This window comes from Panacagrimonas perspica (genome assembly GCF_004364935.1).
Lineage (GTDB): Bacteria > Pseudomonadota > Gammaproteobacteria > Nevskiales > Nevskiaceae > Panacagrimonas > Panacagrimonas perspica.
Genome location: NZ_SOBT01000009.1, coordinates 794677 through 899897, shown reverse-complemented (window position 1 = coordinate 899897; position 105221 = coordinate 794677). Strand labels below are relative to the sequence as shown.

Annotated in this window: 87 protein-coding genes and 1 rRNA gene (2 of these 88 only partly in view); 51 read left to right on the top strand and 37 right to left on the bottom strand. The window is 65.0% G+C overall.

Annotated elements, in window-relative coordinates; genetic code table 11:
- Positions 1-616 (bottom strand): 16S ribosomal RNA (locus tag DFR24_RS15570); it reaches 912 nt to the left of the window's first position.
- Between the two features lie 1281 nt (positions 617-1897).
- Here DFR24_RS15570 and DFR24_RS15565 point away from each other — a divergent pair.
- The gene (locus tag DFR24_RS15565) at positions 1898-2605 is read left to right on the top strand and encodes a glycerophosphodiester phosphodiesterase (RefSeq protein ID WP_133882304.1); all 708 of its coding nucleotides are present in this window, start codon (positions 1898-1900) and stop codon (positions 2603-2605) included.
- A 27-nt stretch (positions 2606-2632) separates the two neighbouring features.
- Here DFR24_RS15565 and DFR24_RS15560 read toward each other — a convergent pair whose 3' ends face one another.
- The gene (locus tag DFR24_RS15560) at positions 2633-3223 is read right to left on the bottom strand and encodes a hypothetical protein (RefSeq protein ID WP_133882303.1); all 591 of its coding nucleotides are present in this window, start codon (positions 3221-3223) and stop codon (positions 2633-2635) included.
- A 158-nt stretch (positions 3224-3381) separates the two neighbouring features.
- Here DFR24_RS15560 and ppk1 point away from each other — a divergent pair, with 158 nt between their 5' ends.
- Positions 3382-5448 carry a polyphosphate kinase 1 gene (gene ppk1 / locus DFR24_RS15555; protein WP_133882302.1) on the top strand — a complete coding sequence of 689 codons (2067 nt, stop codon included), beginning with the start codon at positions 3382-3384 and terminating at the stop codon, positions 5446-5448.
- A 13-nt stretch (positions 5449-5461) separates the two neighbouring features.
- Here the strand turns inward: ppk1 and argH are convergent, their stop codons facing one another.
- Positions 5462-6850, bottom strand: a complete 1389-nt coding sequence (argH, locus tag DFR24_RS15550) for an argininosuccinate lyase (RefSeq protein ID WP_133882301.1) — start codon at positions 6848-6850, stop codon at positions 5462-5464.
- Between the two features lie 86 nt (positions 6851-6936).
- Here argH and DFR24_RS15545 point away from each other — a divergent pair, with 86 nt between their 5' ends.
- The 5 genes from DFR24_RS15545 to DFR24_RS15525 are packed head-to-tail and all read left to right on the top strand — an operon-like array spanning position 6937 to position 12821.
- Positions 6937-8013, top strand: coding sequence for a sensor histidine kinase (locus tag DFR24_RS15545; protein ID WP_133882300.1), 1077 nt, complete (start codon positions 6937-6939; stop codon positions 8011-8013).
- 10 nt (positions 8014-8023) lie between these two features.
- Positions 8024-8770 carry a LytR/AlgR family response regulator transcription factor gene (locus DFR24_RS15540; RefSeq protein ID WP_133882299.1) on the top strand — a complete coding sequence of 249 codons (747 nt, stop codon included), beginning with the start codon at positions 8024-8026 and terminating at the stop codon, positions 8768-8770.
- Positions 8771-8793: 23 nt separating this feature from the next.
- Complete coding sequence (gene hemC / locus DFR24_RS15535) at positions 8794-9714, top strand: hydroxymethylbilane synthase (protein ID WP_133882298.1); 921 nt, start codon at positions 8794-8796, stop codon at positions 9712-9714.
- Positions 9711-11621: a uroporphyrinogen-III C-methyltransferase gene (locus DFR24_RS15530; RefSeq protein ID WP_133882297.1), complete on the top strand. Its 1911-nt coding sequence runs from the start codon at positions 9711-9713 to the stop codon at positions 11619-11621. Before hemC ends, DFR24_RS15530 begins: the two co-directional genes overlap by 4 nt.
- A 15-nt stretch (positions 11622-11636) precedes the next feature.
- Complete coding sequence (locus tag DFR24_RS15525; RefSeq protein ID WP_133882296.1) at positions 11637-12821, top strand: heme biosynthesis HemY N-terminal domain-containing protein; 1185 nt, start codon at positions 11637-11639, stop codon at positions 12819-12821.
- Positions 12822-12985: 164 nt separating this feature from the next.
- On the opposite strand, the gene DFR24_RS15520 is transcribed toward DFR24_RS15525, so the two are convergent.
- Positions 12986-13714, bottom strand: coding sequence for an FKBP-type peptidyl-prolyl cis-trans isomerase (locus DFR24_RS15520; RefSeq protein WP_133882295.1), 729 nt, complete (start codon positions 13712-13714; stop codon positions 12986-12988).
- Between the two features lie 58 nt (positions 13715-13772).
- Positions 13773-16268, bottom strand: a complete 2496-nt coding sequence (gene plsB / locus DFR24_RS15515; protein ID WP_246051670.1) for a glycerol-3-phosphate 1-O-acyltransferase PlsB — start codon at positions 16266-16268, stop codon at positions 13773-13775.
- Positions 16269-16360: 92 nt separating this feature from the next.
- Between plsB and DFR24_RS15510 the strand changes: the two genes are divergently transcribed.
- The 7 genes from DFR24_RS15510 (at position 16361) to DFR24_RS15480 (ending at position 22842) form a co-directional block, all read left to right on the top strand.
- Positions 16361-16858, top strand: a complete 498-nt coding sequence (locus tag DFR24_RS15510; RefSeq protein WP_133882294.1) for a DUF4112 domain-containing protein — start codon at positions 16361-16363, stop codon at positions 16856-16858.
- 8 nt (positions 16859-16866) lie between these two features.
- Entirely contained in the window at positions 16867-17319 is a 453-nt protein-coding gene (locus tag DFR24_RS15505) for a hypothetical protein (protein WP_133882293.1), read from the top strand.
- Between the two features lie 104 nt (positions 17320-17423).
- The gene (locus tag DFR24_RS15500; RefSeq protein ID WP_133882292.1) at positions 17424-18920 is read left to right on the top strand and encodes a peptide MFS transporter; all 1497 of its coding nucleotides are present in this window, start codon (positions 17424-17426) and stop codon (positions 18918-18920) included.
- On the top strand, positions 18917-20935 hold the full coding sequence (locus tag DFR24_RS15495; protein ID WP_133882291.1) for a M2 family metallopeptidase: 2019 nt from the start codon (positions 18917-18919) through the stop codon (positions 20933-20935). Before DFR24_RS15500 ends, DFR24_RS15495 begins: the two co-directional genes overlap by 4 nt.
- A gap of 176 nt (positions 20936-21111) precedes the next feature.
- The gene (locus DFR24_RS15490; RefSeq protein ID WP_210772525.1) at positions 21112-21672 is read left to right on the top strand and encodes a cytochrome b; all 561 of its coding nucleotides are present in this window, start codon (positions 21112-21114) and stop codon (positions 21670-21672) included.
- Complete coding sequence (locus tag DFR24_RS15485) at positions 21669-22214, top strand: YceI family protein (RefSeq protein WP_210772526.1); 546 nt, start codon at positions 21669-21671, stop codon at positions 22212-22214. Before DFR24_RS15490 ends, DFR24_RS15485 begins: the two co-directional genes overlap by 4 nt.
- A gap of 55 nt (positions 22215-22269) precedes the next feature.
- Entirely contained in the window at positions 22270-22842 is a 573-nt protein-coding gene (locus DFR24_RS15480) for a YceI family protein (RefSeq protein WP_133882290.1), read from the top strand.
- Positions 22843-23067: 225 nt separating this feature from the next.
- Here the strand turns inward: DFR24_RS15480 and ntrC are convergent, their stop codons facing one another.
- The 4 genes from ntrC to DFR24_RS15460 all read right to left on the bottom strand — a co-directional run bounded on the left by ntrC (position 23068) and on the right by DFR24_RS15460 (position 27911).
- Positions 23068-24615, bottom strand: a complete 1548-nt coding sequence (gene ntrC / locus DFR24_RS15475) for a nitrogen regulation protein NR(I) (protein WP_133882289.1) — start codon at positions 24613-24615, stop codon at positions 23068-23070.
- 20 nt (positions 24616-24635) lie between these two features.
- A complete protein-coding gene (gene glnL, locus DFR24_RS15470) occupies positions 24636-25715 on the bottom strand; it encodes a nitrogen regulation protein NR(II) (protein WP_133882288.1) in 1080 nt (359 codons plus the stop codon).
- Between the two features lie 164 nt (positions 25716-25879).
- On the bottom strand, positions 25880-26497 hold the full coding sequence (locus tag DFR24_RS15465; RefSeq protein WP_162851240.1) for a DUF4124 domain-containing protein: 618 nt from the start codon (positions 26495-26497) through the stop codon (positions 25880-25882).
- Between the two features lie 61 nt (positions 26498-26558).
- Positions 26559-27911 carry a WS/DGAT/MGAT family O-acyltransferase gene (locus tag DFR24_RS15460; protein ID WP_133882286.1) on the bottom strand — a complete coding sequence of 451 codons (1353 nt, stop codon included), beginning with the start codon at positions 27909-27911 and terminating at the stop codon, positions 26559-26561.
- A 116-nt stretch (positions 27912-28027) separates the two neighbouring features.
- Here DFR24_RS15460 and DFR24_RS15455 point away from each other — a divergent pair, with 116 nt between their 5' ends.
- The gene (locus tag DFR24_RS15455) at positions 28028-28822 is read left to right on the top strand and encodes a tyrosine-protein phosphatase (protein ID WP_133882285.1); all 795 of its coding nucleotides are present in this window, start codon (positions 28028-28030) and stop codon (positions 28820-28822) included.
- Between the two features lie 17 nt (positions 28823-28839).
- Positions 28840-29520, top strand: a complete 681-nt coding sequence (locus tag DFR24_RS15450) for a TetR/AcrR family transcriptional regulator (RefSeq protein WP_133882284.1) — start codon at positions 28840-28842, stop codon at positions 29518-29520.
- A 72-nt stretch (positions 29521-29592) separates the two neighbouring features.
- Here DFR24_RS15450 and DFR24_RS15445 read toward each other — a convergent pair whose 3' ends face one another.
- Positions 29593-30690: an NAD(P)-dependent alcohol dehydrogenase gene (locus tag DFR24_RS15445; protein WP_133882283.1), complete on the bottom strand. Its 1098-nt coding sequence runs from the start codon at positions 30688-30690 to the stop codon at positions 29593-29595.
- 125 nt (positions 30691-30815) lie between these two features.
- Here DFR24_RS15445 and DFR24_RS15440 point away from each other — a divergent pair, with 125 nt between their 5' ends.
- Together DFR24_RS15440 and DFR24_RS15435 are read left to right on the top strand one after the other, a co-directional pair.
- Positions 30816-32063, top strand: a complete 1248-nt coding sequence (locus DFR24_RS15440; protein WP_133882282.1) for a cytochrome P450 — start codon at positions 30816-30818, stop codon at positions 32061-32063.
- 127 nt (positions 32064-32190) lie between these two features.
- Entirely contained in the window at positions 32191-33705 is a 1515-nt protein-coding gene (locus DFR24_RS15435) for an acyl-CoA synthetase (RefSeq protein ID WP_133882281.1), read from the top strand.
- Positions 33706-33718: 13 nt separating this feature from the next.
- Here DFR24_RS15435 and DFR24_RS15430 read toward each other — a convergent pair whose 3' ends face one another.
- The 3 genes from DFR24_RS15430 to DFR24_RS15420 form a co-directional block, all read right to left on the bottom strand.
- Positions 33719-34108 carry a helix-turn-helix transcriptional regulator gene (locus DFR24_RS15430; protein WP_133882280.1) on the bottom strand — a complete coding sequence of 130 codons (390 nt, stop codon included), beginning with the start codon at positions 34106-34108 and terminating at the stop codon, positions 33719-33721.
- A 29-nt stretch (positions 34109-34137) separates the two neighbouring features.
- Positions 34138-35646, bottom strand: a complete 1509-nt coding sequence (locus DFR24_RS15425; protein ID WP_133882279.1) for an amidase — start codon at positions 35644-35646, stop codon at positions 34138-34140.
- Positions 35647-35742: 96 nt separating this feature from the next.
- Positions 35743-37128 (bottom strand): DUF1329 domain-containing protein, encoded by a 1386-nt coding sequence (locus DFR24_RS15420; protein WP_133882278.1) that lies wholly within the window; start codon positions 37126-37128, stop codon positions 35743-35745.
- Between the two features lie 301 nt (positions 37129-37429).
- Here DFR24_RS15420 and DFR24_RS15415 point away from each other — a divergent pair, with 301 nt between their 5' ends.
- Positions 37430-38404, top strand: a complete 975-nt coding sequence (locus tag DFR24_RS15415; protein WP_162851239.1) for an AraC-like ligand-binding domain-containing protein — start codon at positions 37430-37432, stop codon at positions 38402-38404.
- 75 nt (positions 38405-38479) lie between these two features.
- Here DFR24_RS15415 and nthA read toward each other — a convergent pair whose 3' ends face one another.
- Complete coding sequence (nthA, locus tag DFR24_RS15410) at positions 38480-39082, bottom strand: nitrile hydratase subunit alpha (RefSeq protein WP_133882276.1); 603 nt, start codon at positions 39080-39082, stop codon at positions 38480-38482.
- 38 nt (positions 39083-39120) lie between these two features.
- Positions 39121-39741 (bottom strand): nitrile hydratase subunit beta, encoded by a 621-nt coding sequence (gene nthB / locus DFR24_RS15405; protein WP_133882275.1) that lies wholly within the window; start codon positions 39739-39741, stop codon positions 39121-39123.
- Positions 39742-40030: 289 nt separating this feature from the next.
- Here nthB and lexA point away from each other — a divergent pair, with 289 nt between their 5' ends.
- The 7 genes from lexA (at position 40031) to apaG (ending at position 48435) form a co-directional block, all read left to right on the top strand.
- Positions 40031-40645, top strand: a complete 615-nt coding sequence (gene lexA / locus DFR24_RS15400) for a transcriptional repressor LexA (protein WP_133882274.1) — start codon at positions 40031-40033, stop codon at positions 40643-40645.
- Positions 40646-40653: 8 nt separating this feature from the next.
- A complete protein-coding gene (locus DFR24_RS15395; RefSeq protein ID WP_133882273.1) occupies positions 40654-41058 on the top strand; it encodes a VOC family protein in 405 nt (134 codons plus the stop codon).
- A complete protein-coding gene (gene imuA / locus DFR24_RS15390; RefSeq protein ID WP_133882272.1) occupies positions 41031-41672 on the top strand; it encodes a translesion DNA synthesis-associated protein ImuA in 642 nt (213 codons plus the stop codon). The genes DFR24_RS15395 and imuA overlap by 28 nt, the downstream gene beginning before the upstream one ends.
- A gap of 19 nt (positions 41673-41691) precedes the next feature.
- Positions 41692-43110 carry a Y-family DNA polymerase gene (locus tag DFR24_RS15385; RefSeq protein ID WP_133882271.1) on the top strand — a complete coding sequence of 473 codons (1419 nt, stop codon included), beginning with the start codon at positions 41692-41694 and terminating at the stop codon, positions 43108-43110.
- Positions 43098-46196, top strand: coding sequence for an error-prone DNA polymerase (locus tag DFR24_RS15380; protein ID WP_210772664.1), 3099 nt, complete (start codon positions 43098-43100; stop codon positions 46194-46196). The genes DFR24_RS15385 and DFR24_RS15380 overlap by 13 nt, the downstream gene beginning before the upstream one ends.
- A gap of 18 nt (positions 46197-46214) precedes the next feature.
- Positions 46215-47936 (top strand): translocation/assembly module TamB domain-containing protein, encoded by a 1722-nt coding sequence (locus tag DFR24_RS15375; protein ID WP_133882270.1) that lies wholly within the window; start codon positions 46215-46217, stop codon positions 47934-47936.
- A 112-nt stretch (positions 47937-48048) separates the two neighbouring features.
- Entirely contained in the window at positions 48049-48435 is a 387-nt protein-coding gene (gene apaG, locus DFR24_RS15370) for a Co2+/Mg2+ efflux protein ApaG (protein ID WP_133882269.1), read from the top strand.
- Between the two features lie 28 nt (positions 48436-48463).
- On the opposite strand, the gene DFR24_RS15365 is transcribed toward apaG, so the two are convergent.
- The 7 genes from DFR24_RS15365 to dnaA form a co-directional block, all read right to left on the bottom strand.
- Positions 48464-50017: a DUF5924 family protein gene (locus DFR24_RS15365; protein ID WP_162851238.1), complete on the bottom strand. Its 1554-nt coding sequence runs from the start codon at positions 50015-50017 to the stop codon at positions 48464-48466.
- Between the two features lie 234 nt (positions 50018-50251).
- The gene (locus DFR24_RS15360; protein WP_133882267.1) at positions 50252-52234 is read right to left on the bottom strand and encodes an SDR family oxidoreductase; all 1983 of its coding nucleotides are present in this window, start codon (positions 52232-52234) and stop codon (positions 50252-50254) included.
- Between the two features lie 180 nt (positions 52235-52414).
- Positions 52415-53008, bottom strand: a complete 594-nt coding sequence (locus tag DFR24_RS15355) for a TetR/AcrR family transcriptional regulator (RefSeq protein WP_162851237.1) — start codon at positions 53006-53008, stop codon at positions 52415-52417.
- Between the two features lie 396 nt (positions 53009-53404).
- Positions 53405-55834, bottom strand: coding sequence for a DNA topoisomerase (ATP-hydrolyzing) subunit B (gyrB, locus tag DFR24_RS15350; protein WP_133882572.1), 2430 nt, complete (start codon positions 55832-55834; stop codon positions 53405-53407).
- A gap of 9 nt (positions 55835-55843) precedes the next feature.
- On the bottom strand, positions 55844-56920 hold the full coding sequence (gene recF / locus DFR24_RS15345) for a DNA replication/repair protein RecF (RefSeq protein WP_133882265.1): 1077 nt from the start codon (positions 56918-56920) through the stop codon (positions 55844-55846).
- 1 nt (position 56921) lies between these two features.
- The gene (gene dnaN / locus DFR24_RS15340; RefSeq protein WP_133882264.1) at positions 56922-58022 is read right to left on the bottom strand and encodes a DNA polymerase III subunit beta; all 1101 of its coding nucleotides are present in this window, start codon (positions 58020-58022) and stop codon (positions 56922-56924) included.
- A gap of 237 nt (positions 58023-58259) precedes the next feature.
- Entirely contained in the window at positions 58260-59579 is a 1320-nt protein-coding gene (gene dnaA, locus DFR24_RS15335) for a chromosomal replication initiator protein DnaA (protein ID WP_407075123.1), read from the bottom strand.
- Between the two features lie 165 nt (positions 59580-59744).
- On the opposite strand from dnaA, the gene rpmH reads away from it, so the two are divergent.
- From rpmH to ubiB, 9 genes are read left to right on the top strand one after another with little or no spacing between them, the layout of a single operon-like run.
- On the top strand, positions 59745-59879 hold the full coding sequence (gene rpmH, locus DFR24_RS15330) for a 50S ribosomal protein L34 (RefSeq protein WP_133882262.1): 135 nt from the start codon (positions 59745-59747) through the stop codon (positions 59877-59879).
- Between the two features lie 25 nt (positions 59880-59904).
- Positions 59905-60264 carry a ribonuclease P protein component gene (gene rnpA, locus DFR24_RS25355; RefSeq protein WP_133882261.1) on the top strand — a complete coding sequence of 120 codons (360 nt, stop codon included), beginning with the start codon at positions 59905-59907 and terminating at the stop codon, positions 60262-60264.
- The gene (gene yidD, locus DFR24_RS15320) at positions 60240-60461 is read left to right on the top strand and encodes a membrane protein insertion efficiency factor YidD (RefSeq protein WP_133882260.1); all 222 of its coding nucleotides are present in this window, start codon (positions 60240-60242) and stop codon (positions 60459-60461) included. The genes rnpA and yidD overlap by 25 nt, the downstream gene beginning before the upstream one ends.
- Before the next feature lie 13 nt (positions 60462-60474).
- Positions 60475-62244: a membrane protein insertase YidC gene (gene yidC / locus DFR24_RS15315; protein WP_133882259.1), complete on the top strand. Its 1770-nt coding sequence runs from the start codon at positions 60475-60477 to the stop codon at positions 62242-62244.
- A gap of 10 nt (positions 62245-62254) precedes the next feature.
- Entirely contained in the window at positions 62255-63610 is a 1356-nt protein-coding gene (mnmE, locus tag DFR24_RS15310) for a tRNA uridine-5-carboxymethylaminomethyl(34) synthesis GTPase MnmE (RefSeq protein WP_133882258.1), read from the top strand.
- Positions 63611-63641: 31 nt separating this feature from the next.
- The gene (locus DFR24_RS15305) at positions 63642-64058 is read left to right on the top strand and encodes a gamma-butyrobetaine hydroxylase-like domain-containing protein (RefSeq protein WP_133882257.1); all 417 of its coding nucleotides are present in this window, start codon (positions 63642-63644) and stop codon (positions 64056-64058) included.
- Positions 64052-64828 (top strand): bifunctional demethylmenaquinone methyltransferase/2-methoxy-6-polyprenyl-1,4-benzoquinol methylase UbiE, encoded by a 777-nt coding sequence (ubiE, locus tag DFR24_RS15300; RefSeq protein ID WP_133882256.1) that lies wholly within the window; start codon positions 64052-64054, stop codon positions 64826-64828. The genes DFR24_RS15305 and ubiE overlap by 7 nt, the downstream gene beginning before the upstream one ends.
- Positions 64825-65460 carry a ubiquinone biosynthesis accessory factor UbiJ gene (locus DFR24_RS15295; RefSeq protein WP_133882255.1) on the top strand — a complete coding sequence of 212 codons (636 nt, stop codon included), beginning with the start codon at positions 64825-64827 and terminating at the stop codon, positions 65458-65460. Before ubiE ends, DFR24_RS15295 begins: the two co-directional genes overlap by 4 nt.
- On the top strand, positions 65457-67070 hold the full coding sequence (gene ubiB, locus DFR24_RS15290) for a ubiquinone biosynthesis regulatory protein kinase UbiB (RefSeq protein WP_133882254.1): 1614 nt from the start codon (positions 65457-65459) through the stop codon (positions 67068-67070). Before DFR24_RS15295 ends, ubiB begins: the two co-directional genes overlap by 4 nt.
- A gap of 22 nt (positions 67071-67092) precedes the next feature.
- Here ubiB and DFR24_RS15285 read toward each other — a convergent pair whose 3' ends face one another.
- Positions 67093-68433: a S41 family peptidase gene (locus DFR24_RS15285; RefSeq protein WP_133882253.1), complete on the bottom strand. Its 1341-nt coding sequence runs from the start codon at positions 68431-68433 to the stop codon at positions 67093-67095.
- Positions 68434-68646: 213 nt separating this feature from the next.
- Between DFR24_RS15285 and DFR24_RS15280 the strand changes: the two genes are divergently transcribed.
- A complete protein-coding gene (locus DFR24_RS15280) occupies positions 68647-69300 on the top strand; it encodes a TetR/AcrR family transcriptional regulator (RefSeq protein ID WP_133882252.1) in 654 nt (217 codons plus the stop codon).
- A 103-nt stretch (positions 69301-69403) separates the two neighbouring features.
- On the opposite strand, the gene DFR24_RS15275 is transcribed toward DFR24_RS15280, so the two are convergent.
- Together DFR24_RS15275 and DFR24_RS15270 are read right to left on the bottom strand one after the other, a co-directional pair.
- Positions 69404-70855: an aldehyde dehydrogenase family protein gene (locus DFR24_RS15275; protein WP_133882251.1), complete on the bottom strand. Its 1452-nt coding sequence runs from the start codon at positions 70853-70855 to the stop codon at positions 69404-69406.
- A gap of 78 nt (positions 70856-70933) precedes the next feature.
- Positions 70934-71713 carry an inositol monophosphatase family protein gene (locus tag DFR24_RS15270; RefSeq protein ID WP_133882250.1) on the bottom strand — a complete coding sequence of 260 codons (780 nt, stop codon included), beginning with the start codon at positions 71711-71713 and terminating at the stop codon, positions 70934-70936.
- A 104-nt stretch (positions 71714-71817) separates the two neighbouring features.
- On the opposite strand from DFR24_RS15270, the gene folB reads away from it, so the two are divergent.
- On the top strand, positions 71818-72192 hold the full coding sequence (gene folB / locus DFR24_RS15265) for a dihydroneopterin aldolase (RefSeq protein WP_133882249.1): 375 nt from the start codon (positions 71818-71820) through the stop codon (positions 72190-72192).
- Positions 72193-72196: 4 nt separating this feature from the next.
- Here the strand turns inward: folB and gmhB are convergent, their stop codons facing one another.
- The 5 genes from gmhB to glyQ form a co-directional block, all read right to left on the bottom strand.
- Complete coding sequence (gene gmhB, locus DFR24_RS15260) at positions 72197-72730, bottom strand: D-glycero-beta-D-manno-heptose 1,7-bisphosphate 7-phosphatase (protein WP_133882248.1); 534 nt, start codon at positions 72728-72730, stop codon at positions 72197-72199.
- A gap of 10 nt (positions 72731-72740) precedes the next feature.
- Entirely contained in the window at positions 72741-74858 is a 2118-nt protein-coding gene (glyS, locus tag DFR24_RS15255; RefSeq protein ID WP_133882247.1) for a glycine--tRNA ligase subunit beta, read from the bottom strand.
- Positions 74859-75034: 176 nt separating this feature from the next.
- Entirely contained in the window at positions 75035-75898 is an 864-nt protein-coding gene (locus DFR24_RS15250; RefSeq protein WP_133882246.1) for an N-acyl homoserine lactonase family protein, read from the bottom strand.
- A 106-nt stretch (positions 75899-76004) separates the two neighbouring features.
- Complete coding sequence (locus DFR24_RS15245; RefSeq protein ID WP_133882245.1) at positions 76005-76634, bottom strand: glutathione S-transferase family protein; 630 nt, start codon at positions 76632-76634, stop codon at positions 76005-76007.
- Between the two features lie 91 nt (positions 76635-76725).
- The gene (gene glyQ, locus DFR24_RS15240; protein WP_133882244.1) at positions 76726-77634 is read right to left on the bottom strand and encodes a glycine--tRNA ligase subunit alpha; all 909 of its coding nucleotides are present in this window, start codon (positions 77632-77634) and stop codon (positions 76726-76728) included.
- A gap of 214 nt (positions 77635-77848) precedes the next feature.
- Between glyQ and glnA the strand changes: the two genes are divergently transcribed.
- From glnA to DFR24_RS15205, 7 genes are all read left to right on the top strand, one after another.
- Positions 77849-79261, top strand: a complete 1413-nt coding sequence (glnA, locus tag DFR24_RS15235; RefSeq protein WP_133882243.1) for a type I glutamate--ammonia ligase — start codon at positions 77849-77851, stop codon at positions 79259-79261.
- Between the two features lie 182 nt (positions 79262-79443).
- Positions 79444-80190 (top strand): SDR family oxidoreductase, encoded by a 747-nt coding sequence (locus DFR24_RS15230; RefSeq protein WP_133882242.1) that lies wholly within the window; start codon positions 79444-79446, stop codon positions 80188-80190.
- A 71-nt stretch (positions 80191-80261) separates the two neighbouring features.
- The gene (locus DFR24_RS15225) at positions 80262-81173 is read left to right on the top strand and encodes an alpha/beta fold hydrolase (RefSeq protein WP_133882241.1); all 912 of its coding nucleotides are present in this window, start codon (positions 80262-80264) and stop codon (positions 81171-81173) included.
- A gap of 89 nt (positions 81174-81262) precedes the next feature.
- Positions 81263-81916, top strand: coding sequence for a glutathione S-transferase family protein (locus tag DFR24_RS15220; RefSeq protein ID WP_133882240.1), 654 nt, complete (start codon positions 81263-81265; stop codon positions 81914-81916).
- Positions 81917-82117: 201 nt separating this feature from the next.
- A complete protein-coding gene (locus DFR24_RS15215) occupies positions 82118-84325 on the top strand; it encodes a TonB-dependent siderophore receptor (protein WP_133882239.1) in 2208 nt (735 codons plus the stop codon).
- 105 nt (positions 84326-84430) lie between these two features.
- Entirely contained in the window at positions 84431-86599 is a 2169-nt protein-coding gene (locus tag DFR24_RS15210; RefSeq protein ID WP_133882238.1) for an acetyl-CoA hydrolase/transferase C-terminal domain-containing protein, read from the top strand.
- Between the two features lie 302 nt (positions 86600-86901).
- Positions 86902-87804 carry a recombination-associated protein RdgC gene (locus DFR24_RS15205; protein ID WP_133882237.1) on the top strand — a complete coding sequence of 301 codons (903 nt, stop codon included), beginning with the start codon at positions 86902-86904 and terminating at the stop codon, positions 87802-87804.
- A 99-nt stretch (positions 87805-87903) separates the two neighbouring features.
- Here the strand turns inward: DFR24_RS15205 and DFR24_RS15200 are convergent, their stop codons facing one another.
- From DFR24_RS15200 to speA, 7 genes are all read right to left on the bottom strand, one after another.
- Positions 87904-89799, bottom strand: coding sequence for a choice-of-anchor I family protein (locus DFR24_RS15200; protein WP_133882236.1), 1896 nt, complete (start codon positions 89797-89799; stop codon positions 87904-87906).
- Between the two features lie 118 nt (positions 89800-89917).
- Entirely contained in the window at positions 89918-90625 is a 708-nt protein-coding gene (locus DFR24_RS15195) for a M24 family metallopeptidase (RefSeq protein ID WP_133882235.1), read from the bottom strand.
- A gap of 67 nt (positions 90626-90692) precedes the next feature.
- Positions 90693-91433, bottom strand: coding sequence for an SDR family oxidoreductase (locus DFR24_RS15190; RefSeq protein WP_133882234.1), 741 nt, complete (start codon positions 91431-91433; stop codon positions 90693-90695).
- Positions 91430-92749: an FAD-binding oxidoreductase gene (locus DFR24_RS15185; protein WP_133882233.1), complete on the bottom strand. Its 1320-nt coding sequence runs from the start codon at positions 92747-92749 to the stop codon at positions 91430-91432. The genes DFR24_RS15190 and DFR24_RS15185 overlap by 4 nt, the downstream gene beginning before the upstream one ends.
- A gap of 1 nt (position 92750) precedes the next feature.
- Positions 92751-94172 (bottom strand): UbiA family prenyltransferase, encoded by a 1422-nt coding sequence (locus DFR24_RS15180; protein WP_133882232.1) that lies wholly within the window; start codon positions 94170-94172, stop codon positions 92751-92753.
- The gene (locus DFR24_RS15175) at positions 94169-95152 is read right to left on the bottom strand and encodes a lysylphosphatidylglycerol synthase transmembrane domain-containing protein (RefSeq protein ID WP_162851234.1); all 984 of its coding nucleotides are present in this window, start codon (positions 95150-95152) and stop codon (positions 94169-94171) included. The genes DFR24_RS15180 and DFR24_RS15175 overlap by 4 nt, the downstream gene beginning before the upstream one ends.
- Before the next feature lie 107 nt (positions 95153-95259).
- Positions 95260-97146, bottom strand: coding sequence for a biosynthetic arginine decarboxylase (gene speA / locus DFR24_RS15170; RefSeq protein ID WP_133882230.1), 1887 nt, complete (start codon positions 97144-97146; stop codon positions 95260-95262).
- Positions 97147-97262: 116 nt separating this feature from the next.
- Here speA and speE point away from each other — a divergent pair, with 116 nt between their 5' ends.
- From speE to DFR24_RS15135, 7 genes are all read left to right on the top strand, one after another.
- Positions 97263-98111 carry a polyamine aminopropyltransferase gene (gene speE, locus DFR24_RS15165; protein ID WP_133882229.1) on the top strand — a complete coding sequence of 283 codons (849 nt, stop codon included), beginning with the start codon at positions 97263-97265 and terminating at the stop codon, positions 98109-98111.
- A 198-nt stretch (positions 98112-98309) separates the two neighbouring features.
- Positions 98310-99635, top strand: a complete 1326-nt coding sequence (locus DFR24_RS15160; RefSeq protein WP_133882228.1) for an O-antigen ligase family protein — start codon at positions 98310-98312, stop codon at positions 99633-99635.
- Between the two features lie 124 nt (positions 99636-99759).
- Positions 99760-100377, top strand: coding sequence for a D-sedoheptulose-7-phosphate isomerase (locus DFR24_RS15155; RefSeq protein WP_133882227.1), 618 nt, complete (start codon positions 99760-99762; stop codon positions 100375-100377).
- 10 nt (positions 100378-100387) lie between these two features.
- Positions 100388-101191 (top strand): WecB/TagA/CpsF family glycosyltransferase, encoded by an 804-nt coding sequence (locus DFR24_RS15150; RefSeq protein ID WP_133882226.1) that lies wholly within the window; start codon positions 100388-100390, stop codon positions 101189-101191.
- 43 nt (positions 101192-101234) lie between these two features.
- On the top strand, positions 101235-102413 hold the full coding sequence (locus tag DFR24_RS15145) for a glycosyltransferase family 2 protein (protein ID WP_133882225.1): 1179 nt from the start codon (positions 101235-101237) through the stop codon (positions 102411-102413).
- Between the two features lie 195 nt (positions 102414-102608).
- Positions 102609-104012, top strand: coding sequence for a lipopolysaccharide biosynthesis protein (locus DFR24_RS15140; protein ID WP_133882224.1), 1404 nt, complete (start codon positions 102609-102611; stop codon positions 104010-104012).
- Between the two features lie 43 nt (positions 104013-104055).
- A protein-coding gene (locus DFR24_RS15135; RefSeq protein WP_133882223.1) for a glycosyltransferase crosses the window boundary here: on the top strand, positions 104056-105221 show its 5' portion. 46 nt of this gene lie beyond the right edge of the window; 1166 of the gene's 1212 nt are visible here — the first part of the coding sequence; the start codon lies at positions 104056-104058; the stop codon falls past the right edge of the window.

The following is a 105221-nucleotide window of genomic DNA, read 5'->3' as shown; positions in this document are numbered from 1 at the left end:
ATTCCTAGGTTGAGCCCAGGGCTTTCACATCCGACTTAACGAACCGCCTACACACGCTTTACGCCCAGTAAATCCGATTAACGCTAGCACCCTCTGTATTACCGCGGCTGCTGGCACAGAGTTAGCCGGTGCTTATTCCGCTGGTACCGTCAAGGCTCCACGTATTAGGTGAAGCTTTTTCTTCCCAGCCTAAAGTGCTTTACAACCCGAAGGCCTTCTTCACACACGCGGCATTGCTGGATCAGGCTTTCGCCCATTGTCCAATATTCCCCACTGCTGCCTCCCGTAGGAGTCCGGACCGTGTCTCAGTTCCGGTGTGACTGATCGTCCTCTCAGACCAGTTACGGATCGTCGCCTTGGTAGGCCATTACCCTACCAACTAGCTAATCCGACATAGGCTTCTCTAAAGGCGCAAGGTCTTGCGATCCCCTGCTTTGGTCTTGCGACATCATGCGGTATTAAACCGAGTTTCCCCGGACTATCCCCCACCTAAAGGCAAATTCCTATGTATTCCTCACCCGTCCGCCACTAGTTGTATTGCTACAACCCGTTCGACTTGCATGTGTTAGGCATGCCGCCAGCGTTCAATCTGAGCCAGGATCAAACTCTCCAATTGAAAAACAATACTTCAATGGATCGTCCCGTCGACACTTTCATGTCTTCCGGAACTTTAAGAGTTATCAAACTGAGCTCATGTACAACCCCCTGAAAAATCAGGGTTAGGCTCACGTTGATACTCAAGTGTCACTTGGCTTCGCCACGTGCACAGGAGCACCCACACAAATCACTTGCTGTCTTTTTAAGGAACTGGCTGAGTGGCTTCGTTTTTCTTCGGAGCCGTCAGCGGGGAGGCGCATTCTAGTTGGATGGCGATGGGTGTCAACAAAGAGTTTTCACGAAGTCGATAAGATATTGATCGAACTGAAATTGTTGTCGTTCTGGCGGCGCCCGAGGTGGCCAAGCCCTGGGCTCCGGCCCATTTGGGCTGCTTTCGGGGCGACGTGGCCTCCCTCTTCCCCTGGTTGGGCCTCTGATCGAATCGCAGAGCTCCGCAATCCATTACAGATATCTGACGATGCGTCGGAGCAAGATCGTTGCGATCCTGAGACCTGCAGCGAATTCGCCTGCCGTTTTCATGTGGATATCGCGTGCGGGGCCGGCGTCGTAAGGCTCATTCCCCCATGATCGGGCCCAAGACCACATTCCGCACCCACGCGGTACGAAGCACTCTGAGGTGCTCGGCGGAAAGCTTTGGCGTCCTGTACAAGTAGCAGGGGCCAGGAAGTCGAATCGAAAGCTTCGCTGCAGGGCCGGTCAGTCGATCTGACCGAAAAGGAGAGCTTTTGCCCCCGTACCGCCCTCGGTAGTGGCCAGGGATTGGAACGTTATGGGCTGCGCGTATAACTACCTGTCGCACGGCGTCATAGGGCGAAGTGTTGCCGCCATATCCCGCGCGTGCGTCGGCGCGGGGCCCGCTTTTATTTGGGCCCGATCGCTTTCGGCGTCGCTCGGCGGTCATCCGAACGCACAGACGCAGCGATCGAGATAGCGGCAATCTGCAGCTGCCCAGATGCACGCGATAGCCATCATCTCGTTGCCCGGGCCGGGCTCGACTGCTCACATGATGTCGTGCTCCGGAATGGAAATTCCGATTTATGCCCTGACTCGGGACCGGCGCGTTCCGCTGTGCCGAAATGACTATCCCATTGCGTTCGTCACTTTACGGCTCGACAAGCCGGCCCTGTTCGTGAATCCGAGTCGTGCTTGGTCAAACTTATGGAGTGCTTGCGACTCGCGATCGAGTGATGATCACGAAACGAGACTTCGCAAGACTTGGCAGCACGACGCGATGATGATCGTGTTCGTTGGCGATTCGCCTCTCGATTAGGAGAAATTCATGGCCCATCCAACCCGTCTTCTGTGCATCGGACACCGCGGCGCACGTGGCCACGCGCCGGAAAACACCTTGTTGTCTATCGAGACTGGAATCCGTCTTGGCGCCGACATGATCGAGTTTGACGTCCAGCTCTGCCAGGAAGAGCTGGTCGTCATTCATGACCCACGATTGGAGCGCACCACAAACGGCGTCGGCCGCGTCGAACACGTTCGATTCGACTACTTGCGCGGGCTCGATGCTGGAAAAGGTCAGCAGATTCCCACCTTGCATGAGGTTCTACGGCTCGTGGAGGGAAGGATCCCGCTCAACGTCGAGATCAAAAGCGCTGGCGGAACCGGTGCACGCATTGCCGCTGCATTACGCGACGCTATGCACGAGGGATGGAGCGCTGATCAGTTCCTGGTTTCGTCATTCCACTTGCCGGAACTTTATGAGTTCAAGCAAGCGGCTCCTGAGATTCCCATTGCGGCTCTGGTCTGCGGCGTCCCATTGGATTGGGCAGCCTGCGCGACCGAACTCGGCGCGCAGGCCCTCAATGTCTCGGAAGAGTTCGTGGACAGCCGGCTGATTGAAGACGCCCACTCTCGGGGGTTGAAGATCTACGCATACACCGTCAACCATCCAGACGACATGTCTCTTCTCAGGGACGCAGGGATCGATGGCGTCTTCAGCGATTATCCGGACCGCGTGCTGGCGCTACGCCAATAGCCCGCGAGCTGGGCCACTCGGAGGCGCTTATTTAGCCTGCGCTTTCGTGAAACGTTCGGAGAGCGAGGCCGGCTTGGATGCCGCCCCGACATAGACCACGCCGCGACCGTCTGGGCTCGCGTCGCGAAATCCTGTTGCTGTCCCGGAAGCCTTGAAGGCTTCAACGTCCTTCCACGACGAAAATACGAAATAGGTGTCGCTGTCGAGAACTACACCAAAGAAGTCCTTATCCATTCCGCGCAGCTTTCCCTCGAACATTTTCTGCGCTGCGCCTTGGGCCTTGGGATCCTTCTCCAGCATCTTCGCTTCGTTCTTGGTCAGCCCGTAAATGATCGTCTTGCCGTCGGGACCGCCGCCGATCTTCTTCGTGCTGAGGACTACTTCTTGGGTCTTCAGATACGTGTTGTAGTCCTTCGCATCCGAGAGCACGTAGATGCGGCCATCCTTCTCGAATTCGAAGTAGTCTTCGTTGTTCAAGGCTTCGGCCAGACGCTTGATCTCGAGATCCTTGTCATAGCCCTTCTCCGCTTCGGCGCCCATCCAGGCTCCAGGAGAAGCGCAAGCCGTCACGCACGACATCAACACCGCGATCGCCGCGGCCACATTGAACAATTTCACGCTCCAATCTCCCTGTTTCAACCGGTCTGTCGCGGCGACGATGCACCAAATGCATTGCGATCTGGTTACACGGCGACGCTCCGCCTCGTAACAAGACCGACACAAAAACTGCGCTAATGTGCAAACTTCCTGTTCCATTCATGGCGGAGGCCGAATAAATGGACGCACCGGCCAAGCACGAATTTCAGCCTTCAGACCTTTACATCAACCGCGAGCTGTCTCTGCTCGAGTTCAATCGTCGCGTCCTTGAACAGGCCAAGGACGAGCGCATTCCCCTGCTCGAGCGCCTGAAGTTCCTCTGCATATCGAGCTCCAATCTCGACGAATTCTTCGAAATTCGAGTCGCTGGTACCCAGCAGATGGCGGACCTTCCGACACCGCAGCGCGGCTCGGATGGGATGTCTCCGCAAGAGTTGCTCGCCGCGATTAGTGTCCGTGCTCATGCGCTCGTTGAAGAGCAATACCGTGTCTTCAACGACGTCATCGTTCCGGCGCTGGACAAGGAAAGAATCCGTTTTCTTCGCCGCGCCGAATGGACGCCCGAGCAAGACACATGGCTGCGCAACTTCTTCGGCAACGAACTGGCGCCGGTCTTGTCGCCAATCGGTCTGGACCCGGCACATCCATTCCCGCGCATCCTCAACAAGTCGCTCAACTTCATCGTTTCGCTGTCAGGAAAAGATGCGTTTGGCCGCAATACCGGCCTTGCCATCGTCCAAGCGCCCCGGGCCCTCCCGCGGCTGATTCAGCTACCGCGCGATATTTCCGGCTCCGGCCCGCACGATTTTGTCTTCCTCTCCAGCGTCATACATGCCTACGTGGACGAACTCTTCCCCGGCATGGAAGCCAGTGGCTGCTACCAGTTCCGGGTCACACGCAACTCGGACCTCTTCGTCGACGAGGAGGAGGCAAAGGATCTGGCCGAGGCTCTTGAAGACGAGTTGTCGCAGCGGCAATGGGGAGACTCCGTTCGGCTGGAGGTCGCACACAACTGCCCCGAGGTGATGTCGCAGTACCTCATGCAAGAGATGCAGCTGACCCCCGCCGACGTGTATCAGGTCAACGGGCCAGTGAACCTGATGCGGTTGATGGCCATCCCCGACATGGTCGACCGGGCCGATCTGAAATATCCGCCGTTCACGCAAAAAGTGCCGAAAGCACTGACCGGCGACCTTTTTGCGGCGATCCGCGATCGCGACCAGCTATTGCATCACCCGTACGATTCCTTCATGCCCGTCGTCGAGTTTCTGCGCCAGGCGGCGAAGGATCCCCGGGTGCTCGCGATCAAGCAGACGCTCTATCGGACGGGCGCAAAGTCGCCCGTCGTCGATGCGCTGGTCGAGGCCGCGAAGAACGGCAAGGAAGTGACCGTCGTCGTCGAACTGCGGGCCCGGTTCGATGAGGCCGACAATATCGACTTGGCGGAGAAGCTCCAGGACGTCGGCGCACACGTCGTCTACGGCGTTGTCGGCTACAAGACGCACGCCAAGATGTGCCTCGTGATCCGCCGTGAAGAGTCAGGACTGAAGAATTACGTCCACCTCGGAACCGGCAACTACCATCCGCGCACGGCACGCCAGTACACCGATTACAGCTTGTTCACCGCCGACAGCGAGATCTGCAAGGACGTGCATGCCGTCTTCCTGCAACTCACTTCACTCGGCAAGGTGATCAAGCTGCACGCGCTGCTGCAGTCGCCGTTCACGCTCGTGAAGGGCATGCACGAGCGCATCGAGCGGGAAACCGAGGCGGCCCGAAAGGGCAAACCCGCCCGCATCGTCGCCAAGATGAACTCGCTCGTGGAGCCGGAGATCATCAGCCGCCTGTACACGGCGTCGCAGGCGGGCGTGAAGATAGATCTGATCGTGCGCGGAATGTGTTCGCTGCGCCCGGGCGTCGCGGGCCTTTCCGACAATATCAGCGTGCGATCCATCGTCGGCCGCTTCCTGGAGCATCACCGCGTTTTTTGCTTCCACCACGACGGCAATCCGGAAGTCTGGCTGTCGAGCGCGGACTGGATGGAGCGGAATCTATTTCGCCGTGTAGAGGTCGCGTTTCCTCTCAAGGACAAGAAGCTGCGGACTCGCGTCATCGAGCACCTCGAGGCCTACGTCGCGGATACCGCGCAGAGCTGGCTGCTGCAGCCGGACGGCAGCTATTTGAGGGCCGAAGTGCCTCAGAAGAACGCGACGAAGGCCGTGCAGCTCCGTCTGATGGAAGAGTAGGGGGCCGCAGCGCTCACCCCTGGCGCTTACGCGCGCGCGCTATCGCCGCCCGTACCTGTACGGGGCTGGTAGCACCGATGTGGTTGCGCGCCGCCAACGAGCCCTGCAGCGTGATGTGGGCATACACGTCCTCCTCGACCAGCGCGGAGAACTCCCGCAGCTCCTCGAGCGTCAGATCTGAAAGTTCGCAGGCTTTTTCCACCGCGCGCGCCACCGCTGACCCCACGGCGTGGTGGGCATCGCGAAACGGCAGGCCTTTCTTCACTAGATAGTCGGCGAGATCCGTGGCCGTGGAGTAGCCGGCCGCGGCCGCAGCGCGGCAACGCTCGCGTTGAACCGTGATGCTGGGCACCAGCTCCGCGTAGATGCGCAGGCAGGCGAACACCGTGTCGATGGCGTCGAACAGCGGCTCCTTGTCCTCTTGGTTGTCGCGGTTGTAGGCCAGAGGCTGACCCTTCATCAGAACCAGCAGAGCGTGGAGATCGCCCAGCACGCGCCCGGTCTTGCCCCGTACCAGCTCGGGCACGTCCGGGTTCTTCTTCTGCGGCATGATCGAACTGCCCGTACAAAACCGATCCGGCAGGTTCACGAAGCCGAACATCGGCGTCGACCAGAGGATCAACTCTTCGCTCCAGCGGGAGAGATGAACCATCAGCAGGCTCGCGCACGCGCAGAACTCGATGGCGAAATCACGATCGCTGACCGCGTCGAGCGAGTTCTCGGTGACGCTGTCGAATCCAAGCTGCTGCGCCACGAACTCCCGGTCGATCGGATACACCGTCCCAGCCAGCGCGGCGGAGCCGAGCGGCAGGACGTTGACGCGACGCCGGGCGTCCACCAACCGCGCCCGGTCGCGCAGCATCTGCTCGCGCCAGGCGAGCATGTGATGGCCGAACGTCACCGGCTGCGCGACCTGAAGATGCGTGAACCCGGGCATGACCGTGTCGGCCTCGCGCTCGGCCAGATCGAGCAGGGCCGCCGCGAGCCGATCGATCACGATCAGCAGGTCATCGATCGACTCGCGCACGTACAGACGCACGTCGGTCGCCACCTGGTCGTTTCGCGAACGACCGGTGTGAAGGCGCTTGCCGGCCTCCCCGATGCGCCGCGTCAGCTCGGACTCGATATTCATGTGCACGTCTTCGAGCTCGGTCTTCCACTCGAAGCGCCCCTCGTCGATCTCAGTGCGAATGGCATCGAGGCCTTCGATGATGGCCTTGGCATCGGCCGCACCGAGCACGCCGACCTTCTCCAGCATCCGCGCGTGCGCCTGGCTGCCGGCGATGTCCTGCCGATAAAGCCGGCGGTCGAAACTCACCGACTCGCTGAAGCTCTCCATCAGGCTGGACGTTGATTCGGAGAACCTTCCGCCCCAAAGCTTGCTGTTTCCGCCAGTGGTCATCGTGGATCTGGGTACAGGACAGGCGCCGATTCTATCCGCTCCACCCGCCGCTCCATGCGTACGGCCACCCGCCTAAACTGCAGCCCATGAAGCGCATCCAGCCGCAGCGGACCAAGCCACCCAGCCTGATCCCGGATTTCTGTTCCGGTCCGGCCTTGCTGTTCATGGCCGTCGTCATGGAGTTGGTGGCCGTCTGCTTCACCCTGGCCAGCGCCGATGCCAGCACCGACCTGCTGCGCCGACTGGCGCTGCTCTCTCTATATTTGCAGTGGATCGGCCTGTGCGGCGGCGCCGCGCTCTGCGGGCTGCGGCGGCTTTTCACGGTGGCGCGCCCTGGCATCGTCTTCCTGGCCTGCTGGATCACGCTGATCCTGATCGTGATGGTCCTGTCCAACGTCGCCTGGCACATGGGCATCAACCCGAACTTCGGGGTCCTGGACCCCACGACCCAGCGCGTGACCTTCATCCTGAGCCACACCTGCATCGCGGCCATCGTCTCGCTGATGCTGCTGCGCTATTTCTGGACCCGCCACCAATGGAAGGAACAGGTCCATGCGGAAGGGGAGTCGCGCTTCCAGGCGCTCACGGCGCGCATCCGCCCGCACTTCTTCTTCAACGCGCTGAACAGCCTCGCCGCGCTGATCATGATCAGGCCCGCGGAGGCCGAGCTGATGGTCGAGGATCTTGCCGACGTGTTCCGCGCCAGCCTGGAGAAGGCGGGTCGCATGGCGCCACTGGTGGACGAGATCGGAGTCTGCAACGCTTATCTGCGCATCGAGAAGGCGCGGCTCGGCGAGAAAATGGAGGTGAAGTGGGACGTGCCGGAGAGCCTGTTCAACTGGCCGGTCCCGATGCTGATCATCCAGCCGCTGGTGGAGAATGCCGTCTACCACGGCGTCTCCAAGCTCAAGGAGCACGGCGTGATCCGCATCAATATCTATACGGCGCAGCAATTGCTGATCGTCGAGGTGGAAAATCCGATGCCGCCGACGGAAGCTTCGAAGACGCGAGGCAACCAGATCGCCATCGACAACATTGCGAGCCGCCTCAACCTCATTTACGGTGAACGCGGTAGGCTTGAACTGGGTCCCGACAACGGCATCTGGCGCGCGCGCTTGTCGATCCCGGAGAAATCCCTGCTGGTGGGAGGAGAGACGTCATGAGGACCTGTCCATGCGTGTAGTGATCGTGGATGACGAGGCGCTGGCCCGCGAAAGGCTCAAGCGGTTGCTGCAGGAATTTCCTGGGTACGAGATCGTCGGCGAGGCGGCGGACGGTGAGTCCGCGCTCGACGTCATCGACAACGAGGAGCCGGATCTGGTGCTGCTCGACATTCGCATGGGCGGTGTCGACGGGCTGCATGTCGCGCGCAGCCTGGCCGAATACGACCCCCCGCCGGCGGTGATCTTCACGACCGCCTACTCGGAGCACGCGCTGTCCGCATTCGACGCGAAGGCCTCGGGCTATCTCCTCAAGCCGATCCGCCTGGAAAAGCTCAAGGAAGCGCTGCAGAACGCACGCCGCCCGACGCGGGCGCAGAAATCGAAGGGCGGCAGCGCCGGTGGCGACGTCAAGCCCAAGCGGGAGTTCGTGACCGCGACCACGCGCGAAGGTCTCGTGCGCGTTCCGGCCGAGGACATCGTTTATTTCCTGGCCGACCAGAAGTACACGACGGTCTGCCACCTGCACGGCGAGGTCCTGATCGAGGAATCGCTGAAGACGCTCGAAGAGGACTTTGCCCCCTGGTTCCTGCGCGTACACCGCAAGGCCCTGGTCGCCACGCGTTTCATCGCCGGACTCGAGCGCGACCGCGGCGGTGAGCAACTCCACTGGCTGACCATGAAGCATGCGAGCGACCCGTTGCCGGTGTCGCGTCGTCGCCTCGCGGAAGTCCGTCGATTCCTGACCGAGAACTCGTGATCCACGAGCGGCGTTCGAGCTAGATGTTGAGGATCGCCACCCGCGAATCGCCGCTCGCCCTCTGGCAGGCCGAACACGTACGCGCGCGCCTCCAGGCCGCGCATCCCGATCTCGAGGTCACGCTGGTGCCGATGACCACGCGCGGCGACCAGCTGCTGAGCACCTCCTTGTCCACCGCAGGTGGCAAGGGCCTGTTCGTCAAGGAACTCGAGCAGGCCATGCTCGAGGACCGCGCCGATCTGGCGGTCCATTCCATGAAGGATGTGCCCGCGCATCAGCCCGAAGGCCTGACGCTGGTCGCATTCCTCGAAGGCGAGGATCCGCGCGACGCCTTCGTCTCCAATCGTCATGCGCAGCTCGCGGATCTGCCGCAGGGCGCACGCGTCGGCACCGCCAGCCTGCGCCGGCAGTCGCTGCTCGCGGCTCTTCGGCCGGACCTGCAGATCGGCATGCTGCGCGGCAACGTCGGCACGCGCCTGCGCAAGCTCGATGAGAACGAGTTCGACGCGATCCTGCTGGCCTGTGCCGGCCTGCGCCGGCTCGGCCTGGGCGATCGGATCCGCGAAGCGCTCGACGTCCAGCGTTTCGTCCCGGCCATCGGCCAGGGCGTCATCGGCATCGAGGCCCGCGCCGACGACACGCGCACGCGCGACCTGCTCGCCGTCCTGCACGACACGACCTCCGCCACGCGGCTTGCGGCGGAACGAGCGCTCAACGAACGCCTCGGCGGCGCTTGCACGGTTCCCGTCGCCGGGCATGCAACGGTCAGCAGCGACCGGATCCGCCTGTGCGCGATGGTCGGCGCGCCGGACGGATCGCGGGTGGTGCGTGACGAGATCTCCGGCGCGGCGGCAGAGGGTGCGTCGCTCGGCACGCAGCTCGCCGAGCGCCTGCTCGCCAATGGCGCACGCGAAATTCTCGGCTCGCTCGGGATAAAAGCGTGAACGTGGCATCCGGCCTGCGCGTGCTGATCACGCGCCCGGCCGCGCAGAGCGCGGGCATCGAGGATCTGCTGCGCCGCAGAGGCGCCCAACCGTTGCCGCTGCCGTTGTTCGAGATTCAGCCCACAGGGGAAGAAGCAGGTCACCGCGCAACGTTGAGCGCGGCGCGAACCTGGAACGGCTGGCTGTTCACCAGCGTCAACGCGGCGCGCGAAGCCGCGCGACTGGACCCGGGGCCCTGGCCTCCGCTGTATGCCATCGGGCAGGCCACGGCCGATGCGCTGGCGACGCTCGGCCACCCCGGCGCTCGACATTCACGGTCCGGCAGCAGCAGTGAAGACCTGCTGGCCCACGCGGACCTCCAGGCGATCCAAGGTCAGCGGTTCCTGATCTGTACCGGCGAGGGCGGCCGCGACGCGCTTGCGACCGGACTGCGCGCCCGCGGTGCCGACGCACAGCGGCTCGAGCTGTACCAGCGCGTTGCCGTCGACCACTCCCCGGCGACCTTGCGCGAGGCCGCAGAAAGCTGCGACGCCATCATCTGCACGAGCGGCGACGGCCTCGAAAGGCTGTGCGCAATGCTGCCGGACGACCTGCGTTCGCGCGTGCAATCCTGCTTGCTGGTCGTTCCAAGCCCCCGTGTGTTAGAACTCGCGCGCCGTCTGGGCTTCGCCGAGGTTCGAGCGCCGCAAAGGACCTCCGACGAAGCCCTGGTGGACTGCCTCTTCCCGCCAGCCCGAACGCAGGTCGAAGACTCCGCCCCCGCGTCAGCGCCCACGATGAACTCAAGCCAGCAGGTCGAACCGAGTCTGGAAGCAGGCGATGCCGGCGCGTCCTTCGCGTCATCGGCTCCGCCTGCCGCACCGCCCGCGCCTTCGGCGTCCCGGAAAGGTGGCCAGCGTCGAGGGGTCCTGGGTCTGGTGATCTTCCTGCTGCTGGCTCTTGCCCTTGCTGGCGGATTCGGCTGGTTGTGGTGGGAAGAACGCGAGCAGCTGGCCGAGCAGACCGCCCTGCACGATGCGCTGCTGCAGAAGCTGGAGTCGCAGCTGGCCGCGCTGGAGACCGCGAGCGGCGAACAGGCAATGCGCCTGGCCGATCAGTCTCGTGTTTCTGATCGCAACGGCACCGACATTGCGGCCCTGCAATCGCGCATCGAGGACACGCTCGCGCTGATGAGCCGCATCAGCGAAGACCTTTCCGGTGGCCGCACCCGGTTCCAGCTCGCGTCGGTGGAGCATCTGCTGATGCTGGCCAACGATCGCCTGCAGCTTGAGCGCGACGTGAAGTCCGCGCTGATCGCGCTCGACGGCGCCGACGCCAGCCTGGCGCGCCTGTCGGACCCGCAGCTTTTCCCGGTTCGTGAGGCGCTCGCTCAGGAGCGCACCGCTTTGCGTGCGGTGCCGGTGCCCGACCTGGCATCCGCAGCGCTGACGCTGGCGAGCCTGATCGAGCGCGTTCCTTCGTTGCCGCTGGTGTCGCACGCTCCGGCGCAATTCGAATCCTCCGGCGCCCGTGCGTCCGGCGCCCCGGACAGCGCCGCCAGCGGCTGGCGGCGCATGCTCAATGCCGTACAGACGGCAGCCCGCAGCCTCTTCACGATCCGTCGCGAAGACAACGCCAAGGCGATGCGTCTGCTTCCGCCGGAAGCCGAAGCGGTGGTCTATCACGTGCTCACGCTCAAGCTCGAGGCGGCGCGAGTCGCGCTGCTGACCAGCAACACGGTCGCTCTGCGGGAAGACGCGCGTTCGGCCTCCGAATGGCTCGACTCCCAGTTCAAGGCCGACGATCCTGGCGCGCTCGCGATGAAGGGAGAACTCGAGCGCCTGCAGTCGCTCGAGCTGCAGCCGCCGCTGCCCGACATCAGCCGCAGCCTGACCGCGATTCGCACGCGGCTCGACGCCGCTCGCTGATCCGATCGAACGGCCGTGATTCGTTCCTGGGTTCTCGTCCTGCTGGCGCTCGCCGCCGGCGCCACCGCCGCCTACTGGCTGCGCGCCGATACCGGCTATGTGCTCGTGCACTACCGCGGCTGGACGATCGAAACCTCGGTGCTGGTCCTGCTCGGCGTTGTCGTACTGGCCACGCCGCTGATCCTCACCGTGCTGCGCGCATTGATCGGCCTGCTGCGATTGCCCGCGTTCCTGATGCGGCTGAGCGAGCGCAAGCGCGCCGAGCGCGCTCGCGATTCCTTCGAGGCCGGCCTGCTCAAGCTGCTCGAGGGACATTGGCAGCGCGCCGAGATCGAACTGGTCCGCCGGGCGGCGGATCACCACGCGTCGCATCTCAACTATCTGGCCGCGGCCCGCGCGGCGCAGCGCCTGGGTGCCGCCGACCGGCGCGATCATTACCTCGAACTCGCCGCGCGCGACGCGCCCGAACTCGCGTTCGCCACCGGACTGACCCAGGCCGAGCTGCAGCGCGAGCGCGGCGAGATCGCACAGGCCAAAGCCACCGCGCTCAAGCTGCGCGAAGCCGATCCGCTGCATCCGTATCCCGTCGAGCTGCTGGCGGAAAGCTACGCCTCGCTCGGCGAGTGGGCCGAGCTGCACGGCCTGCTCAATCTCACTGAAAAGCTCGATGCCCCGCCGCCTGCGCGACGGCGCGAACTGCTGCAGCGGGCCCTGCGGGAACGCATGCATGCGGCGATCGCGGATGCACGTCTCGACAGCCTCAAGCAGCTCTGGTCACAGACGCCGCCCGAACTGAAACAGGACGCCGTGCTGCGTCTGGAATACGCGAGCGGCCTGGCACGTCTGAACGCTCACGCCGAGGCGTCGGCCCTGATCTCCTCGGTGCTCGAAGACCACTGGGATGGCGACCTCGCCAACCTCTACGGTCAGCTCCACGCGTCCGATCCGCTGGGCCAGCTCGCGAGCATCGAACAGTGGCTGGGCAAGTATGGCGAGAAGCCCGAGCTGCTGATCACTGCCGGCCGCGCCTGCCTCGCCAACAAGCTCTGGGGCAAGGCGCGCAGCTACCTGGAAGCGGTGATCCGGATCAAGCCGACACCCGCGGCCTATCTCGAACTGGCCCGGCTCGCCGAGCAGACGCAGAACCTCGAAGAGGCGGCCAAGCTGCACCGGCAGGGCCTGGAACTCGCGGCGCGCTGAGAGAACCGCGTAGCCCGGGTGAAACCCGGGGCGTTTCTCCAATCGGACAGGAGAAGTCCCGGGTTTCACCCGGGCTACGGTGCTGCGCCGCGACATCCACCGCCACGAATGCCACAAACAAAAACGGCCGGGCAATGCCCGGCCGTCTTCACGCCTGCCGCCGATTACTTCTTCGGCGCTTCGGCCTTCTTCACTTCGATCAGCTCGACTTCGAAGATCAGCGTCTGGTTGGGGCCGATCTTCACGCCCGCGCCGCGCTCGCCGTAGCCGAGCTTCGACGGGATGAAGAACTGGTACTTGGCGCCCGGCTTCATCAGCTGTACGCCCTCGGTCCAGCCCTCGATGACATTGCCGAGCGGGAACGTGACCGGCTGGCCGCGTGCAATCGAGCTGTCGAATTCCTCTCCGTTGATCAGCGTGCCCTTGTAGTGGACGGTGACCTCGTCGGCGGCGGTCGGCGACGTGCCGGAGCCCTCGGTCAGGACCTTGTACTGCAGGCCGCTGGCGGTGGTCTTCACACCTTCCTTGGTGGCGTTCTCGGCGAGGAACTTCTCGCCTTCGGCCAGCGCCTTTGCGGCGGCTTCCTCACGCTGCTTCACCTGTTCCTCCTGCATCGTCTTGGACACGGTCGCCTTGACCGCTTCACGCGCCGCGTCGTCGAGCTTGAGCGTGGCGCCGGAGCTGACGTCGTCGAGGCCCTGCTTGAGAGAGGCAACATCCACGTGTGCGGCAACCGGCTTGAGCGAATTCCCCAAGTCGACACCGATGGAGTAGCCGAACTTCTGCGCATCAGTGGTCAGCTCGACCGGCTTGGGAGCCTCTTCCTTCTTGGCGCACGCGAACAGCAGACCTGCGCAGGCGCTGAGAGCCAGGAGGCGGAAAGTCTTGGACATGAGAATTCCTGTTTTCGGGGGAGCCGGCCGGGGCCGGAGTACGGGTAAACCGCGAAGATTATAGCGAAGGCGGCTGAACGGACCCCATCACGGGGGCGGTCGGCCGACGGGAAATCAGCTGCAGCAGGGTCTGGCGGGAGTCGTCGGACAGCAGCTCCAGCGATCGCTCGGCGATCTTCAGGATCCGCTCGTCCATGACCAGCTTCTGGTCCTCGCCGATGCTGACCAGGCCCACGTCGATCAGCGTGTCGAGATAGCCGCGGAACAGGGTCTTGTCGAAGAACTCCGGCGAGTCCCTGCCGGTCAGCACCGCCATGCGCTCGGCGAGCAGGCGGCAATCCTCCTCGAAGCGGCCGCGCGCGATGCTGGCCTGGCTGCGGTGCTGATGGGCGAGCAGCCAGGTCGTCATGCAGTAGCGCTCGAGCGTCTCGCCCATGACCCGGCCGAGCATCGACAGGATCGAAAACTCGCGGGCGGTGACGTCCGGACGCACCAGCCAGCCGTCCTCGCGCCGCGCCAGCAGGCCCAGATTCAGCATCACGCCCACGGTCTCGCGGGCCGCGTCCTCGGCTTCGGCCGCCTCCCAGCGCACGAAGAATTCCGTGCGCAGGAACGGGTAGAGCGCACGGCAACCGGTGATGACCAGTTCCTCGGGCAGCGCACCGCGGGTGCGGAAGAAGTTCGCGATCAGGCTGGGCAGCGCAAAAAGGTGCTGCAGGTTGTTGCGCGCGTACGTGAGCAGAACGGCGTCGCGGTCGGACAGTGCGTACAAATCTCCCCAGGGATGAGGGACGGTCACCGCGCGCACGATCGGTATGGCCCACTCGACCGCCGCCTTGGGCGAGGCCTCGGGGATGGCGAAGGTGTCGCTGTAGGGCCGCCCCTTCAGCAGCCAGATCAGGTGCCCGACCTGTTCGATCAGCTCGGCCTGCGACACGGCGCGCTCGGGGCTGGCCAGCAAGGCCAGCGCCGTCAGCCCGACCGGGTTGGCCACGGCGGCCGCGTTGATACGCCGGTGGTTGGCCAGCGCCAGCCGCTGCACGAACGGCTTGAACGAAGTAGGGGCCTTGTCCGGCGAGTTCTGCAGCTGCTCGCGCCAGTCCGGCAGGTGCTTGTCCGCATAGTCCTGCAACAGCAGCGGCTCGCCGAAATTGATCTGCACCTTGCCGAACGACTTGGTCAGCAGCTTGCCCGCCTTGAGCAGGTCGCCCGCCGACTCCTTCTTCTTGGCGCCGCCGCGCAGTTCCTTGAAGTAGCTGCCCAGCTCCCAGACCTTGTCGTACCCGATGTAGACCGGGACGAGGGCGACCTTGCGCGTGGTCTGGCGCAGCGCACTTTCCACGACCATGCCGAGCATGCCGGTCTTGGGCGGCAACAGGCGACCGGTGCGGCTGCGCGTTCCTTCCGGGTAGTAGCTGATGGAATAACCGCGCGCGATCAGGCTGTCGACGTAGGCGCGAAACACCGCCGTGTAGAGCCGATCGCCCGAGAAGCTGCGGCGGATGTAGAACGCGCCCGCCCGGCGCAGCAGCGCGCCCACCGGCCAGAAATTGAGGTTCACGCCGGCTGCGATATGCGGGGGCACGAGTCCCGCCTGGTACAGCACGTAGCTCACCAGCAGATAGTCCGCGTGCGACCGGTGCGACGGCAGATAGACCATTTCATGGTTCTGCGCCCACTCACGCAGGCGCTCCATGCCGTGCACCTGCACGCCCCGGAACACGCGATTCCAGACGTACCGGAACACGATTTCGAGGAATCGCACCGTGGCCGACGAATAGTTGGCCGCGATCTCGTCCGCACACTTGCGCGCCCTGCGCGTGGCCTCGTCGAGCGTGATCTTGGAATCGCGGGCCTCCTGCTCGATGGCCGCTTTCACCGCGTGCGAGGCCATGAGCTGATCCATGACCACGCGGCGCGTCTGCAGCTGCGGTCCGAGCGCCGCGGTGCGGGCACGCAGGAAATACAGGTGCAGCAGCCGTCCCAGCTTGTTGACCGCCAGTTCCGGCGACGACTCCTTGCTGACGAACTCGCGGAACTGCAGCGGCTCGGCAAAATTCGCGTACACGTTGCGGCTGTTCACCAGCATGATGAACAGCTTGCGCACCATGCCCGCCTGCACGCTGTCGGCGAACAGCAGCTTCCACAGCGAGGTTTCCTGCCCGGGATCGCGGCCCCAGTAGACCGACACCGGCACCACCTGCGCGTCGAAATTCGGATCCGCCGCCGCCGCCTCGATCACGCCCGACAGTTCGGTCTGGCGGATGCGCGTTTCCAGGAAGGCGGGCAGGTACAGGGCGCCAGGCCGATCGGCGCTCGGGAAACTCGTGCCGGTACGTCGCGGAGCGGGCAGGCCCAGATCGCGGCAGATGCGATCGAGCACGAACAGATCACCCCAGGAACGGGTCGGCAACAGGTAGACGACCGGACGCTTCGGATCGAGCGCGAGCTTCTCGCGCAGCGCCTCCGGCATGATCCGATAGTGGATCGCGGCGTTGAGGGGCCGAAACAGCCACCACGCAATCCAGTAGAAAGCGGTGTACAGCACGCTCATCGCGAGGCGACTCTCCCTACGTTGTGCGCCTTCAGTTGTGGCGTCTGAAGGTCGAGTGTAAAAGAATTCAGCCTCCGGACTCTCCCGCCGACATGCCCGAAATTCCCGCCGACGCCGCCCGGGCCCGTGTGACGCGCGCCCGTATGGAGAAACTCGCGTGGCTGCTCGACGGGGCGGTCCCCGTCCCCGGCACGAAGTTTCGTTTCGGACTGGACTCGATCATCGGCCTGATCCCCGGGATCGGCGACGCCATCGGCCTGCTGCTGGGCGCGGCGATCCTCTACGAGAGCGTGCGCGTGGGCGTTCCGCGCGGGACGATCGCGAAGATGGTCGGCAACTCGGTGGCCGATACGCTCGGCGGGCTCGTGCCCGTGGTCGGTGACCTGTTCGATTTCGCGTTCAAGTCGAACAAGCGCAACGCAGCGCTGCTGATGTCGCACCTGGATACCGTCGATGCCCGCCCCGCGACGGTGCCGGCGCGCCGCGGGTCGCGCCTGCTGGCCATCCTGCTCGTCGTGGTGTTCTTCGGAGCGGCCATCGGTGTGTTGTGGTGGGCGACATCACGAATCATCGGCTATCTGAGCCCATGAGCGCGCCAATGCCGACCCATCGAAAGGTCTTTCTGTGGGCCAGCCTGATTCCACTGGCGTTCCTCGTCTTCCAGGTCGGCATGCGGGTGTGGCTGCTGAAGGCCGGCGACGAGGTGGTAGGCGTGGTCACGGTGGCCAACGACAGCTGCAGGACGAAGAACCGCGCCAACTGCTTCCTCGGTCGCGCGGTCGTCGATCCGAAGATGGACACGCACAAGTTCAAGACCACGAAGATCCCCGGCGGCCGTTTCTACGACGTCGGCGAAGAACTGCCGATGCGCATCTACCCGGCGCAACGTCTGTACCTCGCGCAGGTCTACGACGTCACCAGCTGGATCCTCGGGCCCGCGCGCACGGCGCTGATCCTGTTGCTGCTGCTGCTCGCCGCCGCGATGCCGGCTGCGCGAAAGGTGTTCTGGATCGTTCCGTGCGTGCTGGTGGCGTTCCTGTTTCTCGGCTGAGCGCGTCCGAGGCCAGCGGGCCGCGCAAACCTGATTGACGTGCCTTCCGCATCCGGGGCATGGTCGGACCGACGCGCGTTTTCAACATCTTTTCGATCGACGACATGACCGAGCGAACCTGGGCAGGCCATCCGCGCGGACTCGCGACGCTGTTCTTCACCGAAATGTGGGAACGCTTCTCCTACTACGGCATGCGCGCGATCCTCGTGCTCGCGATGGTCGCTGCCGTCGACGGCAGCAATCCGGGCCTGGGCCTGACGACCGAAGGGGCAACCGCGATCTACGGCCTCTACACGGCGTCGGTTTATCTCGCCTCGCTACCTGGGGGCTGGATCGCCGATCGCCTGATCGGTCAGCGCAACGCCGTGTTCTGGGGCGGCGCCATCATCGCCAGCGGCCATTTCTGCATGGCCGCCAACACGCACGTGTCGTTCTATGTGGGCCTGATCCTGATCGCGCTCGGCACCGGCCTGCTGAAGCCCAACGTCAGCGCGATGGTCGGCGAGCTGTACGGACCCGAGGCCGGCGCCCGCCGCGACGCCGGATATTCGATTTTCTACATGGGCATCAACACCGGCGCGTTCGTCGGCCAGCTCATCTGCGGATACCTGGGCGAGAAGGTCGGCTGGCACTGGGGCTTCGGCGCGGCCGGCGTCTTCATGGTGCTGGGCTTGATCCAGTACAAGCTGTACGGCACGCACCTGGGCGAGATCGGCCTGCGTCCGGTCACGACGGGCGATGCCGCACGCGATGCCACCGTCCAGCACCGCGGCTGGCTGATCGTCGGCGTGTTCCTCGCGGGCCTTGCCGCGGTGACGGCGGCGACGCTGACCGGCGCGCTGACACTCGACGCCGTGCGGCTGGCGCAGGGCACCGGCATCTTCATCGTCGCCGTCGCGGCCTCGTACTTCGGCTACGTCATCTTCTTCGGCGGGCTGGACGCCGACGAGAAGAAGCGCGTGGCGGTGATCGCCGTCTTCTTCGTTTCGGCCGCGATGTTCTGGAGCGGCTTCGAGCAGGCGGGATCGAGCTTCAACCTGTTCGCGCAGGATCACACCGATCGCGTGATCTTTGGCTGGGAGGCACCTGCCTCGTGGCTGCAATCGATCAACCCGATGTTCATCATCCTGCTCGCGCCGTTCTTCGCGGCACTGTGGGTGAATCTGGGCCGTCGCGGACTCAATCCATCGACGCCGTTCAAGTTCGCGATCGGCCTGATCCAGATGGGCATCGGCTTCCTGGTGCTGTACTTCGCTTCGCTGTTCGTCGTGCAGGGCGAGAAGGTGGCACCGACCTGGCTGATGCTCACGTACCTGTTTCACACCACCGGTGAGCTGTGCCTGTCGCCGGTGGGCCTCGCGGCGGTGAACAAGCTGTCGCCCAAGCGTTACCAGGGGCAGATGTTCGGCACCTGGTTCACGGCGTCCGCACTCGGGCACCTGATTGCGGGGCTGGTGGCCGGGCACCTCGCCGACGATGCCAATGTCGCCGACATGCCCGATCGCTTCCTGTTCGTGTGCATGACCACGGCCGGCGCGGGCCTGATCCTGTTGATGTTCGTCGGGCCGATCAAGCGGCTCATGGGAGACAACAAGCCATGATGAAATCTTCGTTCGCCATCGCCACCGGCGTCGGCCTGCTGTTCCTGGCCGCGTGCAACGGTCCGAAGGAAAGTGCCGACGCTGCGGCGGCGCCAGCCCCCGTGCCGGCCGCAGCCGCCAAGCCCGGCACCACGGCAGCGGATGCCGACGCGCTCGTGGCCGAAGTCGACAAGTACGCCGTCGACAACGCCGCGCGCCTCGGCGCCGCGTTCTGGATCGCGCAGACCTACATCACCGACGACGCGCAGCTGCTGGCGGCCAACGCCACCGAGGAACAGCTCGAATTCCAGTCGGCGAAAGCCGAGGAGGCCAAGCGCTTCAACGATACGCCGGGCCTGTCGCCGGAAACCGCGCGCGCGCTGACCCTGATCAAGCTGGGCCCGACGATGCCTGCGCCGTCCGATCCGGCCAAGCGCAAGGAACTGGCCGCGATCGCCGCGAAAATGGACGCCAACTACGGCGCCGGCCAGTGGTGTCGTCCGAATGCCGCGGGGCAGGAGGAGTGCCTCAAGCTGCAGCAGATCGAGAAGATCGTCGACAACGTCGAGCTGAAGAACACGCCCGCGCAGATCGAGGCGGCGTGGAACGGCTGGCACCAGACCTCGCGCCCGATCCGCAAGGACTACCAGCGCTTCACCGAACTGATGAACGAGGGCGCCAGCCAGCTCGGCTTCAAGGACACCGGCGAACTCTGGCGCGGCGGCTACGACATGAGCCCGGCGGAGTTCGATGCAGAAGTCGAGCGCCTGTGGGGGCAGGTCAAGCCGATGTACGACGATCTGCACTGCCTGGTGCGCGACAAGCTCAACAAGAAATACGGCGACGCCGTGGTGCCCAAGGACGGGCTGATTCCGGCGCACCTGCTCGGCAACATGTGGGCGCAGCAGTGGAGCAATCTGTATCCGCTGCTCGAACCCTATCCGGGCCAGGACAGCCTCGACGTGTCGAGCGCGCTCAAGGCGCAGCGCGATGCCGAGTACAAGACGCTGCTCGCTGCGTTCAAGGGCAAGCCCACGCCGTCGGACATCGCGGAGCTGGAGCACAAGGCCGATGCCGCGCAGGCGGTGAAGATGGCCAAGGTCGCCGAGGACTTCTACGTCTCGCTCGGCTTTCCCAAACTACCCGAGTCGTTCTGGGCCAAGTCCCTGCTGGTGCAGCCACGCGATCGCGACGTCGTCTGCCACGCCAGTGCCTGGGACATGAATCTCAAGGGTGACGTGCGCATCAAGCAGTGCATCGAGCCCGACGAAGAAGAGCTGACGACGATCCATCACGAGCTCGGCCATATCTACTACTACCTGTCGTACAACCACCTGCGACCGGTGTTCCAGAGCGGCGCGCACGACGGCTTCCACGAGGCCATCGGCGACACCATCACGTTGAGCCTGACGCCGGAGCATCTGAAGAAGATCGGGCTGGTGAAGAGCGTGCAGAAGAACGACAAGGCCACGATCAATTCGCAGATGAAGCTGGCGCTGGACAAGATCGTGTTTCTGCCCTGGGGCAAGCTCGTCGACCAGTGGCGCTGGAAGGTCTTCAGCGGCCAGATCAAGCCCGAGGATTACAACGCCGGCTGGTGGAAGCTGCGTGAGCAGTACCAGGGCGTCTCGCCTCCCAACGCGCGCAGCGAGGACGATTTCGATCCGGGCGCGAAGTACCACATTCCCGGCAACACGCCGTACACGCGCTACTTCCTGTCGTTCGTGCTGCAGTTCCAGTTCCAGAAAGCCCTTTGCGATGCCTCCGGCTTCAAGGGTCCGCTCAGCGAATGCGACGTCTACGGCAACGCTGAAGCCGGCAAGCGTTTCATCGAGATGCTCGCGCTCGGATCCTCGCAGCCCTGGCCCGACACGCTGGAGAAGCTCACCGGCACGCGCAAGATGGATGCGTCGGCGATCATCGAATACTTCACCCCGCTGATCGCCTACATGAAGGAGCAGAACCAGGGGAAGAGCTGCGGATGGAAGGTGCCGGAAGACGCGCCGGCCGCTGCGGCAGCGGCCCCGGCGACCTGAGTCCGAACGGATCGAACCGCAGACGGTCGCCGTTCGTGACCGTGCTGCGGGACGCCACCGGCGAGGAATATCGTCAGACCCGCCGACGTACCGATCCAAGCGCTCCCGCTTGGATGATTCCGTCGCGCCACCTAAAGTGGCTCGCATGACGTCCTGCCACAGCCGGTGCCCCTGCCATGCGTGAAGCCTCCGCCATCCGTTACGGCAACGTCGCCATCTCCTTGCACTGGCTGATCGCCCTGCTGATCTTCTTCGGCTGGGCGATGGGCGTGTACATGGTCGACCTCAAGCTGTCACCGGACAAGCTGAAGCTGTATTCCTGGCACAAGTGGATCGGCATCAGCGTGCTGCTGCTGGCCTGCCTGCGCGTTGCATGGCGCGCCACGCACGCCGCACCGCCACCGAATCCCGCACATCCGGCCTGGCAGCGGACGGCGGCGAGCCTGGCGCACCTGCTGTTGTACCTGTTGATGTTCGCGATCCCGATCAGCGGCTGGATGTTCAGCTCCGCGTCGGGCTATTCCGTCAAATATTTCGGCGTCATTCCTCTGCCCGACCTTATCGGCAAGGACAAGGCGCTGGCCGAAACTCTCGAAGCGGTACACGGTCTGTTGGCCTGGGCCCTGGCCTTGATCGTCGTCGTGCACATCGGCGGCGCCTTGCAACATTTCATCTTTCATCGCGACGACACCGTGGCCCGCATGCTGCCTTGGGCGCGTCGCAGGAGTTCCACGTGAAGCGTTTCCTGTCGTTCACCCTGCTGGCAGTCAGCACCGCGCTGTTCGCCGCCGCTTCGAGCCCCGTCGATGCCGGCAAGAGCAGGATCACCGCGACGTTCACGCAGATGGGTGTGGGCGTCGACGGCGCGTTCAAGAAGTTCACCGGCAGCGTCACCTACGACGCGGCCAACGTCGCCGGCTCGTCGGCCGAGCTGAGCGTCGATACCTCGAGCTTCGATATCGGCGATGAGGACTACAACGCCGAGGTCCGCAAGAAGGAATGGTTCGACAGCAAGGCGTTCCCTTCCGCGACCTTCAAGTCCACGTCGATCAAGCCGCTCGGAGCCGACCGCTTCGAGGCGACCGGCACGCTGACGATGAAGGGCAAGTCGGTGACCGTGAAGGCGCCAGTCTCCGTGAAGACCGAAGGCAGCAACCGCCGCTTCGAGGGCGAAGTGCCGGTTTCCCGCGCCGCGTTCGCCATGGGCGACAAGGAATGGAATGAAGTGCTGGAGGACAAGGTCCTCGTGAAGTTCGTGATCGTCGCACCGGCGGGTTGATCCGCTGACGGATCAGCTGCCTTCTCAATCATCGTCTCAACCGGAGTTTCTTCTCATGCGTCTGTCCCTCTTCGTCGCCGCCGCTCTCGCCGCCGGTGTTGCCGTTCCCGCGCTTGCGGCCCCCGTGAACTACACGATCGAGCCCGGCCACACCTATCCGAGCTTCAAGGCGGCGCACATGGGCATCTCGTTCTGGCGCGGCAAGTTCAACAAGTCGAGCGGCAAGGTCACGCTGGACCGCGAAGGCAAGACCGGCACCGTCGACATCACCATCGATGCAGCCAGCGTGGACTTCGGTCACGACAAGATGAACGAGCATGCGATGAACGAGGACTTCTTCAACGTCGGCAAGTACCCGACGATCACCTACAAGGGCACGATCAAGTTCGAGAAGGGCGAGCCCGATGAAGTGGACGGCCAGCTCACGCTGCTCGGCGTCACCAAGCCGGTGAAGCTCGACATCGAGAGCTTCAAATGCATCCAGCACCCGTTCTACAAGAAGGAAGTCTGTGGCGCGGATGCAGAGGGTGAATTCAATCGTGCCGACTTCGGCATGACCAAGGCCGCCGATGGCGAGCTGGGCAAGGTCAAGATCCAGATCCAGGTCGAGGCGCTGCGCGACTCGTAATCGGTCGCCTCCGTCGAACCGTCGCACGCTGGCAGCGCGAACCTGCACTGCTGGCGTGTGACGCCGGAAGGCTTGGTTCCGGCGGCCGATGCTGATGCCATCCGGACATCCGCGAAGCACCATGTCGTTGGTCGGCGCCGTCCTCTTCGCGCCCCCACGCAGTGGAGCGTGGCTTATCCGCCGACGGGCACGCCGACCTGAGGCCGGCGCATCGACGCCGCCTGCTCAGAGATCGTCCATCCCCAGTTCCTGGATCTTGCGCGTCAGCGTGTTGCGACCCCAACCCAGACGTCGCGCTGCTTCCTGGCGCTGACCCTTCGTTGCGTTGAGCGCGGACTGGATCAGCGTGCGCTCGAACACCGGCATGGCCTCGTCGAGCAGGGCACTGCGACCCGCGGCGAACTCGCCGTCGGCCCAGGCTCGCAGCGTCTGGAACCAGGATTCGTCCCGCGTCGCGGCTTGCGACGGCACCGAGGGCATCGACGACGAAACTGGCGCGAAGGCTTCGGCCGCCGACAGAACGGACGGCCGCACGATCGGCGCAGTAGTGGGCGTCGGCGCTGCGTCGGCGATCGGAGCTGATTCAACCGCGGCCGCCGCGTGAACGGCACGCGGCGCGACCTCCCGCAGTTCCGGCGGCAGATCGTTGAGATGGACGTCCTGTCCCGGCGCCATCACGGTCAGCCAGCGACACACGTTCTCGAGCTGACGCACGTTGCCGGGCCACGCGAACGCCTGGAGGCGCTCCATGACTTCGGGCGTCACGCGCTTGGTTTCAGACTGCAGCTCCTTGGCGGCGGATACCAGGAAGTGACGCATCAGCAGCGGGATGTCTTCCGCACGCTCGGCAAGGCTCGGAATGCGGACGCGGATGACATTGAGCCGGTGGTAGAGATCCTCGCGGAAGCGCCCTTCCTTCACCAGCGTCTCGAGATCCTGGTGAGTGGCCGCGATCACGCGCACATCGACCTTCACCGGGGCGACACCGCCGACGCGGTAGAACTCGCCGTTCTGCAGCACGCGCAGCAGGCGCGTCTGCAGGTCGGCCGGCATGTCGCCGATTTCGTCGAGAAACAGCGTGCCGCCATCGGTCTGTTCGAAGCGGCCCTTGCGCTGCGTCTGCGCGCCGGTGAACGCGCCGCGCTCGTGACCGAAGAATTCCGACTCCATCAGATCCTTCGGAATCGCCGCGGTGTTCACCGCGATGAACGGCTTGGAGACGCGCGGCGAGTTCACGTGCAGCGCGCGCGCGACGAGTTCCTTTCCGGTTCCGGATTCGCCGGTGATCATCACCGTGATCTGCGATTGCGACAGGCGGCCGATCGCGCGAAACACATCCTGCATCGCCGGCGCCTCGCCGATGATCGCGGTCGAGCCTAGCTCCGGCAGCGGTTCGGGTTCCACGCGACGTGCGGCGGCGCGCCGCACGAGTTCGGCCACCGCATCGACGTCGAAAGGCTTGGGCAGGTACTCGAACGCGCCGCCCTTGTAGCTGGCGACCGCCGCGTCGAGGTCGGAGTGCGCGGTCATCACGATCACCGGCAGACCGGGCTTCTCGTGACGCACGCGTTCCATCAGTTCCAGGCCCGAGACGCCGGGCATGCGGATATCGGTGATCAGGACATCGGGCGTGTCTTCCGACAGCGCGTCGAACAATTCGGCCGCGCCTTCGAAGGTCTGCACCTTCATGCCGGCGCGCATCAGCGACTTCTGCATCACCCAGCGGATCGACTCATCGTCGTCCACGACCCAGATTTCCAATGCCTTGCTCATGTCGTTGTCTGCGTCGTCCGTCAGGCTGCTTCCCCGTTCAGGGGTAGATACATGGAAAACACGGTGCAGCCGGGCCGCGAACGGCACTCGATGACGCCACCGTGTGCATGAATGAGGTATTGCGCCATCGGCAGGCCCAGGCCCGTGCCTTCGGCGCGGGTGGTCACCATCGGATAGAAGATGCGATCGATCATCGACGGCGCGATGCCGGGTCCGGTGTCCTCGACATCGATCTGGATGACGAGGCGATAGCGGTTGCCGCCGATCGTGAATTGGCGTCGCGTGCGACTGCGCAGCGTCACGGCGCCTTCACCGCTGCCGCCGGCAATCGCCTGACCGGCGTTGCGCACGACGTTGAGCACGGCCTGGATCAACTGCTCGCGGTCGGCCACGATCTCCGGGATGCTGGGGTCGTAGTCGCGCAGGAAGTGGATATCGGAGGCGCCCTCGGCCTCGCACAACTGGCGCACGTGCTCCAGCACCTCGTGAATGTTCACGGGCGCCTTCTGCGGCATGCGGTTGGGACCGAGCATCCGGTTGACCAGATTCTGCAGCCGGTCGGCCTCGCGAATGATCACGCCGGTGTATTCACGCTGGCCGCTGTCCGGCAGTTCCTTCTCCAGCAACTGCGCCGCACCGCGGATACCGCCGAGCGGGTTCTTGATCTCGTGCGCCAGTCCGCGGATCAGTTCACGCGAGGCCTGATGTTGCGAGAGCAGCAACTCGTCGCGCGAGATGCGCAGGTGACGATCGAGCGACTGGCACTCCAGCAGCAGGCCGCTGCCCTTGCCGATCAGGATCGGCGTGACGGTGCAGTCCAGCGAGATCGATTCGCCGGCGCGGCGCAAATTCATCTCGCGCTCGATGAACCCGGTGCCGGAGTCGAGCGCGTCCTGCAGCCGCTTGGCGTGCGGCGTGAACGCCGGAATGGCCTGCGCCAGGGGTTCGCCCACCGCGTGCCGCCGTCCGACCTCGAAGAGGCTTTCTCCGGCGGAGTTGATGGAGGCGACGGCCAGCTTCGCGTCGAGGCAGATCACGGCCGTCGTCAGACCGTCGAGCACCACGTCGGAGGCCACGCGCGAGCGGGGCACGAATTTCATGAAGCCGAAATTGCAAAAGGCGCGCCACTCGCGCGTGGCGAAAGGCTACAGAAAGCACGTCCCGCACGCACCGTTATGGGGCGCCACGACGATTCTCTCCGATTTGGAGCGCCAGACCGGTGCGCGGCGCCCTGAAGGTGCAGCCCCGCTTTTCCTCAATACCGTCAGGGTGTTGGATTTCTTGGCCGCGGCGTCGGCCGGTTCGCTTCACGCTCTTCCTTGCGCTGCTGCGTGAGATGCACCGTCGGTGGCTTCATGTGGACGATAACGGGCGCCGCGCGGCCGATCTCCTTGCCCGAGGCGTTCACGGTCACGACGGTGACCATGTGTTCGCCGCGTTCGACCCCTTCGAGTGAATAGTTGAGGGCGCGGGTGGCCTTCGCGTTCTGCGCCGTGCCGTCGAGCATGTAGAGCAGGCCGTAGCCCTCCGGCAGCGGCTGGTTCATCCGCACGCTGACCGGCAGCACGCGGTCGTCGGTGCGGAACGTTTCATCCGGGGCCGGCGACACGATGCTGACGCTCAAAGGCGCCTCGCCGGTCATGTCGGTCCCTGACGAACCGGCGGAAGACGCGGGGGGAAACGCCGAGACGGACGATCCTCGAGGCGGCCCGACCACCTGGATCGGCGGGAGAACGACCGGCCTGGCGGTCTTGCTCGGGGCCTGGTCGGTGTAGTGGATCACACCGTTCGCATCGACCGTCTTGTACACGTCGGTGGCCACGGCCGGGCCGGCGAATGCGACCGCCACGCCGAACATCGCCAGCAACCGAAATAGAGCCATGGAAGCCGCCATCACGTTGACGTGTCGATGGTAGGGACCCCGTCTGCCCTGTCAACGTTCCTCAGACGCACGCCTCTTCGAGTTCCACCAGCGCCTCTTCGAGATGATCCAGTAGGCGCTGCACGCTGGGCAGGGTCCGCCGGCAGGCGATCAGCCCGAAGTCGACCTGATCGGCACGGCTGACCAGCGTGATGTTCAGGGCGATGCCATCCATGACCAGCGACACCGGATACAGGCCGTTGAGCTGGCAACCCTGCCAGAACATCGGTGTTCTCGGCCCCGGCACATGGGAGATGACGACGTTGATCGGCATCCGCTCCCAGTTGCCCGCCATGTTGAGCAGGCCCGGCGTCATCATGCCGAGCGCATAGGCCAGCAGCTCGGTCTGATTCATCGCCTGGAAGCGCTGCTTGTTGTAGTCCATCGACCCCTTGATCGCCTCGAAGCGCTTCACCGGGTCCGCCAGGTCGGTGGCCAGCGTCGCCAGCATGAAGGTGACGGCGTTGCCGGGTTCGGCATGCTCGCGGTCACGGTGCAGCGACACCGGCACGCCGGCGACGAGCGGCTTGTCGGGCAGGGCGCCGAGATCGGTGAGATACCGGCGCAACGCGCCGGCGCACATCGCCATGACCACGTCGTTGAGCGTGCCGCCGAGGGTCTTGCCGACGGCCCGCATGCGCGCCGTCGAATAGGACTGCGCGGCGAAGCGGCGCGAGGCCGTGATCTTCTGGTTGAGGATGCTGCGCGGCGCACGCAGCGCCGTGACCAGATCCGGATGCTGACTCCGTGCGTCGCGAAAGGTCTGCTGCAGTTCGCGCAGCACACGGGGCGCCGATATCGCCGCGGCCCGCAACCGGTCGACCTTGCGGATCGCCTCACGGAGCACGGGCGTCGGTCGATGGCCGCTGCCGATCTCCCAGGGCGGCGGCATGCCGGCGGAATGCAGCTCGTCGTCGGACATCGACTTCATGAACATGCGGATGCCGGACACGCCGTCGACGACGGAGTGATGGATCTTCATGTACGTGGCGATGCGCCCGTCCTCGAGACCCTCGATCAGATAGACGCGCCACAGCGGATAGGCGCGATCCAGATGCGCGCTGTGCACGCGCGAGACCATCGCCAGCAGCTCGCGGATGCGGCCGGGCTTGGGCAGCGCCATGTGCACGAAGTGATGGGCCAGATCGAAGTGGGGATCGTCCTCCCAGTAGAAAACGCCCAGGCGTGACAGCGGCCGGCGATCGAAGGGTGGGGCGACCGAGGTGGACTCGGCGAGTTCGGCCGCCAGCTTCGATGCGAAACCGGGCGGCGATCCGGCCGGCGGCGTGAACAGCGACAGCGCCCCCACGTGCAGCGGCTGGTGGCGTCGTTCGAGCAACAGGAAGGCAACATCGGTGGGCGATAGTCGGCGCATCGCGTCTCTCTCCGTGCACCCGTCGTGGCCGGCGCGTCTGTGGCGCCGTGTCGCGATGAGTCTATCCGCTTCCCGGCCCGCGCCGGTTTCGCGTCGTGGCCCGTTAAACTTCGCTGATGACTCCTGACGAAATCCTGCTCGAAGGCGCGCCGAACTTCCGCGACTTCGGTGGCTACACCACCGACGATGGCCGCCGCGTACGTCGCCGCCGCCTCTACCGCTCCGAACTGCTGCTCGACCTGAAGGAGCGCGATCTCGCCACCCTGGCGGGTCTCGACATCGGTCTGGTCTGTGACCTGCGCAGCCCGGGCGAACGTCACCGGCTCTCCAATGAATGGCCGGCCGATCGTCCGTACGAGTTGCTGGCGCTGGACCTGGGGGGGAGCCTGTCCGCGGTTCAGCCGGACAAATGGAGCCGCAAGCTCGCCGATCCCACGTTCGACGCGGTGCGCGCGCAGGACGCGCTGGCGGACAACTACCGGCGCATGCCGGCGAGCTACGCCGGCGACCTGCGTGCGCTGTTCGACCGGCTGACCCGCGCCGATGCGAAGGCCGTGCTGGTGCACTGCGCAGCCGGCAAGGACCGCACGGGTTTCGTGTCGGCGATGCTGCTCACGGCGCTGGGCGTGCCTCGCGACACGATCATGCAGGACTATCTCGCCACGCAGGGACGCTACAGCTTCGAGCGCCTCATCAGTACGCGGCTGCGTCTGGTGCTGCACGTCGAGAAGCTGCCGGAACACGCGAACGATGCATTGCGCGTACTGGCCTCGGTGCGGCGTGAATTCCTCGAAGCCGCCTACGAGACCTTGAGCAAGGACTATGGCGGTGCAGAGCGCTATCTGGAAGACATCTGCGAACTGACCCCGGCACGTCGCGGCGCCTTGCACGCGGCGCTGCTCGAATCCTGAGACCTTCGACGCCGCGCATGGTCCCGCGACCTGCCCGCGCCACGAAGCTGCAACGCGTGCGCGGCACGCCGCGGCCGACGATCGAGCAACGCCTGCTGGTGGCGATGGAAAGCCTGCTGGAGAAGGGCAACACCTTCGGCTCGCTGACGGTCGAACAGCTCGCCGCCGAGGCCGGCATGGCGCGTGCCACGTTCTACCTGCACTTTCGCGACAAGGGCGAACTCGTGCTGCGGCTGATGGGCCAGCTCACCGACGAGATCATCGGCAGCGCCGGCGTCTGGTTCGAGAATGCCGAGAGTGCGGATCGTCGTGATATCGAACGCGCGCTGCGCGGTATCGTCGGTACGTTCAAGAAGCACCACGCGATCGTCGCGGCGATCAACGACACCGCGCCGTACGACCCGGCCGTCGCGCAGCTCTATCGCGACATGATGGACAAGCTCTGCACGGCCAGCCGCCGCGCGATCGCCACCGTCAAGCGCCAGGGCAAGGCACACGAAGAGGCGACACCGGACGTCGGCACGATCCTGACCTGGGCCGTGGACCTGTACTGCGCCCGCTTCATTGGCAACCACGAAGGCGCGGAGCTGGATCGCCTCGTGAAATCGCTGGCGCATATCTGCGCGAGTGCGATCTTCGCGCCGGAGGCGGCGCCCGCCGCGAAGACGAAGACCCGTCGACGCACCTCGCCACCGTAGCCCGGGTGCAACCCGGGAGCGTTTACTTTCAACGAGAAGAGGCCCCGGGTTTCACCCGGGCTACGCAAAGCGTCAGGGCAGCAACACCGCCTTCACGCACTCGCCACGGTGCTGCGCCGCGATGGCCTCGTTGATCTGCGCGAGCGACCAGGTCTTCACCAGCCGGTCGAGCGGAAACCGCCCTGCCTGGAACAGGCCCACGAGCTCCGGGATCAGCGACTGCGGATCCGCGTCGCCTTCGACGATGCCCTGCACGCGATGCCCGGCGAGCACCAGCGCCGTGAGGTTCAGCGTGATCGAGGACTCCGGCTTGGCCGCCGCCACCACGCCGCAGACGCCATGCGGTGCAAGGCAGGTGAGCGCCGCCTCGATCACCGACGGGATGCCGGTATTGTCGAACAGGTAATCGGTGCCCTGCGGCAGCACCGCGCGCAACAGCGCCGCGAGATCGCCGGCCGCAGGATCCACGGTGTGCGTGGCGCCCAGTTCCATCGCCAGCGCCCGACGGGCCGCGTGCGGCTCCACGAGCACGATCTGCGCACAGCCCTGCACGACGGCGCCCATCACCGCGGCCAGGCCCACCGCACCGCCGCCGCAGATCACGATCGACGAACCCGCACGCGCCGCCAGCGCGCGCATCACGCTGCCCGCTCCGGTCTGGAAGCCGCAACCCAGCGGTCCGAGCAGTTCGAGCGGCGCCGCCGGGTCCACCTTCACGACGTTGCGTGCGCGTGCGATCGCATACGTCGCGAACGAGGACTGCCCGAAGAAATGACCGGAGACGCGTTCGCCCTCGTGGCTCAGGCAGGAGCTGCCGTCGCCTCGCGCGCCGCCGAAGTTCAGCGGGATGAACTGGTGGCAGTAGCAGGGCTCCGCGTGCCGGCAGCGGGCGCATTCGCCGCACGACAGGAAACTGAGCACCACGTGATCGCCCACTTTCAGGTCTCGCACGTCACGGCCCACCGCCTCGACCACCCCGCTGCCCTCGTGGCCGAACACGGCCGGCAGCGGAACGGGAATGGCCTGGTCCCGTGCGATCAGGTCGGTGTGGCACAAGCCGGCGCCGACGATGCGGACCCGCACCTCGTCTTCGCGCGGCGCCTCGATCTGCAGGTGCTCGATCGTGAACGGACCGCCCGCCTGGCGCGCCACTGCTGCCGTGATCTCCATGCTCCCCCCATCCTTATGTCGGGGCCCTTCTTCGGGCCGTTCGCCAATAATAGACACAGTGTCTATTTTGCGGCTAGCGTAGGGATCGCTCCGACAGAGAGCGCGCAAACGACAGGAGACCGTGCATGGACCCCATCAATCAAAGACCCCTGGCCCCGGTGCGGCTCGGCGATGCAACCCATTACGAGAATGGGTTTCCGCACGAGCTGTACACCGAGCTGCGCCGCACGATGCCCGTGTGCTGGAGCGAGGAAGAGAACGGCCCCGGCTTCTGGTCGCTGCTGCGTCACGACGACATCTCCGCGGCCGCGAAGAATCCGGCGGTCTTCTCGTCGGCCACGGAGAACGGCGGACACCGCCTGTTCGACGAGCAGGCCGCGGGTGTCGCGGGCTCAGGCTCCGAGAGCCCGATCGGCATTCCGTTCATTTCGCGCGATCCACCCAAGCACGTGCAGCAGCGACTGGCGCTGATGCCGGCGGTGGCGCCGGTGCGCTTGGTCGAGATGGAGGCGCGCATTCGTGCGCGCATCACGCGGCTGTTCGAGGCCGTTTCCGCCGGCACAGCGTTCGACGTCGTGAAGACGCTGTCCGCGCCGATCCCGATCCAGACGCTGGCCGAGCTGTTCGAAGCGCCTCCGGGATCCGAGACCAAGCTGGTCGAGTGGACCAACGCGCTGATCGGCGAGGACGACCCCGAGTTCCGCAAATCACCCGAGTACATGGGACAGGTCATCGGCGAACTGATGGCCTTCGGCGCCGAGCTGCGCGCCGCGCGCCTGGACAGCGGTGGCGCCGACATCATCCGGCTCATCAGCCGCGAGAAGGACGGCAGCCTCGTTCCGCTGAAGGATTTCTTCGCGAACATCATTCTCGTGCTGGTCGGCGGCAACGAGACCACGCGCAACTCGATCTCGGGAGGCCTGCTCGCATTCACGCAGCATCCGGAGCAGTGGAAGAAGCTGGTGTCGAACCGCACGCTGATTCCGTCCGCCGTCAACGAGATCGTGCGCTGGGTGTCGCCGGTGATGCACATGCGCCGCACCGTGATGCAGGACGTCGAGATCCGCGGGCAGAAGATCGCGAAGGGCTCGAAGGTGCTGTTCTGGTATCCGTCCGCCAACCGCGATGAGGACACCTGGGGAAATCCGTTCGACTTCGACGTGACCCGCCCGGTGCAGCGTCATCTGGGCTTCGGCGTCGGCCAGCACGTGTGCATCGGCAGCCGCCTGGCCGAGATGCAGATCCGCGTCTTCCTCGAAGAATTGCTGAACCGTTACCAGACGCTGGAGCTCACCGGCCCGGTGCCGCGTATCCGCTCCAACTTCATTCACGGCATCAAGTCGCTGCCGATGCGCTTCGGCGTCGCCGCGTAGCCCGGGTGCAACCCGGGGCTTCTCCCACGACATAGAGAGAAAAGATCCCGGGTTTCACCCGGGCTACGGTTTGCGTCAACGTCGTAGCGCATCACCATTCGTCACGCTCAACACCGAGATCATCACGATGCACATCGCCGTCCACGCCCAGGAACGCCCGAACGATCCCGCCGTCACGATGAGCGACGGCCGCTCGCTGAGCTTCCGCCAGCTCGATCACGCGAGCCTCGTGCTGGCCAACCGCTTCCACGAGCTGGGTCTGCGCAGCGGCGACGTCATCGCGGTGCTGATGGAGAATCGGCCCGAGTACTACGTCGCCACCTGGGCCGCGCAGCGCATGGGCCTGTACTACGTGCCGATCAACTGGCACCTGAAGGCCGACGAGGTCGCCTACATCACCGCGGATTCGGAAGCGGTGGTGATGGTCACCTCGGCGCAGCACCGCGAGACCGCAGCGCGCGCCTGCGCGGGCAGCCGCTGCGCGCGAACGGTCAATGTCGACGACGCCGACTGGGACATCGTGCGCGCGGCCATCGCGTCACCGACGACGCCAGCCACTCAGCACGCGCCGGCCGAAGGGCAGGTGATGTTCTATTCGTCGGGCACCACCGGCAAACCCAAGGGCATCAAGCGTGCGCTCGACGGCCGCCCGTTCGGCACTTCGGCGGCGCTCGACAAGTTCCTGTCTGCGTTCTACGGCATCGGTGCGCAGAGCGTGTACCTGTCGCCGGCGCCGCTGTACCACGCCGCGCCGCTGGGCTGGACGATGGCGATCCAGCGCGCCGGTGGCGCGATCGTCTGCATGACGCAGTTCGATGCACTCGAGTCGCTGCGCCTGATCCAGCAGCACCGCATCACGCACGCGCAGTTCGTGCCGACGATGTTCGTGCGCATGCTCAAGCTGCCCACGGACCAGCGTCTCGCATTCGACGTATCGAGCCTGAAGATGGCCGTGCACGCCGCCGCACCCTGCCCGCCAGACGTCAAGCGCGCGATGTTCGAATGGTGGGGACCGATCATCCACGAGTACTACGGCGGCAGCGAGGTCAACGGCCTGTGCGCGGTGGGACCGCAGGACTGGTTCACGCACCCGGGCACGGTCGGCAAGGCAGCGCTCGGCGTGGCGCACATCTGCGACGACGAAGGCAATGAGCTGCCCGTCGGCGAGACCGGCGCGGTCTACTTCTCCGGCATGCCGGCGTTCGAGTACTTCAAGGATCCCGAGAAGACGCGCTCGGCCCACAACGCGCAGGGCTGGAGCACGCTCGGCGACATCGGCCACATGGATGCGGACGGGTATGTGTACCTGACGGACCGCAAGGCCTTCATGATCATTTCCGGCGGCGTGAACGTGTACCCGCAGGAAGTGGAGAACGTGCTGATCGGCCATCCCGCCGTGATGGACGTGGCGGTGATCGGCGTGCCGCACCCGGAGCTGGGCGAAGAAGTGCTGGCTGCCGTGCAGTTGCGCGACGCGAGCCTGGCGAGCGACGCCCTCAAGGCGGAACTCATCGCGTTCTGCCGCGAACAGATCGCACACTTCAAGTGCCCGCGCCGGGTGGAGTTCGACAACGACCTGCCGCGCCTGCCCAACGGCAAGCTGCTCAAGCGCCTGATCAAGACCCGCTACACGGCGGCCTGAGGCCGGGCATCCGTTATCGCATCGACAGGATTCCGCGCTGCATCGCGATCTGCGCGGCGTGGGTCCTGCGCTGCGCGCCCAGCTTCCCGTAGATGTTCTTGAGGTGGAACTTGACGCAATCGACGCTGATGAACAGGACGGCGGCGATCTGCGGATTGGAGTGACCCTGGACCAGCGCGGCGAGCACCTGCCGCTCGCGCTCCGTCAGGTCCTGGATGAACGGCGCGCCGGCACGCAGCGTCCGCGAATTCGTCGCGTCGTCGTCGATGCGGCCTTCCGCGTACACCGTGCCCGGTCGGCCGCAGATCGCGTCGGACGCATGCGGCGGCGCGCGAAAACCGGGAGGCTTCGGCGCCAGGCAGAAGACATGACGGTTGCGGGATCGCGCTTGCCGGACGCTCATCGTGATGGCCTTGTGAAGAGCGAGCGGTTCTAGGCGCGCTGCCAGTCGACGGCCTGCTCGAACGCATGCGCCGCGCGGTAGAGCGTGCACTCTTCCCAGTGCTTGCCCACCAGCATCAGGCCGATCGGCAGGTCGTCGCGGACCGCGCAGGGGATCGAGATCGCCGGATGGCCGGTGACGTTGAAGGGCGCGGTATTCGGGATCGACTCGAAGGCCCGGGCACACACCTCGGCAATCCCCGCATCCGGCGCCGGAATGCGGCGGGCCTTCATCGGCACCGTCGGCATCAGCAGCACATCGACGCGCGACAGCGCCTCGTCGTATACCCGCTGCAGGCGCCGCGACAGGTTCTGCGCGCGCGCGTAGTGCTGGCCGCGATACTTGTCGAGCACGTACTGCCCGAACAGCAAGGTCGCCTTCACTGAATCGGAGAAGTCGTCGGCGCGCGTGCGCCACGCGTCGTGGGCCTGCATCAGGCTCGGCACGTACAGGCCCTTCCAGTTGAAGCCGAAACCGTTGCCGTGAAGCATCTGCACGGTGCCGCCTTCGTGCGCGATGGCGGACCAGATCGCGGGGGCGGCGAGGTGCAGCGGAATCGAGATTTCCTCTACTTCCGCACCGATGCCCTGATAGAGCGATGCGGCGGCACGCACGGCGGCGTCGACATCCTCTTCGGACAACGCGTGTCCGAAACCTTCGCGCAGCACGCCGATTCGCAGGCCTTTCACGCCCTGGCCGAGCGCCGCGGTGTAGGCCTGCGTGCGCACGCCGCCCTGGCGCGGATCGAGATCATCGCCACCGGCCAGCACTTCGAGCAGCAGCGCGCTGTCGGCGACGTTCGACGTGATCGGGCCGAGGTGATCGATCGTCGCTTCGATCGGCATCGCGCCGGTGTAGGGGACCAGCCCGTGTGTTCCCTTCATGCCGACGGTGCCGCTGAAGGCCGACGGGATGCGGATCGATCCGCCCTGGTCGCCGCCGATCGCCATGTCGACGACGCCGGACGCCACCAATGTTGCGCTGCCCGAGGACGAGCCGCCGGACATGTGTCCCGCCTTGCGTGCGTTGATCACCGGACCGAGCGCGGAGGTGTGGCTGCCGCCGGAGAAACACAGGTACTCGCAATGCGACTTGCCGAGGATCGTGCCGCCTGCGTCGAGGATGCGCGTGACCACCGTGGCATCCACGTCGGGCACATAGCCCTGCAATGTGGACGCGCCATTCATCATCGGGACGCCGGCGACGCAGACGTTGTCCTTCACGGCGAAGGTTTTGCCCTTCAGCCGCCCTTGCGCGGCGCCGTGGATCGTCGTCCTGTAGTACCAGGCGTTGTGCGGATTCTCCGCGGCCGGTGGCTGATACCCGGGCGTGCGCGGATAGCGCACGAGCGGAAGTTCATCGCCGAGGGATTCGAGCAACTGGTAGCCCGCCGTCGATCCTTCCATGACCGCGAGGTATTGCTCGAGCTGTTCGGGTGTCACCTGAATCTTCAGCGACGCCGCGATGGCGAGGATTTCCGATGCCGTTGGCTTTTTCATTGTCTGGACACACAGCACGTCGCGGATCGCTCGTCGCGATCCGTGACACATCGAATAGAGAAGCCGGCGGCGCGCGCCGCCGGCAAGGAGGAAAACCTATTGCCCCAGCCGCGCGATCGCGGAGGACGTCAGGAACTTGTTGTAGACATCGACGCCGCCGGTCTGGAACGTCGTCTTGTAGCCGCCGGCTACTTCCTTGGCGTGCAGCAGGATGCTCATGCGGTTGGACTGGATGTCGTGGCTGTGCACGTGCAGCCATGACCAGTCGGGGCGACCCTTCTCATCGTTGAGTACCGCGTTGCCGTTCTTGAACTGGCCGCTGCCGAGTTCGAACTGCTTCCAGATCTCGCCACGACGATCCGTCGTGATGGTCGACATGAAGTGGCAGTTGCGTGCATCGATCCACACCCGCTTCTTGCTCACCGGCGCACGCGGATAACCGGTGGGCTCGGCTTCGAGGACGATCGCCTCGGGCACCAGCGAGAAGTAGCTGTCGAGGAAGGTCTTGCCCTTGGGTCCGCCATGGAACGGGCGATGCCATTTCGCATCGGCGCCGTTCCAGTTGCGATTGCTGACCGCGCCGAGGAAGGGCTTGCGTTCGACGATCTTGTAGTTGCCCCACGTGAGCATCGGATCGCCGGCGGCCCAGGCGTCGGACAGGAAGAACGTGATGCCCGGCACCAGCGGCTCGAAGCGCTGGTTGGTAGGGAACTGGCGCACGCGCTTGAACGCCGGGAAGTATCCGTACAGATCCGGGAACTTGCGCTGGTCGTAGTACCAGATGGACAGGAACGAGGATCCCTTGATGTCGTTGGGCCCGGTGAAGAAGACCGTCTGCAGGCGCAGCTTGTCGCTCATGCCGTTGAAGACGGTGCCGTCACCGCGCGCCGTGGTGTTGAGTTCGCACCAGACGAAATCCTGGCTGTAGGCCACTTCGCCCTGCGGATTCAGACTCCACGCCGGGATCGCGTACTGCGAGTAGTCGTGCTTGCCCCAGGCCAGCGTCATGTCGGCAATCATCTGGTTGCCGTCCTTCGGATCGGTGAACGGCAGGCCGCCGATCCACGGGCTGCCGACTTTTCCGTCCGTCCACACGTTGCCATCCGGGCCGAACGCGGCACGTCCGCGATTGCGCAGCGTGACATCGAGGTAGTCGTGGTTGAACAGCGTCGTAACGTCCTTGGTGGACTCGACGATGTTCAGCCGGCGGCCCTGTTCCTTGACCTGGCGATAACAGATCGGTTCGAGCAGATCCTTCACGATGTCGACGTTGTCCGCCGTCACCACATCGCCCGGCTTGATGCGGCCCTTGGTGTACATCTCGATGGACAGCAGCTCATCGGGATAGGCCTTGCTGATGTCGTCAGCCGAGTGGGCGATGGTGCTCCACAACGGGGCGAGCACACCGGCGCCCGCACCGGTGGCGACCTTCTCCATGAAGGCGCGCCGGCTGTAATCGAAGTCGTATTTTCGGATTCGCATGTGAGATTCCCTGGTGCGTGGGGCGGCCCGATGGCCGTTTGCCCTGCGGAGTTCCGGGAAAGTGAATCCGGCTGCGAATCGCGGTCGTTCGATGGAATCCGACCGGTGCCGATGCAGGGAATCGTCCTGGAGAATCCGACGATTCATCTTCATGGAGCGCCCGGCGCGTGGCCCGGACCAGATTCCCGCATTACTTGGCTGGATTTGTCAGGCTCTTGAGCACGGCACGAAATCGGCACACGCTGGAGTCCTGTCATCAGGGCAGGTTTCTTGCTTCGTTGCTGTACCTCGAGGGGCCACCATGACCCGCATCTTCACCACCGATAGCGCGCCGCCGAACGAGACGACGGAATATTGGGTCGACGCGCTCTGCGATGCCTACGTCAAGCTCTCGTGCGAGCCGCTGGACGTCGGGTCCGACAAGCCTTTCGAAGGCCACATCCACCAGAACCAGATCTCGGCCGTCGACGTGTCGATCGTCAAGGGATCCGCGCAGAACGTGCAGCGGACGCGCCCGCTGATCGCACGCTCCGCCGAAGACGTCTTCATCGTCAGCATCCAGGCGCAGGGACGCAGTCTCATCCTGCAGGACAACCGCGAGGCCGAACTGCAGCCCGGCGATTTCGCGATGTACGACAGCACGCGGCCTTATTCATTGCTCTACCCGGATGGCCTGCACCAGATCACGCTCAAGGTGCCGCGCCAGCTGCTGATCGCGCAGCTTCCCAATGCCGAATCGCTGACCGCGATGAAAGTGTCGGGCCTCAAGGGCGCGGGTCATCTGATGATCAACATGATCCGCACCTTGCTCGCCGACATCGACGATCTCGACCCGATCTCCTACGACGCGATTTCGGCAAGCGTCGTGGATATCCTCACGGCCGGTTTGCGCTCGCTGGGCAAGGACACGCCGCCGCCGCTGTCGACCTTGGCGAATTACCACGTGCAGCGGATCCAGGCCTATGTGCGTGAACATCTGCACGAGCCTTCGCTGTCGGTGCAGAGCACGGCGCAGGCGTTGCAACTATCGATCAGCAGCATCTACCGCATCCTGGAATCGCAGGGCGTGACCTTGTCCGACTGGATCTGGACGCAGCGCCTGGATCGTTGTCGCCGCGATCTCGCCGATCCGCTGCTGGTGAATCTGACGGTGACGCAGATCGGATTCCGCTGGGGCTTCAGCGATGCCTCGCACCTGAGCCGCATGTTCAAGCGCGTCTACGGACTCGGGCCACGGGATTTTCGCGTACGCACCCTCGGCTCGGCACAAGCGTAATCCGTAGCCCGGGTGAAACCCGGGGTTTCCCTCGCAATTCGAGCAACGATCCCGGGTTTCACCCGGGCTACGGGTTCAGTCGATCTTCGGAAGCGCAACGCCGATCAGCACGTTCTTGCTGACCAGCGCGGCGAGCTGATCCTCGCTCCAGCCCTTGGTCCCCTGCGGCCGCAGCGGCAGCACCAGGAAGCGCGTCTCGGCGGTGGTGTCGACGACGCGGATCTCGACCGACTCCGGAAGATCCAGCCCCATCTCGCGCAACAGGCTGCGCGATTCGCGCACGACGCGCGAGCGGTACTCGAAGCTCTTGTACCAGTCGGGCGGCAGACCCAGGATCGGCCACGCGGTGCACGAGCACAGCGTGCAGACGATCACGTGATGCAACTGCGGCGTGTCGACGAGCGCGACGATGTATTCACCCTGCGGGCCGCCGTATCCCAGTTCCGCGCAGGCGGCGGTCGCGTCCTTCAGCAAGCGCTCGCGGAACGCCGGATCGGTCCAGGCCTTGGCGACGACGTGCGCGCCGTTCTGCGGCTTCCAGTCGTTCTCCGCGACGTGCGCGAAGTTCTCGATGTAGTCCTTGGGGATCAGGTTCTTCTCGTCCAGCGCTGCGCGTAGCGCGTTGGCGCGGGCGGCTTTCGATGCCAGCGGCGCTTCGGGGGAGTGGTGGTCGCTCATGGCGGTCTCCAGGGAATGGGATGGGGGACGACGCGGACTCAGATTTTCTCGAGGTAGCTTTCCCACAGATCGACGACGACGCTCGAGTTGTCGGCGGCATCGCTCCACAGATCTTTCGCCTCGAACTTCACGTGGTACGTGGGTTCGAGCTTGGCTTCGATGCCGTGTCCGGCGGAGCCGGCGAACGGGAAGGCATGCGTCGTCCGGTGCAGGATCGTGCCGCGCTTGCCGCGAACGTAGCGCGGCATGCGCGCGTGTCCACGGAAATGACCGGAACGCACGGCGACGGCATCCCCGGGCTGCAGGTCCAGGCTTTCGTCGCGCGCGCGTTCGCCGGGTGTCACCGGCAGTGCGAGCGGGAACCGCCCCCCGGCCTTGGCCTCGAGCGTCTCGTGCGTGATGTAACCCTTCTCGACGAACAATGCCGCCACCCCGGTGACGATGCGCTCGTAATAGCTCGACGTGAGGTAATGCCGCGGGTCCATGCGTTCGATCGCGTGGCGCAGCTCGTCGATCGTGAAGGCCTTGAGTTCGCCGGCGCCGACGAAGATCAGCGCATAGCCGATCGGCTCCCAGGATTCGTGGAACACCGGCTCGTTGGGCTCCGGCCGCACGACGCCGAATCCGTTGACGCCGCCCAGGTCATGCACACCGTCCATGCCGTCCTCCAGACCAGGTCCCCGGGCAGAATTGCCCAGAGGCTGCTGGGAGACACCGTAAGAAATCCGGAGCCCGCGCTCCTGCCCGGGCTTCTTCCATTCCTTGCTTCAGCTTCCTGCTGCCGTTGGATACTCTTTTTTCTCGGGACAAGCCGCTGATTGGAAAGCGATCGCGTCGCGGCTCCCAGGCAGATGAAGAAGGCGGGTTAGAAAAAATCCGCTGCGGGGGCTTGGCTCGGAGCCGCTGTCCGACTACTGTATATACGTACAGTGTTTCCGGCAGTAGCCCATGCTCACCCCCCGCCAGACCGACATTCTCGCGTTCATCCGCGCCTCCCTGGAGTCGCGCGGCGCGCCGCCTACGCGCGCCGAGATCGTCACCGAATTCGGCTTCGCCTCGCCCACCGCGGCGGACGATCATCTGAAAGCCCTTGCGAAGAAGGGCGTGATCGAACTGGTCCCGGGGGCTGCGCGTGGTATTCGCCTGCTCGAAGCCGTGCCCCAGCAATTCCAGCTTCCGCTGATCGGGCGTGTAGCCGCGGGCTCGCCGCTGCTCGCGCTGGAAAACCTCGAACGTCATGTGCCGGTGGAAGCCGACCTGTTCAAGCCGCGCGCGGATTACCTGCTGCGCGTGAGCGGCGAATCGATGCGCGACATCGGCATCCGCGATGGCGATCTGCTCGCGGTGCACCGTCAGGCCACCGCGCGCAACGGGCAGGTCGTCGTCGCCCGCATCGGCGACGAGGTCACCGTGAAACGATTCGAGCGGCGCGGCGACGTCGTGCGCCTGCTTCCCGAGAATGCCGATTTCGAGCCGATCCGCGTGGACCTGTCACGCGAGCCGCTAGAGATCGAGGGACTTGCGGTGGGTCTGCTGCGCACCGGCGGGTTCTCGCGCAACTGAGCACGCGCATGGAACCTCGCATCAGTTTCATCACGCTGGGCGTCGCCGATCTCGATCGCGCCACGCGTTTCTACGCCGATGTTCTCAAGCTGCCGCGCATCCCGATGCCGGATGACGCCGGCGTGAGCTTCTTCGAGATGGGCAAGACCTGGCTGTCGCTGTTCCCGCGCGAGGAACTGGCGAAGGACGCCGGCCTTGCGAATGATGGAGGCGGCTTCGCGGGTTTCACACTCGCGCACAACCTGGGTTCGATCGAAGCCGTCGATGCGCTGTTCGCGGAGCTGCGCGCGGCGAACGTGAAGATCGTCAAGCCACCTCATCGCGCCCCCTGGGGCGGCTATTCCGGCTACTTCGCCGACTCCGAAGGTTTTCTCTGGGAAGTCGCATGGAATCCGCACTTCCCGCACGCGTAGATCGCATCGATCCCCGCACGCTGCTGGGGCCGAAGGTCTGGCGCGCCACCGAACAAGCGCAGATCCGCACCGAACCCACCGGCTTCGACGTGCTGGATCGCGCCTTGCCCGGCGGCGGCTGGCCGCTGGGCGCTGTCAGCGAAGTGCTGCATGCGCAGCTCGGCGCTGGCGAGTTGAGCCTGGCGCTGCCGCTGCTCGCACGGCTCACCCAGGCCGGGCGACCCGTCGCGTTCGTCGCGCCGCCGATGCTGCCTTATGCACCGCGCCTGGCTGCTGCCGGCATCCAGCTATCCAAATTGCTCATCGTGGATCGCACGGAATCCGACAGCGAGCAGAACGCGCTGTGGTCGGCCGAGCAATTGCTGCGCGCCGCGGCCGGTGCGGTGCTGCTGTGGATCGAGAAAGCCGACGCGCACGCGCTGCGACGCCTGCAGCTCGCCGCCGAGGAGAGCGACAGCTGCGTGCTGCTCTATCGCTCCGAGCGCTACGCCGCGGAATCCACGCCCAGCGCGCTGCGTCTACGCATCTGGCGCCAGAACGCGGCGCCGCAGGTCGAAGTGCTGAAGTGTCGCGGGGCGCGGCCCTTGCCGATTCCTCTACGGGCTGCGGCATGAACCCGCATCTGCGCATCGCATGCTCTGGCTCTGCCTCCATCTTCCGCAACTGCCGCTGTCGGCGCTGGGTTCCCCGCACGCCGGCAGCGCTGTGGTCGATCAGCGGGGCTCGCAGCGCTGGCTGATCACGGACACGCCGGATTGCGCAGCGGGAACACCGCTGTCGCGTGCACAGTCGCTGTATCCCGATCTGAAAGTGCAGGTACGACGCCCCGGCGCAGAGCAGGAGACGCTGCGCAGCCTCGCGTACTGGATCTATCGCTTCGGGCAGCCGGTCACTGCCGAGATCCAGGATCTCGCCGAGCCCGGCCGTCGTCCGCGCGCGTTGCTGTGGGTGGAGATCGGCAACAGCCTTGCGTTGTTCGGTGGCCTGGACGTATTGCGCGATCGCTTGTGCAACGAATTGAAGGAACTGGGACACGCAGCGCAGATCGGCATCGCGCCCACGCGCGCGGGCGCTGCCTTGCTCGCCTGCATGGGTCACACCGATCCGATCACCGATACGGAAGCACTGTCGGCGTGTCTTGCGAACCTGCCGCTGTCTTCGTTGCACTGGCCGGGCGACGTGCTGCACTCGCTTTCGGGCGTCGGCTTCCGCCGGCTGGGCGATCTGTTCGCCGTTCCACGCGATGCGTTCTCGAAACGCTTCGGCACGCAGTACCGGCTCGAACTCGATCGCCTGATCGGCCATGCGCCCGAACCCTGCGACACGCTCGCGCCTCCCGAAAGCTTCCGCCGTCGCTTCGAGCTGAGCGCGGAGATCGAAGACGTCGAGCGTCTGCAGTTCCCGTTGAAGCGGCTGTGCACGGAGCTGCAGGCCTACCTGCGCACACGCGATCGCGGATTGCGCGGCGTGACGCTCGCGGTGATGCACGCCGGTGCGCGCGAGACGCGCATCCATGCACAGTTCGTCGATCCGCATCGGGAGGCCAAGCGCATCTTCGATGCCCTGCACGAGCGCCTCGAACGCGATGGCCTGCCGCTTCCGGCGCGCGATCTGGTGCTCATGGCCGAGGATTTCGCCGAGGCTTCCGTCCCGCAGAATGATTTCTTCGATGCACGCGCCGGTCAGGCGCAGGCTTGGTCGGCGGCGATCGAACGCATTCGCGGGCGGCTGGGTGAAGACAAAGTGTGGATGCCGCAGGCCGTCGAGGATCATCGGCCTGAACGCGCGATGCGCCGCGCAGCCGCGTTGCCCGCCAAACAGATTCCTGCTTTCTCCGGTCCTCTGCGGCCGAGCCTGCTGTGTGCGGAACCCTGGACTATGCCGCCACCGGCGCTTCCAGCAGGCACTGCGTTCGAACGCATCGAGTCGGGCTGGTGGGATGGCGATGACCAGCGCCGCGATTACACGATCCTGGATATCAACGGCGGCCGCGCCTGGGTGTATCGCGAAGTCGGTTCGGACAAGTGGTATCTGCACGGATGGTTCTCGTGACCGATCCGCTGCCTGTGGGTTATGCAGAGCTGCACTGCCTGTCGTGCTTCTCGTTCCAGCGAGGCGCATCGCAGGCCAAGGAATTGTTCGCGCAAGCCAGGGCGCTCGGATACCAGGCGCTCGCCATCACCGACGAGTGCTCGCTCGCAGGCATCGTGCGGGCACACGAGGCTTCCAAGGAATACGGACTGAAACTCATCGTCGGCTGCGAACTGCAGATCGATGACGGACCCAAACTGGTGTTGCTCGTAACGGACAAAGCCGCATACGAAGCGATGTCGGCGTTGATCACGCATGCACGGCGACGGAGCAAGAAGGGGGAATACCGCGTGCTGCGCGAGGACTTCACACTCCATGCGCAATCGGCCCTGGCTTTGTGGATTCCGGACGCAGCGGCAAGCGCGGATCACGCGGCCTGGATGCGCGACACGTTCGGCGAGCGCGCGTGGATCGGCGTGGAATTGCATCGCGGTCCGGGCGATCGCAAACGATTGACCCAGCTGCGTCGCGTCGGCGAGCGCTTCGGCCTGCCGCTCGTGGCCAGCGGTGATGTGCGCTACCACGTTCGTCAGCGCCGGCCGTTGCACGATGTGTTGACGGCGACCTTGCACGGCCTGCCGATCAGCGAGTGCGGCTATCGCCTGCTGCCCAACGCCGAGCGTCATCTGCATTCCTTTGAAGAATTGCAGGAACTCTATCCGCCGGATCTGCTCGAGCAGACGCTGCGCATCGCCGAGCGCTGCAACTTCGGCATGAAGGAGATCAAGTACCAGTATCCGAGCGAACTGGTAGAGCGAGGTCACACGCCGACGAGCTGGCTGCGACACCTCACCGAGGAGGGCATGCACGTACGTTGGCCTGAGGGCGTGCCCACTTTGGTGATCGATCAGATCGAGAAGGAGCTTCGACTGATCGCCGATCTTCAGTACGAACCCTTCTTCCTGACCGTGCACGACATCGTGCGTGAAGCAAGACGACTGAAGATTCTGTGCCAGGGTCGCGGCAGTGCTGCCAACTCGGCCGTGTGCTTTGCGCTGGGGATCACCGCAGTGACGCCCGAGGAGGGCAATCTGCTGTTCGAGCGCTTCCTGTCCAAGGAACGCAACGAACCGCCGGACATCGACGTGGACTTCGAGCACCAGCGGCGCGAAGACATCATCCAGTACGTGTTCAACAGGTACGGTCGCGATCGCGCGGCGATCGCGGCCACGGTGATCCACTACCGCAAGAAGCGCGCGATTCGCGACGTAGGCAAGGCGCTGGGCCTGGCGCCTGATCAGATCGATGCGTTCTCCAAGTCGCTCGCGTGGTGGGATCGCAAGGAGGCGCTGCCCGATCGCTTGCAGGAACTCGGCTTCGACCCTGCGGCTCCCGTTATCCGCAACTGGCTGGAACTCGTGGGCCAGCTCGTGGGCATGCCGCGACATCTGTCGCAGCATGTCGGTGGCTTCGTGATCTCCGACGGGCCGGTGTCGCGACTGGTGCCGGTGGAGAACGCGTCGATGCCGGACCGGACCATCATCCAGTGGGACAAGGACGATCTCGAGTCGCTCGGTTTGTTGAAGGTCGACGTGCTCGCGCTGGGCATGCTCAGCACCTTGCGGCGCAGCTTCGAGATGGTATCGACGATCCGGAATCAGCCGTTCGGCCTGACCGACGTGCCGAGGAATGATCGGCCCACCTACGACATGATCTGCAAGGCCAAGACCGTGGGCGTATTCCAGATCGAATCGCGCGCGCAGATGTCGATGCTGCCGCGTCTGAAGCCACGTGAGTTCTACGACCTCGTGGTGCAGATCGCCATCGTGAGACCGGGCCCGATCCAGGGCGGCATGGTTCATCCTTACCTGAAACGGCGGCAACAGCTTGAAAGGAATCCGAAAGCCGATTTCAAGATTCCGCCGAAGTTGCACAAGGCCCTGGAGCGCACGCTCGGCGTGCCGCTGTTCCAGGAGCAGGTGATGCAGATCGCGATCGACGGCGCGGACTTCTCGCCGGGCGAAGCCGATCAGGTGCGCCGCTCGATGGCGGCATGGAAACGCGACGGCGGACTCGAGCACTTTCACGACAAGCTCGTGACCGGCATGGCCAGGAATGGCCTCGGCGAGAAGTTCGCGGAGGACATCTACAAGATGGTGCTGGGTTTCGGCTCTTATGGATTCCCCGAATCGCATGCTGCGAGTTTCGCGGTGCTCGCCTATGCCTCGTCCTGGCTCAAGTGTCACGAGCCCGCGGCCTTCATCGCCGGCCTGATCAACTCGCAGCCGATGGGTTTCTATGCGCCGGCGCAGCTCGTGCAGGAAGCCCGTCGCAGCGACGTGAACGTGCTACCGGTGGACGTGATGCACAGCGACTGGGATTGCACGCTGGACGATCGCAACACGCTGCGTCTCGGGCTGCGCTGCATCAGCGGATTTTCCGAAGACGTGGCGCTGCGCATCGAGCGGGCGCGCAAAGACGCGCCGTTCTTCGATCTCGACGATCTCGTCGCCCGAGCGCTGCTCGATGTGCGCGATCGCCGCCTGCTCGCGGACAGCGATGCCTTGCGCACGCTCGTGGGTCATCGTCATCGCGCCCGCTGGTCCGCACTCGGCGCCGAGCGCCTGCCCGGCATGCTGTCCGGTCATGCGGCAAAGGAGCCACAGCTCGATCTGCTGCGTGCGCCGCACGAAACCCGGGACATCTTCGACGACTATGCGTCCACGGGCCTGAGCCTGCGGCGTCATCCCGTCGCGTTGCTGCGCGAGCGGCTCGACACGATTCGCGTGAAGCGCGCATCCGACCTGGAACAGATGGCGGATGGCCAACGCATCCGCGTCGCTGGCCTGGTCATCAACCGGCAGCGCCCGCAGACCGCGAAGGGCACGGTGTTCATGACACTGGAGGACGAGACCGGCTCACACAATCTGATCGTGTGGAGCTCGGTGATGGAGACACAGCGCCTCGAGGCGCTGCGCGCGAGTTTCCTGATCGTCAGCGGCGAGCTGCAGAAACAGCAGGGCGTCACGCACATCGTGGTACAGCGCTTCTACGACCGCAGTCACTGGCTCGGTGGGCTGACGACGTCGTCGCGCGATTTCCACTGAGCATGCGACCATGGCGGGATGTTTCGTATCGCACTCGCTCTATTCCTGTTCGCTTGCAGCGGCCACGCCGCTGCGCTGCGCGTGCAGCTCGACGTCGGCTCGATCGAACATCCAGCATTGCCGGCGCCTCTCACGAAGCTTCACTTCGACTGCGCGCTGGTGACATCCGCAAAGGTGCTCAGTTGCGCTGACGGCACGCTGCGCGCGGCCGTGCAGGATCAAACCGTGGAAGTGAAGTTCGATGGACGCCTGCAGCGCAACGGCGACTGGCAGGCCAAGGCGAAGGCCAAGGCACGCGCGATGACGCTGTCCGAACTCACCGGACGCTACGCCACCGACAAGCTGGATTTCGACCTGTCGGCGCAGATCATCGCAAAGGCCGGGCACATCGACGGAAAGGCGCAGGCGGCACTGCCGCGTGGGCAGATCTACATCGAACCGGTTTTCGTCGACTTCGGAGCCGCACCCGCGACGCTCGAGGCCACATGGAAGTTCGGCATTGCCGGCGGACGGCTCGATGTTCCGCAATTCGAGATCGTTCAGAACGGCGTGATGCACATCGCCGGTCGCGCGACGAAGGTCATGACGCCGAGGCCCGAGATCGAACTGCAGATCGAAGACCTTCTGCTTGCGCCTGTGTTCACGACCTATGCGCAGCCGTTCCTCGCGAGTTCGCGTCTCGAGAAGCTGAGCCTGTCGGGCCGCGCGCACGGCAGCGTGAGCCTGATCGCGGCATCGCCCACTCGTATCGCGCTGCAACTCGAAGGCGCAGGCCTCGAGTCCGAATCGTTTTCCACCGGGTTGAGCGGACTGGACGGCTCCCTCGCGTGGCAGTCGCAGGGCGAGGGTGCCGAATCCAGACTGCACTGGACTAGCGGGCATGTCGCGGACCTGAAACTCGGTGCGGCTGAACTGCGTTTCAGGACTTCGGTACGTGACGTGACGCTGCTCGCACCCTTGCGCATCCCGCTCGCCGGCGGCGCATTGAACATCCGCCAGCTCGCGGTGCAACGGGCAGGACAAGCCGACATGGCTGCGCTGTTCGATGCCGAGATCGAACCCCTGGACCTTCCCACCTTGACCCGCGCGTTCGGCTGGCCCGAGTTCGGTGGGCAGCTCGGCGGCCGACTGCCGGGCCTGAGCCTGAAGGACGGAGAACTGACCTTGAGCGGCGCGCTGACCGCACGTGCCTTCGATGGGGAAGTGACCGTCGATGGCCTGCGCGTCCTCGACGCCTTCGGTCGCGTCCCGCGCGTGGAGGCCGACATCCGCCTGCGCGATCTGGATCTCGCGGCCGTCACCGGCGCGTTCTCGTTCGGCCGCATCGAAGGCCGCCTCGACGGGGACGTGCAGGATCTGCGTCTGCTCAACTGGCAGCCGATCTCGTTCAAGGCCCGACTGGCGACGCCCAAGGACGATGAATCGCGTCATCGCATCTCGCAGCGCGCCATCGACAACATCTCCTCGATCGGCGGTGGGCCCACCGGCGTGCTGTCGCGTGGCGCCCTGCGCTTCTTCAAGGACTTCGTCTACGACCGCATCGGCTGGAGCTGCGTGCTGGCCAAGGGCGTCTGCACGATGGATGGCATCGAGAAGGCCAGGAACGGTGGCTACGTGCTGGTGAAGGGCAGGCTGGTTCCCCGCATCGACGTCGTCGGCTATTCCCGCCAGGTCGACTGGAACACCTTCATCGCGCAGCTCAAGGACGCACGCAACACCGACAACATCCAGGTGCGATGAGGGACGCGGGCGCTGGCGATCCGGTAGGGAGCGGGGCTCTTTTCAAGCTCCTCCGACTCGGGTAGCGGTCCTAGCTGGCAGGATCGGCGGGTGGACCGGATAGAATCGACCCATGTCCAACACCTTGACCCGCGGCGTTCGCATCGTGGCCCAGCCGCGCTATGTGCCCGACCAGTCCGATCCGGCAGCGCGCCGGTACTTCTTCTCGTACCACATCACCATCCGCAACGAGGGTGAAAACACGGTGCAACTCGTGTCGCGCCACTGGGTGATCACCAATGGCGAGGGGAAGGTCGAGGAAGTGCGCGGACCGGGTGTCGTCGGTCACCAGCCGATCCTCGCGGCTGGCGAGGCCTTCGAATACACCAGCGCCTGTCCGCTCGACACGCCCGTGGGCACCATGCACGGCGAGTTCAACATGATCCTGGCGGATACCCGCGAAGCCTTCGACGCGCGCATCGTACCGTTCCGTCTCGCGGTGCCCAACGCGCTGAACTGAGGGACGCGCCGGTCGGACGTCCCCGGGATCAGTTCACCTCGAAGCGCATGCGGGCGATGAGCTGACCCTGCGGCGTGCGCAGGTCGACGCGCCAGTTGCCGCGCGAATCTTCCGGAAAATTCTGCTTGCGGCTGTAGGTCCGGAAGCCGCCCTCGCGACCGCCCGAGATCTGCGCAGGAATGCGGTCGACGAGCTCTCCTTCGCGATGCCAGTCGAACACCACCGCCTGCGACAAGCCCGTCGGCGCCCGTACGGCAACGAACGCGATGCCGCCGCTCAGTTGCAAGGCGCCCGTGCCGAACACCTTGATCGGATAGCCCGGCTCCAGCCCTTCGATGCGATCGGTGATGCGCGCTTCGCGCACCCAGAGGCCCGCTGGCGGAATCGCGGCACGCGAGGCCCACATCAGCGGGAATGCAGCGGCCAGCGCCGCTACGCCGAGCAGACGCATCTTGTTGTTCGGCGCCGCGATCAGCATGCGCGGCAGGCTCAGCACTAGGCTGCCGGCCGTGATCGCCAGCGATAGCGGTAGCGCTTGATCCAGCGGTAGATGCAGCGCCACCGGCAGCACGACGAGCGCCGCGATCAACGTGCAGTAGGCGTGCAGCGCAGATGAAAGTCCCGCGTGCGGAGCGATGCGATGCAGGTAGATCGGGTCCAGCGAAACCAGGATCGCGACGATCGCGGCGACGCCGACGAAGAGCATCTGCCCAGGTTCGAGCACCATCGCACCGAACAGGAAGGGCAGCGCGAAGAACAGGATCTCCTGCTGGATCTGCTGCGTGACGAAGCGCACCGCGCTGATGCTCAGACGCCCGTTCGAACGCGCAACCACCCAACGGCCGATCAGGTTTTCCGCGAACAGCCAGGGCCAGCCGAGCAGGGCGATCACCGCGATACCGCGCGCCAGCCCCTCGCCACGCTGGAACAGGAAGAAGCTGATCCAGCCGACCGAGAAGCTGACGGTGGGCATCAGCCAGGGATAACGATCGAGGAAACGATTCGCCGTCTGCAGGCGCGCATCGAATCGCGACAGCGCGGCGGCGCGCCTGGAGGGTGGGCGCAACTCCGGCAACGGGCGCGCAGCGGCGGGGATGGAGGTGAGGACGGGGACGAATGCGGCCGATATCGGGGCGGGGGCGGGAACCACCCGGGTCATGTCGTTTTCGTCGTCCTCCGGCATCAACGACAGTTCGAGCACGGGCTCCACCGGCGGCCGAAACAACGGACCGACGGGCTCAGGATCGACGACGGGAGGCGAGGGCGTAACCGGCTCGACGAAGACGGTGTTGAATGCTTCCGCTCGCGCAGCCGCTGTCTGCAACTCTTGAGGGACCACGGGCGGAATCGGATCGATCTCCCGCCTCAAGGGCTCCAGCGTCGGTGCCGCGCGCGCCAGCGCTGCGGCAGTCGAAGCGGGTGCCGTTTCGACGGCGCCCGGCAGTTCGATCAAGGAAGGATCCGGCAGCGCGCCTTCGCTTGCAGGCGGCTTGGCTGCCGGCAGTGTCGCCCGCACCGGCGGTTCGAGGTCGACGCGGATTGTCGGCACATCCGACTGGTCGGGATCCAGTGAAGGTTCCACGCGCGTCGTTCCCGCCGTTCGGCTCGGAATCAGAGACGGACTCGGCGGGACGCGGGACTTCATGCGAGGCACGAGGCCGGAAGATCGGGGAGGGTCACGAGGATCAAGCGGACGACCATGCAAAAATGTCGGCCGAGTGTCGTGCCACTAGCTGAATACCAGCTTTGCGGAACGCCTCGGCCGATCCCATTCCAGACAACGTCCACCCCCGCACGGGCGAGGGCGGACCACCTGTTACCAGTGCTCGCCCTTGAACACGTTGGCGAAGACCATCTGTTCGATGCTGGGCTTCTGGCCGTCCTTGCGCCCCTTTGCCGCCGAAGAAGACGGGAAGAGCTGGAAACCCTTCGACAGGATGTAATCGTTGACCTTGGGCCACAGCGCGTAGCTGATCGAAGCCGCGGTGCCAAGCGTCGTCGCGATGGACTTCGGTCGTTCGACGATCGCCTTGATGACCGTGTTGGCGGCGTCGTCGGGACTCCACGTCGGCACGTAGTCGTAGATCTTGGTCGGCGCAATCATCGGCGTGCGCACCAGCGGCATGTAGATCGCGGTGGTGTGGATGTTGTGTGCGCGCACTTCGGCCGACAGGCAGCGCGTGAAGGCATCGAGCGCGGACTTGCTGGCGACGTAGGCCGAAAAACGCGCCGCGTTCGCCAGCACACCGATGGAGCTCACGTTGATGATCTGACCGCTCTTGCGTTTAGCCATGCCCGGCAGCAGCGCCAGGATCAGGCGCACGGCGCCGAAATAATTGAGCTGCATCGTGCGTTCGAAATCGTGGAAGCGCGTCGTGGATTCCATGACGCCACGGCGGATCGACCGACCGGCGTTGTTGATCAGGATGTCGACGTGGTCGAAGTCGCGCAGCACTTCTTCGGCCATGCGATCGATGTCCTTCATGTCCGAAAGATCGCAGGGATAGACGTGCGCTTCTCCGCCGGCCTTCTCGATGATCGATCGCGTCTCGTCGAGCTTTTCCTTCGTGCGTGCGACGAGAATGACTTTCGCACCGGCAGCGGCGAGCTTCTTGGACGTGTTGAAACCGATGCCGCTCGATGCGCCCGTGACGAGCACGACTTTTCCGGAGAGCTTCTGCATCTGGCGCGGCGTGATCTTGACCTTGAGGTCGAGGAACAGCTCCCAGTACTGCCAGAGCTTGTCGACGTAGTCGCGGATATCAGGGCAACGAACGTCCGTGTCCTTCAGCGCGGCGCGTGCTTGGCGATCGTCGAAAACGGCTTGATTGAAGGCGTAGCCGAGGACGGACAGCGGAACACCGATCGCATCGGCGATCTGCTTTTTGGTCTTTTCGGGAACCGCGTTCTGAAGTCGCTTGGCCAGCGGCTTCATCGCACGCGGCATGCGCGGAATCGGAACACGCTTGGCGAACTCAGGACCGTGTGCCGCCTCGAGGAAAGCCTGCAGCAGATCGCCGACGCTCGGCGAATTCGACTGCATCAGATGGAAGCATTTGCCATCGAGTCCGGGCTTGTGCGCAATCGCATCCATCGCGCTCGCCACGTAATCGACCGGTGCGATCGCGACCTTCCCGCCATCGATTCCCAGAAGCGGCAGCCACTTCGGGACGCGATAACTGATCTGCTGGATCGCTTTGGCGAAGTAATAAGGTCCGTCGATCTTGTCCATCTCGCCGGTCTGCGAATGGCCGACGACGACACCTGGACGGTAGATGCGGAATGCCACCCGCGCTTCGCTTCGCACGATCGCCTCACTCTGATACTTCGTGCGGTAGTACGGATGCGTGATGCTCTGGCCTTCATCGAACATGTTCTCGGTGAACTTGCCGACGAACTTGCTGCCGGCCACCGCGACGCTGGAGACGTGGTGCAGCACGACATCGCCACCAAGCTCGTTGGCGAAGGCGACGACGTTGCGCGTGCCCTCGTTGTTGACGCGGTCAGCCGTCTCGTCGTCCATGTTCATGTCGTAGACGGCGGCGAGATGGAACAGGTGCTGGATCTTGCCCTTGAGCTTCTTGAGGTCTTCAGAGGCCATCAGTCCGGACGTCGTGATGTCGCCGGAGACGATGTGCAGCTTTTTCTTCAGGTCGCCGTAGCGCTCGGCGATGTCCTCGAACTTTTCGCGCGACGATTCCCGCACGAGGACGTACACCTTCGACTCTTCACGCGCGAGCAGATGTTCGAGCAGGAATTTGCCGATGAATCCGGTGGCGCCGGTGACGAGGTAATTCATGGAGAGCTCCGCAGGCTTCCTCAACGGAGCGCTAGTGTACCGGCGAGAAACCGCCGGCCCTTCGCATCGCGGACACCACGCGATGCCGCACGGCCAGCGTGGCCGGATCGCGGCGGGGCCGCTCGGAAGAGGCTGCCTACCTGCCGAAGCAGCGGGCCGCGGCGACGAGTCGCCGCAGCCTCAAACTTTCGCCTTGGTCGCCTCGCGGGCGCGAATGCCGCCCATCACGTACTCGAGGACCTCGCGCAGCAATTCTTCCGGCTGCGAAGGATGGTCGCGGTGATACCAGTTGGGTACATGGGCGAGCACGCCGAGAATCATCGAAGAGACCAGGTCCGGATCGGCCGCGCGGAAACTGCCGTCCTTCTGCCCCTGCAGCACGATCTTGCGGATCACGGCGAAATTCTTTCGCGGCCCTTCGCGGGCCCAATCTCCGATCGCGCCCTTCATGCGTACGAGATCGCGATTGAGCAACGCAATTTCGAGCGGGTGCTGAAGGATGATGGTGACGCGCGAGCGCACGAACAACTCAAGTCGCTCTATGGCGCTTCCGCTCGTGTCGAGATCAGCTTCGCCCTCGAACAACGCGCGCACATTGTTGACCAGGCGCGCGTAGATCTCTTCCTTCGAATCGAAGTAGTGATACAGGCTGCCTTTGACGATGCCGGCTGCCTCGGCGATGTCGCTCAGCTTGGTGCCGGCGAATCCCTTGCGCCAGACGACTTCAACGGCAATCTGAAGGATCTCCTCGTCTCGCGAGAGGTCGCGCGCCACGGCGCGTCCCAGGCGAGGTCGCCCGCGGCGGCGTCCTGTCGGGCCATCCTGAAGCGCCGCCACCGGAGATCGGCCGCCGACATTCGAGGGTGTAGAGCGGGCGGTTCCATCGGCATCACCGGCCGGAGAACCATGGAGGATGCTGACAACCTTCGGGCTAATTGGAAACGGCATGTCGCAAAAAAGGCTGAGAGGCGGAAGGTGCCGGAGCAGTACACGTGCGGTCCGCTTGTGCCGTCGTGATCGAATAAAACACGTAGTTACGCGCTCAGAGGTTCCATACGCTGCAAGCGCTCAGACTTTGGTCGACTCCGGTTCATCACGGTCCGCGGCTCGAAAGTACACGGTGGTGCTCCATCGCCGTTGATGGGCGCCACCGTAATCGACGAATCGGGCTCAGACGTCCAGGTTGCCGACCTGCAACGCGTAGCGTTCGATGAACTCGCGCCGGGGCTCGACCTGCTCACCCATCAGCGTGGTGAACATCTGGTCGGCAGCCACGGCGTCTTCGACCTGGACACGGACGAGACGACGGTTGGCCGGGTCGAGCGTGGTCTCGTGAAGCTGCTCGGGATTCATCTCGCCCAGACCCTTGTACCGCTGCACCCCGAGTCCACGACGAGCTTCCGCCGAGAACCAATCAAATGCATCGTCTATATTATTGATAATAATAGTTTTTTCACCGCGCTGAACGGATGTGCCTTCCCCGATCAGCGCACTTCCGCTGGAACGTAGAGACGCCATCCGGCGGTAATCGCCGCTCGCGAAGAAATCGGAGCCGAGGTTGATGACGTGCTCGGTTCCATGGAGTCGACGGGTGACCTGGACCAACGGCCCGTCCGTGCCCAGCACGGCACGCACGCCGTGATCGCCCTGATGGTTATTTCGATTGAGGCGAGCCGCGAGTTTTTCGCCCCAGACCGGCAATTCAGAGTCAGTGGGAATGGGAGGCAGCGCGAAGAGCTGACGCAGGACATTCTCGTCGTAGCGGCGGGCGAGTCGGGCGATGCCGATCATCACTTCTGCGTACTCGTGGATCAGTTCCTTAAGACGGTCCGCATCGATCGGAGCGGCGGCTCCTCCTGGAATCAGCTCCGCCCCATTGAGCGCCGATTTAAGCAGCCATTCGGACAGCTCGCGATCATCCTTCACATAGGCTTCCTGCTTGCCTGACTTCAGCTTGTACAGCGGCGGCTGCGCGATATACACGTGGCCACGTTCGATGAGCGTGTACATGTGGCGGTAGAAGAACGTCAGCAGCAACGTACGGATGTGGGCGCCGTCCACATCCGCGTCCGTCATGATGATGATGCGGTGGTAACGCAGCTTCTCCGGCTTGAATTCGTCCTTACCGATACCGCAGCCGAGCGCCGTGATCAGCGTGCCGACCTCGGCAGACGACAGCATCTTCTCCAGACGGGCGCGTTCGACGTTCAGGATCTTGCCCTTCAGCGGAAGAATCGCCTGGAAATGGCGGTCGCGGCCCTGCTTGGCGGAGCCACCGGCGGAGTCACCCTCGACCAGGAAGATCTCCGACTTCGCAGGATCCTTTTCCTGGCAATCGGCGAGTTTGCCCGGCAAGCCGGCAATATCCAGAACACTCTTGCGACGGTTCAGTTCCTTGGCCTTTCGAGCCGCCTCGCGCGCTCGAGCCGCTTCGACGACCTTTGCGGCCACGATCTTCGCTTCGCGGGGATTCTCGAGCAGGAAGTCCTTGAGCTTGTCTCCAATAACCGCCGACACCGCCGGTGTGACTTCGGAGGAGACCAACTTTTCCTTGGTCTGACTCGAGAACTTGGGATCTCGGATCTTGATCGACAGAACAGCGGTGAGCCCTTCACGGCTGTCGTCACCGATCATCGTGACCTTTTCCTTCTTCGCGACGCCCTCTGATTCGAGGAAATCGCCCAGCACCCGGGTCAGCGCGTTGCGGAAGCCGGTGAGATGCGTACCGCCGTCTTTCTGCGGAATATTGTTCGTGAAGACGAAGACGTTCTCGGTGTAGCTGTCATTCCACTGCAGCGCAGCTTCGACGACAACTCCTTCGTGTTCCGCGGCGATGTTGAGGATCGTCGAGTGAATGGGCGTCTTCGCCTTGTTCAGATACTCGACGAACGCCTGAATACCGCCCTTGTACTCGAATACGTCCTCACGGCCGGTCGCTTCTTCGCGGAGCACGATCCGAACGCCGGAATTGAGAAACGAAAGCTCCCGGAGCCGGCGAGCCAAGATCTCGTAATGGAAAACGAGGTTCGAGAAGATTTTCGGGCTGGGATGGAAGCGTACTGTCGTTCCGCGCTTTTCCGAGGGGCCTACCACCGCCAGCGGAGCAACCGGATCACCCATCCGATATTCCTGATGATGATGCTTGCCGTCCCTGTGGATATCCAACACCAACAGATCAGACAGCGCGTTCACGACGGACACGCCAACTCCGTGCAATCCGCCGCTAACCTTATAGCCAGACCCCCCAAATTTACCGCCAGCGTGAAGGATCGTCATGATTACTTCGGCGGCAGAACGGCCTTCTTCTTTGTGGATATCGGTGGGGATACCTCGGCCGTTGTCGTTTACGGAAACACTTCCATCGCTGTGCAGGTTTACGCCAATTTCACTGCACCATCCCGCGAGAGCCTCGTCGATCGCGTTGTCCACAACCTCGAAAACCATATGGTGCAGCCCAGTTCCGTCATCGGTGTCCCCGATGTACATGCCGGGCCGCTGGCGTACTGCCTCAAGACCTTTGAGCACCCGGATCGATGAGGAGTCGTAACTACCCTGAATAGCGGTAGAGGGCTTAGGGGTCTCGTCAGCTTCGTCGGTCATCTGATCCATCTATTTATGCAGCGCATTTAAGGACCGAATTGTCCCATGTTCCACGTGGAACAACCCACCCTCTCCAAGGCCCGCGATCGCTGGTTTCTCGAACGCAGTAACAAATTTCTGTCCGCGATACTCGATCAAGGCCGCGGCGAGCCTCGATTGGAATTCCGTCGATAACTCTGCAGCGAAGTCGTCCAGCAACAAGATTGGCGCTGGAGCGCCCGCTGCCGCCAATAATTCCGCCTGAGCGAGCACCATCGCGGTAATGAGTAGCTTTTGCTGTCCCCGACTGACCCTTCCCTTAGCCTTCGCGTGATTCAGGCGAACCTTCAATTCGGCGCGATGCGGCCCCTGAATAGTCGCGCCAAAGCGCCGATGCTGATCCAGGTTTCGATCGAGCAATTCGCGGAAGTCCTCCCCATCCGGCCACCCTCGTTGCCATTCACAAGTCGCATCACTTGTTCCGAGCAACCGCTGAACCCAAGCCGATAGACCTGCTGAAGCAGCTCTCACGTGAGATAGCCGCATCGCTGTGAGCGTTTCTCCCGCTGCGACCAACTCCTCGTTCCAGGCTTGGACCGCCCGATCTTCAAGTTGGTCGCGAAGAGCACTGTTTCGCTGTTTGAGGGCTCGTTGATATCGGCGCCAGACATCGAGGAACAAATGTTCCACGTGGAACACACCCCAGTCCACAAAACTGCGCCTATAAGACGGCCCCTCATCCAGGAGTCGATGAGCGAGCGGATCAATCAACTGAATCGGGACCAATCTCACAACGTCGGAGATGCGGGCGTTCTTGGTATCGTCGAGGCGTATCTCGGATCCCTGGCGGTTCCAGCCTAGTCCGACGCGATGCCGTTCCTGATCCGTCTCCAGGAAAACATTCCATTCCGGGCGCTCTGCGCCGCAGAGTTCGGAAAGGCTCAACGCTCGAAAGCTGCGACCACGAGCGGCGACGAAAAGCGCTTCCAGCAAGCTCGTCTTTCCGGCGGCGTTGCCGCCGGTGATCAGGTTCAGTCCCGAATGAGGCTGAATCTCCAGGCTCCGGTACAGGCGGAAATTCTCGCCCCTCAACAGGGCGACCGCCATTTCAGAGTCGCATCGGCATGATCACGTACTTGCTCGACGGATCGCCAGATTGGTAGACCAGACCACTTGAATCGGAATTCTTGAGTTCGAGCACGATCTCGGCACCTGGAATCGCGCCCAGCGCGTCCAGCAGATAGTTGACGTTGAAGCCGATCTCGAGAGCTCCGCCAGCGTATCCGACCTCCACCTCTTCCTCTGCTTCCTCGTGTTCTGGGTTGTGTGTCTGCAACTTCAGCGAGCCTTCCGAAAGCTGGAGACGGACACCCCGAAACTTCTCGTTCGAAAGAATCGCAGTACGAGCCAGGGATTTGCGCAGAATCTCCCGGTCCGCAACGACGCGCTTGTCGCCGTGCTCCGGAATCACGCGCTCGTAGTCCGGGAAACGCCCATCGATCGTCTTCGTCGTCAGCCGCACGACGTCGATATCGATCTGAACCTGGCCCTGTCCGATCACCAATCGAATCTCAGCGTCGCTGTTGTCCAGCAGTCGGCTTAGCTCCAGAACCGACTTGCGCGGCAGGATCGCCTGGACCGACTCGGTCAAGCCGGTGTCGCCAACATGCTCGCTGAACGCAAGACGATGACCATCCGTAGCAACTGCGCGCAGGCGCTTGGCGTTGCCGTCGATCAGAAGGCCGTTGAGGTAATAGCGCACGTCCTGCTGCGCCATCGCGAACTGCGTCTTCTCGAGAAGGCCCTTGAGTTCTGTTCGCTTGAGCACCAGCGCCCGCCCGCCGGTGACGGCGCCCATCGCGGGAAATTCGTCCGCCTTCAAGGCGGACAACGAGAAGCGGCTCTTGCCGGACTTCAGCGTCACTCGATCGGCGCCCGATTCCAGCGTGATCTCGGCGCCCTCGGGCAGCCCTCGACATATATCGAACAACTTCCGGGCCGGCACCGTGACCTTGCCCGGAGACAGATTCTGCACGGTGGCACGGGCGATCAACTCCATTTCCAGATCGGTACCCGTGACGATCAGTTCGTCCTCTTTGGCTTCGAGCAGGAAATTTGCGAGGACCGGCAAGGTCTGGCGACGTTCGACGACGCCAACGACTGCCTGCAGAGCCGTCAACAACTCGTTTCTCCCCACCTGAATCTTCATAGCGTCACCCGGCCTTTGCTTGGTTTCTTTTAAGACTACTTAGCATTAGTAAGCCCCGCGTATCGGCGGGGATTAAATCTAAAAAATCACTTTATTCAAAAACTTATATCGAATCTGATGCCTCTGAAACGCACCTCGGCGATGCTGGAGGCGTTCTGGACAAGCTGTGGATGAAATTCCCTCTCCACGCGCCCCACAGTCTGTCCACAAGCTTGCCGGGTACCCCTGCATACGATTTCAGTAACTCAACTGCCGCAACAGATTTTCATAGTCCTCGCGAATCCGGAGATCCGTCTGGCGCAATTCCTCGATCTTGCGACTGGCGTGCAAAACCGTCGTGTGGTCCTTCTCGAACGCTTCGCCGATGTCCGGATAGCTGTGCTCGGTGAGTTCACGTGCGAGCGCCATCGCGACCTGGCGCGGACGGGCCAGCATCCGCGAGCGCCGAGGCGAGCGAAGGTCCTTGAGCGGAATGTTGTAGTACTTGGCGACCGTCGACATGATGTTGTCGATCGTCACCTTGCGTTCGTAGTGCGCCAGCATGTCCCGAAGCGTCTGGCGCGCGAACTCCACCGTGATGGCCTCGCCCTGCAAGCGCATGCCGGCCGACAGCCGCAGCAGCACGCCCTCGAGCTCGCGCACGTTGGAACGCACATGCTGGGCGACGAAGAACGCCACCTCGTTGGATAGCGACAGTCCGAATTGCTCGGCTTTCGACAGCAGGATCGCGACGCGCGTCTCCAGATCCGGCGGTTCGACCGATACGGTCAGGCCCCACGAAAAGCGCGACTTCAGGCGATCCTCGAGCCGGTCCAGGTCCTTCGGGAACCGGTCGCAGGTCAGAATGATCTGCTTGCGGCCGTCCATCAGGCTGTTGAACGTGTGGAAGAACTCTTCCTGCGTCGCCGACTTCCCGGCGAAGAAGTGGATGTCGTCGATCAGCAAGGCGTCGGCAGAGCGATACAGCGCCTTGAACTCCTCGCTGGTGTTGTGCCGCACGGCCGAGATGAACTGGTTCATCCACTGTTCCGACGGCACGTAAACCACTCGCGAGTTCTGGTTTCGTCGCAGCAGCGCGTGCCCAACGGCGTGCATCAAATGCGTTTTGCCCAGACCCGGCCCCCCGTAGATCAGCAGCGGGTTGTACGCCACGCCAGGCGACTCGGCGACCTGCTGTGCCGCCGCGCGGGCCTGCGAGTTGGACTTTCCCTGGATGAAGGACCCGAACGTATAGCGCGGATCCAGCCGATTGCTCGTGATCAGCCGTTCGACGTCAGGCGTATCGTCACCGCTGGCCGAACCGTTGCCCCGCGATTCGGCAGCGGCAGTCACGTCGACTTCGATGTCCTCACCCCCACTGGCGAGCCAGGCGCGCTGGATGCGCGCGCAGAAGTCCACGCGGACGCGTTCCATCACCATTCTGTTGGGGGCCACCAGGACCAGCCTGTCCCCTTCTCGCCGGGCCTGCAGGGGCCTAATCCAGGTGTTGAGTTCGGAGGTGCCCAACTCGGACTCGAGGCGCTGTACGCACTGGGCCCAACCGTGATCTTCCACCAGTGCCATGGGCGATTTGTTGATGTCGAATTGCGAAGCGGGGGGGAACCGCGAGTCTATACCGCGCATGGGTAGTTATCCACAGGTGCGATGAGGTACACCGGCTTGTACGCGCGCTATTTCAGCCGCTACACTCCGCGCCCTTTTTTCCGCGCCGAGCTTCCGACGATGAAACGCACCTATCAGCCACACGCGCTCCGTCGTAAGCGCACCCATGGCTTCCGCGCCCGTATGGCCACCGTGGGCGGCCGCAAGGTCCTCGCCCGCCGTCGCGCCAAGGGCCGCGCCCGCCTGATCCCGTAGTCGATCGGCGACGGCTGCCGGTCGTTTGACGGGCTTTCCGCGATCGGTCCGCCTGCTCCGCCCTGCGGAGTTCAAGCGGGTCATATCGGAAGGGCGCAAGCGACGAAGCAGCAGTTTCACCGCGTTCGAGCACGCGGGACAGGGTGATGGCGCGAAATTCGGGATCACCGTTTCGCGCAAGGCCATGCCCCGTTCGGTCGATCGGAACCGATTCAAGCGAATAGCCCGCGAGAGTTTTCGCGCCGCGATGCCGCTCCCGAGCTGTGACGTGGTGATCATGGCCGCGCACGGCGCACGCACGATCGACCGGCGCCAGCTCGCCACCGAGCTGCAAGAGTATTGGAGACGTCTGCGCGAGCGATGGCCAGCCTCCTCATCTTCCTGATCCGCTGTTATCAGCGCGTCCTCAGCCCGTTCATCGGCAATCAGTGCCGATTTCACCCGACCTGTTCGCACTACGGTGTCGAGGCGCTGCGCAAGCACGGCGCCCTGCGCGGCTCGTGGCTGACACTGCGCCGGGTCGCACGCTGTCATCCTCTTAACCCCGGCGGCATCGATCCTGTCCCCGATCGCCAGAACTAGAACGACCGAAGAAATGGAAAACCGCCGGTTCATGCTGATCGCGCTTCTCGCGGTCGTAGTGTTCTTCCTCTATCAGGCTTGGCAGGACGATTACGGTCCGAGAAGCCAGGCCAAAGCGACGGCGACAGCCGCCGCCCCGGCAACTGCCTCCACGTCAGCGGAATCCGCCGTCAAGGTTCCTGACAATTCGCCCGCGATGGCAGCGCCGCACTCCGGCGATACACCCTCCGCGATCCCCGCCGCCACGATCGAGGCAACGGCGTCGGCTGCGGCCGGCCAGACGATTACGGTAGTCACCGACGTCGTCGAAGCGCACATCAGCCTTACGGGTGGCGAGATTCGCCGGCTTGATCTGAGCCATTACCCGATCTCGAAAAAAATTCCTGACGCGCCGCTGCCCTTCCTCAATGACAAGGATGGCCAGTACTTCATTTTCCAATCCGGGCTCGCCGGCACGACGAAGCCGATCGCCAGTAGCGACACGATGTTCACGTCGCCGCAGTCGGAATATCGCCTCGCCGACGGTGCCAACCAGCTCGACGTGGTGCTCGACCATGTGGGCGATGACGGCGTGACCGTACGCAAGACCTATCGGTTCACGCGCGGCAGCTATCGCATCGATCTCGAGCAGAGCGTCGCCAACAGCAGCGCCGCAGCGCTCACGGTCAGCCCGTATGCGCGCTTCGTGCGCAACGAGCATGTCGTCGGCGACCTGCCGAAGTTCGTGGCGACCTTCCTCGGCGTCGGCTTCTACGAGCGCAAGGACGACGGCAAGAAATTCCGCTTCGTGAAAACCAAGCTGGACAAGCTCGGCGAGAAGGCGTTCGAGAAGCGGCAGACGGGCGGCTGGATCGCGATGCTCGAGCACTACTTCGTCGCGGCCATCCTGCCGCCGGCGGATGCCGAAGGCGTCTACTCGGCAAAGCCCGGCAAGGACCACACGTTCAACGCTCAATATGTGGCCACCGGTGTGAGCGTTGCGCCCGGTGCGACGAAGAGCTTTGCTACGTCTCTGTATGCAGGCCCTCGCCTGCAGGACAGCGTCGTGATGATGGGGAAAGACGGCAAGCTGGTGGAGCATGCCGGCTTGAACGACGTGACCCCGGGCCTCGAATACACGGTCGACTACGGAATCCTGACGCCGATCTGCGAGCCGTTGTTCTGGCTGCTCGCGAAATTCCACACGCTGACCGGCAACTGGGGCGTGGCCATCATTCTGCTGACGCTGCTGGTCAAAGGACTCTTCTACAAGTTGTCCGAAGCACAGTACCGCTCGATGGCGAAGATGAAGAAATTCGCGCCGCGCATCGCGGACATCAAGGAGCGTTACGGCGACGACCGCGAGAAGATGTCCAAGGCAATGATGGATCTGTACAAGAAGGAAGGCTTCAACCCGCTCGCGGGTTGCTGGCCGCTGCTCGTGCAGTTCCCGGTGTTCATCGCCCTCTACTGGGTGCTGCTCGAGAGCGTTGAGTTGCGCCAAGCCGACTTCGCGCTGTGGATCAACGATCTGTCCGCGCCGGATCCTTTCTACGTACTGCCGGTGCTGTTCGGCATCACGTTCTTCATCCAGCAGAAGTGGTCGGGTTCGACTGCCACGATGGATCCGATGCAGCAGAAGATCATGAACGTGATGCCCATCATGATGACGGCGTTCTTCGCGTTCTTTCAGGCGGGCCTGGTGCTCTACTGGTTCGTCTCGAATCTGATCGGCATGGCGCAGCAGTGGCTGATCAACCGCAAGCTGAGCGGCGAAGGCCTGGGCAAGACCAAGCCTGCGTGATGTGGCGCCGATGAGCGATCGCAGCGTCGACACCATCGCTGCGATCGCGACGGCACCAGGTCGCGGTGCCGTCGGCATCCTGCGCCTGTCCGGACCGCTGGCATTCGTGATCGCGGAAAAGATGAGCGGCGCGCTCCCTGCTCCGCGCACCGCAGCCCTGCGCTTCTTCCACGACGCTCAAGGCGAGCGCTGCGATCGCGGACTGGTGCTTTGTTTCGACGCACCTCGCTCGTATACCGGCGAAGCCGTCGTCGAGATGCAGGGCCACGGTGGTCCTGCGGTATTGGATCTTCTGCTCGGCGCGGCCTGCGCGCATGGTGCGCGCATTGCCCGCCCGGGCGAATTTTCCGAACGCGCATTCCTCAACGGCCGGCTCGATCTGGCCCAGGCCGAAGCGGTCGCCGATCTGATCGATGCGTCGAGCCGCGCGGCCGTTCTGGCTGCGCATCGAGCGCTGGACGGCGAATTCTCGCTACGTGTTCTCACCCTTGCCAGGCGGTTGCTGGATCTGCGCGTCTTCGTCGAAGGCGCTCTGGATTTCTCGGACGAGGACATCGACTGGCTTTCGGATGCACAGCTCGGCCAAGGCCTGACCGACGCGGAGGTCGAGCTCTCGCGCCTGCTCGCCCAGGCAAGCCAGGGCCGCAGGCTTCGCGACGGCATGGTCGTGGCCATCGCGGGCCGTCCGAATGTCGGCAAATCGACCTTGCTCAACCGGCTGGCCCGGGCCGAGGTGGCCATAGTCAGCGAAATCCCCGGTACGACGCGCGATGTGCTGCGCGAGCACCTGGTCCTCGACGATCTGCCTTTGACGATGGTCGATACAGCCGGGCTGCGAGATACCCAGGATCCTGTCGAGGCGGAAGGGATCCGGCGCGCCTGGCAGGCTTTCGAGCGCGCCGAGCTGGCGCTGTTCGTAGCCGAAGACGCGGCTGGCCTGACCGAAGCCGATCGCGCACTGCTCGCGCAGTTGCCGTCGACAGCACGGCAGATCCTCGTCTTCAACAAGTGCGACCTCAGCGGCGCGGCATCGGGTGCGTTCGTGCGCGAGGGCCGCGATGCCCTGCGCATCTGTGCTGCAACGGGCGAGGGCCTGGACGCATTACGGGCCGCGATTCGCGCGACGGCCGGCCTGGATGAACAAATGGAGGGCGTCTTCAGCGCACGGGCGCGCCATCTGGACGCCCTGCATCAGACACAGCGGCATCTGCAAGCTGCCCGGATGCAATTGGGCTTGGGCACTGCAGCCGAACTGGCAGCCGAGGAATTGCGCCTCGCGCACGACGCCCTGGGCACCATCACCGGTCGGACGACGACCGAGGACCTGCTCGGCGCGGTGTTTTCGCGGTTCTGCATCGGAAAATGACGAACGGCGAGCTCTGCCGCATGCTGGCCCCATGAACGCTCCCCGCCCCTCCCGCATCGTGTTGCACAAGAAGTCGCAAGAACTGGAAGTCGGATACGAAGACGGGACGACGTATCGTCTGCCGGCCGAATACCTGCGGGTGCACTCGCCCTCGGCCGAGGTGCAGGGACATGGTAAGCCGGTCCTCATCGGAGGAAAGCGCAATGTCGCGATAAACGAGGTCCAGGGGGTCGGGCGTTATGCCGTGAAGCTCGTTTTCAACGACGGTCACGACACGGGCCTGTATTCCTGGGATGTGCTCGCCGACCTGGGGCAGAACCACGCGCAGTACTGGGCGACGTACGAGCAGCGCCTGGCCGACATGCGCATGTCGCGCGACAGCGACGTGGTTAAACTCGCTGCACTGCAGCCCAAGAAATACATCCCCAAACCGCCCCCCGCATCGTGAGCGAAGACGCCAAGTCGCAGGACAAACCGGGTTCGACCACGCACTTCGGATTCCAGCAGGTGCCGGTCGGTGAAAAGCGCCAGCGCGTCGCCGGCGTGTTCGATTCAGTTGCCTCCAAGTACGACGTCATGAACGACTTGATGTCGTTCGGCGTCCATCGGCTATGGAAGCGATTCGTCATCGATTTGGCAGGAGTGCGCGCGGGCGAGAAGGTTCTCGACGTCGCGGGCGGAACCGGCGACCTCTCACGCGAATTCTCCAAGCAGGTCGGACCGCGCGGTCTGGTCGTGCTGTCGGACATCAACGCGGCGATGCTGGGCGAAGGCCGGCGACGCCTCGCGGACAAGGGCGTGGTCAATCTGCCGATCGTGCAGGCCAATGCCGAGATGCTGCCGTTCGCCGAAGAGAGTTTCGACTGCATCACGATCGGGTTTGGCCTGCGAAATGTCACCGACAAGGACAAGGCCCTGCGTTCGATGTGTCGCGCGCTCAAGCCCGGCGGACGCTTGCTGGTGCTGGAGTTCTCGAAGCCGACCAGCCAAACACTCTCCAAGATCTACGATCAGTATTCCTTCAAGCTGCTGCCCTTGATGGGACGCCTGGTTGCCAATGACGAGGCCAGCTACCGGTATCTGGCCGAATCCATTCGCATGCATCCGGATCAGCAGACGCTGAAGTCGATGATGGATGCGGCCGGCTTCGGCCGCACACAGGTCTACAACCTCACCGGTGGTGTCGTGGCCGTGCATCGGGGATTCCGGATCGAATGAGCGCGCCGTCGGTGCTCTGCGCGGCCGCCGAGATCGCGCTCAACCGCTATCTGCGTCTCGAGAGCTCGGTGATCGAGGATTGCGCGCGTCTGAGCGGACGCTGCATCGAGATCGCGTTGCCCTCTGCGTCGCTGACGATGGCGATCGAGTTCATCCCTTCGGGTGCGCGCGTGATGCCGGAATCGCCGGTGCCTGCTGATGTTCGCGTGAGCGGCACACCGTCGTCATTGCTGACGGCACTGCGTGCGGGCAGCGGATCCGGGATTCCGGCCGGCCTCGACGTGCAAGGTGACGTGGAGCTGCTCGGGGAATTTCGCGCGATGGTCGCGCGCGTCGGGTTCGACCCGGAGGAGTGGCTGGCGCCGATGCTGGGCGGGGTCGCTGCGCACCGCGTGGCTGACGGGCTCAAGCGCATCTTCGACTGGACGCGCGGTAACACGCGGCGCATGGCGGACCATGGTGCCGAATATCTTCGCGAGGAGACCTACGACCTGGCGCGAGGCCGTGACGTGGGCGAGTGGATCGAGGAGGTCGAGGACGCGCGCGATGCCCTCGATCGCCTCGAAGCACGACTGCGTCGTCTCGAGAACGGCGGAAACGACGCACCTGCAACCGGACGCGAACACGCGTGATCGGACGCATCGCCCGCCTCTGGCACATCCACCGCGTCGTATCGCGTTACGGCCTGCGCGAGTTTCTCGACGGCAAGCCGCGCGGCAGCGTGTCCAAGGGTGTTCGCCTACGCGAGGCGCTCGAGGAACTTGGGCCCGTCTTCATCAAGTTCGGACAAGCGCTGTCGACACGTCCGGACATTCTTCCGCCGGAAATCGCGTTCGAACTGTCCAAGTTGCAGGATCGCGTGCCGCCCTTTCCTGGGGATCAGGCGCGACGCATCACCGAAGAAGCGCTCGGCAAGAAGATCGACGAGCTGTTCTCCGACTTCGACGAAACGCCGCTGGCGTCGGCGTCGATCGCCCAGGTGCACACCGCGCGCCTGAAGCCGGAGGCGCTGAACGACCCCGGTTTCGCCGTCGTCGTGAAAGTGTTGCGTCCGGGCGTGGAGGCCTCGATCCGCAAGGACATCGAGTTGCTGCAGACGCTGGCCGCACTGGTGGAGGCCCTGCACCCTGAAGGCCACCGCCTGCGACCGAAGGCCATCGTCGAGGAATACGAGAAGACCATCCTCGACGAGTTGGACCTGATGCGCGAAGGCGCCAATTGCATGCAGCTACGGCGCAACTGGCTCGGCTCGCCGCTGATCTATCACCCGCTGGTGTTCTTCGACTTCACGCGGCCGAACGTCCTGGTGATGGAGCGGCTCAACGGAATCTCGATCCGCGAACTCGATCGCCTGCGCGAGATGGGTGTCAGCTTCCAGGTCCTGGCCGAGCGCGGTGTCGAGATCTTCTTCAAGCAGGTTTTCCGCGACAATTTTTTTCACGCGGACATGCATCCCGGCAACATCATGGTCGACACGTCGAACCCGGCCGTTCCGGGATATCTGGCGGTCGACTTCGGCATTGTCGGGACGCTGACGCCGGGCGATCAGCGTTACCTGGCGGAGAACTTCCTCGCATTCTTCAATAGGGATTACCGGCGCGTGGCCGAACTGCACTTGGAGAGCGAGTGGATTCCTGCGGGCACGCGAGTCGAGGAATTCGAATCGGCGATCCGCACCGTCTGCGAGCCGATCTTCGGTCGGCCGATCAAGGACATCTCGTTCGGATTCTTCCTGCTGCGTCTTTTCCAGGTGGCGCGGCGCTTCAAGTACCAGGTACAGCCGCAGCTCGTTCTGTTGCAGAAGACGCTGCTGCAGGTTGAAGGACTGGGGCGCCAGCTCTATCCCGATCTGGACCTGTGGAAGACGGCCAAGCCGATCATGGAAGACTGGATGCGCAATCGGCTGGGCCCGACGGCGATGTTCGCGCGCGTGCGTCGCGAAGGCCCGCACATTGCCGAAATGCTGCCCGAACTGGCGAGCCAGGCGATCAAGAGCCTCGAGCGCGGCGAAGGACTGGGCATCGGAAAGAAATCACTCGACGCGATGCATGCGGAGATGCGCCAGAGCGCGCGCCGCCAGCGGCTGGTGACGGTGGGCAGCGCGGTGGTGGTCGCCGCGGCGATCCTCGCCGTCGTCGGATCGCCGGCACTCGAACGATGGTTCGGCGTGCCGGTCGTCGCCTGGCTATTCGGCGCCGCGGGCGCCTGGATCGCCTGGCGCGGCCTGCGAGAGCCGCGCTGACGATCCGAGACGACGGGTTCGCTTACGAACCCTTCCCCCGGTTCACGATGGTCAGACCCTTGAGCAGATTCAGGGCCTCGTAGAGCGTGTAGTCGGTCTCGGCGAGCTTCTGCTCTTCGGCCTCGATCTTCTTGCGCGCTTCTTCGGCGTCCTTGTCCGCCTGGACCTTCTCTTTCTCGTTGACGAGGCTGCCCTTGAGGTCCGCTTCCTTGATCGGATCGAACGCGTCGGCGCCTTCGGCCTTGGCGACCTTCAGCGGTTTGACGGCGATGTCGGGGACGATGCCATCACCCTGGATCGAACGGCCCGACGGCGTGTAGTAGCGGGCGGTCGTGAGCTTGATCGCCGCTTCGCTCTGGAGGGGCATGATCGTCTGCACGGAGCCCTTGCCGAACGTCTTGTCGCCCATCAGCACGGCGCGCTTCTGATCCTGCAGTGCACCGGCGACGATTTCAGACGCCGAGGCCGATCCGGAGTTGACCATCACGACGATCGGGTGACCGTCGAGTTCGTCGCCGGGCGTCGCGCTGAACTCGCGATTGCCGTCGGCGTCGCGGCCCTTGATGCTTACGATGGTTCCGCGCTCGATGAACGCGTCGCTCACCTTCACGGCCGCGTCGAGCACGCCGCCCGGATTGTTGCGCAGGTCCAGGACGATGCCGCGGAGCTGGCCACCGGCTTCCTTCTTGAGCTTCTTGAGTTCACGGTCGAGCGAGCCGCTGGTCTCGGTCGTGAAGCTGGAGATACGCAGGTAACCCAGACCGGGCTCGAGCATGCGGGCGCGCACGCTGGCGACGTTGATGACGGCGCGTTCCATCGGCACCGTCAGCGGACCCGCGAGACCTTCGCGCACGACCGTCAGCACGATCTTGCTGCCGGGCTCGCCGCGCATCTTCTGCACCGCCTCGCTCAGCTCCAGGCCCTTGGTGGGGGTGTCGTCGATCTTCACGATCAGGTCGCCCGGCTGCATCCCGGCCTTCGCGGCCGGGGTGTCGTCGATGGGCGAAACGACGCGGACGAACCCGTTCTGCATCTGGACTTCGATGCCCAGCCCGCCGAACTTGCCGGACGTGGCGATGTTCATTTCCTTGAACTCGTCCTTGTCCAGATAGGCCGAGTGAGGATCCAGGCCGGTGAGCATCCCGCGCACCGCGTTCTCCAGCAAAACCTTGTCCTCGACCGGCTCCACGTAGTCGGCCTTCACGCGATTCAGGATCTCGACGAACGTCTGCAAGTCCTTGAATGGGAGAGGCTCTGCAGCCGATTTGTCCTTCGTGGCGAAGACGCCATCCGCCATCGTGATGCAGACGCCGATGAGGACGCCGGCCGTCAGGGCCAACGGAGTACGGAAGCGGGTGGACATGGTGCTGCGGACTCCAGAAAGGCCGGAAAATGAAGGTCAAAACGACGATATCACAGACCCTTGGAAGCGACGGGGGTTCGTCAGCCGCCGAATCTGACGGTCTGGCTCACTTTCGGGACACGACCTTGCGGCGTCGCCGCTAGGGACTAATCCCATACTGGCCCGTACCTTTCCGCACGTCCGGCCTTCGCGCCGCTTCACACGAGTTGTTCGATGCCTACCGTAGAACCCGTTGTCCCGTCTTCCCCCTCGCCCCCTCGCCAGACGCTCACCGCCGAACACTGGGCCGAGGCCGCACTTGATGTCATCGCCAGCGGAGGTATCGAGGCCGTCGCCGTCGAGCCGCTTGCCCGCACCCTGACCGTCACCAAGGGAAGCTTCTACTGGCACTACACCAACCGCGACGCGCTGGTGACCCGCGCGCTCGAAGTGTGGGAGCGCCAAGAGACGGTCGACATGATTGCGCGCGCCGAGCAGGAGCCGTCCCCGCGCGAGCGCATCCACACGTTCTTCCGTTCCGCCGCGAATACCGATGCACGCTCCGAGCGAATTCTGCTCGCCCTCTCGGGTTCCAAGCACGAGGCCGCGCGGGCTTGCGTGCAGCGCGTGACGGAGGCCTGGCGTGCGTATATCGAAGCCTGCTATCGCGGCCTGGGAATGGAGCCTGCGCAGGCGCGCAACTGGGCGACGTTCGCCTACTCGACCTTCATGGGAACGGTGCGCATGCGCCGGGACAATCCGGATGCCTTGCCGAGCGGCCCGCAGTTCAACGACTACCTGCGCTTCCTGATTCGCTCGCTGATCCCCGGCCAGCCGGGCACGGAGCCGGGTGCCGTCGTCGTGCCCTTGCGCAAGACAGGGACCTGATACCGGCGCGCGTCACGCAAGAAACCCAAAAGAAAACGCCCTCCACGTAAGACGTGGAGGGCGTTTCGCGTTGTGAAATCAGCCGCGCGAGCGGCCGGAACGGTCAGACCAACTTCATCAGCAGGTTGATGATCTTCTGCGTCCAGCTCTTGTGGGGCAGGAAGAACATGCGCGCCAGCATGATGCGCGTGCGCACCACCGCCCGCTCATGCGAGAACGCGCGGAAGCCGTATTCGCCGTGGGCGTTGCCGATACCGGAGTTGTTCACGCCGCCGAACGGCAGGTTGCCGTGCAGGAACTGCACGACCGCGTGATTGATGCAGGCGCCGCCGGAGCTGGTGCGCGTCATCACGTCCTGGATGTTCGACTCGGTCCGGCTCCAGATGTAGAGCGCCAGCGGCTTCTGCATCGCGTTGATTTCGCCGATGACCTGATCGAGGTTGGTGAACGGGATGATCGGCAGCAAGGGCCCGAAGATCTCTTCGTCCATGATCTTCGCGTCACGCGGAATATCGGTCAGCAAGGTCGGCGCGACGAAACAATCCTTCACGTCCACCGAGTCGCCGGTGAGCACCTTCGCTCCCTTGGACTTGGCATCCTCGAGCAGAGCGTTCACGCGCTGCGCGTGGCGTTCGTTGACGATGCGCGCAAGAACCGGCGAACTCTTCGCGGCCGCACCTTCGCCGTAGGCGTTGGCGATGTATTCCTTCACCAGGCGGACGAACTCGTCCTTCACTGCGGCGTGCACGTAAACGTGGTCCGGCGCGATGCAGGTCTGGCCGTTGTTCGTGTACTTCGCCCACGCGATGGTCTTGGCGGCGAGCGGAAGATCGGCCGTCTCGTCGACGATCGTGGGTGACTTGCCGCCGAGCTCGAGCGTGACGCTGGTCAGGTGCTTGGCAGCAGCAGCCATCACCACTTTGCCGATCGCCGGCGAGCCGGTGAAGAAGATGTGATCGAAGGGCAGCGAGAGCAGCGTGGTCGACACGTTGGCATCGCCTTCAAAGATCGCGACCTCCTCCTCGTCGAAGATCGATCGCGTGATCTTGACCATCACGGCGGAGAGATTCGGCGTCATTTCGGACGGCTTGAGGATCGCCGTGTTACCCGCGGCGATGCAGGACACCAGCGGGCCGAAGGTCAGATTCACCGGATAATTCCACGGCGAAATGATCAGGCAGCGACCCTTGGGTTCGTACTGCACATAGCCCTTGGTGCCGAACATCATCTGCGTGGGCATGACGCCCTTGGGCTTCATCCACTTCTTGAGGTGGCGCCGCGCATCGTTGGCTTCCATGACGATCGGCAGGATCTCGGTGAGATCCACTTCCGCGGCCGGCTTACGGAAATCCTTCAGCGCCGCGGCACGGATTTCTTCGCGATGGGCGAGCAAGGCGTCGCGCAGACGCGTGATCTTGAGGAGGCGCTTCTCGAGCGTCGAGGTGCGAAGGCGCAGCGCGGTGGCCCGCTGAAGCTCGAAGACGCGACGGATATCGAGGTCGCTGGCGTTGCCGGAATTCAGCGCGGACGGCAGGAAGGACACGGCGGTATTCATTCTCGGTATCTCCTCGGCGTAACTAAACAAGTGTTCGAGTATAGGCGTACGGATGCAAAAAGCCGCTTGGCCGAGGCGTCAGTACGCCAGCGACTTCAGCAGTTCGGAGTGCAGATCCGGGACGGTCGCGAGCATGCTGGTGGTCTCGAGTCCGATCGGGTCACCGTGCAGGTCGGTGACAATGCCGCCGGCCTCGCGGACGATGACGGTCAGGGCTGCGATGTCGAGGATGTTCACGTCGGACTCGACGACGGCGTCGACCTTCCCGCTGGCCAGGAAGTGGTAGTGCAGGAAGTCGCCGTAGCCGCGGATGCGATGCAGCTTCGGGATCAACTCGCCCAGCCGCGCCCAGGACGGCGAGGCCGCGAGCCGCGCGAGGTTGCCGGTCGACAACGTGGCCTTGCCCAACGAGGCGGTCTTCGACGCCGCAACGGGCTGGCCGTCGAGATGCGCGCCCTTGCCCTCCTCGGCCCAGGCCAGTTCACCGCGGCCGCCGTTCCAGCAGGGCGCGCTGGACACGCCGAGCACCAGTTCGCCGCGATGCATCAGCGCGATCTGGACCGAAAAGATCGGGTATCCACGCACGAAGGCTTTGGTCCCGTCGATCGGATCGACCAGCCACAGGTACTCGGCGTCCATCGCCGAGCGCCCCGTTTCTTCGCCGTAGAAGCCGTGATCCGGGAAGCGCTCGGACAGCAATCCACGAATGGACTTCTCGGCTGCCACGTCGACCTCAGTCACCGGGCTCGCGTCGGCCTTGTAGTCCACCGCGAAGTTGCCGCGATAGGCCTTGCGGATGATCTCGCCCGCGGCTTCGGCGGCGTCGAGGGCAGCTTGCAGGTGCGGGCTGTGAGACATGTCGTCGGCTACGAAAAGCAAAACGGGCGCGCATCGTAGTCCCGCCGCGCGGCCCGCGGAAGCGAGCCGGACCTCCCCGGCCGGGCCGCCGAATACAATGCGGCATGGACAAGATCTACATCCGCGGCCTCAAGGTCGAGACCATCATCGGAATCTACGATTGGGAGCGCACCTTGATGCGCCCGCTGATCTTCGACCTGGATCTGGGCACCGATACCCGGCCCGCGGCCGCCTCGGACCGCATGCGGGACTCGATCGATTACGCCGCTGTAGGCGATACGGTCCGGGAGATCGCGCTGGCACTGAAGCCCGAACTGCTCGAGACGCTCGCGGAGAAGATCGCGCGGACGCTGTTCGACCGCTTCCCGATCCTGTCGGTGCGCCTGGCCATCGACAAGCCGGGCGCCATTCCCGACGTCAAAGGCATCGGCATCGAGATCGAACGCCGCCGCGAGGACTACGCGGTCTGCGGTCGCTGAGGGCTCAGGCGCTCAGCAGCCGGTCGGCGAACGTGGCCAGATCGTCGTAGACCGGAACTCCGACGGCCTCCTGGTCCGTTTCGGTGCGACGCCCCTTGCCGGTGCGCACCAGAATGGGGCTTGCACGAGCCGCGCGAGCCGCTTGCAGGTCGGACACGGAGTCGCCGACGAAGGGGACGCCTTCGAGTCCCATCTGCAGCCGCTTGGCAATGTCGCGCAGCATTCCCGGAGCGGGCTTGCGCATCTCGGTCGCCACGTCCGGATGCTCGGGCGCGAATTCGATGCCCTCGATGTGCCCGCCCAGGGAGATCACGATCTGCTGCAGGCGTGCATGAATGGCGAACAAGGCGTCGTAGTTGAACATTCCGCGTCCGATGCCGGACTGGTTGGACGCCAGAAAGACCCGCCAGCCGGCCTGTGAAAGCCGCGCGATGGCCTCGAGCGAGCCTGGAATCGGCTGCCATTCGGCCAGGGACTTGATGTAGTCGTCGGAGTCCTCGTTGACGACACCGTCGCGGTCGAGGATGACCAGCTTCATCGGGCCGGAATCACCCGGGCAGGCAGGACAGGTCCGCGACGTCGCGGCACATTGCGTCCAGCTGTTTGAGCAGGGCAAGGCGGTTGGCCCGCACGGCGGGATCCTCCGCATTCACCATCACGCGCTCGAAGAAGGCGTCGACCGGCGCGCGCAGCGACGCAAGATTGACCAGCTTCTGCGTGTAGCTCGTCGCCTGCGCATTGAGGGCGGCCTGGGCTTTCATCGCCTCGAACAGCGCGCCTTCGGCCGCATGCTCGAACTTCGCAGGATCGACCGAGGCCTCGACCGCGCCCGCCTGCTTCAGGATGTTGCGGATGCGCTTGTTGGCGGCAGCGAGATTGGGCGCGGCTTCGAGGGCCACGAATCCGTGCACCGCCAAAACGCGGCGCTGCACATCGAGCGGGTAATGGATGCCCAGCGCCTTGACCGACTCGAAAGTCTCGATGGCGATGGGACGTCCCTCGTGTTCCTGGCCGACCAGCCAAGCGCGCAGGCGTTCCATGACGAATTCGAACAGCTCCGCCACGACGGTGGCGTCCCGCTTGCCGGCGGGCTGCAGGTCCACGGCCTCTGCCAGCTGCTGGCGCAGGTCCAGCGGCAACCCGCCCTCGAGGCAGATGCGCAGTACGCCCAGGGCAGCGCGGCGCAGCGCGAACGGATCCTTGCTCGCACTCGGCTTCTGGCCGATCGCGAAGATGCCCGCGAGCGTGTCCAGCTTGTCCGCCAGCGCAACGTACTGGCCGGCGCGCGTCGACGGGATCGGCGTGCCCTGCTGCGTCGGCAGGTAATGCTCGCGAATAGCGACGGCGACCTCGGGATGTTCGCCCGACTTGGAGGCGTAATAGCCGCCCATCAGGCCCTGCAATTCAGGGAATTCGTAGACCACCTTGGTGACGAGATCGCCCTTGCACAGGCGCGCGGCACGTACTGCCCACTCCTCGAACCGCAGGTCGTCGCGGCTCACGCTGGCGACCTGTCCCACCGGCTGACCGTCGGCGGCGATCGTCGCGGCGATGCCGCGCGCCAGCGCGGCCATGCGCTCCACCTTGGCGCCGATCGAGCCGAGGTCCTTCTGGAAGGTCACCGCGTCGAGCTTCGCCGCGTAGTCCACCAGCGGGTGCTTCAGATCCTGCTGGTAGAAGAACAGCGCGTCCGTGAGGCGCGGCCGCACGACGCGCTCGTTGCCCGCGATCACCTGCGATTCATCGCGCGACTCGATGTTGGAGATCGTGATGAAGTGGTTCGTCAGCCGGGTCAGCGCGGTGTCGCTGAACACCGTGAAGTAGCGCTGGTTGGTCTCGACGGTCGCCACGATGACTTCGGGCGGCAGCTCGAGGAATCGTTCCTCGAAGCGACCGGCGATCGCCACTGGCAGCTCGACCAGGGCCGTGACCTCGTCGAGCAGGTCTTCGGTGATGCGGGCGTGGCCGCCGAGCTTCGCGGCCGCCGTCTCGATCTGCGAGCGGATCTCGGCCTTGCGAAGCGCCACGTCGGCCCAGACCCGCGCGGTGCGCAGGGCGTCCGCGTAGTGCGCGGCGGAGGTCAGCGGCAGAGGATCCGGCGCGTGGAAGCGATGTCCATAGGTCAGCCGGCTTGCGTCCAGTCCGAATGCCCGCAGCGGAATCGATTCGGTGCCGAGCAGGCAGCACAACCACTCCACCGGACGCACGAACGTGGCGTCTCCGGCGCCCCAGCGCATGCGCTTGGGCACCAGCTCGTCCATCTGCCGCAGCGTGTCCTGGAAGATCTCGGGGATCAGCTCGCGCGTGGGTCGTCCCGGTGTGTTGCGGGCGAAATACAGCTTGCCGTCCTTCTGCCCGAGTGCGGAAAACTCGACCCCGCACTTGCGCGCGAATCCGAGCGCCGCGGGCGTGGGCTGACCGTCCTTCAGGGCTGCGGCCAAGGCCGGTCCGACCATTTCGGCGGTCTGATCGGGCTGGCTTTGTGCCACGTCGGAAAGCTGCACCGCGATGCGCCGGGGCGTTGCGAACACCGACGACGTGCCGACGGATACGCCGCGCTTGGCCAGGCCTTCCGCGATACCGCGACCCAGTGCGTTGGCAAGCGGGACGACGTAGCGGGCCGGCAGGTCTTCACAGCCGATTTCCAGGAGCAGGGGAAGCGTCATGGGGATCGGGCGGGCTGCGGTTCAAAAATAAGGGGACGTAAGGCCCGCCATTGTGGGCGATGCCGCCGGAGTCGCCAAACCCAGAGCAGTCCCGTGACGCCGCGATCGACCCGCAGCCCGGACGAAGTCCGGGATTCCTGTTCGATGGACGTAGAAAACCGCGGACCTCGTCCGGGTTACTTCAAGTAGTCCGGAAATCTCGGCAGTGCGGCCAGGTCTTCCGGCACATGCTGGATCACGAAGCGCGCCTTCTGGTTCTTGACGATCTTCTCCACGCGATCGAACGATGCCAGCGTGTCCGCGCGACTGGTGTTGATCAGCGGAACGCGATGTTCGGTGCGGTTCTCCTGCGTGTGGTACAGGTCGCCCGACAACACCACCGCGCCGGCCTTGGCCAGGTGCAGCAGCAGCACCTGGTGCCCCGGTGTGTGGCCGGGCGCCAGCAGGATGCGCACGCTGCCGTCGCCGAATACGTCGCGATCCCCGTAGAGCAGCTCGACCTTGGCGTTCTTGTGGGCCGAAATCGTACTCGGGTCCATGCCGCCGGACGGCGGATCGGACAGCGCGGCGTCGAGCTCCGCCTTGTTCATCAGCCAGGTCGACTGGGTGAACAGGTTGGCGTTGCCGGTGTGATCGAAGTGCAGGTGTGAAAACCCGATGAAGGTCACGTCCGCCGGCGTCATGCCGACCTGTGCGAGTTGCTCGACCAGCGTCCTCTTCACGGACAGATGGAAGTTGCCGCCGCCGGCGTCGACACCGGCCGGCGACTTGGCCAGCTCGTCGCTCAGGCCGGTATCCCACATCAGCGCGCCCTTGGGATGCCGGATCAGGTAGCACGACGACACCACGTCGAGCGGCTTGCCGTCGTACTCGCCGGTGTCGGAGAACATTGCGCCGTCCTTGACGTGCACGCGGCCGCAATCCATCGCGTAGAGACGCAGTTCCGCGACCGGTTCCACCGCGTGCGCGGACGGCGCGTGGACGGCACAGGCCACTACGGCGCCCACGAACGCGGCACGAAGCTTCGTTGTTGTTTTCACGCTCTCTCTCCCTCGGGAAACGGCGGCGCCAGCTCTGCCGGCTACGGTGGCCGACGATAAGCCAGCCCACGGACGATCGCGAGCCGCCTGCCGAAACGGTCTTGCGTCAGGAGCGCGGGACGAAGAACGGCTGGTGGAATTCGCCAAATGCCGGCAGCGCCTCGCCACGCGCGGTCTGCCGGGCCAGGGCCGGCAGCGCAGCCGGATCGAGTTGCAAGGCCTCGTGCAGGAACGTCGAAACAGCCGTCAGCGTGACGTCGGCCTGCGTGAGCCGCATGCCGAGCAACCACTGCGTCTGCACCGCGGCGCAGGCGCGATCGAGTTCCCCGAGGGCGGCCAGCATCTGCGTGCGGCAGCGCTGCACCCAGGGCTCGTGGCGCTTCTCGGCCGGGCGGAACGCGCCTTCGTAGAGTTGCGCCACACCCTTGTCAGCCGCGCCGGTGGCCAGGGCCATGAGCTGCAGCGCGCGCTGGCGCTCCGCGCCCCGCGGCGGCAGTAGCGCGCGATCGGGTCCGACATCCTGGTCCAGCCAGTCGAGGATCGCGGAGGAGTCGGCCAGTACCTCGCCGTCATCGAGCACCAGCGTCGGCACGCGGCCCAGCGGGTTGTATTCGCGGATGCGGTCGAAATCCTGGCCCACCGACCAGTTGCGATGCTCGAACGCAAAGCCGAGCAGCCGCAGGCTTACCGCCACGCGCCGCACGTACGGCGAGTCGAACATGCCGATCAGGATCATCGCGATCGGTCGGCGCAGCGGGCGGCCGCGCGCCGGCCCGCGTTCGAAGGAGGCGCCGCCAGCCGGATCGACTGCAGCGCCTCGTTCACGATCAGGCCGCCTTCTGCGGCGTGTCGCACATCGGAAAGCCGAGTGCCTCGCGCGCTTTGAAATAGGCCTCGGCGCATCCGCGCGCCAGCGTGCGCACGCGCAGGATGTAGGCCTGTCGCTCGGTCACCGAGATCGCGCCGCGCGCGTCCAGCAGGTTGAACGTGTGGCTGGCCTGGATGGTGCGCTCGTAGGCGGGCAGCGGCAGCGGCTTTTCCAGCGCGAGCAGCTTCTGGCACTCGGCTTCGGCGCGGTTGAAGCGATCGAACAGCGTCGCGGTGTCGGCGTGCTCGAAGTTGTACGTGCTCTGCTCGACCTCGTTCTGGTGGTAGACGTCGCCGTAGGTGACTTCGCGGCCGGTCTTGGGATCGCGCGACCAGATCAGGTCGTACACGCTCTCCTTCTTCTGGATGTACATCGCCAGGCGTTCGAGGCCGTACGTGATCTCGCCCGCGACCGGCCGGCACTCGAGGCCGCCGACCTGCTGGAAGTACGTGAACTGCGTGACTTCCATGCCGTTCAGCCAAACTTCCCAGCCCAGGCCCCAGGCGCCGAGCGTCGGCGACTCCCAGTTGTCCTCGACGAAGCGGATGTCGTGCGTCAGCGGGTCGAAGCCCAGCATCTTCAGCGACTCCAGGTACAGCTTCTGGATGTCGGGCGGGCTCGGCTTCATCAGCACCTGGAACTGGTAGTAGTGCTGCAGGCGGTTCGGGTTCTCGCCGTAGCGGCCGTCGGTGGGACGGCGGCTGGGCTGCACGTAGGCGGTGTTCCAGGGCTCGGGGCCGAGGGCGCGCAGGAACGTGGCCCAGTGGAAGGTGCCCGCACCCATCTCCATGTCCATCGGCTGGACGATGGTGCAGCCATGGCCGGCCCAGAACATCTGGAGCTTGAGGATGAGGTCCTGAAAGGTCATGGAACGGAGCGAAAGCGTCACGAGGGCAGGGCAGTATAACGAGCGGTCACGCCGGTTCTGCGCACCCGAATGGAGCAGGAATGGGCTAGGCTACGCCCCGCCGCGAGCCAGCGTGGCACGGATTCTGCGTTAAGACGGCGCACCGCCGGGGGAGCTGGGTTACCCCGTCGGCACCCCCAATCGACCTACACAAAGACCCCCTCCAGGAGACCTCATGGCTTCGGGCAAAGACGTACTCAAGACCATCACTGACAAGAGCGTGAAGTTTGTTGACTTCCGCTTCTGCGATACCCGCGGCAAGGAACAGCACGTCACCGTGCCGGCCAAGACGGTCGACGAAGCGCTGTTCGTCGACGGCAAGATGTTCGATGGCTCCTCGATCGCCGGCTGGAAGGGCATCAACGAGTCCGACATGATCCTGATGCCCGACGCCGGCACCGCGTTCATGGACCCGTTCTTCGAAGAGCCGACGCTGGTCATCAGCTGCGACGTCATCGAGCCCTCGTCCATGCAGGGCTACTCGCGCGATCCGCGTTCGCTGGCCAAGCGCGCCGAGGCCTACCTGAAGTCCACCGGCATCGCCGACACGGCCTTCTTCGGCCCGGAAAACGAATTCTTCGTGTTCGACTCCGTGCGCTGGGACTCCGGCATGAAGGGCTGCATGGTCGAGATCGACGCCGAGAACGCGGCCTGGAACTCGGGCAAGGTCTACGACGGCGGCAACACCGGCCATCGTCCGGGCGTGAAGGGCGGCTACTTCCCGGTCCCGCCGGTCGACTCGCTGCAGGACATCCGCTCGGCCATGTGCGAGACGCTCGAAGCGGTCGGCATGGAAGTCGAAGTCCATCACCACGAAGTCGCCACCGCCGGCCAGTGCGAGATCGGCGTCAAGTTCGGCACGCTGATCCAGAAGGCCGACGACGTCCTCAAGCTCAAGTACGTGGTGCAGAACATCGCCCACCAGTTCGGCAAGACCGCCACGTTCATGCCCAAGCCGATCGTCGGCGACAACGGCAGCGGCATGCACGTCCACCAGTCGCTCTCGCTCAACGGCAAGAACCTGTTCAGCGGCGACGGCTACGGCGGCCTGTCGGAGACCGCCCTGTACTACATCGGCGGCATCCTCAAGCACGCCAAGGTGCTGAACGCGTTCACCAACCCGGGCACCAACAGCTACAAGCGCCTGGTGCCGGGCTTCGAAGCGCCGGTCATGCTGGCCTACTCCGCGCGTAACCGCTCGGCGTCGATCCGCATCCCGTACGTGTCCAACCCCAAGGGCCGCCGCATCGAAGTGCGCTTCCCGGACAGCACGGCCAACCCGTACTTCGCGTTCGCCGCGATGATGATGGCCGGCCTCGACGGCATCCAGAACAAGATCCACCCCGGCGATCCGTCGGACAAGGATCTCTACCATCTTCCGCCGGAAGAGGATGCGAAGATCCCGCGCGTCTGCCACAGCCTGGACATGGCGCTCGAAGCGCTCGACAAGGGCCGTGCGTTCCTGACCAAGGGTGGCGTGTTCACCGACGACCTGATCGACGCCTACATCGAACTCAAGATGCAGGAGGTCACGCGCTTCCGCATGACCACGCATCCGATCGAGTTCGAGATGTACTACTCGATGTAAGTCGGACACCGCAGAAGCTTCAAGAAAACGCCCCGGATTTCCGGGGCGTTTTCGTTTTGGCGCGTCGCCGCCGGTTCTTCAATGCTGTGACAGGCCGGCCCGTGCCGGAGGTGGTCCGGATGGCCGGCCTGCGGCCCAGCGCTTAGGCTTGTCGCCGGAATCGAACGAACCAAGGAGTGGACGTGATCGTATTCGTCAGCGGCGCCAGCGCGGGTTTCGGCGAGGCCATTGCCCGCCGCTTCGCACGCGACGGAGCGCACCTGGTCCTCTGCGGCCGTCGCGGTGACCGGCTCGATCGGCTCGCGTCGGATCTCGCCGTGCCCACGCATTGCATGGTCCTGGACGTGCGCGACCGCGCGGCGGCCGAAGCGGCCGTTGCCGGCCTGCCGCGCGAGTTCGCGGCCATCGACGTGCTGGTGAACAACGCCGGCCTGGCGCTGGGCCTGGAGCCCGCCCATCGGGCATCGCTCGATGAGTGGGAGCAGATGGTCGACACCAACATCAAGGGCCTGCTGACGCTGACGCGCGCCATCCTGCCAGGCATGGTCGAACGCGGCCGGGGCCATGTCATCAACATCGGGTCCACGGCCGGCGAATGGCCCTATCCGGGCGCCAACGTGTACGGCGCCACCAAGGCGTTCGTACGCCAGTTCTCGTTGAACCTGCGTGCGGATCTCTACAACACGCCGGTGCGCGTGACCAATGTCGAGCCGGGACTGGCCGGCGGCACCGAGTTCTCGAACGTGCGTTTCGGCGGCGACGATTCACGCGCCGCAAAGGTCTACGAAAACGCGCAGGCGCTCACGCCCGAGGATGTGGCGGACACCGTTCACTGGGTGGCGTCGCGGCCCGCGCACGTCAACGTCAACACGCTGTCGTTGACGCCGGTCTGCCAGGGATTCGGTCCCGTCGCGGTGCATCGCGGATAGGCCCGCGCGCGGCTTGCAACAATCGCGATACCCGCCACGCTGCGGCACTGCAAAAAACAGGGAGAACGTCGATGCCGTACGCCACGATGCGCGATGGTGAGCGCCTGCACTACTACGATGTGGGACGGCGCAGCCGCAACGGCGGCAAGACCTGCGTGATGCTGCACGGCTTCGCGATGCCGGCGGCGTTGTGGTTGCCGTTCGTGGCGCCGCTGCTGCATCGCCATCGATTCGTGCTGCCGGATCTGCGGGGCTTCGGAGGCTCCCACCGCCTGAAGTTGTCGCAACCCACGTTGCTGACGCAGCACGCGGACGACGTCGCCGACCTGTTCGACGCGCTGGATCTGCGCGATGTGCATCTCGGCGGCCTGTCGATGGGTGCCTGCACGTCGATGCAGTACCACCGCCTCTACGGGTTCGATCGCGTCCGCGCCTACCTGCACATCGACCAGTCGCCCCGCGTGATCAACACGCCCGAATGGCCGCACGGACTGCTTGGCGATGCCCAGACCAAGGGCTTCGCCGACATGGCGAGCCTGATGGACCGCCTCGAGGTGTATCGAGGGCAGCCCTACCACCGCGTGCCGCGGTCGCTGCGGCGCGAGCTCTGGCACAGCCTGGCCACGTTCTACGGCCATTCCTTCCATCAGCCGCACTGGCGCCGCCTCGTCGGATTCGCGCGCCACGAGTTCCTGATCCGCCGCGTGGCGCCGGTCGCCAACTGGCCGATCTACATGGATTGCCTGCGTTCCTATTTGAACGACGACTACGACTGGCGCGCCACGCTGCCCTCCATCGAGGTGCCGATGACGGCCCTGGTGGGCATGCAGTCCACGATGTATCCGGCCGCCGGCCAGCTCGCGATCCAGTCTCTGGTGCCGCACGCACGCGTCGTGAAGTTCGAGAACTGCGGCCACGCGATTCCGTTCGAACAGCCCCGGCGGTTCGTGTCCGAACTAGGGCAATTCCTTATGGCGGCCTGAAGGCCTTCGCGGGAATATCCATATCCCGTCGCGATGCCGGCTCCGCGCACGGACAGAACAAGCCCACCGTCGTACGAGGAGAATCCTTGATGAAACTGCTGAATTCGTTTGGCCCCAATCCGCGCATGGTGCGCATGTTCCTGCTCGAGAAGGGCATCGACGTCCCGATGCAGGAGCACGACCTGCTCGGCGCCGAGAACCGCAAGCCGCCGTACACCACCAAGAATCCCGCCGGCCAGTTGCCGTCGCTGGAACTCGACAACGGCACCGTGATCGCCGAGACGGTCGCGATCTGCGAGTACCTCGACGAGATCAACCCGGGCAAGACGACGCTGGTCGGCAGCAACGCCGAAGAGAAGGCGATCTCGCGCATGTGGCAGCGCCGCGTCGAGCTCAACATCACCGAGTTCATCTACAACGGCTTCCGTTACGCCGAAGGCTTCGACCTGTTCAAGGATCGCCTGCACGTGATCCCGGAGGCCGCGCCGGGCCTCAAGGCTGGCGGCAAGCGCAACCTGAAGTGGCTCGACAACCTGATCGGCGACCGCGACTTCATCTGCGGCAACCAGATCCGCCTTGCGGACCTCGTGCTGTATTGCTGCCTCGATTTCGCCGCCGGCGTCGGCCAGCCGATCGACCCGGAGTTCAAGAACATCCAGGCCTGGTTCAAGCGCGTCGACTCGCGCCCCAGCGCCAAGGCCAGCCTGCACCCGGCCTCGGAGCAGGTGAAGATGAAGGGCTGATCAACAGCTCCGCTCGAAAGAACCCCGCACCGGAAGGCGCGGGGTTTTTTTATGGGCGTTCGGACCGGAACGCCGAATCCGGGCTCGCCAGGCATGCATGAGAATTGTGTGCGCCCGCCGCATCTGTAAAATCCCGAGGCCGACTGCAAGCTACCGCGTGTTCTGCGCATCGCCAGCGTCCCATTCGTTACCGGGGAACACATGCGCATCGAAAAGAAAGCGGCTTGCCTAGCGGCGGCCATCTGCACGCTGGCCTTCCTGCCGAACCTGAGCGGAGCCGCGGACGATCCGGCGCCGGTCGCCACGACGGCGGCGACATCGGACGCGACGACCGACGTCGATACCATCGTCGTCACCGGCAACGAGGAGTCGTACACCGTCGAGGACAGCGCCGCGGCCACCAGGCTGGGCCTGAGCCTGCGCGAGACGCCGCAGTCGGTGACCGTCATGACGCGACAGCGCCTCGACGATCAGAACCTGCAGTCGCTGCGCGACGTGCTCGACCAGACGCCGGGCGTCTACTCCTACCAGTACGACACCGAGCGCGTGCTGTTCACGTCGCGCGGTTTCGTCGTCGACAACCTGCTGTACGACGGCGTGCCGGTGGCAACCAACTTCAGCACCGATTCGATCGAGGATGCGCTCGACACGGCGCTGTACGAGCGGATCGAGATCGTGCGCGGTGCGACCGGCCTGACCACCGGCGCCGGCAGCCCGGCGGCATCGGTCAATCTGGTTCGCAAGCATGCCGACAGCCGCACGCGCGCCATGCAATTCGAATTCACGCAGGGCTCGTGGGATGACCGTCGCGTCGACGCCGACATCTCGACACCGCTCACGGCGGACGGCAGCGTGCGTGCGCGCGTGGTCGGCGCCTACCAGTACCGCGAGTCGTACCAGGACCTGTATCGCTCCGAAAAATGGCTGTTCTACGGTGTCGTCGACGCCGACCTGACGTCGCGCGCGCGGCTGTCGGTGGGCTACGACAACCAGGAGAACACGCCGCAGAGCAACACCTGGGGTTCGTTCCCGCTGTTCTTCTCCGACGGCAGCCAGGCCAACTGGTCGCGCTCGGTAACGACGTCCACCGACTGGGCGTTCTGGAACCGCCGTTTCGAAACCGCCTTCAGCGAGCTGCGCTATCAGTTCGACGGCGACTGGGCGCTGCGCTCGACGTTGAGCTGGCGTCGCAACCAGGAGCACAACCGGCTCTTCTACGTGTACGGCTACCCCGATCCCGAGACCGGCATCATCGACACGAGCGATGCGGATGCCGGTTACGGCGCGTATGCGTACAGCGATCGCGCGAAGATCATCCAGCGTGCGCTCGACGTCTACGCGAGCGGGCCGTTCGCGCTGTTCGGTCAGCAGCACGAACTGGTCGTGGGCTACAACGGCTCGCGCACCGCCAACAACAGCGTGGCCTTCGAGCCCGACGATCTGACCGATCCGGTCAACCTGTTCGACTGGGACGGCTCGTACCCGGAGCCCACCTTCGACGCCGGCAGCCGGCTCAGCGACATCGACACGAAGCAGAGCGGCATTTATGTCGCAACCCGCATCCGTCTCGCCGAATCGCTGAAGCTGATCGCCGGCGTGCGCCACGCGACGTGGAAGATCGATTCGTACTACCTGTACGACACGCCGGCCGACAGCCGCTACGACTACGAGAAGACCATTCCGTACGCGGGCCTGATCTACGACATCAGTACGGACTACTCGTTGTTCACCAGCTACACCGAGATATTCAAGCCGCAGAACAACAAGAACGAAAGCGGCCAGTACCTCGACCCGATCGACGGCCGCAGCTACGAGGTCGGCATCAAGGGCGAGCACTTCGGCGGCAGGCTCAACAGCGCGCTGACGCTGTTCCGCACGCAGCAGGACAACGTGGCGGCGGCAGTCCTCGACGAGGACGGTGCAACCATCAAGCTGCCGGACGGCTCGGATGTTTCGCGGCCGATCGATGGCACGGTGTCGCGCGGCTTCGAGTTCGAGTTTGCCGGCGAACTGCGCGATGGCTGGAATGCGTCGCTCGGCTGGACGCGCTACCTGATCGACGACGCCGACGACGATGCGATACGAACCTTCGTGCCGCGCACGCTGGTGCGCCTCTACACCACGTGGACGCCGCCCGGCGCACTCAAGCGCCTGACCGTGGGCGGCGGTGTCGATTGGCAGTCCGAGAGCAGCACGCAGGTGGGTGCACCGGGTGGCGGCGCGACGCTGCGACAGGGCGCCGTCACCCTGGTGAAACTGCTGGCGCGCTGGCAGTTCACGCCCGATATCGCACTCCAGCTCAACGGCAACAATCTGCTCGACGACAAGTACTACGTGCTCGACGAATTCGACAACACCTATTACGGCCCGCCGGCCAACGGGTCGGTCTCGTTGCGCGTGAGCTTCTGAGCGTTTCCGCCGCGAACGATCGGGGCGCGTCGACCAGACGAAACGGCGTGCGCTTTGATCGGCGAGGCAGGCAAACTGGCAGCCTCTTCACCGACCGGGCTCCCGATGTCCGAAGCTCTCCGATTGTTCGATGACGTCGAGTCCTGCGTCGATGCGATTCTCGCGGCCGTCGGCCGCGATCTGCACGTGGGCCTGGCGCTGGGCCTGGGCAAGCCGGCCGAACTGGTCAACGCGCTGTACGCGCGCGCCAAGGCCGACCCTTCGATCACGCTCACGTTGCTCACCGCGCTGTCGCTGGAAAAGCCGATCCCCGGATCGAAGCTCGAAGCCGCGTTCATGCAGCCTTTCCTCGATCGCGTGTTCGCCGGGGTTCCCGACCTGGAGTACGCGAAGGACGTGAGCGCCCGGCGATTGCCGTCGAACGTGCGCGTGAAGGAATTCTTCTTCCGCCCGGGCAGCCGGCTGTCGAACGTCGACGCCCAGCGCGACTACATCAGCACGAACTACACCTTCGCCGCACGCGACGTGTTCGCGCAGGGCTGCAACGTCGTGATGCAGGCCGTCGCCAAGAGCGATACCGATGCCGGCATGCGCTACAGCCTGAGCTGCAATCCCGACACGGGGCCGGAACTCATCGGACTGCTGCGTAGCGCGCAGGCGCGGGGCGAACGCAAGGTCGCCGTCGTCGGCGCCGTGAATTCGAGCCTACCGTACATGGCGCTCGACGCGGAGGTGACGCCGGAAACCTTCGACTTCATCGTCGACGATGCGCGCGCGCACTCCGCACTGTTCTCCACGCCCAAGACACCGGTCGTTGCGCCGGATTACGCAATCGGCCTGTACGCCTCGAGCCTGATCCGCGACGGCGGAACGCTGCAGATCGGCATCGGCAGCCTGGGCGATGCGATCGTGCACGCGCTGCGCATGCGCCAGGACCACAACGCCGACTACCGCGCGGCGCTCGATGCGCTGGGCGCCACGCAGCGGCACGGCGCGATGATCGATGCGGTGGGCGGCACGGCACCGTTCGAGACCGGTCTGTACGGCGCTACCGAGATGTTCGTCGACGGCTTCTGGCACCTGATGCAGGGCGGGATCCTCAAGCGGCGCGTGTACGACTTCTGGGCGCTGCAGCAGCTCGTCAACGAAGGCGTCTGCGATCCCGCGAAGCTCGCACCCGACGTGCTCGATGGCTTCGTGCGACTGGGCGTGCGGCTGTTCCGCGGACAGGATTTCGCGGTGCTCCAGCGGCATGGTTTCTTTCGCGACGACGTGCGTTACGACAACGGCCGCCTGCTGCTTGCGGATGGCCGCCAGGTCGTGGCGAACGTGGCCGATCCGGATGCGCGCAAGCTCATGGGCGAGGCGGCGCTCGGCGAGCGCCTGCGTGGCGGCGTGATCCTGCACGGCGGATTCTTCCTCGGGCCGCGCGATTTCTACGAAGGCCTGCGCTCGATGACGCAGGAACAACGCGATCTGATCTGCATGACCGGCGTCGACAAGGTCAACCAGCTCGATCTGAATCCGCGCCTGTACCGCGAGCAGCGCATCCATGCGCGCTTCATCAATACCGGGATGATGGCCACGCTCAACGGCGCGGTGGTGTCCGACGGCCTCGCCGACGGTCGTGTCGTGTCCGGTGTCGGCGGCCAGTACAACTTCGTCGCGCAGGCGCACCAGCTTCCGACCGGCCGCTCGATCCTGATGGTGCGTGCGGTGCGCACGCCGGACGACGGCGGCACGTCGACGAGCAATCTGGTCACCGAGTACGGCCACTGCACGATTCCGCGGCACCTGCGCGACGTGCTGATCACCGAGTACGGCATCGCCGATCTGCGCGCACAGACCGACAGTGAAGTCGCCAAGCGGCTGCTCAACATCGCCGATTCGCGATTCCAGTCCGCGCTGCTCGCGAAGCTGCAGGCCGCCGGTCGCATCGAAGCGGGTTATCGCATTCCGGATGCGTTTCGTGGCAACACGCCCGAGGCGCTGGCCGATCGCCTGCGCGGTCCGACGAAGGCGGGACATCTGCCGGCATTCCCGTTCGGTACCGACTTCACGGAGCAGGAGCTGCGGCTCGCCAAGGCGCTGAAGGGCGTCAAGGCGCGCGCGTCCTCGACGCCGAAATGGAAGCTCGCGATCAAGGCGCTGATGGCGCCGGCTGCGCCGGCGGAGTTGCTGCCCGATCTGCAGCGCCTGGGACTCGAGAAGCCCGAGGGCATGGAGGCCAAGGTCGCGCGCGCCTTGCTGGTCGAAGCACTGGGCAGACCGTAGCCCGGACGCAGTCCGGGTTTTCGTCGACGGACGTGATGCGCGCTGTTCGCCGCCCAACGATTCAACGCAGAGGCGCAGAGGACGCAAAGCCACGCGATCTTCAGCGCGTGGCGGCTCCTCGTGTATGGACCCGCTTCCTTTGCGTCCTCTGCGCCTCTGCGTTGAACGCTTTCGGCCCCTGCCAGGAATCTACGCCGGAGTGGCCATCCCGGACTTCGTCCGGGCTACGGGCGTGACGGGACGACCACGGGCTGACGACGACGCGGCTATCATCCCCGCCCGTTTTTCTTCCCGCTCCGACCATGTGGTTTCGCAACCTGCTGCCGTACCGACTCGACGGCGCCTGGGGCATGTCGCCCGGCGCGTTCGAGAAGAAGCTCTCCGAGCGCACGCTTCAGCCTTGCACCGGGCTGACCGCGCAGACGCAGGGCTGGGTCTCGCCGCGCGACGACGACCAGCTCGTCTACGGTCAGGGGCGGCAACTGCTGTTCTCGCTCGGCACCGAGACCAAGCTGCTGCCCTCGTCGGTGGTCAAGGACGCGGCCAAGGCCAAGGCGGCGCAGATCGAGGCGCGCATGGGCTTCAAGCCGGGCAAGAAGCAGATGCGCGAATTGCGCGAGCAGATCCTGTCCGAGCTGCTGCCCAAGGCGTTCGCGAAACGTCGCGCGACGCGCGTCTGGATCAATCCGGAAGCCGGCTGGCTGATCGTCGATGCATCGAGCCAGAAGCGCGGCGACGAAGTGCTGACCCTGCTGCGCGACACGCTCGGCGAGTGCCCGTTCTATCCGCTCGACACCGCGCAGTCGCCGATGACCTGCATGACCGCGTGGCTGGCCAAGGGCGATGCGCCGGGCAAGTTCTCGCTCGATCAGGACTGCGAGATGAAGAGCGGCGGCGACGATCCGGCGGCCGTGCGCTTCGCCAAGCACGGGCTCGAGGGCGACGACGTGCGCCGCCACGTCAAGGACGGCAAGTCGGTGACCAAGCTCGGCATGACCTGGAACGATCGCATCCGCTTCGTGCTCGCCGATCCGGGCATCGTGCGCCGCGTGCGCTTCGAGATGATCGAACAGGATCGCGCCGAGAACGAACCGCAGGGAAATGCCGAGGAACGTTTCGACGCCGACTTCACGCTGATGACCGGTGAGCTGACCGAACTCATGGGCGGGCTGATGGAAGCGCTCGGCGGACAGAAGAAAGACTGAGCGACGGTTGATCCGCGTCCGCTGGCGAGGCCACAAAAAAAGAAGAGGGTCGCAGCCCTACGGCTGCGACCCTCCGCCCGCAGGCAGGTTGGACCTGCGTCAGGGGTTGAGCGGAATGACGTCGATCCGGTACAGCGTGGTGGTTCCGCTGATCTCGTTGCCGACGGCAAGCAGCGGTACTCCCGGAACCGGGCTCTGCGCCGCCGGGATCACGACGATGCTCTCCGGTCCCAGGTCGCCCGCCGCGCCAGCGTTGGCGTTGACCAGATTCCCGATCGTCACCGACATCTCGCGGCGATTGATGTACTGCACGAAGCGCGCGGCGCGCGGGTTGCTGATGTCGTAGACCATCACGCCGCCCATGCGCTCGAGGCCGATGAACGCGAAGGTGCGGCCGGCGAACTGCGCCAGCGCGAGCGCTTCGGGTTCCGGGCCCTTGTCGTCGCTGCGCGAATCGCCGGCGCTCGCCGAATTGTTGTTGTTGAAGCTGGTGCCGTAGCGCAGCGCCGTGATGCGCTCGAAGTCGGAGCCGCTGTCGTAGGCCTGCGTGCCGTCGTCGGCCCAGATCGAGAACGAACGGGCGCCGAGCACGTAGATCTGATCGAAATCGTTGTCTCCATCGGTGTCGCCGAGCGATCGCGTTGCGTTCAGCCGGCCCAGCGCCGTGTTCACTTTCAGCGCCGCCGCGTTCGGGAACGCCGTGGGATCCAGCACGAAGCCGTTGGCACCAATGCGCTGTGTTTCCACGAAGTTGTCGTACTCGCGCGCGTCGCCTTCGTTGGCGGTCACGTAGTAGGTGCGTCCGTTGAACAGATACGACGCGATCGTGTCCGGCTGGTACATGCCGAACACCGGCCAGTTCGCCAGCCGCGGGCCGCCGTCCTGATCGCTCGGGTCGAGTTCGTTGCCGAGGATGCGGTGATCCTTGTAGCCGAGCGGCAGGATCTCGGTGACGGTGTTGCTCGCCAGGTCGATCTTCGCGAACGCGTTGTTCTCCTGCAGCGTCGCGAACGCCGTGAAGCCATCCGGCGAGATCGCGATGTACTCCGGCTCGAAGTCCTGCGCGACGCTGGCGTTCGGCCCGTAGATGCGCACGCCGCGCGCACGCAGCGCGGCCGCCTGAGCGTTGAACGCCGTGAAGCCGGCGGTCACCACGGTGGGCGCCGTACCGCCGTTGACCGTGATGATGCTGATCGAGCCTTCGGGATCGATGCTGTAGTTGGCGTTGGGTTCGCCTTCGTTGGCGACCAGCACGCGCAAACCGTTCGGCGTGAACGTGAGCATGTCGGGCAGCGCGCCCACTGCGACCTCGCCGAGCTTGGCCAGCGTCGCGGCGTTGTAGAAGACCACCGAACCCGGATCGGTCTTCGGGCTCGCCTCGATCGCCACCGCGACGATGCCGTTGGAGACCGCGACGCTGTTGGCGCTCGCGCCCTCGGCGCTGGCGTCGATGGTGCCCACCAGTACCGGCGCAGCCGGGTTGGCGACGTTGAGCACGTCGACGGTGACGGCGCTGGCGTTGACGACGAACAGGCGCTGACGCGGACCGTCGTACGCCACGATCTCGGCAGCGCCGGCATTGAAGGCATTCGCTTCGTAGGTGCCGAGCACGTTCAGATCGAGCAGCACATCACCACTGCCGGTCGGCCCTGCAGGTCCCGCAGGGCCGGCAGGGCCACTGGGGCCGCTGGATCCACTCGGCCCGGTGGGACCGGCAGGCCCTGCGGGACCGGCAGGGCCGACCGGGCTGGTGGGTCCGACAGGTCCGACGGGGCCCGCAGGGCCTGCAGGTCCAGCAGGACCCGCGGGTCCGGCAGCGCCGTTGGAGCCGTTGGATCCGGCCGGGCCTGCAGGTCCCGCGGGGCCGGCGGCACCCGTCGGTCCGGGCTCGCCTGCCGGACCCGCTGCACCGTCGTCGCCGTCGTTGCCCGAGCAACCCGCCGTCACCATCACCGTCATGCTGCACACCAGCACCAGCAGCCACTGTCGAAACATGTCCCCGTACTCCCCTTGAAGCCCAACAAATGGAAGCCCGGGAACCTAGGGAGCGGGGATGGCGGTCGCGTGAAGCTTTCGTGGCGAAGCGGTGAAGCGGGGCGGTGTCAGCACGTCGTCAATCGACGGTGAGCAGCTCTTCGAAGAACGCGCCGATCCCGCGTGCGCGGTCGACGAAATGGATCTCGAGGATCCAGTGGCGTTCGCGACCCAGCGAGTCGAGGCCGCGCATCGGTTCGTGGTGCGCCTCGTTCGCGTAGCCCGTCGTCATGTTCTCGGCCAGCGACTTGTGCGGGAACTCGCTGACCAGATGGGCCGCGATGATGCCGGCGAATTCCCATCCCGTCTTTTCCGCCAGCGATTTGATGAACGCGAAAAGCTGGCTTCCGGTGATCTCCGGGTGGTCCTTGAAATACTGCTTGCCGGCCGCGAAGGCGCGCTCCGCATCGTCGCGCAGCCGCAGCTTGTGCGGATCGTTGCCGATGACATAGGTGCGGCCGACATCGGCCTCCCATTCGGCGAACACCGGCCCCAGATCGATGAAGACGATGTCGTCGTCTCCGAGAACGCGCTCCGGAGGATTCTCGTTGTAGATCGCCAGCGTGTTGGTCCCGGCGCGCACGAGGCGCTTGTGCCAGTTGGTCTCGATGCCGAACTCGCGCCGTCCGAGATCGGCGATCTCGCGCGTGAGCTGCGACTCCGACACGCCGGGCCGGATCAGGTCGGCCGCGATCCGGTCGAACAGCTTCGTCGCCTTGCGTTGAGCATCGGCCAGGGCGATGGCGCGATCCGATTCGGCCGACAAGGGATTTCGTTTCTCCGTCATGCGCGATCTTGTGCCATGAACGCGAGAGGAAATCGACCCCGCGGACGGCGCCGCCGTCAGGTCTGCGCTACAGCTTGAGACCGCGAAAGATGCGTTCGGGAATATTCCGGATGATCTGCATGATTCCCCACCAGAACCAAGGCGCGTAGATCACCGGCTTTCCCGCGATCATGCCGCGGACGATGGTCTTGGCCACCGAATCGGCGGACGCCCACAGCGGTCCGCGCTTGTCGAACGCTGCGGTCATCGGGGTGTCGACGAAACCGGGCTTGATCGTGATCACGTGAACGCCCTTGCCGTGCAGGCGCTGGCGCAGTCCGCTGGTGAACGCGGTGACGGCCGCTTTGGCGGAGCCATAGACGTAATTCGACTGCCGTCCGCGATCGCCGGCCACCGAGGAAATGACGGCCAGGGTTCCGTTGCCTTGAGACTCGAAACGGTTCGCGATGAGCGTGCACAGCGAGATCTGGCTCAAGGCATTGGTCTGGTATTCGGCGAGCGTGCGTTCCACCGATGCGGCACACGCAGCCTGATCGGGCAGCGTCCCGTGTGCGATCAGAACCGTATCCAGGCCGCCCATCGCGACACTGGCCGACTCGATCAGCTCGGCGTGCGCGGAAATATCGTTGGCGTCCTGCACCCGGAACTGCACCATCGGTGCGCCGCGCAGTTTCAGGTCGTCGGCGATGGCGGCAAGCGCCTGTGGCCTGCGCCCGACCAGGAACAGCCGGTCTTCGCGCCGGGCGAATTCACGGGCGACGGATTCGGCGATCGCCGATGTCGCGCCCACGATGAGCACTTTTCTCAAGATGCTTCTCCCTGCGGATCCTGCGATACGCGCCGCCAGAACGACGAGGAAAATCGCGGATCGATGAAGCGCAGGAACTCCTTCCAGCGCGGGAAGTATTGCTGGAACGAGGTGGCGGACATGCGCGCATCCTTCGCCGGATAGACCGCGCCTCCGGCCTTGCGCGTGATCGCGTCGAGTGATTCGAGAAGCTGCAACGTGGGAGCTCCCCCGTTCGGAAAATCCAGTGCGAGCGTCGTCCCCGAACGCGCGAACGACAGCAGGCCGGGCGAGGCCTGCTCACCGAACATCTTGAGCACTCCGAGGAACGAACCCGATCCCGAGACGGCGATCGTCTCGAGCATCTCCTCCAGGCTTTCCGGGGCCGTGGCCGGCGGGATCACGCACTGGTACTGATAGAAGCCGCGAGGCCCATAGATCCGGTTCCACTCCAGCACGCCGTCGAGAGGATAGAAGAACGGGCGGTAGTGCCAGACGGCGTCCGCCCGGCGTGCCGCCGGCCGGTGGTAGTACAGCGTGTTGAACAGGCGCAGCGACAGGCGATTGACCAGCGGCAACGGCGAAGTGAACGGGACGCGCCACTGGCCGGAGCCCGGTGTCGTTCCTTCTGCGACGGCGTGATTGGCGCGCATGAACACGCCGCGTCCGCGTTGCCGGCCCTTGGCGGTGCAATCGAGCCAGGACACGGTGTACTCGTAGTCCGCATCGGAATCGCGCGACAGCTCGAAGAACCCGGACAGGTTGCCGAATCGCAGGCTCTGGCCACGCAGAAACGGCCCCGGCACGCGTCGCAGCTGCAGACGCAGGCGGCGGATCAGTCCGGTCAAGCCGAGGCCGCCGATGGTGGCGGCGAACCAGTCCGCATTTTCAGACGGGGTGCACCAGCGCTCGGACCCATCCGAACGCAACAGCTCGAAGCCCAGCACATGGTGGCCGAACGTCCCGAGGCGGTGATGGTTCTTGCCGTGCACGTCGTTGGCGATGGCGCCGCCCAGGGTGACGAAGCAGGTGCCGGGCGTGACGGGCAGGAACCAGCCGCGAGGCAACGCGAACTCGATGACGTCCTCGAGCAGCATTCCGGCTTCGCATTCGATGACGCCGTTGTCGACATCGAATGCCACGTAGCGATCGAGCCCGCGAGTCGTGAGCAGGAAGCCGCCGTCGTTCTGGCAGGAGTCTCCGTAGCTGCGGCCGTTTCCGTACGGAAGCAGCGTTCCGGGTTCGTCGAGAACCAGCCGTTGGTAGCGGTTCGTGAGCGCGATCGTGCGATGCCGGTGTCGCGGCCAACGTCCCCAGGAGCTGCCGGCGCCGGGCATGTCAGATGGCGATCAGCACGCCGAAGGCCATCAGCACAGCCAGGACCAGGCTGACGCGATCGCGCAGCGCGAACACGATCGGATCGTCGTGCATCTGTCCGCGCGAGGTCACCAGCCAGACGCGCGAGATCCAGAACAGCATGACCGGCGGGAGCAGCCACAGCGCCTTGGCGTGGGTGTACAGCGCGCCCGACGCGGCACTGTTGATGTACAGCGCCAGCACGACGATGGAACAGTAGCCGGCCGACGTGCCCAGGCTCTGCAGCAAAGGGAGATCGTTTGCGCCGTAGCCGCGGCCGTGCGACAGCTGCGCCCCGGCTTGCTTCGCGTCGTCGAGTTCCGCGAAGCGCTTGGCGATGCCCAGGCTCAGGAACATGAACACCGAGAATCCGAGCAGCCAGAACGAAGGCCAGATCAGCGTCGCGGCGCTGCCCGCGATGATCCGCATCGTGTACAGGCCCGCCAGCATCATCACGTCGATCAGGGCCACGCGCTTGAGGCGCAGCGAGTAGGCCCAGGTGAGAAGGTAGTACGCGGCCAGCGCCAGGCAGAACCAGGGGCCGACCGTCGCCGCGACGGCCGCGGAGCCCAGCAACAAGCCCGTGCCGGCGATGACACCGTCCTTGGCCGGCAGCAGCCCTTCGGCGAACGGACGGTTGCGCTTGCGCGCATGACGGCGGTCGGACGGCAGGTCCAGCAGATCGTTGAAGACGTAGACGCTGGACGCGCACAGGCCGAATGCGAGAAAGGCGAGCAGCGCCTGGATCAGCGTGGCCGGCTCGCCGATCTGGTGGGCCAGCAGCGCCGGCATGAAGACCAGCGCGTTCTTCACCCACTGGTGCAGGCGCAGGGCCCGGATCCAGGTGCGGGCGGTCCGCTGCGAGGCCGGAAATCGGCGGTCGACGGCGCAGACTTCCGCCGCCTTGCGCGTCAGCGCCTCGTCGCCGACGACGATGGCGTGAGCGGCCGAACGCCAGACCTGCAGGTCGGGGACGTCGTTGCCGGCGTAGTCGAAACCCTTCTCGCCGAAACGCTGCACCAGCACCTCGCGCTTGGCCTGGCCTGCGAGATTGCGCTGGCCGTCGCTTGCGATGACCTCGTCGAACAGGCCCACGCGTTCAGCCACCGCCTCGGCGGTCCGGCGATCCGAGGCCGTGACCAGCACCAGGTGGCGGCCGGCGTTCTTCTGCGTGTGCAGCCATTCGAGGAGATCCGGCCGGATCGGCAGGACTTCGGCGTCCAGCGGCGCGCGTTCCGCCACGAAGGCCTTGAAGGCGGCCTTGCCGCGGCTGATCTGCGCCGGGAGGGCGAACAGCGACAGCGGCGAGGATTTGGCGAGCGCGATCAGGCCTTCGTGCAGCGTGTCGACCGGTGTCAGGGTGCCGTCGAGATCGACGCAGAGCGGAAGGGAGGCGGATGTCATGGGGCGGACCGCGGCGCGGGCCGCAAGCTCAGGAATTCGAGAAGCGCCGCCGCGATGAAGCCGACGACCACGGCGAACCACAAGGTCGCCACGCGGCAGATCAGCGTGGCGACGATGGCGACGGACGCGGGCGCGCCCAGCGTGGTCAGCAGCGCGACCATCACCAGTTCCATGCCGCCGATGCCGCCCGGCATGAAGAACGCCGCCGCCCCGGCGAGACCGGCGATGGCGTAGATGCTGGTCGCCGTCATCGGCGGCACGTCGAGCGCCAGGCCCTGGCAGATCAGGTGGAAGCCGATGCCCTCGGCGCCCCAGGACACCAGCCCGATCGCGAGTCCCGGCAGCAGCAGGCGCGGCTGCAGCAGGCGGCGCGAGGAGCGCAGCAGGCGCGCGCCCAGCTGCAGCAGGCCGGACAGCCACGGCGAGGATCGGCCGGTGGCCGTGCGATCCAGCCAGGGCGGGATCGCCGGATGGCCGCAGAGTCCGAGCAGCGTGAAGGCGACGAGGAAGGCCACGAGCAGGAAAGGCCGGTAGTCCGCGTGTCCCAGCACGATCAGGGTTGCCAGCAGCGAATAGGCGATGAAGTCGAGCAGTCGCTCGACGAACAGGGCCGCGAAGGTATCGGCGTAGGGCACGCCGTGCTCGCGCAGATAAACGCCGCGAAGCGCCTCGCCGGCCTTGGCCGGACTGACCGTGAACATGAACCCGGCGAGATACACCAGCAGGTGGTGCGTCCAGCCGATCCGGTGCCCGAGTTCGCGCAGATATAGGTGCCAGCGCTGGAAGCGCAGGACGTAGTTGAACAGCGACAGCCCCAGCACCAGCGCGGCGCCGGACCAGCCGAGCTGCAGCAGCGCCCGCTCCAGGGCGGCGTGGTCGGTTGCGATCGCCGCTCCGAGGTAGGCGAGCATGCCGAGGCCGGCAACGGCCACCAGCAGTCGTTTACGGCCGGACGGCAGGCGGGATTCGGGGATGGGCATCGACCGGACTGTGGCGGCGGGGCGCCGCATCGAAGCCTATTTGACCGCATTTGGGGGCCGGGTCAATCGAGGCGGCTGCCCGCCCCGACGCGCCCGGCCCGGGGACATCAGGACAGATAGGTGTAACCGGTCAGCCCCGCTTCGAGTTCCGCCAGCAGCCCGGCCCGCTGTTCCGGTGTCAGGTCGATCGCGTCGAGCTTGTCGCGATAGCTCTGCGCCAGCGCCTCGGGCGCAAGGTGCACGTAGCGCAGCAGTTCGTCGGTGCGATCGCCGTGTTCGTGCGCTTCGAGCTTCCAGCCCTCGGGCGAGGCGGGGTCCAGCACCACGTTGACGGCGTTGGTGTCGCCGAACAGGTTGTGGATGTCGCCCAGGATTTCCTGGTACGCGCCGACCATGAAGATGCCCAGCAGGTAGGGCTCGCCTTCGCGCAGCGCATGCAGCGCCAGGGTCGGCGTCAGGCCCTCGCGGTCGACGTACGCGTCGAGGCGGCCGTCGGAATCGCAGGTCAGATCGCACAGGCGCGTGCGCTGGTCCGGCTTCTCGGTCAGCCGGTGGATCGGCACGATCGGGAACACCTGGTCGATGGCCCAGGAATCCGGCACCGACTGGAACACGGAGAAGTTGCAGAAGTACTTGGCGCTGAGCTTCTCGCGCAGCTCGTCGAGCGCGTCGCGGTGCGCGCGGATGCCAGGATCGAGTAGCGGGATCACGGCGCGTGCCACCGCGTAGTAGGCACGTTCCGACCACGCCCGCGCCGTCAGCGACAGCTTGCCCTCGCTGTACTCGGCATGCGCTTCGCCGAGCAGGGTGCGCGCCTCGAACAAGGCCTCGAGCGGGCCGCGTTCCACGACTTCCTGCAGCAGTTCGTGCAGTTCGTGCTGCACGGGCGGCGCGTCGCCCGGCGGCGGCAGCAGTTCGCCGCCACCGATGATCTCCTGGTCGACCACGTTGGCGATCAGCACCGCGTGATGCGCGGTGAGTGCACGCCCGGATTCGCTGATCAGGTTGGGTTCGGGTTCGCCGGACTCGGCGCAGACTTCCTGCAGCGTGCGCACGATGCTGCGTGCGTACTCGCGCACCGAATAGTTCATCGAGCAGTAGCTGCGCGAGCGCGTGCCCTCGTAGTCCACGCCCAGCCCGCCGCCGACGTCGACCACGTCCACCGGCGCGCCCAGGCGACGCAGCTCCACGTAGAAACGCGAGGCCTCGCGCATGCCGCGCGCGACGTCCTGCACGTTGGCCACCTGCGACCCCAGGTGGAAATGCACCATGCGCACGGCGTCGATGCGACCTGCGGCGCGCATCATGTCCAGCGCTTCCAGGACCTGGGGCGTCGCCAGGCCGAATTTCGACTTCTCGCCGCCGGTGTTCTGCTGCGAGGAATCCGAATGGCTCGCCAGGCGTACGCGCAGGCCGATCAGCGGCGCCACCTCCAGCTTTTTCGCCTCTTCGATCACCAGCGGCAGTTCGGACAGCTTCTCGACGACGATGTAGACGCGGTGCCCCAGCTTCTGGCCGATCAGCGCACGACGGATGTAGGCGCGATCCTTGTAGCCGTTGCAGACGATGACGCTGCCGGGCCGCGCCAGCCCCAGCACCGCGGCGAGTTCCGGCTTGGATCCGGCCTCGATGCCCACGCGGTCGCCACCGTGGCCCAGGATCGCCTCGACGACGCTGCCCTGCTGGTTGACCTTGATCGGATAGACGCCGGTATAGCGGCCGGAATAGCCGTATTCGCCGATGACGGTGGCGAAGGCGTCGGCGAGCGCGTCGACGCGATCGCGCAGGATGTCGGTGAAGCGCACCAGCACCGGCAGTTCGAGGCCTTCGCCGGGCAGTCTGCGGGCCAGCTCGTACAGGTCGACGGAGGCTTTCGAGCGCTCGCGGAACGGGCGCACGACGACGTTGCCGGAATCACCGACGTCGAAGTAGCCCTCTCCCCAGTTGGGCATGTTGTAGAGGGCGCGAGCCTGCGCCGGAGTCCAGGGTTTCACGAAGGCGTCACCGAATGCGGAAGGGGCGAGCCTTATACTCGCGGCTCACAATTTTAGGCGGACGGCATCGAGGATGCTGCCCGCCGACATCCTATGACGATCTTAGGGGCTTGAAGATGACGCTGGACAAAAGCTGGTTTTCGGAAGCGGTCGAGGCCACCGGCACGGCGTTCTCGCTCAAGGGTCACAAGCTGCACGAGGAACAGACGCCGTACCAGAAGATCGAGATCTGGGACACGCAGACCTTCGGCTACCTGATGACCATCGACGGCTGCACGATGGTGTCCACGCGCGACAATTTCCTCTATCACGAGATGATGTCGCACGTGGCGCTCAATTCTCACCCCGATCCGCAGAACGTGGTGATCGTCGGCGGCGGTGACTGCGGCACGCTCAGCGAAGTGCTGAAGCATGCCGAGGTGAAGTCGGCCACCCAGGTCGAGATCGACGAGCGCGTGACGCGCCTGTCCGAGAAATATTTCCCCGAGCTGTGCACGCGCAACAGCGACCCGCGCGCCACGCTGTTCTTCGGCGACGGCATCCAGTGGATGAAGGACGCCAAGCCCGGCTCGATCGACCTGATCATCATCGATTCGACGGACCCGGTCGGTCCTGCCGAAGGCCTGTTCGGTAAGCGCTTCTACCTCGACTGCATCAAGGCGCTGAAGCCGGACGGCATGCTCGTCCAGCAGTCGGAGTCGCCGCTGCTGCATCTGGAGCTGATCAAGGAGATGCACGCCGCGATGCGCCAGGCGGGGTTTGCGCGCACGCACCTGTTCCATTTTCCGCAGACGATCTATCCCTCGGGATGGTGGTCCGGATCCATCGCGACCAAGTCCGATGCGCCGCTGCTCGAGCGGATCGACGACCGGACGGTGCGGGGAATGGAGACGAAGTTCTACAACCCGCGTACGCATCGGGGCGCGTTTGCGCTGCCGACCTATGTCGAGGAAGCGCTGGAGTAAAGCAGAGGCAGCGCAGCCGCTGCGTCCACCGAGAACGGATGGCGGCGAGCGGAATGCGTCACGCTCCTGGCAATGCCGGTCGCGGGTCGATGCGCCCGCGGCTAGTATTCGATCAATGAGCTTGCCGCGATCATCCCCAGCGCAGATCCATCCGCGCGTCTTGCAGGGGCAGGCCGTGCACTTCCAGGGGCGAGCTGTTTGAGCAGCTGGTTTGCATCAGCCATCTGGATCGTCGGATTCAGTTACGCCTTTCTGCACGGGGATCTGATCGGGATCGGTTTCCGGGACAAGTGGAGCCCCTTGCTGGCGATAGCCCTGGCCATCGTCGCGGCCCGGGCCCAGCTCTTCATGGCGATGCTGCCGTTCATCAATCCCGGGATGATCCTCCTGCTTGGATGGTGCCTGCTGAGCGCGCTGTGGGCCCCGAGCGCGGTATTCGTGCTGACGCAGGCGATCAGCGTCATCGGCGTCTCCATGATCGCCGTCGCGTTCAGCCTTTCGGGCTGGCATCCGGGCCGCTTCGAAAGCCGGCTGGCTTTTGCCGTGAACATCCTGCTGGTCGCTTCCATCTTCACGGCCGTCTTCTATCCGGCCATCGGCGTCCATTCGGGCACCGATGTATCGCTGCGCGACGCCTGGCTGGGTGTCACCTACCAGAAGAACGGGCTGGGGCAGCTCTCGGCGGTGGGGATGATCCTGTGGACGTATCTGTGGGCGTCGCGCAGAGCGCGCGCCGTGATAGCGGCCGCCGGTTTCGCCCTGTGCCTGTTCACGGTGGTGAAATCCCGCAGCTCGACCTCGCTTCTTCTGGCCATGATTTCCTGCGCCGGTGTTGTGGCGCTCCTGCGGCCCCGGATTTCGCTGCGCGCCGGAACCCGCAAGCTCATCATCGGCGCGCTCGCAGTGGTTCTGCCGATCGGCATCTACATCGCGGTGGCGACGCCCTACCTGGGTTTCATCGGCCGGTATTTCGGGAAGGACGGAACGTTCTCGGGTCGCAAGGAGATCTGGGACGCGTTGATCCTGGAGATCGAACACCGGCCCATCCTGGGTACGGGGCTCAATAGTTTCTGGGGTGGTGCCGACGCCGGCGAAGCCCGCGTCCGGGCTGCGGTCGGCTGGGCCGTCCGTAACGGGCACAACGGCTACCTGGACGTGGCCAACGAACTCGGCTTGGTCGGGTTGGCGCTGCTGATCTTTTTCCTCGGCTGGTATTGCGTTTCGCTGGTTCGGTTGGCCCGGATCAGCCGCGATCATTTCGCCTTGCACCTGCCGTTGTTCGTCTACGTGGTGCTGGCGAACACGACGGAGAGCGGCTGGTTCTTCCTGATCGCCCCCGCCCACCTCGTCGGAATGTATGCGTCGGTCGAGATATCCCGGTTGCTGTTCGCGCATGCGGCGAACCTCAGGGCGAAGAAGCGTCAGCTGGCTTTGCAAAAGGCAGGCTCCGAAGCGCCGGTAGCCGCATCCCGGAGCGGCTCCATCGGGGCGCCCCCCGCTTCCGGGACCGCACCGCGCGGCTAGAGCGGTCGGACGAAGGCTTCGCCGCCGAATCGCGTGCATTGGCGCAGCGCATCCGGCGCAATGGGCGCAAACATCCTGCCGCACGGCGGTATGCTGGGCACCGGGTCACTTCGATAGCCGCATCATGAGCGCCAGCACCGTCGCAGCCGTCAGGGAGATGGTGGCCGCATCCATTGCGGTCAAGCAGGGCATTTTGTCCGACGAGCGCCTGCTCGAATCGATCGTCGACGTCGCAAACCTGATCGAGGCGGCGTTACGCCAGGGCAACAAGGTCATGCTCGCCGGCAACGGCGGCTCCGCTGCCGACGCGCAGCACATCGCGGCCGAGTTCGTGAGCCGATTCGAGTTCGACCGGCCCGGCCTGCCGTCGATTGCACTGACGACCGATACCTCCATGCTGACGGCCATCGGAAACGACTATGGCTACGAGCAGGTCTTCTCGCGCCAGCTGCAGGCCAATGGCCGTCGCGGCGACGTCTTCATCGGCATCTCGACTTCCGGCAACTCGAAGAACGTGCTGCGTGCGGTCGAGTCGTGCAAGGACATGGGGATCGTCAGCGTCGCGCTGTGCGGCGCGGGCGGGCGGCTTCGTGAGGCCTGCGATCACGCCATTGCCGTGCCTTCCACGCACACGCCGCGCATACAGGAAGGTCACGGCCTGATCGGGCACATCGTGTGCGGTCTGGTCGAAGAAGCGCTCTGGGGCGCGACACACAAGCCGAAGCCGGGCGCCGGGGCGTGATGCATCTTCGATGAGTACCGTATCCGGCTCCGCAGGGGCCGCGCACAGCGACGGACTGGCGCCGTTGCCGGCCGTCGACATTCTGGGGGCGAGCGTCCAGAACGTGTCGCGGGCCGAACTGTTCAAGCGTCTGGAGCGTGGTGTTCTGTTCACGCCCAACGTCGACCTGATCATGCGGATGCGCAAGGACCGTGAGTTCCACGACGTTTTTCATCGTGCCGAGTTCCGCGTTTGCGACAGCAAGATCGTGCAGCTGGCATCGCGCTTTCTCGGCACGCCACTGCAGGAGAAGATCTCGGGTTCGGATTTCTTCCCCGCGTTCTGCGAGCACCACAGCGGCAACCCCGAGATGCGCGTGTTCCTGCTCGGCGCGGGGCCGGGTGTCGCCGCGGAGGCGATGCGACGCATCAACCGGCGTCTGGGCAGCGACGTCGTGATCGCCGCTCTTTCTCCGAGCTTCGGCTTCGAGCGGAATGCGGACGAATGCGAGGCGATCGTCGAGGCCGTCAATCGCTCGGGCGCCAGTGTGCTGGCGGTCGGCCTGGGCGCTCCGAAACAGGAGAAATGGATCATGGCGCACCGGGACCGGATGCCCGGCGTGCGCATCTTCATGGGCATAGGCGCGACGATCGATTTCGAGGCCGGCAACATCCAGCGTGCACCGCAGTGGATGAGTGCGATCGGACTCGAATGGCTGTTCCGTCTGCTCAAGGAGCCACGGCGCCTGTGGCGGCGCTATCTGGTCGACGACATGCCGTTCCTCTGGCTGGTCCTCAAGCAGCGTCTGGGTCTGTCGACCGCGGCGGACCGGTGAGCGCCATGCCCGTGTCCGGATTCCAAGTCGGGCTGACATCCACTTGCTGATCGATGCGCTGCTGCTGGTCGTCGCCACGCCGCTGCTGCTGATCGGGGCATACCTGCTGCTGCTGACCTTGCTCAGCGGTCGCCCGCAGCCTCCGCCATCTGCAGATCCGCGGACCCGTTTCCTGCTCGTCGTTCCGGCTCACGACGAAGCCGGAGGAATCGGCCGGACCGTGAAGAGCCTGCTCGCGCTCGAATGGCCTGCCGAAGCCCGGCGCGTGCACGTGATTGCGGACAACTGCAGCGATGACACCGCGGCCATCGCACGCGCCGCAGGCGCAGAAGTGACCGAGCGCAGCCACGCAAGCTTGCGTGGAAAGGGATACGCCCTGCAGGTGGCTTACGACCAGGCGATTGCCGAGGGCTGGTGCGATGCGGTCGTCGTCGTCGACGCGGATACCGACGTCGATCCTGGTCTGCTCCGCGCATTCGCTGGCCGCATCCAGCTCGGAGCGCAGGCGGTCCAGGCTTTTTACGGCGTGCGAAATCCGCGCGCATCCTGGCGCACGCGTCTGGTCACCCTCGCGCTCGCGATCTTCCACCGGCTGCGCGGACGGGGCCGGGAGCGATTGCGCGTGTCCTGCGGACTGCGTGGCAACGGCATGTGCTTCGCGCTCGACACGCTTCGGCGGGTTCCGCACAACGCGTTCTCGCGCGTCGAGGACCTGGAATATGGGGTAGCGCTCGGGCGGGCCGGCATTCGGGTCTGGTATGCAGACGAAGCCGAAGTCCGCGCCGACATGGTCGCCAGCGAAAAGGCCTCACGTTCGCAGCGCCAGCGATGGGAGGGCGGCCGCTTCGAGTTCGCACGTGCACAAGGTGGCCCGCTGCTTCGGGACGCGGTGCGCGGGCGCAGCGCGTTGCTGCTCGACCTGGCCGCCGATGTGCTGACGCCGCCGCTGGGCTACTTCGGATTGGGCGCCATCCTGCTGGCCCTCGGCGCCGTTCTGCTGTGGGTGCTGGGCGTCGTCATGCCCGTTACGGCGCTCCTCTCGGGCTTGCCGCTCGCGGTTCTCGTCGTGCACGTCGCGCGCGGCGTGAGTCTCAGCGGGCTGGGCGCACGCGGATGGCTCGATCTGGCGGCAGCACCGGTATACGTGCTCTGGAAGCTGTCGTTGGTGTTGCGTCGGCGCGCTTCATCGAAGGCCTGGGTACGGACCGAGCGTGACGAGTGAAGGAGGGTCTTTGGCTGGATCCGCTGTCTCGTCCGCCGGGTGCGCCGCGCGTGTCGCCGGCCGATCTGCGCCGTCCTTGCGCTGTCTTCGCCGGCGAGGCGCCGCCGCAGCCCGTGCCAAACTTCGGGTGCCCATGAATCCTTGCGCCGCGTCCCTTGTTCCGCCAGAGGCCCGGGCTGAAGCCGGTTGCGTTGCGTGTTCGCACGGCTGCGTCTGCACTGCGTGCGTCAGCCCGCTACGGTCCGCGGCGCGCGCCAGGCTCCGCTGACCGTGGCCAACGCGACCCTCCGACGGCTCGCCGGCAGCCGCGTCGCGCGCATCTTCGGCGGCGGCGTGATGGCGCAGGCCATGCTCTCGGCGGCGAACTTCGTCGTGTCGCTGCTGTTGCTGCGGTTCGCGGGCGCCGAGCAATACGGATATTTCGTGTTGGTGCAGGTCTCGATCGCGCTGCTGACCACCGCGCAGGGTGCGTGGGTCAACGGGCCGCTGTCGGTGCTCGCGCCGCGCAGGCCCGACGCCGATCGCGATCGCATGGTGGCGCTGATCCGGCGTGATCAGCGGCGTTACGTGGCGATCCTGGCCGCGGTCGTGCTCACCGTTCCGCTCGGGGGATTCGCGGCAGGCCTGTGGTCGGCGGCGATGGCCGGGCTGATCGCCGCCGGCGCCGTCTCCGGTGCGCTGGTCCTGTTGCGCGAACTGTCGCGGCAAGCCTTGACGATCGGCAGCCGCGTCCGGCTTCTGCTGATCGTCGACGGCGTCTACGTCGTCAGCTTGCTGACGCTGATTGGCCTCGCGGTCATCGCGCCGGGCGACGCCTCGACCTGGGCCGTGCTGGCGATCGGATCTGCTTCGGGCCTCGCCGTGATCGCTCAACGGCGTGTCGCTCCGGACGGAATCGGAGCGGTACCTGCCAGCGGCGATCGCGCGGAAACGAGCGAGATCTGGCGCGCGATGCGACCACTGGGGATCTGGGCCACGGTGGGCGCGTCCATCTACTGGGTGCAGAGCCAGTCGTTCAACTACACGTTGGCCTCGGTGCTGTCGGTGGAAGCCGTGGCCCACGTCAACGCGGTGCGGCTGATGCTGATGCCGATCTCGCTGCTGATGATGGGCGTCGGCGTGATGTTGCTGCCCAACGCGGCCCGCTGGCTTCATCAGGAAGGGCTGCCGAGCCTGATGCGGAAGCTGATGATCCTGATTGCCGCCCTGATGGTACTGGACCTGATCTACCTCGCAGTGCTCTGGGTCCTGCGCCACTGGATCATGCGCGACCTGATGAAGGCCGACATTCCGGAGGCCGATATCCTGCTCGTTTTGTGGGCCCTTCACGCGCTGTTCGCGACCGCGCACTCCATCCTGCAGGGGGCCGCATTGGCCATGGAGATGTTCCGCCCGCTGGCCTGGCTCTCCGCGTTGTCGGCCATCGTGGCGCTGGGGGCGATGTGGATCGGGGTGCCGTTGCTGGGATCGCCCGGCGCCATCATCGGTACTGCCGCGGGGGAACTGACGTTCCTGGTCGGCATCAGTCTGCTGCTGATGCAGCGCATGCGGCAGTATCGTGCCGCAGAGGCATCCCACCCTCAGAAGGTCGACGAATGAAGGCCGTCGTGTTCTCCATCATTCGCCTGAAGGCGCCCCTCGCGTGAACTCTCGCAAGATCGCGATCCTCTCCAGCTTCCGCATCTTCCCCGCCGAGACCGGCGGTCAGCTGCGCACAGCCGTGTTCGCCAAGGCGCTCGCGCGGCTCGGGCACGAGGTGCGCGTCTACGCCATCGCCGGCCGGCGCGACGACTACCGGAGTCGCGGCAAGACGCGGTATCGCATCGACACGATCGAGACGAACCTGACCGAAGAGATCCATCTGGGTCTCGCGTTCGGCATCGCGCAGGCGCTGACGCGCGTATTCGGCTTGCCGCGCGTGTGGGTGCCGCTGGTGCTGCGACTGGGCCTGGTGCCGCGCCGGCTGCGCGAGGTGCTGGAGTGGGCCGACGTCTGTGTCAGCGACATGCCGTGGTCGATGCCGGTGCCGCCGTTCGATCGTCGCAAGCCGTGGCTGCTGCTGAGCCACAACATGGAGCATCGGCTTCTCGAGCAAGGACGACGGCGCGAACGCATCTTTGCTGCCGCGATCAAGCGGCTCGATGCGGCGGTGCCGACGCGGTATCGCGGTGTCTTCACCTGCGCGGCGGACGATCATGCGTTCTATGCGGCACACGATCCGGCCGGACGATGCCGCCTGACGCCGGTGGGCTGCGCCGTGGATCCGGCGGCGTACCGATCGCCGCCGGGCACGCGCGAGGCGCTGCGCACCGAGCTCGGCATCGCGCAGGACGAGACGGTGTTCGTGTTCAGCGGCAGCGGCTTCCAGCCGAATGTGGATGCCCTGGCCTGGCTCCGGCAGTTCAACGCCGACAACGCGGCGTTCCTTGCCGCGCGGCGCGTCCGCTTCCTGGTGCTGGGCACGATGTCGCGGTCGGCATGGCGCGAAGGCGCCATCATCGCGACCGGTCGCGTGCCGGAGATCGTCCCGTATTTCGCCGTCGCCGACGCCGGCCTCAACCCGGTGACCTGGGGCTCCGGCGCCAACGTGAAGCTGTTCGAGTACATCGCCGCGCGCCTGCCGGTGATGTCCACGCAGTTCGGCGTGCGCGGCAGTAGCCTGGTCGCGACGCGCGACTTCCATCATTTCGAGCCGGAGACGTTTCGCGAACGGCTCGTCGAGTGGTCGGCGCTGCGCGATCGCGCCGGCTGGAACGCATTCGCCGAAGCGGTGTGGCAGCGTCACCAGGACGAGGTCGACATCCAGCG

What these genes read in the sequence shown, in the direction of transcription:
- DFR24_RS15565 (WP_133882304.1), top strand. Translation starts at nt 1,898, where the DNA reads ATGGCCCATCCAACCCGTCTTCTGTGCATCGGACACCGCGGCGCACGT.
- ppk1 (WP_133882302.1), top strand. Translation starts at nt 3,382, where the DNA reads ATGGACGCACCGGCCAAGCACGAATTTCAGCCTTCAGACCTTTACATC.
- argH (WP_133882301.1), bottom strand. Translation starts at nt 6,850, where the DNA reads ATGACCACTGGCGGAAACAGCAAGCTTTGGGGCGGAAGGTTCTCCGAA.
- DFR24_RS15545 (WP_133882300.1), top strand. Translation starts at nt 6,937, where the DNA reads ATGAAGCGCATCCAGCCGCAGCGGACCAAGCCACCCAGCCTGATCCCG.
- DFR24_RS15540 (WP_133882299.1), top strand. Translation starts at nt 8,024, where the DNA reads ATGCGTGTAGTGATCGTGGATGACGAGGCGCTGGCCCGCGAAAGGCTC.
- hemC (WP_133882298.1), top strand. Translation starts at nt 8,794, where the DNA reads ATGTTGAGGATCGCCACCCGCGAATCGCCGCTCGCCCTCTGGCAGGCC.
- DFR24_RS15520 (WP_133882295.1), bottom strand. Translation starts at nt 13,714, where the DNA reads ATGTCCAAGACTTTCCGCCTCCTGGCTCTCAGCGCCTGCGCAGGTCTG.
- plsB (WP_246051670.1), bottom strand. Translation starts at nt 16,268, where the DNA reads ATGAGCGTGCTGTACACCGCTTTCTACTGGATTGCGTGGTGGCTGTTT.
- DFR24_RS15510 (WP_133882294.1), top strand. Translation starts at nt 16,361, where the DNA reads ATGCCCGAAATTCCCGCCGACGCCGCCCGGGCCCGTGTGACGCGCGCC.
- DFR24_RS15505 (WP_133882293.1), top strand. Translation starts at nt 16,867, where the DNA reads ATGCCGACCCATCGAAAGGTCTTTCTGTGGGCCAGCCTGATTCCACTG.
- DFR24_RS15500 (WP_133882292.1), top strand. Translation starts at nt 17,424, where the DNA reads ATGACCGAGCGAACCTGGGCAGGCCATCCGCGCGGACTCGCGACGCTG.
- DFR24_RS15495 (WP_133882291.1), top strand. Translation starts at nt 18,917, where the DNA reads ATGATGAAATCTTCGTTCGCCATCGCCACCGGCGTCGGCCTGCTGTTC.
- DFR24_RS15490 (WP_210772525.1), top strand. Translation starts at nt 21,112, where the DNA reads ATGCGTGAAGCCTCCGCCATCCGTTACGGCAACGTCGCCATCTCCTTG.
- DFR24_RS15480 (WP_133882290.1), top strand. Translation starts at nt 22,270, where the DNA reads ATGCGTCTGTCCCTCTTCGTCGCCGCCGCTCTCGCCGCCGGTGTTGCC.
- ntrC (WP_133882289.1), bottom strand. Translation starts at nt 24,615, where the DNA reads ATGAGCAAGGCATTGGAAATCTGGGTCGTGGACGACGATGAGTCGATC.
- glnL (WP_133882288.1), bottom strand. Translation starts at nt 25,715, where the DNA reads ATGAAATTCGTGCCCCGCTCGCGCGTGGCCTCCGACGTGGTGCTCGAC.
- DFR24_RS15465 (WP_162851240.1), bottom strand. Translation starts at nt 26,497, where the DNA reads ATGGCTCTATTTCGGTTGCTGGCGATGTTCGGCGTGGCGGTCGCATTC.
- DFR24_RS15460 (WP_133882286.1), bottom strand. Translation starts at nt 27,911, where the DNA reads ATGCGCCGACTATCGCCCACCGATGTTGCCTTCCTGTTGCTCGAACGA.
- DFR24_RS15455 (WP_133882285.1), top strand. Translation starts at nt 28,028, where the DNA reads ATGACTCCTGACGAAATCCTGCTCGAAGGCGCGCCGAACTTCCGCGAC.
- DFR24_RS15450 (WP_133882284.1), top strand. Translation starts at nt 28,840, where the DNA reads ATGGTCCCGCGACCTGCCCGCGCCACGAAGCTGCAACGCGTGCGCGGC.
- DFR24_RS15445 (WP_133882283.1), bottom strand. Translation starts at nt 30,690, where the DNA reads ATGGAGATCACGGCAGCAGTGGCGCGCCAGGCGGGCGGTCCGTTCACG.
- DFR24_RS15440 (WP_133882282.1), top strand. Translation starts at nt 30,816, where the DNA reads ATGGACCCCATCAATCAAAGACCCCTGGCCCCGGTGCGGCTCGGCGAT.
- DFR24_RS15435 (WP_133882281.1), top strand. Translation starts at nt 32,191, where the DNA reads ATGCACATCGCCGTCCACGCCCAGGAACGCCCGAACGATCCCGCCGTC.
- DFR24_RS15430 (WP_133882280.1), bottom strand. Translation starts at nt 34,108, where the DNA reads ATGAGCGTCCGGCAAGCGCGATCCCGCAACCGTCATGTCTTCTGCCTG.
- DFR24_RS15425 (WP_133882279.1), bottom strand. Translation starts at nt 35,646, where the DNA reads ATGAAAAAGCCAACGGCATCGGAAATCCTCGCCATCGCGGCGTCGCTG.
- DFR24_RS15420 (WP_133882278.1), bottom strand. Translation starts at nt 37,128, where the DNA reads ATGCGAATCCGAAAATACGACTTCGATTACAGCCGGCGCGCCTTCATG.
- DFR24_RS15415 (WP_162851239.1), top strand. Translation starts at nt 37,430, where the DNA reads ATGACCCGCATCTTCACCACCGATAGCGCGCCGCCGAACGAGACGACG.
- nthA (WP_133882276.1), bottom strand. Translation starts at nt 39,082, where the DNA reads ATGAGCGACCACCACTCCCCCGAAGCGCCGCTGGCATCGAAAGCCGCC.
- nthB (WP_133882275.1), bottom strand. Translation starts at nt 39,741, where the DNA reads ATGGACGGTGTGCATGACCTGGGCGGCGTCAACGGATTCGGCGTCGTG.
- lexA (WP_133882274.1), top strand. Translation starts at nt 40,031, where the DNA reads ATGCTCACCCCCCGCCAGACCGACATTCTCGCGTTCATCCGCGCCTCC.
- DFR24_RS15395 (WP_133882273.1), top strand. Translation starts at nt 40,654, where the DNA reads ATGGAACCTCGCATCAGTTTCATCACGCTGGGCGTCGCCGATCTCGAT.
- imuA (WP_133882272.1), top strand. Translation starts at nt 41,031, where the DNA reads ATGGAATCCGCACTTCCCGCACGCGTAGATCGCATCGATCCCCGCACG.
- DFR24_RS15385 (WP_133882271.1), top strand. Translation starts at nt 41,692, where the DNA reads ATGCTCTGGCTCTGCCTCCATCTTCCGCAACTGCCGCTGTCGGCGCTG.
- DFR24_RS15380 (WP_210772664.1), top strand. Translation starts at nt 43,098, where the DNA reads ATGGTTCTCGTGACCGATCCGCTGCCTGTGGGTTATGCAGAGCTGCAC.
- DFR24_RS15375 (WP_133882270.1), top strand. Translation starts at nt 46,215, where the DNA reads ATGTTTCGTATCGCACTCGCTCTATTCCTGTTCGCTTGCAGCGGCCAC.
- apaG (WP_133882269.1), top strand. Translation starts at nt 48,049, where the DNA reads ATGTCCAACACCTTGACCCGCGGCGTTCGCATCGTGGCCCAGCCGCGC.
- DFR24_RS15360 (WP_133882267.1), bottom strand. Translation starts at nt 52,234, where the DNA reads ATGAATTACCTCGTCACCGGCGCCACCGGATTCATCGGCAAATTCCTG.
- gyrB (WP_133882572.1), bottom strand. Translation starts at nt 55,834, where the DNA reads ATGACCGACGAAGCTGACGAGACCCCTAAGCCCTCTACCGCTATTCAG.
- recF (WP_133882265.1), bottom strand. Translation starts at nt 56,920, where the DNA reads ATGGCGGTCGCCCTGTTGAGGGGCGAGAATTTCCGCCTGTACCGGAGC.
- dnaN (WP_133882264.1), bottom strand. Translation starts at nt 58,022, where the DNA reads ATGAAGATTCAGGTGGGGAGAAACGAGTTGTTGACGGCTCTGCAGGCA.
- rpmH (WP_133882262.1), top strand. Translation starts at nt 59,745, where the DNA reads ATGAAACGCACCTATCAGCCACACGCGCTCCGTCGTAAGCGCACCCAT.
- yidD (WP_133882260.1), top strand. Translation starts at nt 60,240, where the DNA reads ATGGCCAGCCTCCTCATCTTCCTGATCCGCTGTTATCAGCGCGTCCTC.
- yidC (WP_133882259.1), top strand. Translation starts at nt 60,475, where the DNA reads ATGGAAAACCGCCGGTTCATGCTGATCGCGCTTCTCGCGGTCGTAGTG.
- mnmE (WP_133882258.1), top strand. Translation starts at nt 62,255, where the DNA reads ATGAGCGATCGCAGCGTCGACACCATCGCTGCGATCGCGACGGCACCA.
- DFR24_RS15305 (WP_133882257.1), top strand. Translation starts at nt 63,642, where the DNA reads ATGAACGCTCCCCGCCCCTCCCGCATCGTGTTGCACAAGAAGTCGCAA.
- DFR24_RS15295 (WP_133882255.1), top strand. Translation starts at nt 64,825, where the DNA reads ATGAGCGCGCCGTCGGTGCTCTGCGCGGCCGCCGAGATCGCGCTCAAC.
- DFR24_RS15285 (WP_133882253.1), bottom strand. Translation starts at nt 68,433, where the DNA reads ATGTCCACCCGCTTCCGTACTCCGTTGGCCCTGACGGCCGGCGTCCTC.
- DFR24_RS15280 (WP_133882252.1), top strand. Translation starts at nt 68,647, where the DNA reads ATGCCTACCGTAGAACCCGTTGTCCCGTCTTCCCCCTCGCCCCCTCGC.
- DFR24_RS15275 (WP_133882251.1), bottom strand. Translation starts at nt 70,855, where the DNA reads ATGAATACCGCCGTGTCCTTCCTGCCGTCCGCGCTGAATTCCGGCAAC.
- DFR24_RS15270 (WP_133882250.1), bottom strand. Translation starts at nt 71,713, where the DNA reads ATGTCTCACAGCCCGCACCTGCAAGCTGCCCTCGACGCCGCCGAAGCC.
- folB (WP_133882249.1), top strand. Translation starts at nt 71,818, where the DNA reads ATGGACAAGATCTACATCCGCGGCCTCAAGGTCGAGACCATCATCGGA.
- gmhB (WP_133882248.1), bottom strand. Translation starts at nt 72,730, where the DNA reads ATGAAGCTGGTCATCCTCGACCGCGACGGTGTCGTCAACGAGGACTCC.
- glyS (WP_133882247.1), bottom strand. Translation starts at nt 74,858, where the DNA reads ATGACGCTTCCCCTGCTCCTGGAAATCGGCTGTGAAGACCTGCCGGCC.
- DFR24_RS15245 (WP_133882245.1), bottom strand. Translation starts at nt 76,634, where the DNA reads ATGATCCTGATCGGCATGTTCGACTCGCCGTACGTGCGGCGCGTGGCG.
- glyQ (WP_133882244.1), bottom strand. Translation starts at nt 77,634, where the DNA reads ATGACCTTTCAGGACCTCATCCTCAAGCTCCAGATGTTCTGGGCCGGC.
- glnA (WP_133882243.1), top strand. Translation starts at nt 77,849, where the DNA reads ATGGCTTCGGGCAAAGACGTACTCAAGACCATCACTGACAAGAGCGTG.
- DFR24_RS15225 (WP_133882241.1), top strand. Translation starts at nt 80,262, where the DNA reads ATGCCGTACGCCACGATGCGCGATGGTGAGCGCCTGCACTACTACGAT.
- DFR24_RS15220 (WP_133882240.1), top strand. Translation starts at nt 81,263, where the DNA reads ATGAAACTGCTGAATTCGTTTGGCCCCAATCCGCGCATGGTGCGCATG.
- DFR24_RS15215 (WP_133882239.1), top strand. Translation starts at nt 82,118, where the DNA reads ATGCGCATCGAAAAGAAAGCGGCTTGCCTAGCGGCGGCCATCTGCACG.
- DFR24_RS15210 (WP_133882238.1), top strand. Translation starts at nt 84,431, where the DNA reads ATGTCCGAAGCTCTCCGATTGTTCGATGACGTCGAGTCCTGCGTCGAT.
- DFR24_RS15205 (WP_133882237.1), top strand. Translation starts at nt 86,902, where the DNA reads ATGTGGTTTCGCAACCTGCTGCCGTACCGACTCGACGGCGCCTGGGGC.
- DFR24_RS15200 (WP_133882236.1), bottom strand. Translation starts at nt 89,799, where the DNA reads ATGTTTCGACAGTGGCTGCTGGTGCTGGTGTGCAGCATGACGGTGATG.
- DFR24_RS15195 (WP_133882235.1), bottom strand. Translation starts at nt 90,625, where the DNA reads ATGACGGAGAAACGAAATCCCTTGTCGGCCGAATCGGATCGCGCCATC.
- DFR24_RS15185 (WP_133882233.1), bottom strand. Translation starts at nt 92,749, where the DNA reads ATGCCCGGCGCCGGCAGCTCCTGGGGACGTTGGCCGCGACACCGGCAT.
- DFR24_RS15180 (WP_133882232.1), bottom strand. Translation starts at nt 94,172, where the DNA reads ATGACATCCGCCTCCCTTCCGCTCTGCGTCGATCTCGACGGCACCCTG.
- DFR24_RS15175 (WP_162851234.1), bottom strand. Translation starts at nt 95,152, where the DNA reads ATGCCCATCCCCGAATCCCGCCTGCCGTCCGGCCGTAAACGACTGCTG.
- speE (WP_133882229.1), top strand. Translation starts at nt 97,263, where the DNA reads ATGACGCTGGACAAAAGCTGGTTTTCGGAAGCGGTCGAGGCCACCGGC.
- DFR24_RS15155 (WP_133882227.1), top strand. Translation starts at nt 99,760, where the DNA reads ATGAGCGCCAGCACCGTCGCAGCCGTCAGGGAGATGGTGGCCGCATCC.
- DFR24_RS15150 (WP_133882226.1), top strand. Translation starts at nt 100,388, where the DNA reads ATGAGTACCGTATCCGGCTCCGCAGGGGCCGCGCACAGCGACGGACTG.